Source organism: Pseudomonas lurida, assembly GCF_002563895.1.
Classification (GTDB): Bacteria; Pseudomonadota; Gammaproteobacteria; order Pseudomonadales; family Pseudomonadaceae; genus Aquipseudomonas; species Aquipseudomonas lurida.
Genome location: NZ_PDJB01000001.1, coordinates 5,709,784 through 5,825,126 on the forward strand (window position 1 = coordinate 5,709,784; position 115,343 = coordinate 5,825,126).

Genomic DNA, 115,343 nt, shown 5'->3' on the forward strand with positions numbered 1-115,343 from the left:
TTCGCTGATTCCCCAGGCGGGGTTGTGGCTGGAACGCTCGCCAAATGTGCGAATTATCCCTCTGGGCAATCAGACTTTTTACCGAGACATCATCCTGCTCAGTCGCTACAGCCAACGGCATCTCCCCGTACCGCAACTGTTTACCCGCTGCCTGCTCGCCGACGCCAGCCTGTAAGATGCCTGCACATTGCCGCCCTATCGGAGCCCTCGCCTTGCCCGCCCTCGACGAAATCGATCGCCAACTGATCGCCGCCCTGCAGATCAATGCCCGCGAAAGCGTGGCCATGCTTGCCCGACAGTTGGGTATCGCACGCACCACGGTGACATCACGCCTGGCGCGCCTGGAAAAAACCCAGGTGATTACCGGCTATGGCGTGCGCCTCGGCCAGCGCGTGGTGGAAGGTGGTTTGCAGGCGTATGTCGGCATCACCGTGCAGGCACGTTCGGGCAAGGAAGTGCTGCGCCGGCTCAGCGCCATGGCCCAGGTGCAGCAGTTGTGCGCGGTCAGCGGCGAGTTCGATTACGTCGCATGGCTACGCACGGACTCACCCGAACAGTTGGACCAATTGCTGGACCAGATCGGCAGCGTGGACGGCGTGGAGAAAACCACGACTTCGATCATCCTCAGTAACAAACTGGACCGCGGACAGCCAATTTGACCGCCATGTTCGTCACACTGACTAAAAACAGTTCAATCCGACGACATTTTGTGTCTTATTAACGAACGCTACGCTCCCTAAACTGGCTGCCATCTTTTCCTATACTCAGCGGGTCGCATCCCGCGGAGCCGTCAGCAAGGGTCAGCCATGAGCATTCCGTCCAGCACCATCAGCAAGACCAATCGCCACCCCGCCGACGGCAAGAAACCCATCACCATCTTTGGCCCGGACTTTCCGTTTGCCTTCGATGACTGGATCGAGCATCCAGCCGGGCTGGGCAGCATTCCATCCGCCCAGCATGGTGCCGAAGTGGCGATCGTCGGTGCCGGGATTGCAGGGCTTGTTGCCGCTTACGAGCTGATGAAACTGGGCCTTAAGCCAGTGGTGTACGAGGCCTCGAAAATGGGCGGGCGCCTGCGCTCCCAGGCGTTTGAGGGCGCAGAAGGCATCATCGCCGAGCTGGGTGGCATGCGCTTCCCGGTGTCGTCCACCGCGTTCTACCACTACGTGGACAAGCTTGGCCTGGAAACCAAACCGTTCCCCAACCCGCTGACCCCAGCGTCCGGCAGCACGGTGATCGACCTCGAAGGCCAGACCCACTACGCACAAAAGCTCTCCGACTTGCCGGTACTGTTCCAGGAAGTGGCTGACGCCTGGGCGGATGCCCTGGAAGCCGGTTCACAGTTCGGGGATATCCAGCAGGCCATCCGCGACCGCGACGTGCCGCGCCTCAAAGCGCTGTGGAACACGCTGGTGCCGCTGTGGGACGACCGCACCTTCTATGACTTCGTCGCCACGTCCAAGGCGTTCGCGAAGTTGTCGTTTCATCATCGCGAAGTGTTCGGCCAGGTGGGGTTCGGCACCGGCGGCTGGGACTCGGACTTCCCCAACTCGATGCTGGAAATCTTCCGCGTGGTGATGACCAACTGCGACGACCACCAACACCTGGTGGTCGGCGGCGTTGCCCAGGTGCCGATGGGCATCTGGCGCCATGTACCGGAGCGATGCGCCCACTGGCCGGCCGGCACCAGCCTCAGTTCGCTGCACCGCGGCGCGCCCCGCGCCGGGGTGAAACGCATTGCCCACGCGGCTGATGGCCGCTTTGCCGTTACCGACAACTATGGTGACACCCGCGAGTACGCGGCCGTGCTGACTACCTGTCAGAGCTGGCTGTTGACCACCCAGATCGAATGTGACGAAACCCTGTTCTCGCAAAAGATGTGGATGGCCCTGGACCGCACGCGCTACATGCAATCGTCGAAAACCTTTGTAATGGTCGACCGCCCGTTCTGGAAGGACAAAGACCCGGAAACCGGCCGCGACCTGATGAGCATGACCCTCACCGATCGCCTGACCCGTGGCACCTACCTGTTCGATAACGGTGACGATAAGCCGGGGGTGATCTGCCTGTCTTACTCGTGGATGAGCGACGCCCTGAAAATGCTGCCGCAGCCCATCGACAAGCGTGTGAAGCTGGCGCTGGATGCGCTGAAGAAGATCTACCCGAAAGTCGATATCAAAGCGCGCATTATCGGTGACCCGATCACCGTGTCCTGGGAAGCCGATCCGCACTTCCTCGGGGCGTTCAAGGGCGCGTTGCCGGGTCACTATCGCTACAACCAGCGGATGTATGCGCACTTCATGCAGAAGGACATGCCCGCCGAACAACGCGGGATCTTTATTGCCGGTGACGATGTGTCCTGGACCCCCGCCTGGGTGGAAGGCGCGGTACAAACCTCGCTGAACGCGGTGTGGGGCATCATGACTCACTTCGGTGGCAGCACTCACCCGGAGAACCCAGGGCCGGGCGATGTATTCGATGAAATCGGGCCGATCGCCCTGGCCGATTAAGGAGTTGAGCATGCGCGTTGCCCTGTACCAATGCCCACCGCTGCCGCTGGACGTGGCCGGCAACCTCAAGCGCCTGCACCCATTGGCGCATGAGGCGTCTGGCGCCGATGTGCTGGTGTTGCCGGAGATGTTCCTGAGCGGCTACAACATCGGCGCCGAGGCTGTTGGCGCGCTGGCCGAGGCACAGGACGGACCGTCGGCGCAGGCGATTGGCGAACTGGCCAAAAGTGCCGGGCTGGCGATTCTCTACGGCTACCCGGAACGGGCCGAGGATGGCCAGATCTACAACGCCGTGCAGTTGATCGACGCTCACGGCCGGCGCTTGTGCAACTACCGCAAGACTCACCTGTTTGGCGACCTGGACCACTCGATGTTCAGTGCCGGCGAGGATGATTTCCCGCTGGTGGAACTCAACGGCTGGAAGCTCGGTTTCCTGATCTGCTACGACCTGGAGTTCCCGGAAAACACCCGGCGCCTGGCCCTGGCCGGCGCCGAAGTGATCCTGGTGCCCACCGCCAACATGGTGCCGTTCGACTTTGTCGCCGATGTCACCGTGCGTGCACGGGCCTTCGAAAACCAGTGTTATGTGGCCTACGCCAATTACTGTGGGCACGAAGGCGAGATCCAGTACTGCGGGCAAAGCAGCATCGCCGCGCCGAATGGCCAGCGCATTGCACAGGCCGGCCTGGATGAAGCCCTGATCGTCGGGGAGCTGGATCGCCAGTCGATACTCGACGCCCGTGCTGCCAATCACTACCTGCAAGACCGTCGCCCCGAGTTGTACGGCGCGCTGCACAAGCCCTGATCCTGCCGGTGGGCGAGCGGTTTGATAACATGGTCACATCCTACGTTTCGGAAGTGCCCATGCCTGCGCCGGCCCACCCCCATCACCTTCATCTGACCCTGGCCAACGGCCTGCGGGTTTCCTTGCAGCACGCGCCGCGTTTGAAGCGGTGCGCAGCAGTGCTAAGGGTAGCGGCCGGCAGCCATGACGTGCCGCTGGCATGGCCGGGGCTGGCGCATTTCCTCGAGCATCTGCTGTTCCTCGGAACCGAGCGCTTTCCCACGAATGACGGGTTGATGACCTACGTGCAGCGTCATGGCGGCCAGGTCAATGCCAGCACCGGTGAGCGCACCACGGACTTCTTCTTTGAACTGCCAGTTGTGACGTTTGCCGGTGGGCTGGAGCGGTTGGTGGATATGCTCGCCCACCCACGCCTGACGCTTGAGGATCAATTGCGCGAGCGCGAAGTGCTGCACGCCGAGTTTGTCGCCTGGTCCCAGGATGCGAAGGCGCAGCAGCAGGTCGCGTTGTTGGAAGGGCTGGCGGCTGATCACCCGTTGCGGGGGTTTCATGCAGGCAATCGCGACAGCCTGCCAGTGGAGCGTGAGGCATTTCAGCAGGCGCTGCGGGACTTCCACACGCAGTTTTATCAGAGTGGGCAGATGACCTTGAGCCTGGCGGGCCCTCAACCGCTGCAAGCGCTGGAAGGCCTGGCGCAGCAGTTCAGCGAGCAACTGACCTCAGGGCCCCTGCGTCCACAGTCTGCACCACCGGCATTGATGCAGGGCCAAGCACCAAGCTATCAGCACATCGCCAATAATCACTTGCACCACGTCATCACGTGTAACGCGCCCCGTGAATCACTGGAATTCCTCTGCACCTGGCTCAGTGCCTCGGCACCCGGCGGGCTGCTGGCCGAACTCAAGACGCGACAACTGGGCAGCGCACTGCAGGCGTCTGTGCTGTATCACTTTGCCGGCCAGGCGGTGCTGGACATCGACTTTACACTCAGCAACCCCGTTGAGTCGGCGACGCAGATCGAGGCGTTGCTGCACGACTGGTTGAGCTTCTTCGCACACAGCGATTGGACCGCCTTGCGCGAAGAGTTTGCCTTGCTGGCGGCTCGCCAACAGCAGACCCTAGGCGCCCTGGCGCTGGCCCGGCACAACAGCGAGGCGCTGTCGGAACAGGCCGTCATCGACCTCAAGGCCATGCTCGACGCGCTGCGCCTGCCGCCCTCCGGGCACACGTGGCAACTGCCGCCGAGCAATCCGTTCCTGCGCCCGCCGGTCAACGCAGAACGCGCCGGCCTGATTCGCGGCCAGACCAGCGCCCACCGAGGGTTGCGCACCTTTGCCCAGGATCGCTCCCGAGGGCGTCGTGAGGTATCGGCGCTGGCTTTCAGCCAGGCATTGGCGGGTGACAGTGAAGAAGGTGCGCTGTACCTGCACTGGCAGTCCGCCCCGCCCGGCCTGGAAAGCGCAGTGCAGTCGTTGCGCGAAAATGCCCGTCAGGCGGGCGTCGACTTGTCGCTCGAACGCCTGGGCAATGACGGGCTGGTGAGGATGGTCGGGCTACAGGAGCCTATTCCAGCCGTGCTGGAGGTATTGGCGCAACGCCTGGCCCAACCGCAGGAAGCCCAGGCCGTCGCGCCCCCCATGATCGCCATCCGAACATTGCTCAAGGCACTGCCCGCTTGCTGCAGCGCTCGCACGCCCGAACCGGCATCCTGGGCCACCGCGCGCTGGCAAGGCCTGGGAATGGGTTTCTCTGCAGCGCAGGAAGCCGCGATCAAGACGGCGGCGGCCCGCCTGCCAGGGCAAACCACGAACCTCAATCAGGTGCAGCCATCCCTCAGCGGCCAACGCATCTGGCATGAGGTGGAAACCGACGCAAACGAAGCCGCCCTGCTGCTGTTTTGCCCGGCACCGAGCCAAGCCCTGGCGGACGAGGCCGCATGGCGACTGCTCGGCCATCTGCTTCAAGGCCCCTTCTACCAGCGCCTGCGGGTAGAGCTGCAAATCGGCTACGCCGTATTCAGCGGCATCCGACAGATAAACGGCCAGACCGGCCTGCTATTCGGCGTGCAATCCCCCAACGTGTCCCTTTCAGGCATCGTCGATCACCTGCAGACCTTCCTGAAGCAACTGCCGACGCTGATCGACAACAGTGAAGAACTGGGCAACCAGGCTCTGGCGCAGCAGTTCTCAACGCAGACGCTGCCCAACGCCCAGGCCGCCGAACTGCTGTGGCACGCCCATTTGGCGGGCCATTCGTCGGGTTACCTGGCTCACCTTCAAGCTCACATCCAAACCTGTACACGGGAAGCGTTGCAGCTTGCCGCCCAGCAAGTGGAAGCCGCCGCAGGCGGATGGCGCTGCGTGGCCAACGGCCCGCGCACGTCGGCGACCTGGCAAGCAGCCGGCTGATCATTGCCGGCCCTGCAAAAGGCTTTTTCCACCAAGACAGCGCTAACTTGAAAAGAATTGAGTAACATTCCTACGCACACATCTGAACATCTCCGACTGGAGGTGGACTATATGTATTACGTAGTAGTAAACGTCCCATCCCTTCGTAGGAGTAAGAATATGACCTGGTCCAAACCTGCTTACACTGATCTGCGTATTGGTTTCGAAGTCACCATGTACTTCGCCAGCCGTTAATCGGCTGGGTAATACAACGCCTCGGTTCGCCCGGGGCGTTTTTGTTTTGAGCTTGATGGAGCGACCATGTTTGTCCAGATTCTAGGTTCCGCCGCCGGCGGTGGTTTCCCGCAGTGGAACTGCAACTGCGTGAACTGCGCAGGTTTTCGTGATGGCAGCCTGCGGGCCCAGGCGCGTACCCAGTCGTCCATCGCGATCTCCGACGATGGCGTGAACTGGGTGCTGTGCAATGCCTCGCCGGATATCCGCGCGCAACTCCAGGGCTTCGCACCGATGCAACCCGGACGTGCCCTGCGCGATACCGGCATCAGCGCGATCATCCTGATGGACAGCCAGATCGACCACACCACCGGCCTGTTGAGCCTGCGCGAGGGTTGCCCGCACCAGGTGTGGTGCACCGACATGGTCCATGAAGACCTCAGCACCGGCTTCCCGCTGTTCACCATGCTCACCCACTGGAACGGCGGCCTGGCCTGGAACCGTATCGAACTGGACGCCAGCTTCACCGTCCCGGCCTGCCCCAACCTGCGCTTTACCCCGTTGCCCTTGCGCAGCGCCGCGCCGCCCTACTCGCCGCACCGCTTCGACCCGCACCCTGGCGACAACATCGGCCTGATCGTCGAAGACCTGCGCACCGGCGGCAAGCTGTTCTACGCCCCAGGCCTGGGCAAAGTCGACGCGCCACTGCTGGACATCATGGCCGGCAGCGACTGCCTGCTGGTGGACGGCACGATGTGGGACGACGATGAAATGCAGCGCCGTGGCGTCGGCACCCGCACGGGGCGCGAGATGGGCCACCTGGCGCAAAACGGCCCCGGTGGCATGCTCGAAGTGCTCGCGCAGTTGCCCAAGCAGCGCAAGGTACTTATCCACATCAACAACACCAACCCGATCCTTGATGAAGACTCCCCCGAGCGAGCGGAACTGGTGCGGCGCAATGTCGAAGTGGCTTACGACGGCATGAGCATTGAACTGTAGGAGCGACCGAAATGACTGATACGCCGTTGACCCCCGCTGAATTCGAAGCAGCCCTTAAGGCCAAGGGCGCCTTCTACCATATTCATCACCCGTATCACGTGGCGATGTACGAAGGCCGCGCCACCCGCGAGCAAATCCAGGGCTGGGTCGCCAACCGTTTCTACTATCAGGTGAACATCCCGCTCAAAGACGCCGCGATCCTGGCCAACTGTCCGGACCGGGAGATCCGCCGTGAGTGGATCCAGCGCCTGCTCGATCACGATGGCGCCCCGGGTGAGGACGGCGGTATCGAAGCCTGGCTGCGCCTGGGCCAGGCGGTCGGCCTCGACCCCGAGCAACTGCGCTCCCAGGAACTGGTGTTGCCCGGCGTGCGTTTTGCGGTAGATGCGTACGTCAACTTCGCCCGTCGCGCCAGCTGGCAAGAAGCCGCCAGCAGCTCGCTGACCGAGCTGTTCGCACCGCAGATCCACCAATCGCGCCTCGACAGCTGGCCGCAGCATTACCCGTGGATCGACCCAACCGGTTATGAATATTTCCGCACGCGCCTGGGCCAGGCTCGCCGCGATGTGGAACACGGGTTGGCGATCACCCTGCAGCACTACACTACGCGTGAGGGCCAGGAGCGCATGCTGGAAATTCTCCAGTTCAAACTGGACATTCTCTGGAGCATGCTCGATGCCATGAGCATGGCCTACGAACTCAAACGCCCGCCGTATCACAGCGTGACCGAGCAGCGGGTGTGGCATAAAGGGATCACCCTATGAGCTTTGATCGCAGCAGAATACCGGCCTGGCGCCAGGGCTACCGTTACCAGTATGAGCCCGCGCAAAAGGGTCACGTGCTGCTCTACCCCGAGGGCATGATCAAGCTCAACGACAGCGCCGCGCTGATCGGCGGGTTGATCGACGGCGAGCGCGACGTGGCAGCGATCATCGCCGAGCTGGATAAACAATTCCCTGGCGTGCCAGAGCTCGGCGAAGACATCGAGCAATTCATGGAGGTCGCCCGTGCTGAGCACTGGATCACCCTTGCCTGACAAGCCTGCCATCGGCCTGCCGCTGTGGTTGCTGGCCGAGCTGACCTACCGCTGTCCGTTGCAATGCCCGTACTGCTCCAACCCGCTGGACTTTGCCGAGCAGGGCAAGGAGCTGACTACCGAGCAGTGGTTCAAGGTGTTTCGTGAAGCCCGCGAGATGGGGGCCGCGCAATTGGGCTTTTCCGGTGGAGAGCCGCTGGTGCGCCAAGACCTTGCCGAGCTGATCGCCGAGGCGCGCAAGCTGGGGTTCTATACCAACTTGATCACGTCGGGCATCGGCCTGACTGAACAGAAAATCAGCGACTTCAAGAAGGCCGGCCTCGACCATATCCAGATCAGCTTCCAGGCCAGCGACGAACAGGTCAACAACCTGCTGGCCGGCTCGAAAAAAGCCTTCGCGCAGAAGTTGGAAATGGCCCGCGCGGTGAAAGCCCATGGCTACCCGATGGTGCTGAACTTCGTCACCCATCGGCACAATATCGACAAGATCGACCGCATTATCGAACTGTGCATCGCGTTGGAAGCGGACTTTGTCGAACTCGCCACGTGCCAGTTCTATGGCTGGGCGCAGCTCAATCGTGTGGGGCTATTGCCGACCCAGGAACAACTGGTGCGCGCCGAACGCATCACCAATGAATACCGCGCCAAGCTCGAGGCCGAGGGCCACCCGTGCAAGCTGATCTTCGTTACACCGGATTACTACGAAGAGCGCCCGAAAGCCTGCATGAACGGCTGGGGCAGTATCTTTCTGACGGTGACACCCGACGGCACGGCCCTGCCCTGTCACGGCGCCCGACAGATGCCGGTGCAATTTCCGAACGTGCGCGACCACAGCATGCAGCACATCTGGTACGACTCGTTTGGTTTCAATCGCTTTCGCGGCTACGACTGGATGCCCGAGCCATGCCGTTCCTGCGATGAAAAAGAGAAGGACTTCGGCGGCTGCCGTTGCCAGGCCTTCATGCTCACGGGGGACGCGAGTAATGCCGACCCGGTGTGCAGCAAGTCCGAGCAGCACGGCATCATCCTGCAAGCGCGGGAAGACGCCGAACATGCCACCCAGACCATTGAGCAACTGGCCTTTCGCAATGAGCGCAACTCACGGCTCATCGCAAAAGGCTGACTGCCTCAGCGCTTGGCGATGATGTACACCGCGTGAATGATGCCGGGGAAGTAACCGCACAGGGTCAGCAGAATATTCAGCCAGAACGCGCCGCCGAAGCCCACTTGCAGGAACACACCCAGTGGCGGCAGCAGAATGGCGATGATGATACGAATGATGTCCATGGGTAAGCTCCAAAAAATCGGCTCGTGTGAGCCGTGTAGCTAATCGACATTGGCCGTTCGTAAGGGTTCACTGGGATCTGGCGTTGGGCCATCTATCGTTGTTGAACAGGCAAAAAAACGCCCCCAGCCGAAAGAATCAGGCCGGAGGCGCCGCGTATACCGCGAGACGGTTCAGGAATAGGGTTTAAACGGCGATGCCCTTGCGGCATTGCAACTGTGCGGTGCGCACGCGCGCGAAGGCGCGGGCCAGGCGCAGGAGCATTTCATCGATGTTGCTCTTGCTGATCGTCAGCGCCGGGGTGAAGCGCAGGCAGTTAGGTTGCGGGGCGTTGATGATCAGTCCTTCGTGCAAGGCCGCTTTCACGACAGCGTCCGCGGAATCATCCGAAAACGTCAGGCCCCACATCAAGCCGTGCCCGCGCAATGGCCCGTGGTCGTAGCGATAGGCCAGGCGAGCGAGGCCTTCGCCAAGGTAAAGGCCAGACTCACGCACCTGCTCCAGGAAGCCGTGTTCCAACACGGCATCCAGCACGGCAACGCCGGCCGACGCCATCAGTGCATTGCCATGATGGGTGCCTTCCAGTTCGCCTACCTCAAAGCAACAGGCAGTGCCGCGCGCCAGCAGCGCTGCCAGGGGCACGCCGCCGCCCAAGCCTTTGCCGAGGGTGATGATGTCGGCACGTACGCCATAATGCTGTTCGGCGAGCAAGGTGCCGCAGCGGCCAATACCGGTTTGCACCTCGTCGAGAATCAGCAGGATCCCCAGTTCGCGGCACAGGCGCTCGACACCTTTGAGATAGTGCTCCGTCGCGGGGATCACGCCGGCTTCGCCCTGGATCGGCTCCAGCATGATCGCGACGGTCTGCGCATCAACTGCGGCGTGCAAGGCCGGCAGATCGTTGAACGGCACATGGCTGAAGCCGGGTAGTTGCGGTTCGAAGCGATTGGCGCGGTCGCTCGCCGAGGCCGACATCGCCGCGAAGCTGCGGCCGTGGCAACCATTGCTCGCGCTGATGATGCGGTAGGCGCCGCCGCGATGCAGTTGGCCCCACTTGCGTGCCAGCTTGATCGCGGCTTCGCAGGCTTCGGCACCGCTGTTGAGCAGGTAGGCCTGGTCACTGCCGGTGCAATGGCACAGCCGATCGACGAGGTTGAGTTGGGTGCGGTTATGCAGGGTGTTGCCCGGATTGATCAGCGCCTGGGTCTGGTCGGCCAACGCTTTGATCAACACCTGCGGGCTGTGGCCGAGGCTATTGGCGGCGGCGCCCTGGTTGAAGTCCAGGTAGGCACGGTCGTCGCTGTCCCATAGCCATGAGCCCTGGCCGCGCACAAATACCTGAGCCGGCCGCGCCACAGTCGGCATCAGCGACTCACTGGAATGACTGCCGCGCGGGGTATCCAGGATCAAGTCATCCAGGCTGGGCGCGGGGCGACGCATATTGAACAGGTTCACATCTTCACCCCGCTGGCAACCGGACCTTGGTCGGTACAGGCCATCTGTCGTGAGTAAAGATTGTTTGCCTTGCCTATGTAAACGCTATCAACATAAACACTGTTCATTGCCCGATCCGGCCCTGTAAGCCCTGCGAATAGCCGCTAGACTAGGCGTCTCGGGGGCCAACAGCCATTTCGTTTTTCCAGCTTTTTCGATAAGTAAGTCTTATGGATTTCAAGCAACTGCGTTATTTCGTCGCGGTGTACGAGGAAGGCCACGTAGGCCGTGCGGCAGAGCGTCTGTCGATCTCGCAACCAGCACTGTCGCAACAGATTCGCCAGTTGGAACAGAACCTCGACGTGAGCCTGTTCGAACGCAGCAGCAAGCGTCTGCTGCCGACATTGGCGGCGCATACGCTGTACAACCATGCCCTGCCACTGATCGATGGCATGCAACAGGCGATCGAAGCGCTGCGCAACTTCAAGGGCCAGGCGATGCGCACCCTCGCCATCGGCGTGCTGCAAACCGTGCACACCAGCCTGGTCCCGCAGATGCTCGAGCGCGTGCGCAAGGCCCAGCCGCACTTGGTGGTACAGATCTACGAATTGACCGGGCTTGAAATTGAACGGCGGCTGCTCAACGGTTCGCTGGATATTGGCATCAGCTACTTGCCACCGCGCCAGCCGGGATTGCACGGCGTGTTGTTGTATGAAGACGAGCTGAAAGTGGTCATCCCCGAGGACCATCCCTTGCGGGAGTTCAAGAAAGTCTCGCTGAAACAGGCGGCTGAATTGCCGATGTTACTGCTGGGGGAAGAGTTTCAGGTCAGGCAGATCTGGCAGGGCCAACTGTCCAACCTCGGACGGCGCCCGCAGGTGCAGGCAGAACTCAATACCATGGTGGGGATTCTCGACAGCCTGCCTCACACAAAACTGGCGACTGTGCTGCCGGGGCGCTCCCAGGACGAACACAACAGCCAGTTGCTGCTGTGGAAACCCTTGAGCGAACCCAGGGTACCGCTGAAAGTGGGCCTGGTGTGCCGAGATGTGCAGCGCCAGCAGGCGACGGTAGCGTTGCTGCGCACCTTGCTGGAAGACGTGATGAATGCCCCGCAGGCGCCCGCCTGACTTTTTCGCAGGCAAAAGAAAACCCCGCCGAAGCGGGGTTTTGCAGACTGTTTCCCTGACATCCATTTCACTCCGCCATCCTGGCAGAATCCTACGTGTCCGTGTTGTTGCTTTGCGCTTCCTGCGCGACGTCCATGTGAAGTAGATTATCCGTGGATCCAATGTGGCGATAGAGGACGAATAGCAGCACGTCATGTAAGAGAATGCTTACACGCCCTCCAAGTCCTTAAAACAGGGCTTCATCCAGCAAAAACAGTGATTCGCTACCGGCTTTTACCGACGCACTCAGCGAATGAATACGGGGCAACAGGCGGGCGAAGTAGAAGCGCGCCGTGCCCAGCTTGCTGGCATAGAAGTTGTCTTCAGCCTCCTTGCCCAACGCAGCCTTGGCCATGCGTGCCCACATGTAGGCATAGGCCATGTAGCCAAAGGCGTGCAGGTATTCCACCGATGCTGCGCCGATTTCATTCGGGTTGGTCTTGGCGCGGTCCAGCACCCAGGCGGTCAACTCATCCAAGTCATCCACCGCCGAACTCAGTGGTTTGGTGAATTCAGCCAGCTCGGCACCCGCCGAGGCAATGAACGCGCGGATCTCATCGGCGAACAAGCGGTAGAACGCTCCGTCGCTGCCGACGATCTTGCGCCCCATCAGGTCCAGCGCCTGGATACCGTTAGTGCCTTCGTAGATTTGGGTGATGCGCACGTCCCGCACCAGTTGCTCCTGGCCCCACTCGCGAATGTAACCGTGGCCGCCAAACACCTGCTGGCCCAGTACCGTGGTTTCCAGGCCCAGGTCGCTCAGGAAAGCCTTGGCCACCGGTGTCAGCAACGCCACCAGGTTATCCGCACGCTCGCGGGCAGCAGCGTCGTCGCTGAACTTGGCGATGTCCAGTTGCGTCGCCACGTAGGTGGAGAACGCCCGACCGCCTTCATTCGCGGCCTTCATGGTCAGCAGCATGCGACGCACATCCGGGTGCACGATGATCGGGTCGGCCACTTTGTCTTTGGCTTGGGCGCCAGTGGGTGCACGGCTTTGGACGCGGTCGCGCGCGTATTCAATCGCGTTCTGGTAGGAGCGCTCGCCGGATGCCAGGCCCTGGATGCCCACACCGAGACGCTCGTAATTCATCATCGTGAACATCGCCGCCAACCCACGGTTCGGCTCGCCCACCAGGTAACCCACCGCTGCGTCGAAGTTCATCACGCAGGTGGCCGACGCCTGGATACCCATCTTGTGCTCGATGGAACCACAGCTCACCGCGTTACGTGCACCCAGGCTGCCGTCGGCATTGACCATGAACTTCGGCACCAGGAACAGGGAAATACCCTTGGGACCCGCCGGCGCGTCCGGCAACTTGGCCAGCACCAAGTGGATGATGTTTTCGGTGAGGTCGTGTTCACCACCGGTGATAAAGATCTTGGTGCCGCTGATGGTGTAGGACCCGTCCGCCTGTGGTTCAGCCTTGGTGCGGATAATCCCCAGGTCGGTACCGGCGTGAGCCTCGGTCAGGCACATGGAGCCGGCCCATTCACCGGAATACATCTTCGGCAGGTAGGCGGCCTTGAGGTCTTCGCTGGCGTGGGTATTGATCGACACGCAGGCGCCGGAGGTCAGCATCGGGTACAAGCCGAACGCCAGGCTCGAAGAGTTAATCATCTCTTCGACCTGGGCCGACACGGCCTTGGGCATGCCCATGCCACCGAAGACCGGATCGCCACCGACCCCTACCCAGCCACCTTCAGCGTAGGTTTTGTAGGCCTGTGGGTAACCGTCCGGTGTAAACACCGCAGTGTTATCCCAGCGGCAACCCTGTTCATCGCCGCCGCGGCTGAGCGGGGCGATGGACTTGGCGGTGACCTTGCCGGCTTCTTCGAGGATGGCCTCTACGGTTTCGGCGTCAACGGTGTCTGCCAATGCCGGCAATTGGGCCCAAGTCTTGGCGACCTCAAATACTTCGTTGAGGACGAAGCGCATATCACGCAACGGCGCTTTGTAATCAGCCATGGCAAACCTCGTGAGAACGTGAAAAGTGATTCGGTAGGATCGGTTTTACAGGCCCCGAGTGTACCCGAACAACTTTTAAGACACATAGGGTCTACTTGTGACTGATAGGTATTTTTAAGTCATCACAGCGAAAATGCCTCCGCGGGCAGACTCATCAGGCATTCGCTGCCCGCCTCCACCGCCGCGCGGTGGGTAGCGGTACGCGGGAGCAGGCGCTTGAAGTAGAAGTCACACGTGGCGAGCTTGGCCTTGGCGAAGTCGGCGTCCTGTTGCTCAAGGGCGGCGATCGCCATGCGCACCCACAGGTAGGCGAGAATGACGTAGCCGCTGTACATCAGGTAATCCACAGCCGCCGCGCCGACTTCATCGGGGTTTTTCATCGCCGCCATGCCGACTTGAGTGGTCAGTTCGCCCCACTCCCCGTTGAGTTGGTTGAGCTGCGCCACATATCCCTTGAGCTGTGGGTGCTCGGCATTGGCCCCACAGAACTTATGCACGAGCTTGGTAAACCCGCGCAGCAACTTGCCCTGGCTGCCCAATACCTTGCGCCCAAGAAGGTCGAGGGCCTGGATGCCATTGGTGCCTTCATAGATCGGTGCAATCCGCGCGTCCCGTGCCAGTTGCTCCATGCCCCATTCGCGGATGTAACCGTGGCCGCCGAAGACCTGCATGCCGTGGTTGGTCACCTCCAGCCCGGTATCGGTCATAAAGGCTTTGCAGATGGGCGTGAGAAACGCCAGCAGGTCTTCGGCGTCCTGGCGCTGGGTGGCGTCGCTGCTCAGGTGCGCGGTGTCGAGCAATTGCGCGGTGAAGTAGGCCAGTGCGCGGTTGCCTTCGTTGAAGGCTTTCATGGTCAGCAGCATGCGGCGCACATCGGGGTGCACGATGATCGGGTCGGCAGCTTTTTCCGGGGCCTTGGCGCCGGTCAGCGAGCGCATTTGCAGGCGATCGTTGGCGTACTTGATCGCCCCCTGGAAGCTTGTCTCGCCGTTGCACAGGCCCTGCATGCCGGTACCCAGGCGCGCATGGTTCATCATGGTGAACATGCAGTTGAGGCCTTTGTTTGCCTCGCCGATCAGGAAGCCCTTGGCGCCATCGAAGTTCAGCACGCAGGTTGCCGAGCCCTTGATGCCCATCTTGTGTTCGATGGAACCGCAGTGCACCGCATTGCGCTCGCCGGAGTCGGCATGGAACTTGGGCACGATAAACAGCGAGATGCCCTTGGTGCCCGCCGGCGCATCCGGGAGCTTGGCCAGCACCAGGTGGATGATATTGGCGCTCATGCCGTGCTCGCCGGCCGAGATGAAGATTTTGCTGCCGGTGACCGCATAGCTGCCATCAGCCTGGGGCACGGCGCGGGTCTTGATCAGGCCCAGGTCGGTGCCGCAGTGCGCCTCGGTGAGGCACATGGTGCCGGTCCATTCGCCGGCCGTCAGCTTGCTCAAAAAAATGTCTTTCTGCTCAGCGGTGCCATGGGCGTGGATCGCCGACATCGCACCGTGGGTCAGCCCCGGGTACATGCCCCACGACGTGTTGCTGGAGCCGATCATCTCACTGAGCACCAGGCCCAGTGACTGCGGCAAGCCTTGGCCACCGTAAGCCGGATCCGCCGCCACACCGTGCCAGCCGCCTTCCACGTACTGGGCGAAGGCTTCCTTGAAGCCCTTGGGCGTGGTGACCACGCCATTGTCGAAATGGCAGCCCTCTTCGTCGCCACTGTGGTTGAGCGGTGCGAGCACGTTCTCGCAGAACTTCGCGCCTTCCTCGAGGATCGCGCCGACCATGTCCGGGCTGGCATCGGTCGCGCCCAATGCGGCGTAGTGACCGTGGAAATCAAACACGTTGTCGATCAGGAAGCGCATGTCGCGAAGGGGAGCTTTGTACTCAGGCATGGCAATGTCTCCGTCAGCAGATGGTTTCAACCTACTGCCAGCCACTGCCTCGGACAATCACTGTAGAACCGCTGAATACACCGCTATCACTCAACCGGCAGCGCTCTCCATGCGCACCGCGCCACGGCGGGTTTGCCCGGCTGCCACCACGCAGTTACGCCCGGCACCCTTGGCGGCGTACAGCGCCTGGTCGGCGGATTTGAGCACCTCTTCCGGCGTGCGCTGCTCGGCCTGGCGTTCGGCCACGCCAATGCTGATGGTCACCGACACGCTGGAGGCGCCGCTGCCCGAGCGACGCTGGCGCCCCTGCTGGTCATCCTGGGGACGGTCCGAGTTGCGCAGCTTGATGTCGTAGTCGGCGATGATTTCGCGGATCTCCTCCAGGTGCGGCAGGCATTCCTCCACCGTCTTGCCGGCAAACACCACGGCGAACTCTTCACCGCCATAGCGGTAGGCCCGCCCGCCGCCGTTGACCTTGGACAACTTGCTCGCCACCAGGCGCAGCACCTGGTCGCCGACGTCATGGCCATGGGTATCGTTGAAGCGCTTGAAGTGGTCGACGTCGCTCATCGCCAGCACATAGTTGCGCCCCAGGCGCTGCATGCGCTCATTCAACGCGCGACGCCCCGGCAAGCCGGTCAGCTCATCGCGAAAGGCCATTTGATAAGCCTCATGGGCCACGCCGGCGGCGATCATCAACATCACCTGGCTGCACATGATGTTCAGGGTGAACGGGAGTATGAACGTCTGCGGCAACATCCAGAACATCCCCAGCAACCCCACCAATTGCGCCGCATGCAGCGGGCGCGGCTGGTACCAGTATTGGGCCGCCAGGGTCAGGAAACCAATCAGGAACATCGGGTACGACAGCTGGATCAGGCTCATCCAGCTGCCATGCAGCGCCGGCCAGCGAATCTCCGCCAGCCAGTTCAGCACCGCCTGGGGATAACTCTGCTCCAGTGCCAAGGCCACGCTGCCGACCGCCAGCAACACTGCGCCACGGGCGACGAAGTCACGGAACAGGTGAGTCTTCTCCTGCCACAGCGCGTAGATGCTGAACAATAACGGCAGCAGCAGGCAGCACAAGTGAAACACCACCGCCGCGTCGTCGCGCACGCGGCCGTGGTCGCGGTAGAAGTCGGTCTGGGTGTCGAGCAGGAAGTAGGCGATGTACACCGTGATCATCAGGAACAGTTCACGCTGACGGCGATACACCGCGCAGTACGAACCGCCGAGTAACAGCACCAGGGTCGGCAACACATTGAACAGTGAGGTGAAGAAGACGTTGAGGTCCCTGACGTACGCAGCCGAGAGCCCCGCCAGCAAAAGCAGCAAAGAAGGTAGAAAGTGACTGAACCGTACAGCGGACACGCGCGACAAGGGTAGAACTCCGACCCACAAAAAAATGATGGCACTGTGCCTTGATGCGGACAGTTAAGCACACCCTGCCGCACATGTATCACATTGCCATCACTGTAACGGCAGCCGGAAGCAATCCCTGAGCGCTGTACTGTGGTTTTTTATCGCTCACAAAAAAGCCGCCGCTCCCGTGAAGGAGCGGCGGCTCTGGCAGTGAACCCGGTTTGGCTTAGTAAGCCAGGCCGAAGTCTTCTTCTTTCATGTCCATCAGGTTGTTGGCGCCCGACAGCATGGTGGCCACGTGAGTGCGAGTACGCGGCAGGATGCGCTGGAAGTAGAAGCGCGCAGTCTGCAGCTTGGCGTTGTAGAACGCTTCTTCGGTGGTGCCGGCGGCCAGTTTCTCGGCCGCCAGGCGCGCCATGTCGGCCCAGAAATAGGCCAGGCAGGCGTAACCGGAGTACATCACGTAGTCCACCGAGGCAGCACCCACCTCTTCGCGGTCCTTCATCGCGGCCATGCCGACCTTCATGGTCAACTCGCCCCACTCTTTGTTCAGTGCAGCCAGCGGTGCAACGAACTCTTTGACGGCGTCGTTACCTTCGTTGGCCTGGCAGAACTTGTGCACGATCTTGGTGAAGCCCTTGAGCGCTTCGCCCTGGGTCATCAGCACTTTACGGCCGAGCAGGTCCAGGGCCTGGATGCCCGTGGTGCCTTCGTACAGCATCGAAATGCGGCTGTCGCGAACGTTCTGCTCCATGCCCCACTCGGCGATAAAACCGTGGCCGCCGTAGATCTGCACGCCGTGGTTGGCCGATTCAAAGCCGACTTCGGTCATGAACGCCTTGGCGATCGGGGTCATGAATGCCAGCAGGCCATCCGCCTGTTTCTTGGCTTCGTCGTCGGTACCGTATTTGACGATGTCCACTTGCTTGGCGGTGAAGTACACCATCGCACGGTTGCCTTCGGCGAAGGCTTTCATGGTCAGCAGCATGCGGCGCACGTCAGGGTGCACGATGATCGGGTCAGCGGCTTTTTCCGGTGCTTTCGGGCCGGTCAGCGAACGCATTTGCAGGCGGTCACGCGCATATTTCAGGCCACCCTGGAAGCCAGCCTCGGCGTGGGCCAGGCCTTGCAGCGCAGTGCCCAGGCGAGCAGTGTTCATAAAGGTGAACATGCAGTTCAGGCCTTTGTTCGCCGGGCCGATCAGGAAACCGGTGGCCGCGTCGAAGTTCATCACGCAGGTGGCGTTGCCGTGGATGCCCATCTTGTGTTCCAGGGAACCACAGGTCACCGCGTTGCGCTCACCGATCGAGCCATCGGCGTTTGGCAGGAACTTCGGCACGATGAACAGCGAGATGCCTTTGGTGCCCGCCGGTGCGTCCGGCAGGCGGGCCAGTACGATGTGGACGATGTTGTCGGCCATGTCGTGCTCGCCGGCCGAGATGAAGATCTTGGTGCCGGAGATTTTGTAGGAGCCATCGGCCTGAGGTTCGGCCTTGGTGCGCAGCATGCCCAGGTCGGTGCCACAGTGTGGCTCGGTCAGGCACATGGTGCCGGTCCATTCACCCGACACCAGTTTGGTCAGGTAAGCCTCTTGCTGCTCAGGGGTGCCGTGCTCGGAAATGGTGTTCATCGCACCATGGGACAGGCCGGGGTACATGCCCCACGACCAGTTGGCGGTACCAACCATTTCGCTGACCGCCAGGCCCAGGGATTCCGGCAGGCCTTGGCCGCCGTGCGCTACGTCGTGGGCCAGGCTTGGCCAGCCGCCTTCGACGAATTGTTTGTAGGCTTCCTTGAACCCTGTCGGGGTCTTAACGCCTGACTCACTCCAGGTGCACCCTTCGATGTCGCCCACGCGGTTCAGCGGTGCCAGCACTTGCTCACAGAACTTGGCGCCTTCTTCGAGAATGGCGTCAACCATGTCCGGAGTAGCGTCCTGGCAAGCCGGCAGACTCTGATAGTGCGCTTCATAGCCAAGCAGTTCGTCACGAACGAAGCGAATATCACGCAAGGGGGCCTTGTAGTCAGGCATAGCGATAAACCTCTGCTGATGTATCTGGAATGAACAACCGCGTGGATTTGTGTTGTAGCGGTCAAACAGGTGTTTGAAACATACGTTTACGACCTGGGGATGTCAAGCGTCGTCCAGCCGCCGTTTGTCATGACGTGGGTCAATGGCGCGCACGGCAAAGCCCGCGGCGAGATGCCACCAGTAAGATTAGGAGAGAAACAGGGCTGTAGCCGCTGGCTTGCCCGCGATACAGGCGTCGCGGTCGAGGAGTAGAACCGAATTGATGCTATCGCAAGCGAACCAGCTCCCACATGAAGCGAGAGCCGGTCGGCGTGTAGAGGGTTTAAGCGTAGGTGTCGATCAGGGTGCCAAGCATTTCATCCGAAGCCTTGGCCACTTTTACGCCCAGTTCCACCTGGAACTTGCCTTGGGCCATTTCGACCATGTTGCTGGCCGAGTTCGATGGCTGGGCGCGATCGTTGGCTTGCAAACGGTCGCTTTGCGCATCCGACGGCTGGGTCGTCGCGGCGCTGGCAATCTTGCCCGCAGCCTGGTCGACACGGTTCTGCCCGGTCTGAATGCTGCTCAGGCCCGAGTAAAACGCGCTGCTTCCAGAGATTTCCATGGCGTAAGCCTGCCTTTAGAGAATCGTGAAGTTGAATTGAAGCAGATATCCCGGCAAAGGGCTCGTCAAAAACACTAATGGCATAATGCCTTGTTGATAGCCAAAATCAGTCAAGCAAGTCCAACTGCAAGTATTCAGCAACGGCTTGGGCCCCGGCGTGCTTGAGTTTGGGCACGCGCCCCAGGCACGGTGCAGGCAACCGCTCCGCCAGCGTGGCGAGGTTTTCTTCCAGACGAGAGGTCTTGGGGTCGATGATATTCGCCACCCAACCCGCCAGCGGCAAACCGTCTCGGGCGATGGCCTCGGCGGTCAGCAACGCATGACTGATACAGCCCAAACGCACGCCAACCACCAGGATCACCGGCAGCTTGAGCGCCATGGCCAAATCCGACAGGTTGTCCTGGTCGGCCAACGGCACGCGCCAGCCGCCCGCACCTTCGATCAACGTGAAATCCGCTTGCTGCGCCAGGATGTGCTGCATGGGTTTCAACAGCGATTGCACCGTCAACGCAACGCCCGCCTCCCGTGCTGCCAAATGCGGGGCGATAGCGGGCTCGAAGGCTACGGGGTTGACCTCGGCATACGTCAGCGGCAACGAACACTCGGCCAGCAACGCCAGGGCATCGGCGTTGCGCAAGCCTTTGGCCGTGACCTGGCAGCCGGACGCCACGGGCTTACCGGCCGCAGTGCTCCTGCCGGCCTGGCGCGCCGCGTGCAGCAGGCCGGCGGCGATGGTGGTCTTGCCGACATCGGTGTCGGTCCCGGTGATGAAGTAAGCGGCGCTCATAGAGGTTTCTCCAGTACGGCATACACCACTTGGTAAGTCGCCGGCAGGCCTTGGGCCTGGCGGAACTGCTCATACGCTTGTGCCAGTGCAACAATCCGCGCGCGCCCCGTCAACCCTCCCGGCCGTCCCGGGTTGAGATTGTGCGCACCCAGCGCCTTCAACTCATGGGTCAGGCTGCGTACATCGGGGTAATGCAGCACATGGGGCCGGCGCTCCAGGCTCACCACGCGCAAACCACTGGCCGCGCATAGCTGTTGATACGCCTCGAAGGTGCGAAAGCGATTGACGTGCACCATGCCATCCGCCGCGCGCCAGCTTTCGCGCAACTCATCCAGTGTTCCCACGCATAAACTCGCAAACGCCAGCACACCACCCGGTTGCAACACGCGATGCGCCTCGCTGAGCACCGCCGTGAAATCCGCACACCATTGCACCGCCAGGCTGGAGAAGATCAGCCCGAAGCTGGCGTCCCGCAACGGCAGGCGTTCGGCATCGCCGGCGATGAAATGCCCGGCGCCGCCCAATGGCCGCGCGTGGTTGAGCATGCCTTCGGCAATATCCAGTGCCACACCCTGGCTGGCTGGCAACGCCGGAGCCAACACCCGGCTGAAATACCCGGTGCCGCACCCCATATCGAGCCAGCGTTGCGGCGCACACGTCGACGGCAGGCGCCCCAGCAGTTCATGCCCCACCGCGCGCTGCAACTCGGCAACACTGTCGTAACTGGCCGCCGCGCGGGAAAACGACGCAGCGACCTGGCGCTTGTCCGGCAAGGCACCGGGCAGCGGGGCGTGGGATAAATCAGTCATCGAGGCACTCATGCAAAAAAGCCTGGATAGCCCCCGCGACGCCGTGGGGGTCTTCCAGAAGAAAAGCGTGGCCGGCCTGTTCGATCAGGCCGATTTCAACATCCGGAAGCAGAGCCAGCAGGTCGCTGGCGGCTTGCGCAGGCACCAACCCGTCCAGGCCGGCGAACAGGTGCAACTGCGGGCCGCGATACGCCAGCAAGGCTTCGCGGGTGTCGAGTTGGGCGAGCAGTTCAAGGCCGGGCATCAATACACTTGACGGCGAATTCGGCGCCCCGCTGACCAGCAGCCGCGACAGCCCGCGTGGGTCTTCAGCGCCCTTGGCGCACAGCAGGCCGAAGCGCTTGAGGGTGACCTGAGAGTCGGCATGGCAGCCGGCGAGAAACGCGTCGAACGTCTCGGCAGGCATCGCGTTCGGCCAACCGTCGTGGGCGACAAAACACGGGTTGCTGGCCAGTGTCAGCAGGCCGCAACAGCGTTCGCCGCGCCGCGCGGCCAGTTCCGATGCGAGCATGCCACCCAGGGACCAACCGCCCAGCCAGGCATTGTCCGGCAGCGTGGCGTCGAGTTCCTCGAGCCATTCACCCAAGTCGCTGGAACCCAACACCGGCAACGGCTCGATCTGCACCCGCAGGTGTTCGTCCAGCCCTTGCAACGCGGCGGCCAATGGCTCCAGCGGCGATACGCCGAGGCCCCAGCCGGGGAGCAATATCAGTCGATCACGCATGGTCGGGCTCCGTGGCGCCTAACGAGCGGAAACACACTTCCAATCCGTCTAACAATAGCTGCACCTGCGCCGCGCTGTGGGCCGCCGTCAGTGTCACGCGCAAACGTGCGCTGCCGGCCGGCACGGTGGGTGGGCGAATCGCTGTCACCATCAGGCCGCGCTGGCGCAGCATCTGCGACAGACGCACGGCCTTGGCGCTGTCACCGATCAGGATCGGCTGGATCGGCGTGAAGCTCTCCATCAGGTCCAGGCCAAGCTGCTCGGCGCCCTGGCGGAACTGTCGGACCAGGCTGTTGAGGTGCTCGCGCCGCCAGTGCTCGGTGCGCAGCAACTCCAGGCTCTTCAAGGTGGCGCAGGCCAGGGCGGGCGGTTGGCTGGTGGTGTAGATGTACGGGCGGGCGAACTGGATCAGGCTTTCGATCAGGTCTTCACTGCCGGCCACAAAGGCGCCGGCCGTGCCGAATGCTTTGCCAAGGGTGCCGACCAGTACCGGTACGTCGTCCTGGCTCAGGCCGAAATGCTCGACAATCCCACCGCCGTTGGCACCCAATGGGCCGAAGCCATGGGCGTCGTCCACCATCAACCAGGCGCCCCTGGCCTTGGTTTCCCGGGCCAGCGCCGGCAGGTCTGCCAAGTCGCCATCCATGCTGAACACGCCGTCGGTGACCACCAGCGTATTGCCGGTAGCCTTCTCCAGGCGCTTGGCCAGGCTTGCCGCGTCGTTGTGCAGATAGCGGTTGAAGCGCGCCCCGGACAACAAGCCCGCATCCAGTAGCGATGCATGGTTGAGGCGGTCCTGCAGCACCGTATCGCCCTGCCCCACCAACGCCGTGACGGCGCCGAGGTTGGCCATGTAGCCGGTGGTAAACAGCAGCGCGCGCGGGCGGCCGGTGAGGTGCGCCAGGGCTTCTTCAAGCTCATGGTGCGGCGTGGCATGCCCGATCACCAGGTGCGAAGCGCCACCGCCCACGCCCCAACGCGACGCGCCGGCACGCCAGGCTTCGATCACTTGCGGGTGATTGGCCAGGCCCAGGTAATCGTTGTTGCAGAACGCCAGCAGCGGCTGGCCGTCCACCACCACTTCCGGGCCTTGGGGGCTGCCCAGTAGCGGGCGTTGACGATAAAGGTGCTGGGCACGGCGGGCAGCGAGGCGCGCGGCGAGATCGAAAGACATGCTGGCCTCGATACATCAGGTGAACTCGATCCAATGTGAGAGCAGGCAAGCCTGCGATAGCGGTGATTCAGACACATTGATGTTGAATGTGCCGCCGTCATCGCAGGCAAGCCGGCTCCCACATTTGAATCGCATGCTAATAGGGAGATCAGTGGGGTTTTAAACCACAGCGTTATAGAACTGCTCGCTGCTCTTCTGCTCCACCAGCGCCTGTTCGATCGCCGCCTGATGCACCTCATCCGCGTGTTCTTCACGCGCTTCCGGCAGGATGCCCAGGCGCGAGAACAGTTGCATGTCCTTGTCGGCCTGCGGGTTGGCGGTGGTCAGCAGTTTGTCACCGTAGAAGATCGAGTTGGCGCCGGCGAAGAACGCCAGGGCCTGCATCTGCTCGTTCATCGCTTCCCGGCCGGCCGACAGGCGCACATGGGACTGCGGCATCAGGATGCGCGCCACGGCGAGCATGCGGATGAAGTCGAACGGGTCGATGTCTTCGGCGTTTTCCAGCGGCGTACCGGCGACCTTCACCAACATGTTGATCGGCACCGATTCCGGGTGCTCAGGCAGGTTGGCCAGTTGGATCAGCAGGTTGGCACGGTCGTCGAGGGACTCACCCATGCCGAGGATGCCACCGGAGCAGATCTTCATTCCCGAATCACGTACGTAGGCCAGGGTTTGCAGGCGCTCGCTGTAGGTGCGGGTGGTGATGATGCTGCCGTAGAACTCCGGCGAGGTATCGAGGTTGTGGTTGTAGTAGTCGAGCCCAGCCTGGGCCAGGGCTTCGGTCTGGTCCTGGTCGAGACGACCGAGGGTCATGCAGGTTTCCAGGCCCATGGCCTTCACGCCCTTGACCATCTGCAGCACGTAGGGCATGTCTTTGGCCGACGGGTGCTTCCAGGCGGCGCCCATGCAGAAGCGGGTCGAGCCAATGGCTTTGGCGCGAGCAGCCTCTTCCAGGACCTTCTGCACTTCCATCAGCTTTTCTTTTTCCAGGCCGGTGTTGTAGTGGCCCGACTGCGGACAATATTTGCAATCTTCCGGGCAGGCACCGGTTTTGATCGAGAGCAGCGTCGACACTTGCACACGGTTGGCGTCGAAATGCGCGCGGTGCACGGTCTGCGCTTGGAACAGCAGGTCGTTGAATGGCTGCACGAACAGCGCTTTGACTTCGGCGAGGGACCAATCGTGACGCAAGGTGGCGGTGGTGCTGGCGCTCATGGGCGATTCCTTGATTATGCTTTGGCAAGCGCTGCGGGAAGGGCAATACCCACAGGCACGACACGGATGCTCGGCATATTTAAGGAAGATTCATGCACTGTCAACCCAGCCACAAACGCCAGGTTTACATCTGGCTAAAAAACACACAAACCTGTTTAATCTGCGATGAAGCGACGGAATCGGCCGATTGTGTGTGCAACGTCTGCGAAACCGATCTGCCCTGGCTGATGGAGCACTGCGATGTCTGCGCATTGCCCCTGCCGATGGAGGGTCTGATTTGCGGCCAATGCCTGAAACAACCACCGGCGTTTAAACAGGTGATCGCACCCTGGACCTACGGCTTCCCCATCGACAGCCTGGTCAGCCGCTTCAAGCACCAGGCACGCTGGCCACTTGGGCAGATGCTTGCAAGGCTCCTGGCGCAGTACCTGCAGGACCGCCTCGATAACAACGAACTCACGCGCCCCGATTGCCTGCTGCCGGTGCCAATGGCCCGCAAGCGCCTGCGCGAACGCGGCTATAACCAGGCCTTGATGCTGGCGCGCTGGCTCAGCAGCGACCTGAACATCGCCTACGATGAACACCTGTTGTTACGCCCCCATGAAACCGTCGCCCAGCAAGCCCTCGATGCAAAGACACGCAAGCGCAACCTGCTCGGTGCCTTCGCCTTGGCGCCCGACGCCCAGGTGCAAGGCCGCCACCTGGCCTTGGTAGACGACGTGCTGACCACCGGCGCCACTGCCCACAGCCTGGCACGGCTGCTGATGAACGCCGGGGCGCGCCAGGTCGATGTGTACTGCCTGGCGCGCACGCCCAAACCCGGCAGCTGACTTGACTCCCGTCAACCTTGGCCGCAACGTTCCACTCACCTTATCGAAGCGTATCCACATGTCACTGCCAGCGTCCCTCAGCCAACACATCATCCGTCGCCCCCAGCGCATTGCCTTGCTGGCGCATATCGCCGAGCAGGGCTCCATCACCCGCGCGGCAAAAAGCGCAGGCTTGAGCTACAAGGCGGCGTGGGATGCCATCGACGAGCTGAACAACCTCGCGCAGAACCCCCTGGTGGAGCGCAGCGTCGGCGGCAAGGGCGGTGGCGGCGCCAAGCTGACGGCCGAGGGCGAGCGCGTGTTGCGTCTCTACCAGCGCCTGCAAGCGTTGCAGGCCGAAGTGCTGGGCTCCGATGAAGCGGCCAGCGACTTCAACCTGCTCGGCCGCTTGATGCTACGCACCAGCGCGCGCAACCAACTGCACGGCCAGGTCATCGCCATTGAACAGCACGGCCGTAACGATCGGGTCCGGCTGCAGCTTGCCGGCGGTCTGAGCCTGCAAGCGCAGATCACCCACGACAGCACGCAGCGGCTGGAACTGGAAACCGGCGTGGAAGTGGTCGCGCTGATCAAGGCCGGCTGGCTGGAATTGCTGGCGCCCGAGCATCCTGCAACAACTGGACACAATTGCATGAGCGGTATTGTCGACGCCATTCTCGACGCCGATGACGGCCCCAGCGAAGTCCGCATCGCCCTGCCCAACGGCCAGGTTTTATGCGCCCTGGCGCAGCCCGACGCACTCAATGCCTTGGGTGCCGCCGAGGGCAAGCCGATCCAGGTGCAATTTGCGCCGAGCAATGTGCTGCTCGGTACGCCGGTGTAGCCGCGGCCCAACACTGCACACGCCTTCAAACTGCAACAATTTCGTCACGCACGCTCCTTATGGTGTCTGCAAAAACCGCAGGGAGCCTGAGATGAGCCTATTAGAAGAAAACCAAGCCACCGACCTGGAACAGATGGTTGGCCTCACCCGCCGCCGCTTCATCGGCGCCGGTGCCTTGTGCGGTGCCGCGATGTTCCTCGGTGGCAACCTGCTGACCCGCAGTGCGCTGGCCGTCAACGCCACCAGCGCCAGCCCGCTGCTGGGCTTTACCAGCATCGCCGCCGCCACCAGCGACGCTATCACCTTGCCGCCGGGGTACAGCGCCTCCGTGCTGATCAGTTGGGGCCAGCCGCTGAGCAAGAGCGCCCCGGCCTTCGACCCATCCGGCAACGGCACGGCCAAGGCCCAGGAACAGCAGTTCGGCGACAATAACGACGGCATGAGCCTGTTCGCTTTCCCTGGCGACGACAACCGCGCACTGATGGCGATCAACAACGAGTACACCAACTACCGCTACCTCTTCGCCCATGGCGGCGCGCCGCAATCGGCCGAAGACGTGCACAAGGCCCAGGCCAGCGAAGGGGTGTCAGTGATCGAAGTGCAGCGCAAGGGCGACACGTGGCAGTTCGTCCAGGACTCACGCTACAACCGCCGCATCCACGGCAACTCGCCGATCCGCCTCAGCGGTCCCGCCGCCGGCCACGCCTGGCTGAAAACCAGCGCCGACAAAACCGGCAAGAAAGTGCTCGGCACCTTCCAGAACTGCGCCAACGGCAAGACGCCATGGGGCACCTACCTGACGTGTGAAGAGAACTTCACTGACTGCTTCGGCAGCAGCAACCCACAGCAAACCTTCGACGCCGGGCAGAAACGCTACGGCGTGGTCGCGGCCAGCAAAGACATCAACTGGCACCCACACGACCCGCGCTTTGACCTGGCCAAAAACCCCAACGAACTCAACCGCCATGGCTGGGTAGTGGAAATCGACCCGTTCGACCCGCACTCCACGCCGGTCAAGCGCACCGCCCTGGGCCGCTTCAAGCACGAAAACGCCGCCCTGGCCGAAACCCGTGACGGCCGCGCCGTGGTGTACATGGGCGACGACGAGCGCGGCGAATTCATCTACAAATTCATCAGCCGCGACAAGATCAATCACAAGAACCCCAAGGCCAACAAGGACCTGCTCGACCACGGCACCTTGTACGTGGCGATCTTCGACGCAGGTGACGGCAACGCCGACCAACCCAAGGGCAAGGGCCAGTGGGTCGAACTGACGCACGGCAAGAATGGCATCGACGCCAGCACCGGCTTCGCCAGCCAGGCCGAAGTGCTGATCCATGCGCGCCTCGCCGCCAGCGTGGTGAAAGCCACTCGTATGGACCGCCCGGAATGGATCGTGGTCAGCCCGACCGATGGCCAGGTCTATTGCACCCTCACCAACAACGCCAAGCGCGGTGAAGACGGCCAGCCGGTGGGCGGCCCCAACCCGCGCGAGAAAAACGTCTACGGCCAGATCCTGCGCTGGAAGGCCGACGCCGATAATCACGGAGCCAGTGATTTCAGCTGGGACCTGTTCGTGGTGGCCGGCAATCCTGGTGTACACGCAGGTTTGCCAAAGGGCGGCTCGTCGAACATCAACCCGCAGAACATGTTCAACAGCCCCGATGGCCTGGGTTTCGACAAGGCCGGGCGCTTGTGGATTCTCACCGACGGCGACTACAGCAACGCCGGTGACTTCGCGGGGATGGGCAATAACCAGATGCTCTGTGCCGACCCTGCCACTGGGGAAATCCGTCGTTTCATGGTCGGACCGGTGGCCTGTGAAGTGACGGGCATCAGCTTCTCGCCCGATCAGAAGACACTGTTCGTGGGGATTCAGCACCCTGGCGAAACCGGCGGGTCCACCTGGCCGGAGCATCTGCCGAACGGCAAGCCGCGTTCGTCGGTGATGGCGATTCGGCGCGATGATGGCGGCATCGTCGGCGCCTGATAGCCCCTGTTCGCGAGCAAGCCCGCTCCCACCATTGACCGAGTTCCAACATAAAAAAGCGGTCGACTGTGGGAGCGCGCCTGCTCGCGAAGGCGTCCGAACAGCCACCACCTATCGATGCTGTTACCATAGCCGGCCGGACGCGGCGCCCTGCTGCGCGCAGGAGTTCGCATGGCCCATCCGTTTGAAACACTCACCCCCGACCTGGTGCTCGACGCTGTCGAAAGCATCGGTTTCCTCAGCGATGCTCGCGTCCTGGCGCTCAACAGCTACGAAAACCGCGTGTATCAAGTGGGCATCGAGGATTCGGAGCCACTGATCGCCAAGTTCTACCGCCCGCAACGCTGGACCAACGAGGCGATCCTCGAAGAACACCGATTCACCTTCGAACTGGCGGAATGCGAAGTGCCGGTGGTCGCGCCCCTCATCCACGACGGCGAAAGCCTGTTCGAGCATGCCGGGTTCCGTTTCACCTTGTTCCCACGCCGTGGTGGCCGTGCGCCGGAGCCGGGCAATCTCGACCAGCTTTACCGTCTTGGGCAACTGCTCGGTCGTTTGCATGCAGTGGGTTCCACGCGTCCGTTCGAACACCGTGAAGCCCTGGGCGTGAAGAACTTCGGTCACGACTCCCTCACCACCTTGCTGGAAGGCAACTTCATTCCCAAGAGCCTGTTGCCCGCCTACGAGTCCGTGGCCCGCGACCTGCTCAAGCGTGTGGAAGAGGTGTACAAGGCCACGCCGCACAAGAACATCCGCATGCATGGCGATTGCCACCCCGGCAACATGATGTGCCGCGACGAGATGTTCCATATCGTCGACCTGGATGACTGCCGCATGGGCCCGGCGGTGCAAGACCTGTGGATGATGCTCGCCGGCGATCGCCAGGAATGCCTGGGCCAGTTGTCGGAGCTGATGGACGGTTACCAGGAATTCCACGACTTCGATCCGCGTGAATTGGCGCTGATCGAACCCCTGCGCGCCCTGCGCCTGATGCATTACAGCGCCTGGCTGGCACGGCGCTGGGATGACCCGGCGTTCCCCCACAGCTTTCCGTGGTTTGGCAGCGAGCGCTATTGGGGTGACCAGGTGCTGGCGTTGCGCGAACAGCTCTCGGCCCTGAACGAAGAGCCCCTCAAGCTCTTCTGACCCTACCCTCTCCTTGTGGGCGCTGGCTTGCCTGCGATGCAGGCAACTCGGTGTCCCTGTGGCACCCGGGTGTCGCCATCGCAGGCAAGCCAGCGCCCACAGAAAAGCGCCGCCCATTGCCTGACAAAAATCCTTACAATCGCGCTTTGTTAGCTGCCTAAGCAAGGATTCTCAATGCAAGCCGCCAACCCCCGCAAGGGGTACATACTGGGCCTGAGCGCCTACGTCATCTGGGGTCTGTTCCCGCTCTACTTCAAAGCCATCGCCAGCGTCCCGGCCGCCGAGATTATCGTGCACCGCGTGCTGTGGTCGGCGCTGTTCGGCGCGTTGTTGCTGATGGTATGGAAGCACCCTGGCTGGTTCCGCGAACTGCGCGACAACCCCAAGCGCCTGGCGATCCTGGCACTCAGTGGTTCGTTGATCGCGGGTAACTGGCTGACCTACGTGTGGTCGGTGAACAGCGGGCGCATGCTGGAAGCGAGCCTGGGTTACTACATCAACCCGCTGGTGAATGTGGTGTTGGGCATGCTGATCCTGGGCGAGCGCCTGCGCCGCTTGCAGTGGGTCGCGGTCGGGTTGGCTGCGGTGGGTGTGGCACAACAGGTGTGGCAGGTGGGCAGCTTGCCGTGGGTGTCGCTGGTGCTGGCGTTGACCTTTGGCTTCTACGGGCTGATCCGCAAACAGGCGCCGGTCAAGGCGCTACCGGGGCTGGTGGTGGAGACCTGGATGCTGGTGCCGATTGCCGTGGCGTGGTTGCTCTTCAACCCATCGGCCCACAGCGCACAGATGGCGTTCTGGAGTACGTCCGAAGCCTGGTGGCTGGTGGCCGCGGGCCCGGTGACGCTGATCCCGCTGGTCTGTTTCAACGCCGCCGCACGGCACTTGCCCTACACCGCCCTGGGCTTCTTGCAATACGTGGCGCCGACGCTGGTACTGCTGGAAGCCGTGCTGCTGTTCGGCGAACACCTGGCGCCGAGCACGTTGACCGCCTTCGCCTTCATCTGGGCGGGCCTGGTGGTATACAGCGTGGATATCTGGCTGAGCGTGCGAAAAAGCTGATCAAATAACGTACAAACCTCTGCAAGCCAATACACACGTGGCTTGCAGACATCCACCCCAAGGTTATCCACAACCTGATCCCCGCCATTTGTGCACAAGCCCTTGAAACTGCTCGTTTTTTGCTCAGACAGCGGAGAAGCCCGGCCGACGTGGGCTGGCGCCGGGTCTCTACAGGTTATCCACAGGCCCATGCAAGATTTCGATGCATAACCCTGTGGGCAGATCATTCCTCGTTATGCAGTTCCACCATCAGGTCGTCCGCCAGGGTTTCCAGGGATTGCTGCAAGTCATCCAGGGATAACGTCGCCGGCACCTGCAACAGCGCCTCGGCGGTAAACAACGGGTCACCGCTCATGGGCGCTGGGCGCACATCCGTGCTGAGACTCCCCAAGTTCACACCCTGCTTGCTCAACAAGGCCGTGATCTCGCGCACGATGCCCGAGCGGTCATTGCCCACAAGCGTCATCACAATCGACTTGGATGCCACTGCCTGGCCGGTGCTGCCCTCACCCACCAGCACACGAATGCCATGTGTGGACAAATCCTCCAGCGCGCCCACCAGGGCTTGACGGTTTTCCGCCGGCACGCTGACCCGCAGAATCCCGGCGAACTGCCCGGCCATGTGAGCCATGCGGCTTTCCAGCCAGTTGCCACCGTGGGCAGCGATGTTCTGCGCAATGCGTTCAACCACGCCGGGTTTGTCGGCGGCGATAATTGTGAGTACAAGATGGTCCATGGTGAAGCCCTCTGGAATTCAATCTACAAGGTGGACCCGGAAGGCCCCGATCACAAATCGTGTACCATTTTTATATTTATCTGGAACAATCCAATAGTTTTTTGAGAACATCCGGTTCTCCGCTGTGACCGTACGACCAAAGTGGGTCGCTAAACGACGTATTTAGTCTAATTTTCACAACCGCAAGTCATCATGTAGTATGCCCAACCGTGCACTACATAATGAAAATCTGAAAAAGCGCATAAGCTCCGCAGAGTGAGGCAAGCAATGACTGAACACGTTCAAGTCGGTGGCCTGCAGGTCGCCAAAGTCCTGTTCGACTTCGTGAACAACGAAGCCATTCCTGGTACCGGCATCACTGCCGACCAGTTCTGGGCCGGTGCCGACAAGGTCATCCATGACCTGGCACCGAAGAACAAAGCCCTACTCGCCAAACGCGACGATTTCCAAGCGCGGATCGATACCTGGCACCAAACCCAAGCTGGCCAGGCCCACGACCCGGTGGCCTACAAGGCCTTCCTGCAAGACATCGGATACCTGCTGCCAGAAGCCGCAGACTTCCAGGCCACGACCCAAAATGTCGATGACGAAATCGCACGCATGGCCGGCCCCCAGCTGGTAGTGCCGGTGATGAACGCCCGCTTCGCCCTCAACGCCTCGAACGCGCGCTGGGGTTCGCTGTACGACGCACTGTATGGCACCGATGCCATTAGCGAAGCCGACGGCGCCGAGAAAGGCCAGGGCTACAACAAGGTGCGGGGCGACAAGGTTATTGCCTTCGCACGCGCCTTCCTCGACGAAGCCGCACCGCTCAGCGCCGGCAGCCATGTGGATTCCACCGGCTACAAGATCGTCGATGGCACGCTGATCGTCAGCCTCAAGGGCGGCAGCAACAGCGGCCTGCGTGACGACGCGCAACTGATCGGCTTCCAGGGCGACACTGCCCAACCCATCGCGATCCTGTTGAAACACAACGGCCTGCACTTCGAGATCCAGATCGACGCCAGCACCCCGGTCGGCCAGACCGACGCCGCCGGCGTCAAAGATGTGCTGGTGGAAGCCGCGCTGACCACCATCATGGACTGCGAAGACTCGGTCGCTGCCGTGGATGCCGACGACAAAGTGGTGATCTACCGTAACTGGCTCGGCCTGATGAAGGGCGACCTGGCCGAAGAAGTGGCCAAGGGCGGCAAGACGTTCACCCGCACCATGAACGCCGACCGCGTCTACACCGGCGTGGATGGCAAGGACGTGACGCTGCACGGTCGTTCGCTGCTGTTCGTGCGTAACGTTGGCCATCTGATGACCATCGACGCGATCCTCGACAAAGACGGCAACGAGGTCCCTGAAGGCATCCTCGACGGCCTGCTCACCAGCCTGGCGGCCATCCATAGCCTCAACGGCAACAGCAGCCGCAAGAACAGCCGCACCGGTTCCGTGTACATCGTTAAACCGAAGATGCACGGCCCGGAAGAAGTGGCGTTCACCAACGAGTTGTTCGGTCGCATCGAAGACGTGCTGAACCTGCCGCGCAACACGCTGAAGGTCGGCATCATGGACGAGGAGCGCCGCACCACGGTCAACCTCAAGGCCTGCATCAAGGCCGCCAGCGAGCGCGTGGTGTTTATCAACACCGGCTTCCTCGACCGCACCGGCGACGAGATCCATACGTCCATGGAAGCCGGCGCGATGGTGCGCAAGGCGGCCATGAAGGCGGAAAAATGGATCGGCGCCTACGAGAACTGGAACGTCGATATCGGCTTGAGCACCGGCCTGCAAGGTCGCGCGCAGATCGGCAAAGGCATGTGGGCCATGCCCGACCTGATGGCGGCGATGCTCGAACAGAAAATCGCTCACCCACTGGCCGGCGCCAACACCGCCTGGGTGCCGTCGCCAACCGCAGCGGCGCTGCACGCGTTGCACTACCACAAGGTCGATGTGTTCGCCCGCCAGGCCGAACTGGCCAAACGCGAGCGCGCCTCGGTGGACGACATCCTGACTATTCCCCTGGCGCAGAACACCGATTGGTCCGAGGAAGAAATCCGCAACGAGCTGGACAACAACGCCCAGGGCATCCTCGGCTATGTCGTGCGCTGGATCGACCAGGGCGTCGGCTGTTCGAAAGTGCCGGACATCAACGATGTAGGCCTGATGGAGGACCGCGCCACCCTGCGTATCTCCAGCCAGCACATCGCCAACTGGCTGCGCCACGGCATCGTCACCGAAGCCCAGGTGCTGGAAAGCCTCAAGCGTATGGCGCCGGTGGTGGACCGCCAGAATGCCGGGGACAAACTGTATCGCCCACTGGCGCCGGATTTCGACAGCAACATCGCGTTCCAGGCAGCGGTGGAGTTGGTGATTGAAGGCACCAAGCAGCCTAACGGCTACACCGAGCCGGTGCTGCACCGTCGGCGTCGGGAGTTCAAGGCCAAGAACGGCCTGTAAATAAAAAGCCCTGATCGCGAGATCAGGGCTTTTTTATGGGGTCAGGGAGAGCGAGCCGGCCGCATCGCTGGCAAGCCCGTAAGAAAGTCAGGAGGCCATCCCCAACTCTCGCTTGACCATCTTCGCCAACTTCACGCTATCAATCGGCTTGAGCAGGAAGTCCACCACGCTCAAATGCATCGCATCAATCACGTCCGGCGCTTCCGCGTCCCCCGACATAATGATGATCGGCAATGCCGCACGCGTGGACTCGCGCACCTGGCGGATCAGTTCCAGGCCATTGCTGGGCGCCATGCGCAGGTCAGTGATCAACAAACCGATAGAGCTGCTGGACTTCAACAAATCCCACGCCGCCTCACCACTTTCGGCGGTCATGCAACGAATACCGTCCAGCCCCAGGATCTCCGCCAGCAATTCACGTGCGTCCTTGTCGTCGTCAACAATCAACACACGTTGTGGCGGTAAATCAGGCTCCAGCATCACGGCGCTCAGCGCCTCGCGCTCGGCATCACTCAAAATATCGTGGTCGGACATACGGTTCTCAGCAGTTCTAATCAATCTCCCAGCACACTCGTCAGACATCTGCGGAAGGGCGAACAATGTGCACTTCGTCGGAAAGTTTGCCTAGTGGGCGTTCTACGGGTTTTGGACGATAGTCATGTAAGGTTTTTCCCTAGGTGTGTGCCGTTTGTATCGACCTAGACTTACGTCCAATGGGCACCCGCTGCGCAGGAGTCGACCATGAGGGACGATAACGACAAAAAAAACGCGGTCACTGTTATGAGTAAAGCTGATGCCTTCGCCCAGGCGGGGAAAACTGCTGTGTTGCAAAACATTCACGGCACCCTGCAGTTCCTGCAACGCTTCCCGCCGTTCAACCAAATGGAAAATGCCCACCTGGCGTTTCTGGTGGAACAGTGCCAGTTACGCTTTTATGGCCCCGGCGACAGCATCCTCAAACCGTCGGGCGGGCCGGTTGAGCACTTTTACATCGTCAAGCAGGGCCGCGTGGTGGGAGAGCGGCCGGACAGCGCCGAAACCACCTTTGAAATCACCACCGGCGAATGCTTCCCCCTGGCAGCGCTATTGGGCGAACGGGCGACCCGCACCGAGCACAAGGCCGCCGAAGACACTTTCTGCCTGCAACTGAACAAGCCAGCCTTTATCAAGCTGTTCGCGCTTTCCAGCCCGTTTCGAGACTTTGCCTTGCGCGGCGTCAGCAGCCTGTTGGACCAGGTCAACCAGCAAGTGCAGCAGAAGGCGGTGGAAACCCTTGGCACTCAATACTCGCTGAACACTCGCCTCGGCGAATTGGCCATGCGCCACCCGGTTACGTGCAGCCCAACCACACCCCTGCGTGAAGCCGTCACGCTGATGCATGAGCAACAGGTGGGCAGCATTGTGATTGTCGACGAGCTCAAGGCGCCCTTGGGGATTTTCACCCTGCGCGACTTGCGCCAGGTCGTGGCGGACGGCACCAGTGACTTCAGCCAGGGCATCGAAGGCCATATGACCCAGGCGCCCTTCTTCCTCACCCCGGACCACAGCGCTTTCGATGCGGCGATTGCCATGACCGAACGGCACATTGCCCATGTGTGCCTGGTCAAGGACCAGCGCCTGTGCGGCGTGGTGTCCGAGCGCGACCTGTTTTCCCTGCAACGGGTGGACCTGGTGCACCTGGCGCGCACTATCCGCAACGCACCGCGGGTGGACAACCTGGTGGCGATTCGCGGCGAGATCGGCCAGTTGGTCGAGCGCATGCTGGCCCATGGCGCGTCGTCCACCCAGATCACCCACATTATTACGCTGCTCAACGATCACACCGTGTGCCGGGTGATCGAGCTGACCCTCGCCGAAAAAGGCGACCCTGGCGTGCCATTCAGTTGGTTGTGCTTTGGCAGCGAAGGTCGCCGCGAGCAGACGCTGTACACCGATCAGGACAACGGCATCCTGTTCGACGCCCGGGACGCCGCTGAAGCGGCCGAGATTCGTGGCCGCCTGTTACCGCTCGCGCAGCAGATCAACCAGAGCCTGGCGCTGTGCGGGTTCAGCCTGTGCAAGGGCAACATCATGGCCGGCAACCCGGAGTTGTGCTTGTCGCGTGCCGAATGGGCGCGGCGGTTTGCGGCGTTTATCCGCGAGGCAACACCGGAGAACCTGCTGGGCTCCAGCATCTATTTCGACCTGCGTGTGGTGTGGGGCGATGAGCGTGGTTGCGAACAATTGCGCCAGGGCATCCTCGATCAGGTCGCTGACAACCGCTTGTTCCAACGCATGCTCGCCGAAAACGCGTTGCGCCAGCGACCGCCCGTCGGCCGTTTTCGCGAGTTTGTGCTGACGCGTAAAGGCAGCGAGAAGGCCACTCTCGACCTCAAGGTGCAGGGCCTTACGCCCTTTGTCGACGGCGCCCGCCTGCTGGCCCTGGCCAATGGCATCCACACCAACAACACCCTGGAGCGCCTGCGCCAACTGGTGGTCAAGGAAGTGATCGAGCCCCTGGACGGCGCGGCGTATGAAGAGGCCTACCACTTTATCCAGCAAACCCGCATGCAACAGCACCAGTTGCAGACCCGCGAGAACCAGCCGTATTCCAACCGCGTCGACCCTGAAAGCCTCAACCACCTGGACCGGCGCATCCTGCGTGAATCCCTGCGCCAGGCCCAGCGCCTGCAAAGCAGCCTGACGTTGCGGTATCAGCTGTGAGTCTGTTCAGTTGGCTGCGCACGAAAAAACCGGGGCTCGACAGCGCACAACAACAGCGTGTGGAGCAACTGCGCAAGCCGACGCCGCTGGGCAGCGAACCCTTGCGCAGCCAACGCTGGGTCGTGCTGGACCTGGAAACCAGCGGCCTGAACCTCAACCGTGACCTGGTGCTGTCCATCGGCGCGGTGGTGATCGAGGACGGCGCGGTGGATTTCTCGCAGATGTTCGAGCGCACATTGCAACGCGCCGAAACAAAACTCAGCCCCAGCGTCTTGATCCACGGCCTGGGCCCGAGTGCGATCGCCGCCGGCAGCGATCCAGTGGACGCCCTGCTGGACTTCATGGAGTTCGTCGGCGACAGCCCATTGCTGGCCTTCCATGCGCCATTCGATCAACACATGCTGTGCCGGGCGCTCAAGGACAGCCTGGGTTATCGCCTGGCCCACCCGTTCCTGGATGTGGCCGACATCGCCCCCCTGCTCTGCCCCGACGCGCCTATCCGCGAAGCGGGGCTGGACGACTGGATCAACCACTTCAACCTGCACGTGGGCGAACGCCATCACGCCAGCGCCGATGCCCTGGCCACGGCGGAGCTGATGCTCATCCTGTTCAGCCGCGCGCGCCAGCAGCACATCGACACACCACAGGCATTGCAAGAGCGTTTAAGCCAATGGAAACGGCGTAAACACGCGCCATCGTTTTAATGCCATCTCCCGACAGACGCTAATTGCGCCCACCCCACGGCTCTGACACAATCGCGAATAATTCTCGTTAGCTTAAACATCTCGTTTACTAGGTGATGCCTTGTCGTCGATCCAGAACCCACACAGTGAGCTTGTTGGCGCGTTGTATCGCGACCATCGTGGCTGGCTGTTGGCCTGGCTTCGACGCAATGTGGCCTGCCCGAGCCGCGCCGAAGACCTGAGCCAGGACACCTTCATCCGCCTGCTCGGCCGTGAGGAGTTGCGCGAACCCCGCGAACCCCGTGCGTTTCTGATCGCGATCGCCAAGGGCCTGCTGTTCGACTACTTCCGTCGCGCTGCCCTGGAACAGGCTTATCTGACCGAACTGATGCTGATCCCGGAAAGCGAACACCCTTCGCCGGAAGAACAGCAACTGATCCTCGAAGACCTCAAGGCCATCGACCGCCTGCTCGGCAAATTGTCGAGCAAGGCCCGTGCGGCTTTCCTCTACAACCGCCTCGACGGCATGGGCCACGCAGAAATCGCCCAGCGCCTGGGCGTGTCGGTGCCCCGGGTGCGCCAGTACCTGGCCCAGGGCATTCGCCAGTGCTACATCGCTCTGTATGGCGAGCCACAGTGACGGTGATCAGCTCCAAACCGGTTTCGGCCCGTGTACTGGATGCAGCCATCGCGTGGCAACTGTCCCTCGATTCGGGCGATGGCAGCGCGGTTGAGCGCGAAGAATTCGATAAGTGGCTGGCCAGCGATGAAGAACATGCCCGCGCCTGGCGCCAGCTGGGCATGCTTGACCAGCGTTTCAGCGTGGCCTCGGGCCCGGCGCGGGCCGCGTTATTGCAATCACGTGAAGGTATTCGCCAGCGCGTGCGCAAGCTGGGCAGTGGCCTGGCGAGCATTGCACTGGTCATTGGCCTGGCGCTGTTTGCCGGTGAGCGTTATGTGCCGATCCACTATTGGCTGGCTGATCAACGCACCGCCACGGGTGAGCAGCGCACGCTGAAGCTGGCGGACGGCACGCTGATCAATCTCAATACCCACAGTGCTATCGACGTGCGCTTTGATGAAAAACGCCGGCTGATTGTGTTGCAGGAAGGCGAGATCCTGGTGGAGACCGGCCACAACGACGCACGCCCCTTCTATGTAACAACCCGCGATGGCAGCCTGCGGGCGCTGGGCACACGGTTTATCGTCAAGCGCGAAGACGACGCCACGCGCTTGAGCGTGCTGCAATCGGCCGTGGCCGCCCAGCCCGAGGCGCTGCGCCAGGAGCAGATCTTCAAGGAAGGCCAGCAAGTGCTGATGCGCAGCGACGGCCTCGGCCCTGCGCTTGCCGTCACCCCCGCCACCGACGCCTGGACCCGCGGCATGCTGGTGGTGGACAACGCCCGCCTGGGCGAGGTGGTCGCGGAGCTCAGCCGTTACCGCACCGGTTACCTGGGCGTGGATAAAAACGTGGCTGACCTGCGCATTACCGGCAGCTTCCCACTGCATGACACCACCCTGGCACTGAACGCGCTGCTGCCCACCCTGCCGGTGCAGATCGAGCAGCACACGCCGTGGTGGGTGATGGTCAAGGGCAAGCCTTAGGTGTTGCGGTGCCTGGCCGACTGCCTTCGCGGGCAAGCCGCTCCCACACTTGAAATGCATTCCAGGGTGGGAGCGGGCTTGCCCGCGATCGCGCCCTGAAACACGCCTCAAATAAATATTTTCGTCTCGCCCTATCACTTTTCGATTCTCGTTCGGCACCTAGGCAATTGCGAAATATTTCCATTCAGGAGCCGCCCCATGTCCCGCACGCTAGACACTCTGTTGCGCCCCAGCCTGTTAGCCGTGGCCATTGCCCTCAGCGCCCCGCTGGCCAGCACCTCGCTGATCGCCGCCGAACAAGCGTCCAGCGTGCGCGCCTACAACCTGCCGGCGGCGCCACTGGCCAGCACCCTGAACCAGATTGCCAGCCAGGGCGGCCTGGCACTGACCCTCAGCCCGGCACTCGCCGCAGGCAAGACCTCGGCGCCCGTCCAGGGCCAGTTCGATGCACCGGGTGCGCTGCGTGAGGCATTGCGTGGGACGGGTTTGCAGTTGGAGCAGAGCAGTGCGGGGACTTATACCTTGGTGGCGGTTCCTGAGGGTGTCGTGGCGTTGCCTACCACCAGCATCACGGGCCAGGACAGCTATGAAAGCGCCTGGGGTCCGGTAGACGGCTACCTGGCCAAACGCACCGCCGCGGGCACCAAGACCGACACCTCACTGGTCGAAGCTCCCCGCTCGATCTCCGTCGCCACCCGCGAGCAGATGCAGGACCGCAACGTCCAGAACCTGGATGACGCAGTCAAATACATGCCCGGCATCGTGTCTTCCAGCTACGGCAGCGACACCCGCTACGACTGGATGCGTGTGCGCGGCTTCGAGCCGACCCAGTTCCTCGACGGCCTGCCACTGCCGCGTGGTGTGTATGCCAACCCGAAAGCCGAGACCTGGAACCTCGACCGCCTCGCGCTGCTGCGCGGCCCGGCCTCGTCGGTGTACGGCCAGACTCCGCCGGGTGGCTTGCTGGACATGGTCAGCCGCCGTCCCAGCGCTGAGTCAAGCAATGCCGTCCAGGTGCAATACGGCAGCGACAACTACCGCCAGATCAACTTTGCCAGCACCGGCAAGATCGATGATGAAGGCCAGTTCCTCTATGGCCTCAGCGGCGTGGTGCGCGATGCCGGTACCCAGGTCGACCATATCGACAACAAGCGCTACAACATCGCGCCAAGCCTGACCTGGAACATCGACCCTGATACCAAGCTGACCTTCCTGTCGCAGTTCACCCGCGACGATACCGGCACCACCAGCCAGTTCATGCCGATCCAGGGCACCAAGATCAAATCACCGCTGGGCGACGTGTCCCACCACAAGAATCTGGGCGACCCGGACTACGAGTTCTACGACCGTACTTACTACGCGCTGGGCTATGCGTTCGAACATCGCTTCAACGATACCTGGCAGTTCAAGCAGAACCTGCGCTATACCAAGTCCGAGCTCGACTTCCAGCAATTGACCGTAGGCTCCTATGCATTCTCCCCGGCTAATGCGGCGGGCGATATCACCCGGTCGACCACTAATGTGAATGAAAGCATCGGCCAATTCGCGGTGGACAACAACTTCCAGGCTGACTTCGCCACTGGCGACATCACCCACACGTTGCTGCTCGGCCTGGATCACCAACGCACCGATACCACCTATCGCGCGATCTACGGTACGGCGTCGAATATCAACATCTTCAACCCGATCAACACCCAACCGACGTTGCGCCCAACCGGCGTCCGCCCTTTTTACGACTACAACCAGAAAACCGTGCAAACCGGCCTCTACGCGCAGGACCAGATGGCCCTGGACAACTGGCGCCTGACCTTGGGCGGGCGCGAAGACTGGGTGCATCAGGGCACTACCTACTTCAACGACAACGATGCGACCAACACTGACCGCGTCAAACATTTCAGTGGCAACGCAGCGCTGAGCTACGTATTCGATTCGGGCTTCGTACCGTACTTGTCCTATGCCGAATCATTCCAGCCAGCGAGCAACGCCGATACTAATGCCACCAAGACGTTCAAGCCGACGGAGGGCAAGCAGTGGGAAATGGGCGTCAAGTATCAGCCGCCCGGCTCCAACACACTGTTGAGTGCGGCAGTCTATGACCTCACCCAGAAGAATGTGCAGGTGACCACCCTAGGTGCCGGGGGCCAGCAGATCAACAGCCAGACCGGTGAAGTGAAGGTCAAGGGCCTGGAACTGGAAGCCGTGTCTGACGTGACCGAGAACCTCAAGGTCATCGCCGCCTACACCCTGGCGAAATCCGAGGTGCAAAAAGGCATCTACAAAGGCAACCGCCTGACCTTGATGCCCAACCAGCAAGCCTCGCTGTGGACTGACTACACCTGGCACACCGGCATACTTGATGGCTTCGGCATCGGCTTTGGCGCCCGCTACACCGGTAACACCTATGGCGACCAGGCCAACACCTGGCTGGGCAAGGCCAATGCCTACACGATATTCGACGGTGCGGTTCACTACGACCTGGGTCGCCTGGACAACAGCCTGAAGGGTGCTTCGGTGAAGTTGAACGCCACCAACCTGTTCAACAAGGACTACCTTTCTACCTGTGATGGCAACTACTGCTACTTCGGCGACCAACGCAGCGTTGTCGCCAGCGCCACCTACCAGTGGTAATCGGCTGAGTTAACCACCAGGCCGCCCCAGTGGGCGGCCTTGGTGTGTCTGAAGGTTGAGAAAATGAAAAGCAAAACCATCCGCCGCTGGTCCTTTATCCACACGTGGACCAGCCTGATCTGCACGGTATTCCTGCTGCTGCTCGCCCTCACCGGCCTGCCGCTGGTGTTCCATCACGAGATCGATCATCTGCTGGGCAACGAGCCGCAATTGGCGCAGATGCCCGCCGACACCCCACAGCTCAACCTGGAACAGCTGGTGGCGAAGGCTCAGGCCCATCGCCCCGGCGAGGCCATGCAGTACCTGGCCTGGGACGAAGACGACAAAAACGGCGTGATCGCGATCATGGCCGCCACCGCCGGCACCGAACCCAACGCGTCCCACACCTTCATGCTGGATGCGCGCACCGGCGAAGCGGTCGAGATGCCGTCTGCCAATGGCGGATTCACCCTGTTCCTGCTGCGGCTGCATGTGGATATGTTCGCCGGCCTGCCGGGCAAGTTGTTGCTGGCCTTCATGGGGGTTCTGTTTGTATTGGCGATTATCTCGGGCACGGTGCTGTACCTGCCGTTCATGCGCCGATTGAAATTCGCCACCGTGCGCCAGGACAAATCCACCCGCCTGCGCTGGCTCGACCTGCATAACCTGATCGGCGTGGTCACCCTGACCTGGGCATTGGTAGTGGGCGTGACCGGCGTGATCAGCGCCTGCGCCGACCTGATCATCGCGGCTTGGCGCCAGGACAGCCTCAGTGCAATGATCGAGCCGTATAAAAACGCTCCGCCCCTGACCCAGCGCGCGCCAGCCACCGAGCTGCTGGCAATTGCCGCCAAGGCCGCACCGGGCATGGCGCCAGACTTTATTGCCTTCCCCGGCACGCGCTTTTCCAGCGAACACCATTACGCCGTGTTCATGAAGGGCAGTACCCACTTGACCTCGCACCTGCTCACGCCGGTATTGATCGACGCCAGTAACCTGGCTGTCACCGCCATCGCCGAACGGCCGTGGTACATGGACGCCATGGGCATGTCCCAACCGCTGCACTTCGGTGACTACGGCGGCATGCCGATGAAGATCCTCTGGGCGGTGTTGGATGTGTTGACCATCATCGTGCTGGTGAGCGGGATCTACCTGTGGATCATGCGACGCAAGGCAGGCAAGGCATGAAGCCAAGGCAATCGAATTTCTGGAAGGTGTTTGGCATTCCGCTGGGGATTGGCCTGCTCAGTGCCGCCGGGTTGTTTGCAGCCTTGCTCGGCGATGGGCTGTGGGATTCACTCAGTTGGGTCGGGTTAGGCATTCCCGCTGCAATTGGCACTTGGGCCTTGCTCAAACGGTGAGATAGATTAGCGCAGCCCTTTCTTGAGGAATGCCCATGTCCGCTCCCAGCATGACCTTGTTCCACAACCCCGCTTCACCGTTCGTTCGCAAGGTGCGCGTGTTGCTGGCTGAAACCGGCCAGCAGGACCGCGTCGCCCTGCACGGCTGCATGCCGACCCCGGTCAATCCGGATGCACACGTGGTGCAAGGCAACCCCGTGGGCAAGATCCCGGCCTTGCGCCTGGCCGACGGCAGCGTGCTGCACGACAGCCGGGTGATCCTCGATTACTTCGACCACCAGCACGTCGGTAACCCGCTGATCCCTCGCGACGGCTCGGCCCGCTGGCGCCGCCTGACCCTGGCCTCGATGGCCGACGGCATCATGGACGCCGCCGTACTGGTGCGTTACGAGACAGCCCTGCGCCCAGCGCAAAAGCACTGGGACCAATGGCTGGACGAGCAGCGCAACAAGATCCGTCGAAGCCTCGCTGAATTGGAAGCCGACGCCATTGCCGAACTGGCCAGCCACTTCGACATCGCCGCCATCAGCGTGGCCTGCGCCCTGGGCTACCTCGACTTCCGCCATCCGGATATGCAATGGCGCTCGGATAACCCGCAGCTTGCCGCCTGGTACGCCGAGGTCAGCCAGCGACCTTCGATGCTGGAAACCCAGCCGCCCGTGTGACGCTCACACCGACCCAATGTGGGAGCGGGCTTGCCCGCGATCGCGGTATGTCATTCAGCACATCTGTTTCTGAACCACCGCTATCGCGGGCAAGCCCACTCCCACATTGGTCGGTGGTGGTATTGAGGAACGTAACGATCCTTGAGGCTAAATGCGCCCCCACTTGCTGATCCTCACGCAACCCGATCATTGCACCGCCTCCAGGTCAAACACCAACGGTTCGGTGGCCTTGCGCTTGCCCACGCCATACCAGTCCAGTTTGCGCGTCAGCACCATCACCGTGCCCAGCAGGCCGAACAACAGCAGCGAGCCCATCAACAACGCGTAATCCTCGGCACTCAGCAGCCCGTACAACAAGCCATACAACGCCGCCAACCCCGCCGAGAAACCCAGGCCGTGGGCCACACTGCGCAGCACGTGACACACATAGAAGCCAATCAACGACACGCAGGCACTGGCAGAGAGGAGATAGGCCATGGCGAAGCCGATGTGCTCGGACAACGACAACAACAGCAGGTAGAAAAACGCCAGCGCAAAGCCCACCAAGGCGTACTGGACCGGGTGCACCGCCAGGCTCTTGAGCACTTCGAACAGAAAGAAGCCGGCAAAGGTCAGGGCGATGAACAGCAGCGCATATTTGATCGCGCGGTCGCTCTTGAGGTACTGGTCCACCGGGTCGATGAAGTTCACGCCAAAGCTGCGGTTGTTGAAGTCGTCACAGCCCTGCTTGTCCAGGCAGGTTTGCAGGGCCTGCTCAAGGTTGGTGGAAAAGAAGGAGGTCTGCCAGCGGGCGGTAAAGCCCTTGTCGGTCACCTCCCGTTGGGCCGGCAGGTAGTTGCCGACAAAGCTTGGGTGCGGCCAGTTGGAGGCCAGTGACACCTGGCTGGTCTTGCCCACCGGCACCACCTGCAGTTGCTCGGTGCCTTGCAGGCGCAGGTCAAAGGCAAAGTCCACGACGTAGGGCTTTTTGCTGTCCTGTTCCGGCAGCGCCACATGCACGCCCTCCCCCAACCAGTCCACCTGGGAGCCCGGTTCGAACTCCAGGCGCTGGCTGCCAAGCTCCAGCGTCAACGCGTTTTCGATGCCGCGAATATCGCTGATACCCACCGCCAGAAACGCCGGCTCAAAGCGGTAGTCGGAAAAGTCTTCGGTGATGCCCAACTGCGCCGGCAATTCGAAACGCCCGCTGATGCGGTTGTCGGCATGGAACAGCCGCGCCTGGTAGATGCCCCGCGCGCGCAGTTCGGTCTGTACCTGGCCGTCGAGCTCAAATCGGTCCGGCAGGAAATACAGGCGACCGCGCTCTTCACGGGTGACTTCGTAGCGCTTGTTGAGCTTTTCATTGAGCTTCCACTCGCGGACGGTCTTGCGATACGGCACCACCATCACCGGGCCGGTGAGGCGCTGGCTATAACTGGAACTGCGGGCAATGTCTTCCAATACAGTGTCGCGAGTGAGCTGGCGGTCGGCGATGATGCCGTTGATCATCAGCAACGGAATCAGCAACAGCAGGATCAGCAGCGCAATGGCGCCAAGTTTGAAAAGCAGGCTGCGGTTCATGGGGCTCTCCCTGTTTTGATGGGAAGAGTCTGGGCAGCCCGTGTGGGGGATTTATGTGGGTAATGTGGAGACTGTGTGGAGATGCAGCACCACTTGCACGCCGCCTTCGACATTGCCGATCTGCAACGCGCCGCCATGCAGCTTCATCACTTCCTCGACAAAATTGAGGCCCAGGCCAGTACTTTTGCGCCCACTGGCCGGGCGTGGCAGCGAATAGAAACGCTCGCTCAGGCGTGGCAGGGCGTAGTCGGGGATCGGCGCGGCCTGGTTGAACAGGCTCACCTGCACGTCGTTGTGCCGTGTCTGTGCGCTGAACCTCAGCAGGCCACCGGGCGCCGTGAAGTCCAACGCATTGTCCAGCAGGTTGCCCAGTGCCTGGCGTAGCAGGAAGGGTTCGCCATACACCTTCACCCCCGGCGCAATCGTCTGTTCGACGTGCAACCCGGCGCCTTCGATGCGCGCACATTGGGCCTTGAGCACGTCATCGACCATGGCTGCCAAGCCAATACTGGCCTGCTCTTCAAGGCCCTGGCGTTGCTCGACTTGTGCCAGGTTCAGCAGGCGCTCGATCAACTGTTGCAAGCGCGCGCTTTCGCTGTCGATATTACCGACGAAGCGCTGCTGCTGTTCGCGGGTCATATCGCCCTGCAACAGTTCTGCCGCGCCGCGGATCGCGGCCAGCGGGCTCTTCAATTCGTGGGTCAGGGTGTGCACGTAGTGTTCGACGTAGGCCTTGCCTTCCAGCTGCGTGCGCATGTGCTCCACGGCGGTGGAGAGCTGCTTGAGTTCACCGCCGCGGTAATGGGGCAACTCGGCGCGCCGGCCCTCGCTGACCGCTTCGGCATAGGCCGTCAGCCGTCTCAAGGCAACACTCAACCACCACGACAGCAGCGCGCCCAGCAGCAAGCCCAGAATCACCAGCCCGGCGCCGTACCAGAGCAGGCGGCGCTCCGTGCGGTCGACGTAGGGCTGCAACGAGCTGTTCGGCTTGGCCACGGTGACCACGCCGATGATCTGGCCGTTGTCACGGATCGGCGCACCGACGTGCATCACCGACGAAGTGGGGTCATCCAGCTCGCTGCGGGTGGAGCGCGCGCCGTACTCTCCGCGCAGGGTCAGGTACACATCGTTCCACTGGGAGTAATCCTGCCCCACCGCTTCGCCCATGGAGTCGAGCAGCACCGTGCCCTTGGCGTCGGTCACGTAGATACGGTGGTTGACCTGGTTCTTCGGCAGCCCCCAGATGGTCGCACCCGGCTGGCGATTGCCGTAGGCCTTGAGCAGTTCCGGCCAGTGGCTTTGGCCGAGGGTGCCGTTCTTCACGTCATCGCGCAGGATCTCGGCCAGCAGGTTCGCCGTGTCCACCAGGGTTTCTTCGGTGGACTGGCGCACTCCGGGACGGATTTCCTTCATCACGGTGCTGAGCACAAAGTAGCCAGTCAGGCCGATAAACAGCGCATACACCAGGAAAATCCGCAGCCCGAGGCGCATCAGCTGTTGCTCGGGCTGTAGCTGTAGCCGAGGCCACGATGAGTCTGGATCGGCTCGGCATCAGCGGCCACGCTGCGCAATTTGCTGCGCAGGCTTTTGATATGGCTGTCGATATTGCGCTCGTAGCCGGCATCCGCCGCCACGCCTACCGCGTCCAGGAGTTGCTCGCGGCTGAACACGCGCTCGGGTTGTTCCAGCAGGCTTTGCAGCAAACGGAACTCATGGCGCGTGAGGCTCAAAGGCTGGCCGCGATACGTAATCTGCATGCGCTCCAGATCAACCTGGAACACCGCGGGCGCAGCACCGGGGCCAATCCGCTTGAGGATCGCCCGGACCCGCGCCGTCACTTCCCGTGGGCTGAAGGGCTTGACCACATAATCGTCGGCGCCGATCTCCAGCCCCACCACGCGGTCGATCTCGCCATCCCGGGCACTGAGGAACATCACGGGCACTTCGCTGAACCGGCGCAGTTGCTTGCAGGTTTCAAAGCCTGTGATGTCCGGCAGGCCGATGTCGAGGATGATCAGGTCGGCCGGGGTTTGGCGCTGATGGGCCAGCGCCTCCTGGCCGAGGCTCAGCCAGGTGGTGGTAAAGCCCTCGCCTTGCAGGGCGAATATCAGCGTGTCGGCTATCGCCGCTTCATCTTCGACAATCAGGATATGCGGCATGAGGGTCCGTCAGCAGTCCGGTTTGTCAGCAGTGTAGCGACGGGCCGGGTTTACCGCAGCGCCGAATTCACGCAGGGCCTTGGCGCCAATCAGCAAGGGGTAGTTGAAGCTGCTGCGGTCGGTCAGGTTGACCTCGACGGTGCGCTTGACGTTGCCCAGACACATTTCCAGGTCGACTACCGGACGCTTGGCCACGGAAGGTTCGTCCTTGTCGTCGTCTTCGTCGGCGCGGCTTTTGATTTTGCTGATGCGCGACACTTTGTGCTCATAGACTTTGTTGGACGCCTCCTTGCCGCCTAGGCGAAAACGCACCCAATCGTCGCCGTCACGGGTGAAGGTCTCGATGTCACGGGCCGACAGCGAGGCGGTCAGCGCGCCAGTGTCCATCTTGGCCTTGAAGGTTTCGCCGATCTCCGGCAACTGGATGTATTCGTAGCGACCGTAGAGGGTCGGTTCGGCGGCCATGACAGGCAGGGCGGCCAGGGCGAGCGAGGCAAATAGCAGTTTCACGAAGTGATGTCCTCGGAAAGAAGTAGGCGGATTCTAGACCGCAAAAGCGGTGGTTAGTTAGCTCACTCAACCATACCCGGCACATTGTGAAACATTCGTACCGTGATTTGCGATTTGGCCTCTGGACTCGCCTTGCTTATCATGACCCGCCCACACGATTCCAAGAGTTACTTATGCGCCGACTGCTCACCGGCTGTTTTGTCACCCTGCTGCTATTGCTCAACACCTTGGTGCTGTTCGGCCCATTGATGGTGTTTGCCCTGCTCAAGCTGGTGGCCCCCGGTCGCTTGCGTGACTACATGTCATGGGCGGTGATGTGGATCGCCGAAACCTGGGCCGAGATCGACAAGCTGATTTTCTCGCTGTGCATCCCCACCCAATGGGATATTCGCGGCGGCGCCGATTTGCGCAGTGACACGTCTTACCTCGTCATCAGCAACCACCAATCCTGGGTAGACATCCCGGCGCTGATCCAGGCCCTCAACCGGCGCACGCCGTTCTTCAAGTTCTTCCTGAAGAAAGAGCTGATCTGGGTGCCCTTCCTGGGCCTTGCCTGGTGGGCGCTGGATTACCCGTTCATGAAGCGCTACACCAAGGCTTTCCTGGCCAAGCACCCGGAACTCGCGGGGCAGGACTTGAAGATCACCAAAGAGGCCTGCGAGCTGTTCAAGCGCCAGCCGGTGACGGTGGTCAACTACCTGGAAGGTACGCGCTTCAGCGAGGCCAAGCGGGCGCAGCAGGGTTCACCGTTCAGCCGCTTGCTCAAGCCCAAGGCGGGCGGCGTGGCGTTTGTGCTGGCGGCGCTGGGTGAACAACTGGACGCCGTGCTCGACGTGACCGTGGTCTATCCACAGCAGAAAATACCGGGGTTCTGGGATTTGATCAGCGGCGCGGTGCCAGAGGTGATCATTGATATCCGTACCCGCGAGCTGGATCCGGCGTTGTGGCAAGGGGATTACGAGAATGACCCGGTGTTTCGCCAAACCGTCCAGAACTGGGTCAACCAGCTCTGGACGGAGAAGGACGCGCGCATCGAGCAACTGCGCGCGGAGCGTCTTTAACTGCCGGTGCCCCATGCCTGGGCCAGCTTGCCCAGCACCGAGCTGCTGGCACCCTGGCCACCCAGGTATTGCAGGATCACCGGGGCAAACTGGCCGACCATGCCACTGTCCATGCCCAAGGCACTGAACGCGGTGTTCAGGTCGTTGGTGTTCTTCACGTTACCCAACAGGCCGTCGAGGCCGCTGGTCTTGCTGCCGCCGGCCTGGCCGAGCATCCCGCTCAAGGCCCCGAGGCTACCCAACGCATTGTTGCCCGACAGTTGGTCAAGGCCCGGCACGCTATTACCCAGCTGCGAATAGTCGTTGCCGCTCAGTTTGTTCTTGGCCAGGCCCAGCATGGCGCCCGTACCGCCCACCGCTTGTTCGGGGGTGATGTTCAGTTGCGAGGTCAGGGCGCTCAGCAACCCGGCCGTCTCGGACGACGGTGCGGCAGCCGCGGCCTTGTTGTTACCACCCTGCATGCCGGCAATCGCATTGGCCGCGTCCCCAAGGCTGAACCCTGCGGCGAACACCGGGCCGGCTGCCAGGGTCATCAGGCAGGAAAGGGCGAAACCGCGTGAAATCTTCATCAAAACAACCTCTGGGCGTAGGGGTGAAAGCAGGCGTTTGACTGGGCAGCCCGGGGGATTGTTCCCAGTGCATCCAAACCCGTCGCTGCTGCGTATATGCACCACAACCCCTCGAGGAAGACGGCCGTGAATGGAACGCGCGCGCAACCTGAACTAACCTCTGCCTGCCACCGCTTGCGCGCGCAGTCCCATCGCCCTGTATCCAGAGCCTGGAGAAGCCCTATTTCCACGTCCGACGCTGATCCGCTGCAGCCCTTGCTGGCCCAATGTGCGCTGGGCAATCGCCAGGCGTTCGAAACCCTCTACCGCAGCGTCTCACCGCGCTTGCACGGTGTAGCGCTGCGTTTCATGGGCCGCCAGGACCTGGCCGAAGAGGTCTTGCAGGAAGCCTTCGTGCGCATCTGGTACAACGCTTCGCGCTACCAGGCGCACCTGTCTGCGCCGATGACCTGGATGGTCAACATCACCCGCAACCTGGCCATCGACCAACTGCGCAAGCACCGTGAACAGCCGCTGGCGGACGGTCAGCAGGACACGCTGGTCGATGACACACCCAGCGCCCACGACCAACTCGACAACGAACGCGAGGCCCGCGCCTTGAACCGCTGCCTGGACACCCTGGAGGGCATGCAGCGCCAATCGATTACCGTGGCTTACTTCCAGGGCCTGTCGTGCGCGGAGTTGGCCCAACAGCTGGCAGCCCCCCTGGGCTCGGTCAAATCCTGGATTCGTCGCGGCATGGAACGCCTGCGCAGGTGCCTTGAATCATGAACTACCAGACCACCGCCCTGCGCCGTGCCCTCGCCGCCGACTACGCCATCGGACTGATGCCTGCCACTGCGCGTCGGCGTTTCGAGGCCTTGTTGCTGGAGGATGCGGCGCTGCGCGTGGAACTCGGCCATTGGCAGGACGCCCTGGCCAGCCTGACCGGCGCCTTGCCCGAACGACCGGTGCCCGAGCATGTATGGGACAGCATCAAGGCGCGGATCGAGCCGCAGGTGCTGCATTTGCCGGCAAAAAAACCCTTGTGGATGAACCTGCGCTTGCTGGCAGCGGCGTGCGTGGTAGTCGTGGCCGTGCTGGCGGGCGTGCTGTATCAACGAGACATCGGTGCGCAGTACAACGCCACGCTCGTCGCGGCCAACCAGCAACCGGCGCTGCAGATCAAGGCGTATGGCGACCACCTGCAAGTGGAACCCGTGGCACTGGCTGCGGTGGAACCGACGCACAGCCTCGAGTTGTGGGCGATTGCACCGGGCGGTAAACCAATCTCCCTGGGTCTGCTCCCCGCTGCGGGCAACGGCCGAATAACGCTGAGCAAGGCGCAACGAGCCTTGCTCTCCGCGCCGCTGACGTTGGCCGTGAGCCTGGAGCCACGCGGCGGTTCAGTGACCGGGCAACCCACCGGACCGGTGCTGTATCAGGGCCAATTGGCATCACTTTGAGCTGAACGGCAGTCAGGAACCCATCGCGCGAACCAGGGTCCATGACAGGACTTAAAGCCTTGCCAGGAAAAGCCCGATGAGCGCGACCCGTCCCCAAGTGATTGAGCAAAAGCCGCCTTTCTGGAGCCGCCCGCGCGTGTTCATGGGCGTCTGCGTGGCCATTGTCGCCGGCCTCGGCAGCGCGCTCTACACCCAAGACAACGTCAAGTCTGCTGCCACACTGGTGACCACTGCCCAGCAACCCGCGGCGCAGATCATGGCGCACAAGGATTACCTCGAAGTCGAGCCGATCGCCACGACGGCACCCGAGCCGGATCGCAGCCTGGAACTGTGGGCGTTGCCCGAAGGCGGCGCACCGGTGTCGCTTGGACTGTTGCCGGAAGATGGCAAAGGCATTATCGGACTCAACCCACGCCAACAGAAAAGCATCCGCAAGCCGGTGGAGTTGATGGTGAGTTCGGAAACCAAAGGTGGGTCGTTGAGCAAGCAGCCCACGGGGCCGACCGTCTACCAAGGCGCCCTCGCCAACCGCTGACACTCCAAAAAAACCAAGTGGGAGCGGGCGTGCTCGCGAATGCGGCAGGTCAGTCAAACGTGCTTCGACTTAACCAGCGCTTTCGCGAGCAAGCCCGCTCCCACCGTTGGATCGTGTGCCTGAGAGTTATGCCGCGCTGAAGAGTTTGTGCGGATCGATCACAAATTTCTTCGGCACACCCGCGTCAAACTCGCCATACCCACGCGGCGCGTCATCCAGGCTGATCACCTGCACGCCAACAATCTCGGCAATGTTGATACGGTCCCACATGATCGCCTGCATCAGCTGGCGGTTGTACTTCATCACCGGTGTCTGGCCGGTATGGAAGCTGTGGGATTTGGCCCAGCCCAGGCCGAAGCGGATGCTCAGGCTGCCCATTTTTGCAGCGGCATCCACCGCACCCGGATCTTCGGTGACGTACAGGCCCGGAATACCGATCTTGCCCGCCACGCGCACCACGCCCATCAGCGAGTTGAGCACAGTGGCCGGGGCCTCCGCCTTGACGCCTTCATGGCCATGGCCACGGGCTTCGAAGCCCACGGCGTCGACGGCGCAGTCCACTTCCGGTTCGCCCAGCAGTGCGGCGATCTGCTCGTGCAGCGGCGTGTCCTGGGACAGGTCGGCAATCTCGAAACCCTGCGCCTTGGCGTGAGCCAGGCGGATCGGGTTGACGTCGCCGATGATCACCACCGCAGCGCCCAGCAGGCGCGCCGAAGCGGCAGCCGCCAGGCCCACAGGGCCGGCACCCGCAATGTAGACAGTGCTGCCAGGGCCAACACCGGCAGTGACGGCGCCGTGATAACCGGTCGGGAGAATGTCGGACAGGCAGGTCAGGTCGCGGATTTTCTCCATGGCCTTGTCGCGGTCAGGCAGTTTCAGCAGGTTGAAGTCAGCGTACGGCACCAGCACGTACTCGGCCTGGCCGCCGGTCCAGTCGCCCATGTCGACATAGCCGTAGGCGCCACCGGCACGCGCCGGGTTGACGGTCAGGCACACGCCGGTGTGTTGCTCCTTGCAGGAGCGGCAGCGGCCGCACGCGACGTTGAAGGGCACCGACACCAGGTCGCCGATCTTCAGGTTTTCGACGTCACTGCCCTTCTCGATCACTTCACCGGTAATTTCATGACCGAGCACCAGGCCGGTCTGGGCCGTGGTGCGGCCGCGCACCATGTGTTGGTCGGAGCCGCAGATGTTGGTGGAGACCACACGCAGGATGACGCCGTGCTCAATCTTCCTGCCACGGGGGTCCTGCATTTTGGGATAGTCGATTTTCTGTACTTCGACCTTGCCGTTGCCGAGATACACGACACCACGATTACCAGACATGCTTTCACCTCGCTGTTGTTTTTATGAAACCGCGCTGCCCAGGCAGGCAGCGCGTTAAGTGCTCGGGTACAGATGCTGTTTTTGCGTTGTTGCTGACGCCCCCATCGCGGGCAAGACCGGCGCCCACATTTGATCGGGTTTACACCTTCAGATGTGGGAGCGGGCTTGCCCGCGAAGGCGTCAGTCAGAGCACCACCGTTCTATTGGCGTTCAGGAATACCCGCCGCTCGATGTGATACCCGACCGCCCGGGCCAGGGTCAGCCCCTCGATATCCCGCCCCTTGGCAATCAGGTCCTCGGGGTAGTGACTGTGGTCCACCACTTCTACCCCCTGGGCAATGATCGGGCCTTCATCCAGGTCGTTGTTGATGTAATGCGCCGTGGCCCCTACCAACTTCACCCCCTTGTTGTACGCCTGGTGATACGGCTTGGCGCCCTTGAACCCCGGCAGCAACGAGTGGTGGATGTTGATGGCCTTGCCATCCAGCTTGCGGCACAGCTCCGGCGACAGCACTTGCATGTAGCGTGCAAGGATCACCAATTCGGCGCCGGTGTCTTCCACCACTTGCCACACTTGACGCTCCTGGGACGGTTTGTCGTTGGGGTCGAGGGGGAAATGGTAGTAGGGAATCTGGTGCCAGTCGGCCAACGGTTGCAAATCGGGGTGGTTGGACACCACCGCGACCACGTCCATTGACAGCTGGCCGATACGCTGGCGGTACAGCAGGTCGTTCAAGCAGTGATCGGCCTTGGAGACCATGATCACCACTTTTGGCCGGTAGTTCGGCGCCGTCAGCTCGAAGATCATGCCGAAAGCCTGGCCGCGGGTGGCGAGGCCATCGCGAAATGCCTGCTCGTCGAAGCCGTCGGGCTGACGGAACTCCACGCGGATAAAAAACCGACCCGAGAGGCGGTCATCGAACGAGTGGTGCTCGGTGACGTAGCAGCCCTGCTCGAACAGATAGCGGGTGACCGCGTCCACCGTGCCGAGCACGCTGGGGCAGTCGGCGGTCAAAATCCATGTATCGGGTGCGCGGCTCATGGGTATTCCTCAGGCTTGAACGCTCAGGCCGAATTCGGCAGATGCATCCTGCAGCCACAACCACCAGTAATCCGAGAAGCTGCGACGAATCACCAGCTCCCAGGTGTCTGGCGCCGTGTGGCGGATCACCAGTTGCGATTTGGCGAACACGGTGCCCACCGCCTTGCCCACCGGGAAGTTGTTGGGATGCACGTCATAGCTGGTGGACTTCATCAGCACGTCGCGCACATTCGGGCCGCTGAGTTCGAGGATCTGCTGGCCGCCGCTGACGTTGACGATCTGGATATGCAAGTCACCCAGGGCGGCACGCAGGTTTTGTTCGGCGGCGAATTCATCACCGCTGGGCACGATCAGCAGCCACTCGTCCGGGCCGAGCCATTGCAGGCTGGTTTCGCCCTGCACGATCACGGTCAGGGCACCGGGCAGTTCGATGCCGAGGGCTTTGTGCACCCCAGCGGCGAAGGCGGCGTCGTGGCCGTCGCCACGAATGGTCAGGTGGCCCAGGAGTTTCTTTTCACGCACGGTCACGCCGGCGTTCTTGCGGCCCTTGCCAACCAGGCTGGCGAGGTCGGCATGGTGCAGCGAGGACTCGGCCTTGGCGCCGGTGGTGGGGCGTTGTTGGTAAACATTGGCTGCTGTCATAAAGCACCTGTTTGAATTCTGTAGGTCTTGCAGTGACTGTTCTGGCCTTCTCGCGGGCAAGCCCGGCTCCCACAGGGAAACGCATTCCAACGGTGGGAGCTGGCTTGCCTGCGATGCAGGCACCTCGGTCTGTCAGATGTTCTGGCGATCACCCTTAGGATCGAAGAACACCGAAGACACAATCTCCGCCTCGATCACGCTGCCGTCCGCCTGGGGTGAGAACACCCGCTCGCCCATGCGCTTCAAGCCGCCTTTCACCACCGCCATCGCGAACGAATAGCCCAGGGAGTTGTGCGCATAGCTTGAGGTGACGTGGCCGACCATCTTCATCGGGATCGACTGCTTCGGATCAAGCACCAACTGCGCGCCTTCCGGCAGCCACACTGTCGGATCGATCGGCTTGAGGCCCACCAGTTGCTTACGCTCTTCCCGTACGCAGTCTTCACGGTTCATGCCACGCCAGCCGATCCATGAGAACGGCTTGGTACGGCCGACGCACCAGCCCATGTTCAGGTCGTCCGGGGTCATCGAGCCGTCGGTGTCCTGGCCGACGATGATGAAGCCCTTCTCGGCCCGCAGTACGTGCATGGTTTCGGTGCCGTACGGGGTCAGGTTGTACTGCTTGCCGGCCTCGACGATCTTTTCCAGCACGCCCATGGCGTAGTCGGCCTGCACGTTGACTTCATACGACAGCTCACCGGTGAACGAGATGCGGAACACCCGCGCCGGCACACCGCCGACCAGGCCTTCTTTCCAGGTCATGAACGGGAAGCCGTCCTTGTCCAGGTCGATATCGGTCACTTCCGCCAGCAGCTTGCGGCTGTTGGGGCCGGACAAGGTCATGGTCGCCCAGTGGTCGGTGACCGAGGTGAAGTACACCTTGAGGTCTGGCCACTCGGTCTGTTGATAGATTTCCAGCCACTGCAGCACGCGGGCGGCGCCGCCGGTGGTGGTGGTCATCAGGAAATGGTTGTCGGCGAGGCAGGCAGTCACGCCATCGTCGAAGACCATGCCATCTTCCTTGCACATCAGGCCGTAGCGCGCCTTGCCCACATCGAGCTTGGTCCAGGCGTTGCTGTAGATGCGGTTGAGGAATTCGCGGGCATCCGGGCCCTGGATGTCGATCTTGCCGAGGGTGGACGCGTCCAACAAACCGACACTGTCGCGCACGGCCAGGCATTCGCGTTTCACTGCGGCGTGCAGGTCTTCACCATTGCGTGGGAAATACCAAGGGCGTTTCCACTGGCCGACGTCTTCAAACTCGGCGCCGTTCTTCACGTGCCAGGCCTGCAGTGCGGTGTAGCGCACCGGCTCGAAGATATGCCCACAGTGACGCCCCGCTACCGCGCCAAAGGTGACTGGCGTGTAGTTGGGGCGGAACATGGTGGTGCCCATCTGCGGGATGGTCACGTTCAGGGAGCGCGCGGCAATGGCCAGGCCGTTGACGTTGCCCAGTTTGCCCTGGTCGGTGCCGAAGCCCAGCGCGGTATAGCGTTTGACATGCTCGACCGACTCGAACCCTTCGCGGGTCGCCAGTTCGATGGCGGCGGCGGTCACGTCGTTTTGCAGGTCGACGAATTGCTTCGGTGCCCGTGCAGTCGGTTTGTCATGCGGTACTTGATAGATGCCAAGTGTCGGCTCTTCCAGGCGGCTCAAGGCTTTTGGCAACGTGCCTTCCACCGGGGTAAAACCGGCTTCGCTGGCCGCGCGCACGCCGCCTTCAAAACCATCGGCCAGGGAATCAGCGAGGCCGTATACACCGTTGATACCACCGACGCACACGCGCTTCTGCGGGGCCTCACCCGGTACGAATCCGAGGATGTCTTCACGCCAGGTCGGCTTGCCGCCCAGGTGCGAGGCCAGGTGAACCACCGGGCTGTAGCCACCGGAACTGGCCACCAGGTCGCACTCCAACCACTCGCCAGGGCTGGTGACTTTGTGCGCTTTCACATCGATCGCGGCCACCCGGGCGGCGGTGACATGCTTGCTGCCACGGGCCTCGATCACGGCGCTGCCGGTGAGGATGCGAATGCCTTTGGCGCGCGCTTCTTCAACCAGGGCCCCGCGTGGGTTGTGGCGCACATCGGCCACCGCCACCACTGAAAGGCCGGCGTCGAGCCAGTCCAGCGCAACGCGGTAGGCGTGGTCGTTGTTGGTCGACAGCACCAGCTTCTTGCCCGGCGCCACGCCGTAGCGACGTACGTAAGTCGAGACAGCGCCGGCGAGCATGTTGCCCGGCACATCGTTGTTGCCGTACACCAGCGGCCGCTCGCACGCACCGGTCGCCAGCACCACGCGCTTGGCGCGTACACGGTGGATACGCTGGCGCACTACACCCACCGGCGCACGGTCACCGAGGTGGTCGGTGAGGCGTTCGTGAATGGTCAGGAAGTTATGGTCATGGTAGCCGTTGACGGTGGCGCGAGGCAGCAGCACCACATCCGGCAGGGCTTTGAGTTCTGCGATGACGCTGGCGACCCAATCAGCAGCCGGCTTGCCGTCAAGGCTTTCGCGCGAGTCCAGCAGCGAACCACCGAACTCTTCCTGTTCATCGGCGAGGATCACGCGGGCACCGCTGCGCGCGGCAGCCAGTGCGGCGGCCAGGCCAGCAGGGCCGGCGCCCACCACCAACACGTCGCAGTGACGGTTGAAGTTGTCGTAGGTGTCCGGGTCGTTCTCGGTCGGCGAGCGGCCAAGGCCGGCAGCTTTACGGATGTACTTCTCGTAGGTCATCCAGAACGATTGCGGGTACATGAAGGTTTTGTAGTAGAAACCCGGCGGCATCAGCTTGCCGCCGACCTTGCCGAGGATGCCCATCATGTCGTTGTTGACGCTCGGCCAGCCGTTGGTGCTGGTGGCGACCAACCCTTGGTACAGCGCCTGTTGCGTGGCGCGCACGTTAGGGATTTGCGTGGCTTCGGTAGCGCCGATCTGCAGCACTGCGTTCGGCTCTTCGGCGCCGGCAGCGAAGATGCCGCGTGGGCGCGAATACTTGAAGCTGCGGCCGATGATGTCGACGCCGTTGGCCAGCAGCGCGGCGGCCAGGGTGTCGCCTTCAAAGCCTTTGTAGGTCTGGCCGTTGAAGCTGAAGGTCAGCACCTTGTTGCGGTCGATGCGGCCACCGTTGGACAGGCGATTGATCTGGCTCATACCTTCTCTCCAGCGGCCTTGGCGGTGAATTGCGGCTTCTCGCCGATCTTGTAGGTTTCAAGAATTTCGTAGGTCAGGGTGTCGCGGGTCGCGTTGAAGTACTGGCGGCAACCGGCGGCGTGAATCCACAGCTCGTGGTGCAGGCCACGGGGGTTGTCGCGGAAGAACATGTAGTCGCCCCACTCTTCATCGGTGCAGGCGTTTGGGTCCAGCGGGCGCGGGATGTGCGCTTGGCCGGACGCGTGGAATTCCTCTTCGGAGCGCAGTTCGCCACAGTGAGGACAGAAGATATGCAACATAGGGAATTTCTCCTGTTAGTGGGCGACGGCCGCAGCGCCGTGTTCGTCGATCAACGCACCGTTGTGGAAACGGTCGATGGAAAAAGGCGCGGCCAGCGGGTGCATTTCACCCTTGGCGAGGCTGGCGGCAAACACGTTGCCTGAGCCCGGCGTGGCCTTGAAGCCACCGGTGCCCCAACCGCAGTTGAAGAACATGTTTGGCACGGGCGTCTTGGAGATGATCGGGCAGGCGTCGGGTGTGGTGTCGACGATGCCGCCCCATTGGCGGTTCATGCGCACGCGCGACAGCACCGGGAACATCTCGACGATGGCCTGGATGGTGTGTTCGATCACCGGGTATGAGCCGCGCTGGCCGTAGCCGTTGTAGCCGTCGATACCAGCACCGATCACCAGGTCACCCTTGTCGGACTGGCTGATGTAACCGTGCACGGCGTTGGACATGATCACGCTGTCGATGATCGGCTTGATCGGCTCCGACACCAGCGCTTGCAGCGGGTGGGATTCGATCGGCAGGCGGAACCCGGCGAGCGAAGCCATGTGCCCGGAGTTACCGGCGGTCACCACGCCGACGCGCTTGGCGCCGATAAAGCCCTTGTTGGTTTCCACGCCGATGCACACGCCGTTTTCCTTGCGAAAGCCGATCACTTCGGTCTGCTGGATCAAGTCCACGCCGAGTGCGTCGGCGGCACGCGCGAAGCCCCAGGCCACGGCATCGTGACGGGCCACGCCGCCGCGGCGTTGCACGGTGGCGCCGAGTACCGGGTAACGGGTGTTTTTCGAGCAGTCGAGGTACGGGATCTCGTCGGCCACTTGTTTGGCATTGAGCAGTTCGCCGTCCACACCGTTGAGGCGGTTGGCACTCACGCGGCGCTCGGAATCACGGATGTCCTGCAGGGTGTGGCACAGGTTGTAGACGCCGCGCTGGGAGAACATCACGTTGTAGTTCAGGTCCTGGGACAGGCCTTCCCACAGTTTCATCGCGTGTTCGTACAGGTGCGCCGACTCGTCCCACAGGTAGTTGGAACGCACGATGGTGGTGTTGCGCGCGGTGTTACCGCCGCCCAGCCAGCCTTTCTCGACCACGGCCACGTTGGTGATGCCGTGTTCCTTGGCCAGGTAGTAAGCGGTCGCCAGACCATGCCCGCCGCCGCCGACGATGACCACGTCGTAGACCTTTTTAGGGGTCGGCGTGCGCCACATCTTCTGCCAGTTTTCGTGGTGGCTGAGTGAGTGCTTGAAGAGGCCGAAGCCCGAGTAGCGTTGCATAGTCATTACTCCAAAACCGCGCTCAGCGATAAACCGGGAAATCAGCGCACAGGGCAGACACGTGCTTGGCCACGTTGGCCTCGACATCGGCGTCGCCGAGGTTGTCGAGGATGTCGCAGATCCAGCCGGCCAGTTCGATGCACTGCGGCACTTTGAAACCCCGCGTGGTCACCGCCGGGGTGCCGATGCGCAGGCCCGAGGTCACGAACGGCGACTGCGGGTCATTCGGCACGGCGTTCTTGTTGACCGTGATGTGGGCGCGGCCGAGAGCTGCGTCCGCTTCCTTGCCGGTGAGGCCCTGACGGATCAGGCTGACCAGGAACAGGTGGTTATCAGTACCGCCGGACACGACATCGTAGCCCCGCTGGATAAACACGCTGGCCATGGCCTGTGCGTTGTCGATCACTTGCTGCTGGTAGACCTTGAAGCCAGGCTCCTGGGCTTCCTTGAAGCACACGGCCTTGCCGGCGATCACGTGCATCAGCGGGCCGCCCTGGGCACCCGGGAACACGGCAGCGTTGAGTTTCTTCTCGATTTCTTCGTTGGCCTTGGCCAGGATCAGGCCGCCACGTGGGCCGCGCAGGGTCTTGTGGGTGGTGGTGGTGACCACATCGGCGTACGGCAGAGGGTTCGGGTACAGGCCGGCGGCAACCAGGCCTGCGACGTGGGCCATGTCGACGAACAGCAGCGCACCGACCTTGTCGGCGATGGCGCGAAAGCGTGGGAAATCCAGGGTCTTGGAGTAGGCGGAGAATCCAGCCACGACCATCTTAGGCTTGTGCTCGACGGCCAGGCGCTCGACTTCGTCGTAGTCGATCAGGCCGGTATCGGTGTTGATGCCGTACTGCACGGCGTTGTACAGCTTGCCCGAGGACGACACCTTGGCGCCGTGGGTCAAGTGGCCGCCGTGGGCCAGGCTCATGCCGAGGATGGTGTCGCCGGCTTGCAGCAGGGCCAGGTACACGGCGCTGTTGGCGGAGGAACCGGAGTGCGGCTGAACGTTGGCGTAATCGGCGCCGAACAGTTGCTTGGCGCGTTCGATGGCCAGGGCTTCGACCTTGTCCACGTGCTCGCAGCCACCGTAGTAACGCTTGCCTGGGTAGCCTTCGGCGTATTTGTTGGTGAGGCCACTGCCCTGGGCTTCCATCACGCGCTTGCTGGTGTAGTTCTCTGACGCGATCAGCTCGATATGATCTTCCTGACGCTGCTCCTCGGCATTCATGGCCGCCAGCAAGGCGTCGTCATATCCCTGGATCTGGTCTTTTTTGCTGAACATCGCGTCTCTCCCAGCCTTTCGTATTGTTGAGGCCCGTGCAGGGCCCTTTGATGCGATGGTAGGGCTGGCGCAGACAGGTCAAATGCCTACGGACGCCACGCAAAGGTGCGTTTACGACATTAGGTGAGCGACACAAAACAAATGTGGGAGCTGGCTCGTGTGGGAGCTGGCTAGCTGATGATCTTGCGAAGAAGCAGAAGCAGCAGAAAATGCAGCGGATAGAGGGCATACGCCCAGCGGCGCATGGCCGGCGGCGAGACATTTTGCCCATGTCGCAACAAGACCAACCCAGCCAATGGCGCAATCAGGCACGCCGCCAACCCCACTGTCGCCACGAGCGTGCCGCTGTTGAGCAGAATCTGCCATTGGTTGGCGGCAACACACACCACTCCAGGCAACACGCTGAAATACCATGGACGACTGAACACCAACAGCATGGCCAACGGCAGCAACACGCCAAAGAAACCGAACATCAGGTGCGTGGCAAACACCGCCGCCGTCACAACGGCGATCAGCGCCAATCCTCGATCAAAAAGCGCCTTCTGCTGCCATCCTCGGGCAACGAGCAGGCCCAGCGCGAGGGTCGGCAATACGTTCAACGTATCGGCATCGTCGATGAACATTCGGTAAGGCACTTCGCTGATCACGCTGAACAGCAACAGCCAACCCAAGTAGCGCCATTGGCCCGTCACCGGCGCACTTCGAACCCGATGCAGATTCGCCGCAATCGCCAGGCAAAACCACGGAAACGCCAGGCGCCCCGGCACATACAGGCCGTCCAGGCTCAAACCGACATACCGCAGGTGGTCCAGCACCATGCTCACCAGCGCCAACCACTTGAGCAGATCCAGGGCGCCATCACGGACGCGTCCGACAGGCATCGTTTCAGTACCGTGCATAATTCCCCAGTGACTTTGCATTTACAGTGCGTGCGCACCCGCGACAATCTTGGTTACAGTGCGCACCAACATCGACCACAGGAATGGGCCATGACCGACAAGAGCCAACAATTCGCCAGTGACAACTATTCCGGCATCTGCCCGGAAGCCTGGGCCGCCATGGAACAAGCCAACCAGGGCCATCAGCGCGCCTATGGCGATGATGAATGGACCCACCGCGCCGCCGACGGTTTCCGCAACCTGTTCGAAACCGACTGCGAAGTGTTCTTCGCCTTCAACGGCACTGCCGCCAACTCCCTGGCGCTGTCCTCGCTGTGCCAGAGCTACCATAGCGTGATTTGCTCGGAAACCGCCCACGTCGAAACCGACGAATGTGGTGCGCCGGAGTTTTTCTCCAACGGCTCCAAGCTGCTCACCGCCCGCACCGAAAACGGCAAGCTGACCCCGGAGTCGATCCGCGAGATCGCACTCAAGCGCCAGGACATCCACTACCCCAAGCCGCGCGTGGTCACCCTGACCCAAGCCACTGAAGTCGGCAGCGTGTACACCCCGGAAGAAATCCGCGCCATCAGCGTGACCTGCAAGGAGCTGGGGCTGAACCTGCACATGGACGGCGCGCGCTTCTCCAACGCGTGCGCGTTCCTGGGTTGCTCGCCCGCGGACCTGACCTGGAAAGCCGGCGTGGACGTGCTGTGCTTTGGCGGCACCAAGAACGGCATGGCCGTGGGCGAAGCGATCCTGTTCTTCAACCACAAGTTGGCCGAAGACTTCGACTACCGCTGCAAACAGGCGGGCCAGCTGGCGTCGAAAATGCGCTTCCTGTCTGCGCCATGGGTGGGCCTGCTGGAAAACGATGCCTGGCTCAAGCACGCACGCCACGCCAACCACTGCGCGCAGCTGCTGAGCAGCCTGGTGGCGGATATTCCCGGCGTGGAGTTGATGTTCCCGGTGCAAGCCAACGGCGTGTTCCTGCAACTCTCGGAACCGGCTATCGCAGCGCTGACCGACAAGGGGTGGCGTTTCTACACCTTCATCGGCAAAGGCGGCGCGCGCTTCATGTGTGCGTGGGATACCGAGGAAGAGCGTGTAAGAGAACTGGCAGCGGATATTCGGAAAGTGATGGAGGCCTGAAACGACGGGCCTTTCAGCGACTCTGCAGAGACTGTTTGTACGTATTTCTGACAGTATCTATCTACCCCTTGCGTTGGATAGGATCTCGTCACCCCGAACAAACGGACGCGTTCTTTCGGGGCTGAATGCCTGCCGAACATTCGGTCGGAAATGGAAATCCTGCAGAGGGCTACATCATGGAATATCAAAGCAACGGCGACACCCTTCAGAGCGACGGGACCGTCAACACCACCGTCATTGATTGGGATGAATTCAGGAAATACGCAAAAGTCGGCGACACTATCAAAGAGCCATCGAGGACGTTGAGGATCTACGACAAACTCTACGAACTGACAGCATCAGGTCAACATTTCGTCGTCCATATCTACGCCCAGTAACTGTTAAGGCCCGCGCCGGCGACTCATGGCCTCCGGCGCGGATCATGACAGTCAGAACTCGATGCGCACGTCGCCCTTTGGCACACTGCAGCACGACAGGATGTAGCCTTCGGCTTCGTCCTCTTCCGTAATCCCGCCGTTGTGGTCCATCTCGACCTCGCCCCCCAGCTTCATCACCTTGCACGTACCGCAGATGCCCATGCCGCAGGCTTTCGGGATCAACAAGCCGAGCTTGGCAGCTGCAGCATGCACGGTTTCGCCTGGGGCCACGCGAATGCTCTTGCCCGAGGCAATGAATTCCACCTGATGCAGGTCGGCAAGGTCGATTTCTGGCGCGTCGGCGGCTTGTTCAGCCTGTTCCACGGCATCCGCACGGGCTTCCGGCGGCGTGGCGCCGAAGGATTCCTCGTGATACCGGGTCATGTCGAAACCCGCCACTTCGAGCAGACGCTTCACTGCATTCATGTAAGGCGTAGGGCCGCAGCAGAACACTTCGCGCTCGAGGAAGTCCGGCACCATCAGTTCGAGCATCTTGTGGTTCAGGTAACCGCGATACCCCGCCCATGGCTCACCCAAGCCGTGTTTCTCGCAGATCAGGTGCAGGCTGAAGTTGTCGATCCGCGACGCCATGTGCTCCAGCTCGCGGTGGTAGATGATGTCCTTGGGCGAGCGCGCGCTGTGGATAAACGTCATGTCGACGTTGGCGTTGGTGTCGTAGAACCAGCGCGCCATGGACATGACGGGCGTGATGCCGACGCCGCCGCTGAGGTACAACACTTTCGGGCTGGGGAAATCGATGGCATTGAACAAACCTACCGGACCGTGCACCGCCAGCTCCTGGCCTTCGTGCAAGGTGTCGTGCAGCCAGTTGGAGACCTTGCCGCCGGGTACGCGCTTGATGGTCACCGAAAAGCTGTAAGGCACCGACGGCGAACTGGAAATGGTGTAGGAGCGCATGATCGGCTGGCCGTCGATTTCCAGCTCCAGGGTAACGAACTGCCCCGGCTTGAAAAAGAACAGGATCGGCTGGTCGGCCATGAAACAGAACGTGCGCACGTCCCAGGTTTCCTGGATGACTTTGACACAACGGACGATGTGCCGACCATTGGCCCAGGTCTGGGTAGTTACCGGATTCAGGAAATTGCTGGACATGTTGTTCTCCACCGCCGACGTCGGCCTTATGGTGGCGATTCTGCGTAACGCAAGAACCACCCATTTACCTATCTGCGACATTCACATACTTATCGCGACCAGCCCCCAACGACCTAGGGTTGCGCGTCGGGATCAGATTGGGCCATGTCGCCCATGGATAAGGTTCGCCGCATCGGCGGCCCCACACTCGCTCCCAACACAGACGCTTTCTTTACGCCTTGCTGCAAACCTGATCAGCCACTATTCGCCGGCCACACCGAATGGCCCTGAGGACACACACGATGGACGTCACCGCAACCTTAAGCTTGGGCGATCCGCTGGAACCCGCACGCAAGGCCACCGCGCAAATGCTGCAAGAGCGCGAGCGTACTTTCTCGCTGCCACAGCCGTTTTACTCTGATGAGCGGCTGTTCGATATCGACATGCAGGAGATCTTCCAAAAAGAGTGGCTGATCGCCGGCATGACCTGCGAGATCCCCACCAAGGGCAACTACCTGACCCTGCAAGTGGGCAAGAACCCCATCATCGTGATCCGTGGCGCCGAAGGCGTGGTACATGCCTTCCATAACGTGTGCCGTCACCGTGGCTCGCGCTTGTGCACCAGTGACAAGGGCAAGGTCGCCAAACTCGTTTGCCACTACCACCAGTGGACTTACGAACTGGACGGCCGACTGCTGTTCGCCGGCACCGAGATGGGCGCCGACTTCGACATGAAGCAGTACGGTCTCAAGCCAGTGAACGTGAAGACTGCCGGCGGCTACATTTTCATCAGCCTGTCGGAGAACCCACCGGCCATCGATGACTTCCTGTCGACGCTTAACCACTACATGGAACCCTACGACATGGAAAACACCAAGGTGGCGGTGCAAACCACCTTGATGGAAAAGGCCAACTGGAAGCTGGTGCTGGAAAACAACCGCGAGTGCTACCACTGCAACGCGTCACACCCGGAGCTGTTGAAAACCCTGCTGGAATGGGATGACGTCACCGACCCGCGCGCCGACCAGGCGTTCAAGGACCACGTTGCCGCCTCGGCCGCCGCCTGGGATGCCGAGAAAATCCCTTACGCCCATGCCAGCTTTGGCCTGCGTAATCGCATCGTGCGCATGCCGCTGCTCAAGGGCACCGTGTCGATGACCCTGGACGGCAAGCAGGGCTGCGCCAAGCTCATGGGCCGCATCAAGAACCCGGACCTGGGCTCGATGCGCATCCTGCACCTGCCTCACTCCTGGAACCACTGCATGGGCGACCACATCATCGTGTTCACCGTATGGCCGATCAGCGCCCAGGAGACCATGGTCACCACCAAGTGGTTGGTGCACAAGGACGCCGTGGAAGGTGTGGACTACGACCCGGCGCGCATGCGCGAGGTGTGGGACGCCACCAACGACCAGGACCGTCGCCTGGCCGAAGAAAACCAGCGCGGCATCAACTCCACCGCCTACCAGCCCGGCCCGTACTCCAAGACCTATGAGTTTGGCGTGGTGAACTTCGTCGACTGGTACAGCGAGCGCATGTTGAGCAACCTGGGGGCCGCACCGGCGCCTTACCTCAAGGGCGTTGCGGTTCACGAGTAACCCTCCCCTCCATGGGAGCCGGCAAGCCGGCTCCCACGCACTGTTCAAATTTTAATCAAAACCGTTGAACCCCTCTCCTGTCGTGCCCTCCAGCCTTTACCCAACAACTTATCCACAAAGCCACCCACAGCAATTGTGGGCAAGTGCGCCTTACGCCCTAAATTAAATCAAGAAAATCCGTGACTTATTTGCGTACCGGGTTTTTAGCCATGGTTGATCACTTATTGATCAAACCATTGGAAGCCTTGTATTACGTGACGTGCAGAGGTACGCAAACACCTTATCCACAGAAGCACCAACAGACTTTGGGGGCAACTTGAACGACGCTGTGGAAAACCCCTTCAAAGCTTCATAAATCGCGGTTCCCAGAGATCCAGGTGAATAAATCACCCAAATTGATCATATTTTGATCAGCCAACTGAAAGCCTTGATTTATATGGGCTGCAGCCGATAGCGAACACCTTATCCACAGAAGCGCCAACAGAGTATGGGGGCAACTCTGTGCGTAAAAATGCTCGGACAGCGCGAAAAAACCGAGTAAAAACCGTCAGTTACCCTGGTTGTTTTTCGTACAGAGGGCTGGAGGGCTTGATTCTAAGGGGCTGTGGACAGCCGCGAACAGGTTATCCACAGACGGGTCAACAGGGATTGTGGGTAATCTTACGGACAGTGCCAAAACCAATGTGGGAGCGGGCTTGCTCGCGAAGGCGCAGAGTCAGCCAACATAGGCACTGACGGGTCCACTGCATTCGCGAGCAAGCCCGCTGTCACATTCGATCAGCGTACGACGCCTTCCTCAACCAACAGTTTGAGAATGGCCTCGGCGCCCGCTTCCGGGCTGAGCCCCTTGAGCACCTGCCCGCCGCCGCCACTGGCCTTGGCCGTGGCGGCTTTCATGCGGTCAGCACCGCTCTTGGCCTTGATCACCTTGAGGCGCTTGGGGCGGGGCTTGGCCGGTTGCAGCACGGCGCCTGTGAATAACGCGTCCTGCTCGACCTCGACGTCATGGGCGGCCAGCTCACCGCGCTGCGCCGGGCCATAGGCGCTCTGCCGGGGCTTGGGCGCCGCGTTATCCACCGTCGCCAGGAACGGCAGGCGCACCTTCAAGCGCCGCCGCTGGCCACGTGGCAAGGCTTGCAGCACATGGGCCACGCCGCCATCGATGGACTCCACCTGCGCCAGCCCGACAATCAACGGCCAGCCCAATTGCTCGGCGAGCAAAAACGGCAACATGCCCGAGCCTTCACCGGTTTCGGCCTGGCTGCCAGCAAGCACCACCTGGGCACCGGCATCGCGCAGATACTCACTGAGGACCGGCAAGGCGTCGCTGCCGGCCGGTTGTTCCAGCACGTGCAACTGCGGCAAGCCCATGCCCAGGTAGCTGCGCAGCGTCGGTTCGGCGATGTCGCCGGCATGCAGCACCTGCAACTTATCCCCAGCCATTTGCAGGCCCAGTTCAACCGCTCGCGCGTCCTGCTCTGCACGGCGCGGGCGCCCGGAGGTCGGGTGGGCACCGATGGAAACCAGGCTGATTACATTCGTCGTCATGGCCATATCCTTAAGCTGCATCGCGCTTGGCGCCGTTGCGGTAGGCCTCGACCGCAGCGATCAAGGCTTGCAGTATTGCGGCGCTCTCGCCGATGACCGAGAGGTCGGCACGCTTGATCATGTCGCAACCGGGGTCGAGGTTGATCGCCACCACCTTGTCACAGGCACCGATGCCCTGCAGGTGCTGGATCGCCCCGGAAATGCCCACGGCCACATACACCCGCGCCGTGACCCAGGTGCCGCTGGCGCCGACCTGACGATCACGCGCCATGAAGCCATCGTCCACCGCTACCCGCGAAGCGCCCTCGGTGGCGCCCAACGCAGCGGCGGCCTGGTGGAACAGCGCCCAGTCCTTCACGCCATTGCCACCGGAGAAAATAAACTCCGCCTCGGCCATGGGAATCGCACCCGGGTCCACCGCTACCGCACCCAGGTCCTCGATGCGCGGCAGGCTGCGCGCCAGGGCTGTGGATAACTCCACCGGCAATACTTCGTGCCGGGTCTCGCTGACCGGTTCGGCGCATTCCGCGGCAGCCAGGATCAGGCGCGGCAGGGGCCGGGCCAAGTCTTCCTGGCCTGCGCCGGCGCGGCCGATGCATTCGTCGCCCTTGATCTGCCAGACCCGTGTGGCCGGGCGCTCCTTGAGGCTGGCGGCAAAGCGCCGCCCCAGTTCGCCGCCACCGCTGCGGCTGTCCGGCAGCAACCAGTGACGCGGGTTGAACTGGTTATCCACAGCACGCAAACCTTGCACGCGCTGCTCCGGTGAATAACCGTCGAATTCGTGGCCTTCCAGCACCAGCAGGCGGTCGACGCCAGCAGTAGCAAATGCGTTCTCCTTGTGTTCGCCAAACACCACCGCCAACACCGCACCGTCGCTGCCCGCGAGCTGCCGCGCCAGGCCCAGCACATCGCGGTCATGGCTGCTCAGGCGGCCACCGACCATGTCCGGCACCACGTTGATGTAGAACGCAGGCGCAGGCACCTGATGCAGCGGCAACTGCACGTCCACCGCCGCCGTGCGCTTGGCCGCACCGCCCTGCTGGGCGCCACTGCGGTCGATGCGCTTGATGCCATTGGGGCCGATAAAACCGACGCCGTGCACGTTCTTGCGGATGACGCCATTAGGCCCCATCCAACTGTGTTGGACCGGCTGCATCGCCGCGTGCAGCGGGTGCAGGCGGTTGCGGGCGATCCATTCGGCCCGTGGGTCGCGGCGGATAATGTCGCTCATCAGTGCACCTGCGCAGACGTTTGTTGGATAGGACGCTTGATAGGGGCTTTGGCCGGTGCAGCGTCTTCAAGCAACGCGTCGGCCACCAATTCGGCAATGTCCTTGATCAGCGGGCGCGGCTCGACCACACCTTCCAGCATCGCGGTGCATTGCGGGCAACCCACGGCCACCAGCTCGGCGCCGGTTTCGCGGATGTCGTCCATGCGCATGTCCGGGATCCGTTGCTTGCCGGGAATGTCGGTAATCGGCGCCCCGCCACCACCGCCGCAGCAGCGTGAACGGAAGCCTGAGCGTTGCATTTCCCTGACCTCGATGCCCAGCGCCCGCAGCACTTGGCGCGGCGCCTCGTATTCACCGTTGTAGCGACCCAGGTAGCACGGGTCGTGATAGGTCACGCTATTACCCTTGTGCTGGCCCAGGTTCAGCGCGCCCTCGCCGATCAGCTCGGCCATGAACGTACTGTGGTGCTGCACGAGGTAATTTCCGTTGAAGGCACCGTACTCATTCTTGAGCACATGGAAACTGTGCGGATCGCAGGTCACGATGCGCTTGAAGCTGTATCTGGCCAGGGTCTGGATATTGCGCGAAGCCAATAACTGGAAGGTCGCTTCATCGCCCAGACGACGGGCGACGTCGCCGCTGTCGCGTTCCTCCAGGCCGAGCACGGCGAAGTCGACCTTGGCCGCCTTGAGTACTTTGACGAACGCACGCAAGGTACGTTGGTTGCGCATGTCGAAGGCGCCGTCGCCGACCCAGAACAGCACCTCGCAGCTGCCCTTGTCGCTGAGCAGCGGCAGGTTCAGATCCGCAGCCCAGTTAAGGCGACCGCCGGGTGCGAAACCACCGGGGTTGTCAGTGGCGATCAGGTTCTCGAGGACTTCGGCGCCCTTGTTCGGGGTGGCACCTTTTTCCAGGGTGAGGTGGCGGCGCATGTCGACGATGGCGTCCACGTGCTCGATCATCATCGGGCACTCTTCCACGCAGGCACGGCAGGTGGTGCACGACCACAGGGTCTCGGCGTCCACCAGGCCATTGACGATCGGTTGGTGCGGGTTGCCACCGTGTTCGCCCACCGGTTTGCCCGGGTACGGGCTGCCGGCGAATTTCGCATCGGTGCCGCCGGCGAGGCCGACGACCATGTCCTGGATCAGCTTTTTCGGGTTCAGCGGCTGGCCAGCGGCGAACGCCGGGCACGCGGCTTCGCACTTGCCGCACTGCACGCAGGCGTCGAAGCCGAGCAGTTGGTTCCAGGTGAAATCCTTGGGCTTTTCCACGCCCAGTGGTGCGCTTTTATCGCTGAGGTCCAAGGGCTTCAAACCGGTGGAACGGCCACCGCCAAAGCGTTCGGCGCGGCGGTGCCAGGCCAGGTGCAGGGCACCGGCGAAGGCGTGCTTCATGGGGCCGCCCCAGGTCATGCCGAAGAACATCTCGGACACGCCCCACAGCACACCGACACCCAGCAACGCGGCCAGCAGCCAGCCGCCAAAATCAGCCGGCAGGATGCCCGCCACCGGCAGCGTCACCAGGAAGAAACTCACCGAGAATGCCATCAGGCTTTTCGGCAGGCGCATCCACGGGCCTTTGGACAAGCGCGACGGCGGGTTGCGCCGACGCAGGTAGACGAAAGTGGCGCCGACAAACATCAGCACCGACGCCAGCAGCAAGGCGTAGCCGAGGATGCGGTTCTGCAGGCCGAAGCCGTGCACGAGGATCGCCAGCAGTGCCGACAATACAAAGCCGAGCGCCGTGGCGACGTGGGTGTTGGCGATGTATTTGTCGCGGGCAACCACGTGGTGCAGGTCAACCATGTAGCGCTTGGGCATGGCCAGCAGGCCGCCCAGCAGATCGACCTTGGAAGCACGGCCACGGCGCCACATGTTCACCCGGCGCAAGGCGCCGAGGACGGCAAGGCCCAGGGCCGCGAACAAGAGGATAGGAAGCAAGGTGTTCAACATGGTGAAGCTCCCAAAGACCACGCGGGTCTTGCATGGGAGCCGGATCACTGTGGGAGTTGGCGTGCCTGCGATGGCATCGCCTCGGTTTCACTCAAGACCGAGTCGCCTGCATCGCGGGCAAGCCCGGCTCCCACATTGTTCAGCTCCCACATGTAGATCGAGTACACAGTGGCTCGGTGGTTTGCTAGAAGTCCTTGCACAAGCGCAGGGCGTCATAGATCGCAGCGTGGGTATTACGCTGCGCCACACAGTCGCCAATGCGGAACAGCAAGTACCCGTCACCCGCCTCGCTCAAGCACGGCTGCGGCTTGATCGCGAACAGGGCTTCGACGTCGATCTGGCCCTTGTTGCGCGAGCCTTCCTTGAGCGCGTAGTAGATGGCTTCATCCGGACGCACGCCGTTCTCCACCACCACCTGGTCGACCACTCGTTCCTCCTTGGCACCGGTGTATTCGTTCTCCAGCACCGCCACCAGCTTGTCGCCCTCGCGGTAGACCTTTTCCAGCATCATGTCGCCGGTCATGATCACTTCCTTGGGGTACATGCTGCGGTAGTAGGTCGGGAACGACGTACCGCCGATGGCCACGCCGGGCTTGATGTCATCGGTGACGATCTCGACCTGGCTGCCTTTGTCGGCCAGGAAGTCGGCGACCGACATGCCGGTGAATTCACAGATGGTGTCGTACACCAGCACGTTCTTGCCCGGCGCCACCTTGCCGTCGAGCACATCCCAACTGCTGACGACCAAGCCTTCGGCCGCGCCCCAGTGCTCGTTCTGCTCGACGTTCGGGTGCCCGCCCACCGCCAGCACCACCACATCCGGACGCAGGTCCAGGATGGTGTCGGCATCGGCGGCCACGCCCAGGCGCAGGTCGACTTTCAAGCGCGCCAGCTCCAACTGGAACCAGCGGGTGATGCCGGCAATCTGGTCACGCTGCGGCGCTTTGGAGGCCGTGGTGATCTGCCCGCCGATAAACTCTTTCTTCTCGAGCAGGGTCACGTCGTGGCCACGCTCGGCGGCCACGCGTGCTGCTTCCATCCCGGCCGGGCCGGCACCGACCACCACGACTTTGCGCTTGGGCCCGGTGGATTTCTCGATGATGTGCGGCACGCCCATGTATTCACGCGACGTCGCGGCGTTCTGGATGCACAGCACATCCAGCCCTTGGTACTGGCGGTCGATGCAGTAGTTGGCGCCCACGCACTGCTTGATCTGGTCGATCTGGCCCATCTTGATCTTCGCGATCAGGTGCGGGTCGGCGATGTGCGCACGGGTCATGCCGACCATGTCCACGTAGCCGCCTTCCAGAATTCGGGTGGCCTGGTTCGGGTCCTTGATGTTCTGCGCGTGCAGCACCGGGACCTTGACCACTTCCTTGATACCGGCGGCCAGGTGCAGGAACGGCTCCGGTGGATAACTCATGTTGGGGATCACGTTGGCCAGGGTGTTGTGCGTATCGCAACCCGAGCCCACCACGCCGATGAAATCGAGCATGCCGGTGTCGTCGTAATACTTGGCGATCTGCTTCATGTCCTCGTGGGACAGGCCGTCCGGGTGGAATTCGTCACCGCACAGGCGCATGCCCACGCAGAAGTCGTCACCGACCTCGGCACGCACGGCTTTAAGCACTTCCAGGCCAAACTTCATGCGGCCTTCAAAGGTGCCGCCCCATTCGTCGGTACGCTTGTTGACCCGTGGGCTCCAGAACTGGTCGATCATGTGCTGGTGCACTGCCGACAGTTCCACACCGTCCAGGCCACCGGCCTTGGCGCGCCGCGCGGCCTGGGCGTAGTTGCCGATCACGCGCCAGATTTCTTCCGGCTCGATGGTCTTGCAGGTGGCACGGTGCACTGGCTCACGCACGCCGGACGGCGACATCAGGGTGGGCCAGTTGAAGCCGTCCCAGCGCGAGCGACGGCCCATGTGGGTAATCTGGATCATGATCTTGGCGCCATGCTTGTGCATGGCGTCGGCCAGGTTCTGGAAGTGCGGGATGATGCGGTCGGTGGACAAGTTCACCGAACTCCACCACTCCTGCGGGCTGTCGATAGCCACTACCGAGGAACCGCCGCAGATCGCCAGGCCGATGCCGCCCTTGGCTTTCTCTTCGTAGTACTTCACATAGCGGTCAGTGGTCATCCCGCCGTCGGTGGCATACACCTCGGCGTGAGCGGTACTGAGCACGCGGTTGCGGATGGTCAGTTTGCCGATCTGGATCGGCGCAAACATTGCTTCGAAAGCCATGGCACGGTCCTCGGCTTACAACGGCTTGACGGTGAACAGGCCGTCATCGTGGCCCTCTTCGGAGCCTCCGTAGACTTGTTCGGCGACGGTGCGGATCTTGCTGCCACGCGCTTGAAGAATCTGGTCCATGGCACCGGCAAACCAGCCGGTGAACATGTAGTCCACTTTGCGCCCGACCTTGCCGTACACGTAGACGAAGGCCGAGTGTTCAAGCTTGACGCTGGCAGTGCCTTTGTCGAGGTCGATGTCCTGGATCTTGAACAGGCCCCAGCCGCGTTGCGACAGGCGCTTCATGTAATGCTCGAACACCGCGACGCCTTCCAGACCGTGGCACTCGGCTTCTTTTTCACACCAGTGCCAGGCGGATTTGTAGCCGGCCTTGTAGAGGATCTCGGCATAGGCATCGGCGCCCAGCACTTCCTCGATACCCATGTGGTTGTTGACGAAGAAATGGCGTGGCACGTACAGCATCGGCAGGGCATCGGAGGTCCAGACACCGGTTTCGCTGTCGACTTCGATAGGCAATTGCGGGGCGATCTTGGCCATGGAAACTTAACTCCAGAAAATTCGTTTTGATGCCCCCGGCGCGGATGGCCGGGGGAAAAGAAGTGTCAGCGGTGGCTTATTCGCCCCAGACGTCCTTGAGCACGTTGACCCAGTTTTCGCCCATGATCTTGCGCACCACGCGCTCAGGATGGCCGCGCTTGAGCAGGGTCTCGGTGAGGTTGGGGAACTCGCCCACGGTGCGGATGCCCAGCGGGTTGATGATCTTGCCGAAGCTGGTCAGGCGGCGGGCATAGCCCTTGTCATGGGTCAGCATCTCGAAGAAATCCTGGCCATGGCCCTGGGTGAAGTCGGTACCGATACCGATCGCGTCTTCGCCGACGATGTTCATGGTGTATTCGATGGCTTCGGCGTAATCGTCGATGGTCGAATCGATGCCCTTGGCCAGGAACGGCGCGAACATGGTCACGCCGACGAAGCCGCCGTGATCGGCAATGAACTTCAGCTCTTCATCGGACTTGTTGCGCGGATGCTCTTTAAGCCCGGAAGGCAGGCAGTGGGAATAGCACACCGGTTTCTTCGATTCGAGGATGACCTCTTCGGACGTCTTGGAGCCCACGTGGGACAGGTCACACATGATGCCGACGCGGTTCATTTCGCCGACGACCTCGCGACCGAAGCCCGACAAGCCGCCATCGCGCTCGTAGCAACCGGTGCCGACCAGGTTCTGGGTGTTGTAGCACATCTGCACCACACCCACGCCGAGCTGCTTGAAGATCTCGACATAGCCGAGCTGGTCTTCGAAGGCATGCGCGTTCTGGAAGCCGAAGATGATGCCGGTCTTGCCCTGCTCCTTGGCTTTGCGGATATCCGCGGTGGTTTTCACCGGGATCACCAGGTCGCTGTTTTCACGGATCAGGGTCTGGCTGGCCACAATATTGTTGATGGTGGCCTGGAACCCTTCCCACACCGACACCGTGCAGTTGGCAGCGGTGAGGCCACCTTTGCGCATGTCCTCGAACAGGTCGCGGTTCCACTTGGCAATAATCAGCCCGTCGATAACGATGCTGTCGGCGTGCAATTCGGCTGGGCTCATCAGGCGTCCCCTTATTGGCGATTCATGCGCCGAATCGTCTGCCGGCGCTTTGGGGCCAGCATATGCCCAGGGGACGACAGAGCCGGGTGCAAAAACGACAGGGGAATTGCCGAAAGCGTCAATCCGCGACAAAGGCTGTTAAGAGAGGTCTGACTGGCGGCTGTTCTTTGTCTTACGCTTGAGCCAGAATTCCCGCATCACCTGATATGAGACGGCGCAATGAAATCGATTTTCCTGGCTTTGGCACTCATCGCAACCGGCGTCCACGCGGCCGAAGACACCGACAGCACGCCGTGCGATGGCATCGAAAACGACAAGCAAACCCTGGAATGCGCCACCTACAACAAAACCACCGCCGAGCAATTGCTCAAGGATAACTATCAGGGCCTGCTGGAACGCATGGGTTCGACCTATGGCAGTGACAAGACCAAGCTGGCAGACATTACCGCTCGTCTGAAGGATGCCCAGCAGAAGTGGGAAAAACTGCGCGACGCCGATTGCGCCGTGGACACCTTCCCGGCGGTGAACGGCACCAAGGCCTATGCGATTGCGCAGAACGACTGCCTGGCGCGGATGAGTGATGAGCGGTCGGAGTTTCTGGAGTCGATCGGGCAGGAATAAGCGACAATCCCCGCCACTTTCTCTCTGGACCAAGGCTATTCATGAAGACTTGCGGCATCGAAATCAAAGGCAGCGAAGCCATCATCGCCGTCGCCTCCCTGGACAACCAGGCGCTGAGCCATGTCGCCCTGGCGACCAAGAAAATCGCTTTGGAAGACGACGATGAGGCCGCTAACGTCAAAGCCTTCGCGGCCCACGTGAAGGCTTTCGTGCAGGAAAACGCCATCGAGCGTATCGCGATCAAGAAGCGCAGCAAGAAAGGCGAATTCGCCGGTGGCCCGACCACGTTCAAGATTGAAGGGGTGTTTCAGTTGCTGGACGGGGTTGAGGTGACACTGCTGTCGCCACAGACCCTTAATGCACAGAACAAGAAGCACACCTTTGAGCTGCCGGCGACGCTGAACAAGTACCAGCATGAGGCCTACAAGGCGGCGTGTTCGGCCTTGGTAAAAAAATAAGCAACGCCACTTGTCCCCTGCGGGAGCTGGCTTGCCTGCGATGGCGGTACATCAGTCGACACCCATCGTGCTGACCCACCGCTATCGCAGGCAAGCCAGCTCCCACATTTGATTGAGCTGTTCCCTAGTCAGGTGCACGGCTCTTGTGTTGCAGCCAGTCCCCGAAGGTTTTGTCCTCCAGCGCATAACCGCCCCGGCTCGACTTCCACACCAGTTCCTTGTCGCGCAAGGCATCTATACAGGCCTGAATTGTCTGGGTGCCCGGCACCACGTCGCTGCCCATGTCCTTCAGTGCTTTGCTGACTGCAGTAAGGGTGCTGTCGGTGAACGGCGCGAAGGGTTCGTTGTTTTTCGAGCGCTCCACCATCACTTCCAGTACGGCACGCTGGGGAATGGTGAGGTTGTTCCAGGCGCTTTCGAATTCGGTCCACACGCCTGCGCGCAGCAGTTCGGCGCGACTGTGCAGCAGTTGGCCCAGGTTGCTGGCCTCACCCAACTCCAGTGCCACTTCACCAATGATCGTGCGCAGCATCTCGGGACGCCGACCTACCAACTCGAACGCCTCATCAATGTCTGCAGCGTTGAATTGATTGGTCTGGGCCAGGTGCGCGTTGAGGTGCGCGGTGTACGCCTGGGTGAACTCTTTGCCCAGCAAGGGGAACGGGGTGATGCTGGAGCCGAAGAACGGCTGGCTTTTGCCCAATACCAAATGCGCCAGTTTGTCGCGGTTGGAGCCGGTAAACACCAGGCGCAAACCACTGCCCTCCTCGTCACGCCCTTGGTTGAGCTGATCGCGGGCGGCCTTCAACGCGAACATCGCGTTGATACCCGACTCGGTGGTCAAGGCGTGCTGCGCTTCGTCAATCACCAGCACGACGGGCTTTTCCGCCACGCTGTGGAGCAGTTCCAAGGCTTGGGTCAGCGTTGCGCCGACAGGCAATTGTGGTTTGGTAAAGTCCCAGGAGAGCGTGCGCAGAAAGCTTAGTTTCTCGATACCGATGTTCTTGGCCAGCTTGCGAATGCCCTTTTCATAGGGCACCAGCGCAGAGGCAATCGCGCTGGAGATCAGCTCCGCCGGATCTTTCTCTTTATCGGCCCAGAGATCCACATACACCGCCAGCCAACCCCGCAGCTGACACTCCGGGATCAGGTCTTCACGCAAAAAAGTACTTTTGCCCGTGCGACGCGGCGCCGCGAGAAACAGCCCAGAGGTGAAATCCTGGATACCAGCCCCCACCAGGCCGTCGGCAATGCTGCTCGCCAGGGCGGGACGCCGGAATACAAAGCCGCTGTGCTTGGACATGGTTTTATACTCAATTATTTGGAGAACTATAAATTATAGTCGTGAGTATAATTGACTATAATTGATCGTCACACCACCTCCCGTCGCCGGTCCTCCCTCGGGCACTTGGCAAACCTCGCCCGATAACTTCGGGTGAAATAAGACGGCGATTCAAACCCGCACGCAATACTCACCTCCAGCACGCTCATGTCGCTCTGGCGCAGCAGTTGCCGGGCTTTCTCCAGGCGCAGGCCGAGGTAGAAGTTGCTCGGGGTATCGTTCAGGTGCAGGCGAAACAGGCGCTCCAACTGGCGCCGGGTGACTTTGATCGCTTCGGCCAGGGCCAATGTGCTCAGCGGCGGCTCGGTGTGCTGCTCCATTTCGCCGATCACCTGCACCAGTTTCTTGTTGTTGATGCCATAGCGCGTGGCGATCTGCATGCGCTGGTGGTCTTTGCGTGGGCGGATGCGGCCGAGTACGAATTGTTCGGAGACCTGGATCGCCAGGTCGGGGCCATGAGCCTGGGCGATCAGGTCGAGCATCAGGTCGATGGACGCAGTGCCGCCGGCGCAGGTGATGCGACGGCGATCGATCTCGAACAGTTCCTGGGTCACGGCCAAGTGTGGATACGACTCCTTGAACGCGTCGATGGCCTCCCAGTGCAGGGTCAGGCGGTGGCCGTCGAGCAGGCCGGCTTCAGCCAGCACACAGGCACCGGTGTCGATGGCGCCGAGGGTCACCCCATCGTGATCAAGGCGGCGTAGCCAGTGCTCCAGCGCAGGGGTGGCGAACTGCAGGGGTTCGAAGCCCGCCACCACCAACAACGTCGCGCCCTTTTTCAAGGGTTCCAGCGCGGCGTCGGCGTTCACCGACATGCCATTGCTCGCCAATACCGCGCCGCCATCGGCGCTCAACACGTGCCAGCGGTACAGCTCGCCACGGAAGCGGTTGGCCACCCGCAGCGGCTCCAGCGCAGAGATAAAGCCGATCGCCGAGAAGCCCGGCATCAGCAGAAAGTAGAAATCCTGGGACATGGTGGCGCTCTCGTCGGACGGGCAGCGTGGCACTGTGATACTCCCGTTCTCGGGTGGATTCAAGGGGGCAGGTCGCTGCAGTGCAAGAGCTGGTCGCCGCCGTGCGTTTTGTCGCCTCCAAAGCTACGTAACTTAAACCCGCAACATCAGCCTCACGGCGCATAAAGACGCCGGCCCCCACAATAATGACCTGCCGAGGGATCCACCATGAACCGACTGATCAGCCGCTGTGTACTCGCACTCAGCGCCAGCGCCATCTTGAGCACGAACGTACTGGCTGCCGACGCGGCATCTTGCCAGAACGTGCGCATGGGCGTGGTGAACTGGACCGACGTAATCGCCACCAGCGCCATGACCCAAGTGTTGCTCGACGGCCTCGGCTACAAGACCAAGCAAACCAGTGCCTCCCAGCAAATCATCTTTGCCGGTATCCGCGACCAGCGCCTGGACTTGTTCCTCGGCTACTGGAACCCGCTGATGACCCAGACCATCACGCCGTTCGTCGACGCCAAGCAAGTCAAGGTCCTCGACAAACCCAGCCTGGAAGACGCGCGCGCCACCCTCGCCGTGCCCACCTATCTGGCGGACAAAGGCCTGAAAACCTTCGCCGACATCGCCAAGTTCGAGAAAGAACTGGGCGGCAAGATCTACGGCATCGAGCCAGGCTCGGGTGCCAATACCCAGATCAAGGCGATGATCGCCAAGAACCAGTTCGGCCTGGGCAAGTTCCAACTGGTGGAATCCAGTGAAGCCGGCATGCTCGCCGCCGTCGACCGTGCGGTTCGTCGCAAGGAAGCCGTGGTGTTCTTCGGCTGGGCGCCGCACCCGATGAACGTCAACGTCGCCATGACGTACCTCACCGGCAGCGACGATGCCCTGGGCCCGAATGAAGGCATGGCCACCGTGTGGAGCGTCACCGCGCCGAACTACGCCGAGCAGTGCCCCAACGTGCACAAGCTGCTGACCAACCTGACCTTCACCGCCGCCGACGAGAGCCGGATGATGCAGCCGTTGCTGGATCACAAGGACGCCCTCGAGTCCGCCAAGCAGTGGCTCAAGGACCACCCTCAGGACCAGGCCCGCTGGTTGGAAGGTGTGACCACCTTCGACGGCAAGCCGGCAGCGGCCAACCTGCAATTAACCAGCAAATAACCTTTTTGCGAATCACCGCTTCGCGGTCACTACCGACCGCGAACGGCGCCCTACGCCTTGAAATCACACGCCTGTAAGGAACCGCCTCATGAACCACGACGTCATCATCACCTGCGCACTCACCGGTGCTGGCGACACGACCAGCAGAAGCCCACACGTGCCGGTCACCCCCAAGCAAATCGCCGCGGCGGCCGTGGAGGCCGCCAAGGCCGGCGCGACTGTCGTGCATTGCCACGTGCGTGACCCCGAAACCGGCAAGTTCAGCCGCGACGTCGCCCTGTACCGCGAAGTAATGGAGCGCATCCGTGAGGCCGACATCGACATCATCGTCAACCTCACCGCCGGCATGGGCGGCGACCTGGAGATCGGCGGTGGCGAGAACCCGATGGCGTTCGGCCCCAACACCGACCTGGTGGGCCCACTGACCCGCCTGGCCCACGTCGAAGAGCTGCTACCGGAGATCTGCACCCTCGACTGCGGCACCCTGAACTTCGGCGATGGCGACACCATTTACGTGTCTACCCCGGCGCAACTGCGGGCGGGCGCCAAACGCATCCAGGAACTGGGTGTAAAAGCCGAGCTGGAGATCTTCGACACCGGCCACCTGTGGTTCGCCAAACAGATGATCAAGGAAGGCCTGCTGGACGACCCGCTGTTCCAACTGTGCCTGGGCATCCCATGGGGCGCGCCGGCCGACACTGCCACCATGAAAGCCATGGTCGACAACCTGCCCGCCGACGCCGTGTGGGCAGGCTTCGGCATCGGCCGCATGCAAATGCCGATGGCCGCGCAGGCCGTACTGCTGGGTGGCAACGTGCGGGTCGGCCTGGAAGACAACCTGTGGCTGGACAAAGGCGTACTCGCCACCAACGGCCAACTGGTGGAACGCGCCAGTGAAATCCTCAGCCGCCTCGGTGCACGGGTCATGACCCCGGCCGAAGGCCGCGTGAAGATGGGCCTGACCAAGCGCGGGTAATACAGACACCACAACACGTTGTGGGAGCCGGGCTTGCCCGCGAGCGCGGTAAGCCAGCCACCGACTGCGTCAGTTGGCACACCGCTATCGCAGCCAAGCCAGCTCCCACATTGAATCAGCGAACCGCCTTAGGAATGTCGCCCATGAGCTTTATCACAGAAATCAAAACCTTCGCCGCCCTCGGCAGCGGCGTCATCGGTAGCGGCTGGGTCTCCCGTGCCCTGGCCCATGGCCTGGATGTGGTGGCCTGGGACCCGGCGCCCGGTGCCGAGGCTGCGCTGCGCAAACGTGTCGCCAACGCCTGGGGCGCCCTGGAAAAACAAGGCCTGGCGCCGGGTGCATCCCAGGACCGCCTACGCTTCGTGGCAACCATCGAAGCGTGCGTGAAAGACGCCGATTTCATCCAGGAAAGCGCCCCCGAACGGTTGGAACTCAAACTGGACCTGCACAGCAAGATCAGCGCGGCGGCCAAGCCGAATGCGCTGATTGGCTCGAGCACCTCGGGCCTGTTGCCGAGTGAGTTCTATGAGGGTTCGACCCACCCCGAACGTTGTGTGGTCGGCCACCCGTTCAACCCGGTTTACCTGCTGCCGCTGGTGGAAGTGGTCGGCGGCAAGAACACTGCGCCAGAGGCGATCCAGGCCGCGATCAAGGTGTATGAATCACTCGGCATGCGCCCACTGCATGTACGCAAGGAAGTGCCCGGCTTTATCGCCGACCGCCTGCTTGAAGCGCTATGGCGTGAAGCGCTGCACCTGGTCAACGATGGCGTGGCCACCACCGGCGAAATCGATGACGCCATCCGGTTTGGCGCCGGCCTGCGCTGGTCGTTCATGGGCACCTTTCTGACCTACACCTTGGCGGGCGGCGACGCTGGCATGCGGCATTTCATGGCGCAGTTCGGCCCGGCACTGCAGTTGCCGTGGACCTACCTGCCGGCACCGGAACTGACCGACAAACTGATTGACGATGTCGTCGACGGCACCAGCGATCAACTGGGCAAACACAGCATTTCGGCGCTGGAACGCTATCGTGATGATTGCCTGCTGGCGGTGCTGGAGGCAGTGAAAACCACCAAGGCCAAGCACGGCATGACCTTCGCTGAATAACCGCCTTTGATTGCTGTGGGAGCGGGATTGCCTGCGAGGGCGATGCAAGATTCACCAGCGCTACCGAAGGCAAGCCCGCTCCCACGGTTCACGGAGTCATCATCCGGAGTTTGTTCTATGCCCGCACTCACCACCTACTCCACCCAGGTCCTCCCCGATTGGGTGGACTACAACGGCCACCTGCGCGACGCGTTCTACCTGCTGATCTTCAGCTACGCCACCGACGCACTGATGGACAAGCTGGGCCTGGACAGCGAAAACCGCGAAGCCAGCGGCCATTCACTGTTCACCCTGGAACTGCACCTGAACTACCTGCACGAAGTGAAACTCGGCGCCGAAGTGCAGGTGCGCACGCAACTGATCGCCTTTGATGCCAAACGCCTGCACCTCTATCACAGCCTGCACTTAGCGGGCGACGAAAAGGAACTGGCGGGCAACGAACAGATGCTCTTGCACGTCGACCTCGCCGGCCCGCACTCGGCGCCGTTCACCGAGGCGACGTCGGCAACACTCGCGGCCATCAGCGCAGAGCAGGCTGACTTGGCGCGCCCCGCCCTCCTTGGCCGAGTGATTGGACTGCCGCCAAAAAAATAGCCTTCTAAAAAACACTGAGGAGCCACCATGCAAACCGCCGCTGCTGTTGCCGATTTCCGTACCTACCCGAAGATCTGCGACCTCGCCGGGGCGCAGGTGCTGGATGACCAGATCCGTGTGCAGTGGGCCGATGGGCGGGTCAGCCCGTTTCATCATCAGTGGCTGCGGGACAACTGCCCGTGCGCGGAATGCGTGTACAGCGTGACCCGCGAGCAAGTGCTGGAGATTGCCGATGTGGCTGACGATCTCACGGCCATTGGTGCGTATATCGACCAGGGTTGCCTCAGCGTGGAATGGCACGGCGGCCATCGCAGCCAGTACGATCCCGGATGGCTGCGGGCACACGCCTACGACGATCAATCACGCGCCGAACGCCGGGCGGCGAAACCAGAACCCCGGCTGTGGGACGCCACCTTCGAGCTGCCCGTATTCGACTATGGAGCGGTCATGGAAGACCCCAAGGCGCTGCTGCAATGGCTGCTGGCCCTGCGTGACTGCGGACTGACGCAAGTACGCGACGTACCCACCGAACCGGGCTCCCTGGCGCTGATTGCCACGCGCATTTCGTTTATCCGCGAGAGCAACTTCGGCGTGCTATTCAACGTGCAATCCAAGGCCGATGCCGACAGCAATGCCTACACCGCATTCAACCTGCCGCTGCACAGTGACCTGCCGACCCGTGAGCTGCAACCGGGCCTGCAATTCCTGCATTGCCTGGTGAACGATGCCGACGGCGGCGAGAGCATTTTTGTCGATGGGTTTGCCATCGCCAACGCGTTGCGCAGGGAAGACCCCGACGCGTTTCGCGCGCTGTGTGAAATCCCCGTGGAGTTTCGCAACAAGGACCGGCACAGCGACTATCGCCGCCTGGCGCCGATCATTGCGCTGGATGCCGTGGGAGAGGTGGTGGAGATTCGCATGGCCAATTTTCTGCGCGGGCCATTCGAGGCCAGTGTGGAGCAGATGCCGTTGCTGTATCGGGCGTATCGACGGTTTATCGCGATGACACGCGAGGATCGCTTTCGGCTGGTCAAGCGCCTGAACCCGGGCGAGTTGTGGTGCTTCGATAACCGTCGCACCTTGCATGCGCGCAATGCGTTCGACCCCACCTCCGGCGCCCGGCACTTCCAGGGATGCTATATCGACAGGGATGAATTGCTGTCGCGCATCCGGGTGTTGCAGCGCTAGATCCCAGGCAAAAAAAGCCCCGATCAAGCCGTGACAGGATCGGGGCAGAGTGCTTTGTGTGACGTGACATCCCGAGGGTGACCAAACCTTCAAGTTGCTTGCCTGGCGTTCAGTGTGCCTATTACTTCTGTCGGTAAATGGCCCGAAAACGACCTGTTCATAGCCATCTGAGGCATCCGCGCAATCTGCCCTTGCCGACCGGTTGAGCGGCTACCAGAATCCAAGTCAAACCCCGCTCCCTTCACCAGGATAAACGTCATGATGCATGCGGATTTGATTGACCAGGATGACCTGCTGGGCCAACTGCGCTCGCTGGGCTTCGAGGTGTCCAGCGGTGCCACCGCCGAACAGGCCTGCGAGTGCGCGGTACGCGGTTTGAGCGAAGCCAGGGCCAAGGCGCTCAAGGGCATGGTCGAGCAGATGTACACCGGCAAGGCGACGATCTTGCCGGCGGTGCGGCAGGCGATCGACAAGCAGTTGTTGCCGGCGTTGGTGCAGTTCAAACAGAACTCGGGCGCCTGATTAATCGCTATCGCAGGCAAGCCAGATTCCCCATTTGACTGTATTCACAGATCAAACTGTGGGGGCTGGCTTGCCTGCGATGAAGCCCCTTCGGTTTAGAGCCTTACACTGGCGAAAGTCGACTCATTGCGCGCCTGGCTCAACGCCGACATCGGCCCCGACAACGGTGACAACACCAGCGCCTGCGGAATCGGCATCATCGCCACTTGCTGGGTGGTGTTCGACCCTACACGTTCATCGCGCGGTGGAATGCCGAAGTACTCGCGATAGCACTTGGAGAAGTGCGGTGTGGACACAAAGCCGCACACCGAGGCGACTTCGATAATCGACATCGGCGTTTGCTTGAGCAATTGCCGTGCACGAATCAGGCGCAGCTTGAGGTAGTAGCGCGACGGCGAGCAGTGCAGGTATTTCTGGAACAACCGCTCCAGTTGGCGACGTGAAACGGCGACGTACACCGCCAGTTCATCCAGGTCGATCGGCTCTTCCAGGTTGGCTTCCATCAGCGCGACGATTTCCTGCAGCTTGGGCTGGTTGGTGCCGAGCATGTGCTTGAGCGGCACACGCTGGTGATCCTGCTCGTTGCGAATACGCTCGTACACGAACATCTCGGAGATCGCCGCGGACAATTCACGGCCGTGGTCGCGGCTGATCAGGTGCAGCATCATGTCCAGTGGCGCAGTGCCGCCGGAGCTGGTGAAACGGTTGCGGTCGAGGGTGAACAGGCGTGTGCTCATGGCCACGCGCGGGAAAGCTTCCTGCATCGACGCCAGGCATTCCCAGTGCACGCTGCAGTCAAAACCATCGAGCAAACCGGCACAAGCCAGGGCCCAACTGCCGGTGCATACCGCACCCAGGCGGCGCGACTGGCGCGCCTGGCTTTGCAGCCACGACACATGCTCACGGGTCACAGTGCGCTGGATACCCACGCCACCGCACACGATCACGGTGTCCAGGGCTGGAGCTTTGTGCATGGACGCATCCGGGGTGATCTGCAGACCGTCGCTGGCCCACACCTGGTTTCCATCGACGCTCAAGGTCGTCCAGCGATACAGCTCGCGGCCGGAGAGCTGGTTGGCCATGCGCAGGGGTTCGACTGCGGAGGCCAGGGAAATCAGCGTGAAATTGTCCAGCAGCAAAAAGCCGATGGATTGAGGCGCACGGTTCTGGGGTTGAGCCCCGGAGTTGAACGACGTCATCGCGGTATCTCCTCACACAAAGCGGGTGATGGCCTCAGGCGAGGCTCTTGTTATTGCGCACGTCTGCGATACAGAACGAGGCTTTGAATTGATAGAGCAAATGCCATGCCTAAATTTGAATGGCCATTCAATAACTCCTGAAAACGACCTGATGACGCGTCTATATAAGCCCGCGCAGGAAGTACGGGATATGCCCCGAAAAGGACGTCAGAGTGAGGCTACTCAAGGTGTGTGAGCAGATCGGTAGCACTTGTGGGAAGGCGCTTTGAGGCCGTGGGAAAAGTCTGTCACCCCACGCACGGGTGACGGGTGGTCAGGAGGTAAATCGTTCGGGAGCTACTTATCTGTTTGCGACGCGCTAAAAGGTGGCGCGCTTGGGTCCGGGTGTTCACTTTATGAGCAATGTCGCCAGGGCTACCCCTGACGCGGGCAAGCCCGCTCCCACCTTTTGATTTGTGCATACATTCAAAAGTGGGCACGGGCTTGCCTGCGATGGCGGTGTCACTGACTCAACATTCCACCGCACTCACCGCCAACCCACCCCGCGATGTCTCTTTGTACTTGTCATGCATGTCCGCGCCGGTATCGCGCATGGTGCGGATCACCCGATCCAGGGAGATAAAGTGCTGGCCATCGCCACGCAGCGCCATTTGCGCCGCGTTGATCGCCTTCACCGCAGCAATCGCATTGCGCTCGATACACGGCACTTGCACCAGCCCGCCCACCGGGTCGCAGGTCAGGCCGAGGTTGTGTTCCAGGCCGATTTCGGCGGCGTTGCACAGTTGCTCCGGCGTGGCACCAAGAATCTCGGCCAACCCTGCGGCGGCCATGGCACAGGCCGAGCCCACCTCCCCTTGGCAGCCGACTTCGGCACCGGAGATCGAGGCGTTCTTCTTGCACAGAATGCCCACCGCCGCTGCGCCGAGCAGGTAGTCGACCACGTTCGCTTCCGTGACTTCTTCACTGAATTTCATGAAGTAGTGCAGCACCGCTGGAATGATGCCTGCCGCGCCATTGGTAGGTGCCGTGACCATGCGCCCACCGGCGGCGTTTTCCTCGTTCACCGCCAGGGCGAACAGGTTGACCCACTCCATCGCGCTCAAGGTCGAGCCGATCACGTTGGGTTTGTTCAACTCCTGCAGGCTGCGGTGCAACTTGGCGGCGCGGCGACGCACGTTCAGGCCGCCGGGCAGGATGCCTTCATGCTTGAGGCCTTGTTCCACGCAGTCCTGCATGGCACGCCAGAGATTCATCAAGCCACTGCGAATCTCGTCTTCGGAGCGCCAGGTCTTTTCGTTGGCCATCATCAGTTCGGCGACGCGCAGGTTGTGGGTCTTGCACAGCTGCAACAGCTCCACCGCGCTGGAAAAGTCATAAGGCAGCTCGGTGCGGTCCATATCGGCCACGCCGCTCTGTGCCTGGGCCTCATCCACGACAAAACCGCCGCCCACCGAATAGTAGGTGTCGCGGTGCAACTCGCCGTCATCGCCTGTCACCACCAGGGTCATGGCGTTGGGGTGGAAGGGCAGGTTTTCGTCGAGCAGACGCATGTCCCGCGCCCATACGAACGGTACCGGCAAACGTCCATCCAGCAGCAGCGTGTCGGTCTCGCGCAGGGTGTGAATACGCAGGCCGATTTGCGACGGATCGATTGCGTCAGGCCACTCGCCCATCAAGCCCATGATGGTCGCGGTGTCGCTGCCGTGACCGATGCCGGTGGCCGACAAGGAGCCATAGAGCTGAACTTCGACGCGCCTGACCTGTTCCAACAGTTCACGTTCACGCAAAGCCTGGACGAACAACGCCGCGGCGCGCATGGGGCCGACGGTGTGAGAACTAGAAGGCCCGATGCCGATCTTGAACAGGTCGAAAACGCTGATAGCCATTGCCGTGAAACTCCTCGTGGGTACAGGCCAGGCACCAAGGAGCTGCTACGCTCAGATCGCCCAGATGGCGGCATCATCAAGCTTTTATCCGTCCTCCCGGCGTCTCACACCGACGTAACCATGCTCACCAGCGTCGCCCGTGCGCAATCGCCTGTTTTGGCCGTTTTTAGCGGTGCAGATGGGTAAAACGTGCAGTTTTGCCTTTGAAAAAACCTGTAAGCGACGTCACCGACACTGGATACGACCATCCCTGTACTGGATACGACGCCCCCTGTAGGCGTCAGATTTTCACTGGTACATGATCAGTCTCGACTCGTTTGCAAGGCACCGTGCCAGAGCTGTCGTCGCACGCCCCAACCGCAACACTTATAAAGCGCGGCGAATGCCGCCAGAAAAAAGACACAGGAGTCTACCCAGATGAAAGGTTCACCCTCGTTGTTGTTGGCCGCCATGTTGAGTCTGCCAGTCCTGGCACACGCTGCAGAACCGGAACAGTGCAAGACCGTCAACTTCTCCGATGTCGGCTGGACCGACATCACCGTCACTACCGCGACCACCAGCGAAATCCTCAAGGGCCTGGGCTACAAGCCGCGCACCACGATGATTTCGGTACCGGTGACCTACAAGTCACTGGCCGACGGCAAGAACATGGACATCTTCCTCGGCAACTGGATGCCGACCATGGAAAACGACATCAAGCAGTACCGTGATGCCGGCACCGTGGAGACCGTGCGCGCCAACCTGGAGAACGCCAAGTACACCCTGGCAGTCCCGGAAGCGCTGTACAACAAAGGCCTGAAAGACTTCTCCGATATCGCCAAATTCAAGGATGAGCTAGGCGGCAAGATCTACGGCATCGAGCCGGGTAACGACGGCAACCGCACCATCCAGACGCTGATCGACAAAGACGCCTTCGGCCTGAAAACCGCCGGTTTCAAAGTCGTCGAATCCAGCGAAGCCGGCATGCTCTCCCAGGTCGAACGCGCCACCAAACGTGACCAGGCCATCGTGTTCCTCGGCTGGGAACCGCACCCGATGAACACTCGCTTCAAGATGAAGTACCTGACCGGGGGTGACGACTCGTTCGGCCCCAACTATGGCCAGGCCACCATCTACACCAACACCCGCAAGGGCTACACACAGGAATGCAGCAACGTGGGCCAGTTGCTGAAGAACCTGGTGTTCACCCTGGACATGGAAAGCACCCTGATGGGTAAAGTCCTGGACGAAAAACAGAAACCCGATGCAGCAGCCAAGGCCTGGCTGAAAGCCAACCCGCAAGTACTCGACACCTGGCTCGCCGGCGTGACCACGGTCGATGGCAAACCCGGTCTGGAGGCCGTCAAAGCTTATCTCGCCAAATAACACCCGCTGACCCCAGGCCGGTGCGCTGGCCTGGGATGTTTTCCCCCCTCGCATGTGGACATTCACTACCATGCTGACTGAACAGAAAATCCCACTAGGCCAGTACATCGCTGCCTTCGTCGAATGGTTGACCCAACACGGCGCCAACTACTTCGACGCAATCGCATCGACACTGGAAACGATGATCCACGGCGTGACGTTCGCGCTGACCTGGTTCAATCCGCTGGCATTGATCGGTCTGATTGCGCTGCTGGCCCACTTTATCCAACGTAAATGGGGACTGACTGTTTTTGTCATCGCCTCTTTCCTGCTGATTCTCAACCTGGGGTATTGGCAGGAAACCATGGAAACCCTCGCGCAGGTGTTGTTCGCCACCCTGGTCTGCGTGGTCATTGGTGTGCCGCTGGGCATTGTTGCCGCGCACAAGCCGATGTTCTACACCCTGATGCGGCCGGTACTCGATCTGATGCAGACCGTACCGACCTTCGTCTACCTCATCCCTACCCTGACCCTCTTCGGGCTGGGTGTGGTGCCTGGACTGATTTCCACGGTGGTGTTCGCGATTGCCGCGCCGATCCGCCTGACCTACCTGGGTATCCGCGATGTACCGCAAGAGTTGATGGACGCCGGCAAGGCCTTTGGCTGCTCGCGCCGTCAGTTGCTCTCGCGCATTGAACTGCCCCACGCCATGCCGAGCATTGCCGCCGGCATTACCCAATGCATCATGCTGTCGTTGTCGATGGTGGTGATCGCGGCCCTGGTGGGCGCCGATGGCCTCGGTAAACCCGTGGTCAACGCGCTCAACACCGCCGACATCGCCCTGGGCTTTGAAGCCGGCCTGGCGATCGTGCTGCTGGCCATCATGCTCGACCGCATCTGCAAACAACCCGACGCTAAAGTAGGGGGTGATGCATGAGCATTATCCGATTCGACAATGTCGATGTGATCTTCTCCAAAGACCCACGCGAAGCGCTCAAGCTGCTGGACCAGGGCATGAGCCGTAACGAGATCCTGAAAAAGACCGGGCAGATCGTTGGCGTTGAAAAAGCCAGCCTGGATGTCGAGAAAGGCGAAATCTGCGTGCTGATGGGCCTGTCGGGCTCCGGTAAATCCAGCTTGCTGCGCTGCATCAACGGCCTCAATACCGTGAGTCGCGGGCAGTTGTTCGTGGAGCATGAAGGTCGCCAGATCGACATCGCCTCGTGCACGCCGGCCGAGCTGAAAATGATGCGTACCAAGCGTATCGCCATGGTGTTCCAGAAGTTTGCCCTGATGCCTTGGCTGACCGTGCGCGAGAACATCAGCTTTGGCCTGGAGATGCAGGGTCGTGCGGAGAAAGACCGGCGCAAACTGGTAGATGAGAAACTCGAGCTGGTGGGCCTGACCCAATGGCGCAACAAGAAGCCTGATGAACTCTCCGGCGGCATGCAACAGCGCGTCGGCCTCGCCCGTGCGTTGGCGATGGACGCCGATATCCTGCTGATGGACGAACCCTTCTCCGCCCTCGACCCGCTGATCCGCCAGGGCCTGCAGGATGAATTGCTGGAGCTGCAACGCAAGCTGAGCAAGACCATCGTCTTCGTGAGCCACGACCTCGATGAGGCGCTCAAACTGGGCAGCCGTATCGCGATCATGAAAGACGGCAAGATCATCCAGTACAGCGTGCCGGAAGAGATCGTGCTGAACCCGGCGGACGACTATGTGCGCACCTTCGTCGCCCACACCAACCCGTTGAACGTGCTGTGCGGTCGCAGCCTGATGCGCACCCTGGACAACTGCAAGCGCGTGAACGGTTCGGTGTGCCTGGACCCGGGTGGCGACTCATGGCTGGACCTGGCCGAAGGCAACACGATCCAGGGCGCCCGCCAGAATGGCGCAGTGATGAACCTGCAAAACTGGGCACCGGGGCAACCGGTAGAAGGTTTGGGTCGGGTTCCGACGCTGGTGGACTCGAATATCGGCATGCGCGATGCATTGCAGATTCGCTATCACACCGGGAACAAGCTGGTGTTGCACGACAACAACCAGGTGGTGGGGATTCTGGGGGACAGTGAGCTCTACCATGCCCTGCTGGGTAAAAACCTGGGGTAAGCCACACCGCAACAAAGCGGCGCCAGGGAAGGCGCCGCTCGTTTCACCTATCAGCTATAGACACGGCCTAGGAGCTGCCGATGGCTTTCAAACTGATCGAGCACATCCCGGGTGATCTGTTCCTGGGTGAAGCCCATCAGGTCGTATTCCTGAGGCCCGTTGTGCAGGTACACCTCGGCCCGGTAGTAGCGGGTGCGCTCTTCCTCGGGCAGGTCGCTCGGCGCCGACGAGTAAGCGTCCAGGCTGACTTCATAGACAAACGGGTTGCCCTCTTCCATCTCGATGCGCACACCGATGCAGCGCTTGGATTTACCCAGCAGGGTCTGCACTTGCAGCCCCTGTTCACGCAGCGCAGTCGCCGCTTCTTCCAGTGCCGGTGTAACGTGTTTGTCCATAAAGCGCTGCACGGTGCCTTGGCTGGGTTGCAGGTCCAGCGCGGTCAGGCGCTCGCTGAAACCACGACGGCCACGCTCGGCCAACTGCGCCTGTTCCAGCTCGATTGCCACGTCCTGGCGCATGGCCTTGTGCAAACCGAACATGAAGAAGATCAGCACCACCGAGAACGGCAGCCCCGCCAGCACCACCATGGTTTGCATGGCTTCGAAGTTACCGGCGAACAGCAAGCCGATGGTCACCAGGGTGATCACCGCCGACCAGAAGATCCGCAGCCAGTGCGGCGCATCTTCATCCACATTGCCGCCTTTGCAGGAAAGGTTGGCCATCATCACCGCGCCGGAATCCGCCGGGGTCAGGAACAGCACAAAGCCCACGAAGATCGACACGCCGATGACGATTTTCGACGCCGGGTAATGCTCAAGCAACTGGTAGATGGCCATCGACGGCTGTTCCAGCGCGGTCTTGCCCAGCTCCACCGCGCCGTGGTTCAGCACCAGGTCCAGGGCCGAGTTACCGAAGATCGACAGCCACGCCAGGGTGAAGCCCAGCGGGATCAGCAGCACACCGGCCACCAGTTCACGTACGGTACGACCACGGGAAATACGCGCGATGAACATGCCCACGAATGGCGCCCAGGAAATCCACCAGGCCCAGTAGAACAGAGTCCACAGGCCCATCCAGCGCTCGGTCTTGTCAGCATCGCCTTCGTAGACGTAGAGGTCGAAGGTTTTAAGGATGATGCCGTTGAGGTAGTCACCGGTGTTTTGCACCAGGCCGTTGAGCAGGTGCAGGGTGGGGCCGAACAGCAGCACGAAGATCAGCAAGCCGCTGAACAGCACGATGTTGAGGTTGGACAGGCGGCGAATGCCGTTCTCCACGCCCGACACGGCAGCGATGGTCGCCACGGTGCTCATCACGATGATCACGATCAGCAAATTGGTATTGCTGTGCTGCATGCCGAACAGGTTTTCCAACCCGGACGACACCTGCATCGAGCCAATCCCCAGGTTGGTCACCAGCCCGAGCAGGGTCACGAACATGCCGAAACCGTCCACCGCATGGCCCGCCGCGCCTTTCACCCAGCGCTCGCCCACCAGCGGGTACAGCGCCGAACGCAAGGCCAGCGGCTGGTTATGGCGATACGCGAAGTACGCCACCGCCAGGCCGACCAGCGCATAGATTGCCCAGCCGTGCAGGCCCCAGTGCAGGAAGGTCAGTTGCAACGCCTGGCGTGCGGCGCTATTGCTGGCGGCCGCGCCTTCGGGCGGGTTGAAGTAGTGGTCCAGCGGCTCCGAGGCGCCGAAGTACAACAGCGAGATGCCGATACCCGACGAGAACAACATGCCGGCCCAGGCGCCGTAGCTGAAGTCCGGGGTATCGTCCTTGCTGCCCAGTTTCAACTTGCCGTAGGACGAAAACGCCAGGCCCACCACGAACACGAGGTAGGCGGCGATGACCACCATGTAGTACCAGCCGAAGCTTTTGGAAAGCCACGCCTGCGCTACGCCGAGCATGCGCCCGGCCTCCTGCGGGGCGATGATCAGGATGGCAGTCAACAACAGAATCAGCGCGGTGGAGGTGTAGAACACCCAACCGTTGACCCGTACCTTTTCTGGCGGGGTCTTTATAAGAGAGGCAGAACTCATGGCGCAGATGCTCCAGGCAGTGCGAGAGAGAAACACAAGGCAACGGTTATCCCGGGACATCGATTTTTCGGCAGTCGACGGACGGGTGTTATAAAGACACCCCGAAAATTCTTGAGCCTCGCCTAAGCGACGCCCAGGCCCTGATACGGCCTGTTTCAAGGGTTTTTGCAGGTGTCAGATGCCGCGGCTTGCACGTAGGAAATACCTGTAGGCAGCGACCATTTGTCGCAGATCTTATTCTTTGTTGATTGAACGTTCAATCAAAACAAAATAGACTGGCCATCAAGCCGACAGACGTTCATCACCTGTCGGCAGGCCTAAGGAGAGGTGCTACATGCCCAAGGTCGGTATGCAACCCATACGCCGCCAGCAGTTGATCGAGGCCACGCTAACGGCCATCGATCAGGTCGGAATGGGAGATGCCAGCATTGCGCTGATCGCCCGTTTGGCCGGTGTCTCGAACGGCATCATCAGTCACTACTTTCAGGACAAGAACGGCCTGATCGCCGCGACGATGCGGTACCTGATGAATGTGCTGATCGAGAACGTCCACGAACGCAGGCTTGCGCTGAAGGACGACAGCCCACGGGCGCACCTTCGGGTGATCATCGAAGGCAACTTCGACGCCAGCCAGGTCAACGGACCGGCAATGAAAACCTGGCTGGCCTTCTGGGCCACCAGCATGCACCACCCGTCATTGCACAGGTTGCAGCGGATCAACGATCAACGTCTGTATTCCAACCTGTGCTGCCAGTTTCGCCGAGTGCTGCCGCTGCCGCACGCACGCAAAGCAGCCAGAGGCCTGGCGGCCCTGATCGACGGTTTGTGGTTGCGCGGCGCCCTGTCGGGAGACGCTTTCGACACGGAGCAGGCGCAACGGATCGCTTACGAATACATGGATTTCCAATTGGCCAAGCAGGTGAGTTAGAGCACACATAACCGCTCAACCCCTGAACTGCTGCCGCTCAGTGTTGCCACACCCTTATGGCTCACTTTTCGGCGGTTAACGCCAACCACTTATGCACTTGCGAGGACTTTATGGCCCGTTTCGAACTGCAAAAACTCTACATTGACGGCGGCTACAGCGACGCTGGCAGCGATGCCACCTTCGAAGCCATCAACCCGGCTAACGGTGAAGTTCTCGCCCAAGTGCAACGTGCTACGAAAGAAGACGTTGAACGTGCCGTGGTCAGCGCCGAAAAAGGCCAGAAGGTCTGGGCCGCAATGACTGCCATGGAGCGTTCGCGCATCCTGCGCCGCGCCGTTGACATCCTGCGCGAGCGCAACGACGAGCTGGCCGCCCTGGAAACCCTGGACACCGGTAAAGCCTTCTCCGAAACCAAATACGTCGACATCGTCACCGGCGCCGACGTGCTGGAATACTACGCAGGCCTGGTGCCGGCCATCGAAGGCGAGCAGATCCCGCTGCGCGACACGTCGTTCGTCTACACCCGCCGCGAGCCGCTGGGCGTGGTTGCCGGTATCGGCGCGTGGAACTACCCGATCCAGATCGCCCTGTGGAAATCCGCACCGGCCCTGGCCGCCGGTAACGCGATGATCTTCAAGCCAAGCGAAGTCACCTCGCTGACCACCCTGAAACTGGCCGAGATCTACACCGAGGCCGGCGTCCCGGCAGGCGTGTTCAACGTCCTGACCGGCAGCGGCCGTGAAGTCGGCACCTGGCTGACCGAGCACCCGCGCATCGAGAAAGTCTCGTTCACCGGCGGCACCGACACCGGCAAGAAAGTCATGGCCAGCGCTTCGAGCTCCTCGCTCAAGGAAGTGACCATGGAACTGGGCGGCAAGTCGCCGCTGATCGTGTTCGAAGATGCCGACCTCGATCGCGCCGCCGACATCGCGATGATGGCCAACTTCTACAGCTCCGGCCAGGTCTGCACCAACGGCACGCGTGTGTTCGTACCCAAGCACCTGCAAGCGGCCTTCGAAGCCAAGATCGTTGAGCGTGTTGCGCGCATCCGCGTGGGCAGCCCGCAAGACGACAACACCAACTTCGGCCCGCTGGTCAGCTTCGCCCACATGGAAAGCGTGTTGGGCTACATCGCCAAGGGCAAGGAAGAAGGCGCACGCGTGCTGTGCGGCGGCGACCGCCTGACCGACGGCGAATTCGCCAAAGGCGCATTCGTGGCCCCGACCGTGTTCACTGACTGCACTGACGAAATGACCATCGTCCGTGAAGAAATTTTCGGCCCGGTGATGAGCATCCTCACCTACGAAACCGAAGAAGAAGTGATCCGCCGCGCCAACGACACCGACTTCGGCCTGGCTGCCGGCCTGGTAACCAAGGACCTGAACCGCGCGCACCGCGTGATTCATCAGTTGGAAGCGGGCATTTGCTGGATCAACGCCTGGGGCGAGTCCGACGCGAAGATGCCGGTCGGTGGCTACAAGCAGTCGGGTGTTGGCCGTGAGAACGGCATCAGCTCGCTGAACAACTTCACCCGCATCAAATCGGTACAGGTTGAGCTGGGCGACTACGCCTCGGTGTTCTAAACCCGAGTGTTGTATTGCCTGCGAGGCCGCCATCGCGGGCAAACCCGCTCCCACATTTTGATCGTTGTAAACCCAATCAACTGTGGGCGCTGGCTTGCCTGCGATGAGTGCGAAGCACTCGCCTGACCTGACCATCTCCAAAGAGGGTGCATTTATGTCCCAAGAATACGATTACATCATTGTGGGTGCCGGCTCCGCCGGTAACACCCTGGCGACCCGTCTGACCGAAGACGAAGGCGTCACCGTCCTGCTGCTGGAAGCCGGCGGCCCGGACTACCGTCTGGATTTCCGTACCCAGATGCCCGCCGCCCTGGCCTTCCCACTGCAGGGTCGCCGCTACAACTGGGCCTACGAGACCGACCCGGAGCCGCACATGGACGGCCGCCGGATGGAATGCGGTCGCGGCAAGGGCCTGGGTGGCTCCTCGCTGATCAACGGCATGTGCTACATCCGTGGCAACGCCATGGACTACGACAACTGGGCAAAGCTGCCAGGCCTGGAGAACTGGACCTACCTGGACTGCCTGCCGTATTTCCGCAAGGCCGAAACCCGCGACATCGGCCCGAACGATTGGCACGGCGGCGATGGCCCGGTCAGCGTCACCACGCCTAAAGCCGGCAACAACCCACTGTTCCACGCCATGGTCGAAGCCGGCGTGCAAGCCGGCTACCCACGCACCGAAGACTTGAACGGCTACCAGCAGGAAGGCTTCGGCCCGATGGACCGTACCGTCACGCCGAATGGCCGTCGCGCCAGTACCGCGCGCGGTTACCTGGACATCGCCAAGAAGCGCTCCACGCTGACCATCGTCACCCACGCCCTCACCGACAAAGTCTTGTTTGAAGGCAAGCGTGCCGTTGGTGTGCGTTACCTGATCGGCGCTGCCGAAGAACGCGTTGAAGCCCGCGCCCGTAAAGAAGTGCTGGTGTGCAGCGGCGCAATCGCTTCGCCGCAACTGCTGCAACGCTCCGGTGTTGGCCCGGCCAAGCTGCTGGAAAGCCTCGACATCCCGGTGGTCCACGACCTGCCAGGCGTCGGCGAAAACCTGCAGGACCACCTTGAGCTCTACCTGCAATATGCGTGCACGCAGCCCGTGTCGCTGTACCCGTCGCTGCTCTGGTACAACCAGCCGGCGATCGGTGCCGAATGGCTGTTCAACGGCACCGGCATCGGCGCCAGCAACCAGTTCGAAGCGGGCGGTTTTATCCGTACCCGTGAAGAATTCGAATGGCCGAACATCCAGTACCACTTCCTGCCGGTAGCGATTAACTACAACGGCAGCAACGGTGTGAAAGAGCATGGCTTCCAGGCGCACATGGGCTCCATGCGTTCGCCAAGCCGTGGCCGCGTGCAACTGAAGTCGAAGAACCCACGGGACTACCCGAGCATCCTCTTCAACTACATGGCCACCGAGCAGGACTGGCAGGAATTTCGCGATGGCATCCGCCTGACCCGTGAAATCATGCAGCAGCCAGCACTGGACCCATACCGTGGCCGCGAAATCAGCCCAGGTATCGACGTACAAACCGATGAACAGTTGGACAAGTTCATCCGCGAGCACGCCGAAACGGCATTCCACCCGTCCTGCTCGTGCAAGATGGGCACCGACGAGATGGCCGTCGTCGATGGTGAAGGCCGCGTGCATGGCATGCAGGGTCTGCGCGTGGTCGATGCGTCGATCATGCCGATCATCACCACCGGCAACCTGAACGCGCCGACGATCATGATCGCCGAGAAAATCGCCGACAAGATCCGTGGCCGCCAGCCACTGCCGCGCAGCACCGCCGACTACTACGTGGCAGGCGATGCGCCAGTGCGTGGCAAGCCGTTGCGTGAAGTGGGCCCCACCGCGCAGTAACTGAAAGACCGAGGTGCCTGCATCGCAGGCAAGCCAGCTCCCACAGTTGATCGGGTTCACAACGATCAACCTGTGGGCGCCAGGCTTGCCTGCGATGAGGCCCGACCTGACACCGAAGACCCTCTACACTTTCCTTGATCAGCTCACCAGCCCAGGCCTACCCTGTTTGCCTGACCGCGCCGAGCCGCCCACAAGGAAGGCCCCATGTTCGACCACCACGCCACACTTAAACAGCATTTCAGTGCCCTGCGCACCACCGCCGACTTCTTCTCGCTGCGTTACGTACGCGAGTCCGGCCAATACCTGGCCGTACGCAAAAACGTTGCCGAGCCCCCGCACCTGAACCACGACGAAGGCGTCATGCTCACCGTGCGTTTCAATGGGGTGGAAGCCTACGCCGCGACCAACGACATTTCCCTGCCAGGCTTGCAGGCCGCCCTTGAGCGTGCCGAGCAGCAAGCCCGCCTGATCAAGCCCCATGCCCTGCTCGACCTGCGTGACCAGCACGTGTCCAGTGACATCGCCGACTACCTCTCGCCCAACCTCGCGCAAGCGTTCCCCTCCTTGAGCGATTGCTACCAGTTGCTCGGCGACGAATCCGCTGCGGTGCCCCAGGACGAGCGCTTGGTAAACTGGGAAGTCAGCCTCGGCCTGACCCACGTCGAGCAGATCTACCTCAACTCTGCCGGTGCCCAATTGCGCCAGGCCCAGCGTTTTGTATTCCCCGGCGTCAACGTCACCGCCTACGACGGCAATGACAGCCAGTCGCGCACCTTCGGCGGCACCAACTTCGGGCAGCAAGGTGGCTTCGATGTGATCGACCGCTTCGGCCTGGTCGGCGCCGCGCCGCGCATTGCCGACGAAGCCCTGCAACTGCTGCTGGCACCAAACACGCCCCAGGGCCCACGCGACCTGTTGCTGATGCCCGACCAGATGATCCTGCAGATCCACGAGTCCATCGGCCATCCGCTGGAGCTCGACCGCATCCTCGGCGACGAGCGCAATTATGCCGGCACCAGCTTCGTCAAGGCCGAGGACTTCGGCCACCTGCAATACGGCTCGCCCTTGCTCAACGTGACCTTCAACCCCGACATTCCCGAACAACTGGCCAGCTACAGCCATGACGACGACGGTACTGCCGCCAGCAAGCAATTCCTGATCCGCGAAGGGTTGCTGCTCAAGCCACTGGGCGGCGCGCTGTCGCAATTCCGTACCGGCATGGGCGGCGTGGCCAACAGCCGTGCCTGCAGCTGGAACCGTCCGCCCATCGACCGCATGGCCAACTTGAATATCGAAGCCGGCGACAAGAGCCTGGCGCAGCTGATTGGCGGCATCGAAAACGGCATCCTGATGTCGACCAACCGCTCCTGGTCTATCGACGACGCGCGTAACAAATTCCAGTTCGGCTGCGAGTGGGGCCAGTTGATTGAAAACGGCGAACTCAAGGGCGTGGTGAAAAACCCCAACTACCGGGCCATTTCCGCGCACTTCTGGCGCGACCTCAGCGCCGTGGGCGACGCCAGCACCTTCAAGGTCCTGGGCACGCCGAACTGCGGCAAGGGCGAGCCTAACCAGGTCATCCGCGTCGGCCATGCATCGCCGGCCTGTGTGTTCAGTAATGTTGACGTATTCGGGGGAGATGCCTGATGAATAACTTCAAGGCATTGGTGGAGTGGCTCAAGCAGGCCATCACCGACAAGGAACAGTTTCACCTGGGCTATGCCGCCGAAGCGTCCGAATTCGTGCGTTTCAACCACGCCAAGGTGCGCCAGGCCGGGCAAGTGCAACAAGCCAGCCTCAACCTCAAGCTGATCAACGACGGCCGCCATGCCGACCTTGGCATCACCCTGGCCGGTGAGCCGGAACTGGATCGCCAGCGCCTCGCCGATGGGCTGCAACAACTGCGTGAAACCCTGCCGTTGCTGCCCCAGGATCCGTACCTGCTGCTCAACCACAACGCCTGGCAAAGCCGCAACGAACAGGCCCGCCCGCTGCCGGCCCTGGCCCAGGTGCTGGAAGACATCAACCAGGCGGCCGAAGGTGTCGACCTGGTCGGCTTCTACGCCGCCGGCCCCATCAGCCGTGGCTTTGCCAGTTCGGATGGGGCATTCGGCTGGCACCAGGCAAACAGTTTCAACTTCGACTTCAGCCTGTTCCACGCCAATGGCGAAGCGGTGAAAGCCAGCTACGCCGGCGATGCGTGGGACAGCGCCGAGTTTGCCCGCCGCTTCAAGCAGGCCCGTGAACAGCTTGAATTCCTGGGTCGCCCGCTGCACCCGCTCGCGCCCGGCGAGTACCGGGCCTACCTGGCCCCGGCGGCGCTGGAAGAGATCATCAGCATCATCACCTGGGGAGGTTTTTCCGCCCAGGCCATCGCCAGCAAAGGCAGCTCGCTACAGCGCTTGTATGCCGGCGAGCAGTCGTTGAGCCCGCTGGTGACGGTGACCGAACAGATCAGCGGCTCCCTGAGCCAGGCTTTCTCCACTGAAGGCTATCCACGCAACGATGTGACACTGATCGATGCAGGCCAAGCTCACGGCCAACTGGTGAATTCGCGCAGCGCCGCCGAATACGGCTTGAGCACCAACGGCGCCAGCAGCGACGAGTCCCCGAGCGCCCTGCAGGTCGCGTCGGGCAGCCTGGCCCAGGCCGATATCCTCAAGCAGTTGGGCACTGGGCTGTACATCAGCAACCTGTGGTACCTGAACTATTCCGACCTGCCGGCGGCGCGCCTGACCGGCATGACGCGCTTCGCCACGTTCTGGGTGGAAGACGGTGAGATCAAGGCGCCGGTCAGCACCATGCGTTTTGATGACAGTGTCTACAACCTGCTCGGTTCGCAGCTGGAAGCACTGACCGCTGAACGGGAACTGCTGCTCTCGGCCAGTACCTACAGCCAGCGCAACACCGCCTCCAACCTGCTGCCGGGAGCGCTGGTCAAACGCCTGACCTTAACCCTCTGATCCCGCCCATTGCCTGTGGGAGCAAGCCTGCTCCCACATTGTCCTGCGCTTATTCCGACACCTAGCGTCAACCCTTCCTACCGTCAAATCCCATCTCACGCCTGTTCCACCCTGCTCTGTTGTCGCCTGTAAAAAACCTCGTTATAAGGGTTAGTGGCATCCCGCCACCCTACCAACGAGAGCACGACCTTGCCCGGGAAGGGCAAGCTGGAGCGTTGACATGAACCATGGAAGTTTTGTCATTGAAAAGCTGTTCAAGCACTACAACGTTCATGTTGAGCAACTGGGAAACAATCCGCAAAGAAAGACGGTGCTGATGGTCAACGGCGCGCTGTCCACCACCCGCTCCTTTGCCCGTACCAGCAAATGCCTGGCGGAGCATTTCAATGTGTTGCTGTTCGACTTGCCGTTCTCCGGCTATTCCCGCGAACACAACACCGACCTGGACCTGGTCACCAAGGACGACGAGGTGCAGATACTGCGCGCCCTGGTCGAGCGCTTCCAGGTCAACCATCTGGTGTCGGCCTCCTGGGGCGGTATCTCGACGCTGCTGACCCTGGCGCACAACCCGCCGTCGATCGAAAGCTCGGTGGTGATGGCCCTGGCGCCCAACCTCAACCAAGCCATGCTCGACTATGTGGAGCGCGTGCGCGTGTTGATCGAGGCGGATGACAAGTCCGCCGTTGGCCACTTGCTCAATGAGACCGTGGGCAAGTACCTGTCACCCCGGCTCAAGCGCAACAACCACCGGCACTTGTCGACCATGGCCACCACCGAATACCGCCAAGCGCGCTTTCATATCCACCAGGTGCTGGCCTTGGGCGATGGCAACTACCTGCCGGCACTCAGGCAGATTGAAACGCCGGTGCACTTTCTCAACGGCGCGCTGGACGAATACACCCCCGCCGCCGAGGCAAAGGCGTTCGGGCAGTACGTGGGACGCAGCAGCTTTGCCGTGGCCGAACATACTGGCCACTTGCTCGACCTGGAGTCCCGAGAAGCCGCGCTGGCAGTACACCGCGCGCTGTTGGATTTCCTGGTGGGCGAGCACGCTGCGTTGTCGGACTTAGACGAACCGCCAGTGGGAAAAGGCGCAATGGATAGCGCATAATCATCAACACATAGCCTGCTAACAAAAAGGTTTTCCATGCCGAACCGCGTCCCGCTCGATGCCAAGACCGCCCGCTGGCTCCCCTGGGTGGTCGCGATTGCCTTCTTCATGCAGTCGCTGGACGGGACGATTCTGAACACGGCATTGCCGGCCATGGCGCGGGACCTCGCGGAAAACCCGCTGCGCATGCAAGGGGTGGTGATCGCCTACATGCTCACCGTCGCCTTGCTGATCCCGGCCTCGGGCTGGATCGCCGACCGCTTCGGCACCAAGAAAATCTTCTTTGGCGCAATCATGCTGTTCAGCATTGGTTCGCTGCTGTGCGCCTTGTCCAGCAGCCTGACCATGCTGGTGGGCGCGCGGGTCATCCAGGGCCTGGGCGGCGCACTGATGCTGCCGGTAGGACGGCTGGTGGTGTTACGCGCCTATCCGCGGTCAGACTTGGTGCGCATCATGGGCTTCATCACCATCCCCGGCCTGCTCGGCCCGTTACTGGGCCCGACCATGGGCGGCTGGATGGTGCAATACCTGACCTGGCACTGGATCTTCCTGATCAACCTGCCGGTGGGCATGGTCGGCTGTTATGCCGTGTGGAAACTGATCCCCGACCTGCGCGGCAGCGAACGCACGCGCTTTGATGGCATCGGCTTTCTATTGTTTGGTGCGGCGATGGTGCTGATCACCATCGCCATGGAAGGCCTGGGCGAATTGCACCTGCCGCACCTGCGGGTGATGTTGCTGTTGTTCGGCGGGCTGGCGTGCCTGGCGGCATATTGGCTGCGCGCCGGGCATATCGACAACCCGCTGTTTTCGCCGGTGCTGTTCAAGACGCGCACCTTTGCCGTGGGCATCCTCGGCAACCTGTTCGCTCGGCTGGGCAGCGGCGCCCTACCCTTCCTGGTGCCGCTGCTGTTGCAGGTGGCGCTGGGTTACTCGCCGTCCGAAGCCGGCATGAGCATGTTGCCGCTGGCGGCGGCGGCGATGTTTGCCAAATCCATCGCCCGCACGCTGATCGAACGCCTTGGCTACCGCATCGTGCTGACCGGCAATACGCTGGCGCTGGGCATCATGCTGGCCAGCATGGGCCTGGTCAGCGAGCACACGCCCTATCCACTGCTGTTGTGCATGCTGGCGGTGCTGGGGGCGATCAACTCCCTGCAATTCACGGCGATGAACACCGTGACCCTGATCGACCTGGACGACGCCCAGGCCAGCAGCGGCAACAGTTTGCTGTCGGTGGTGGCGCAGTTGTCCCTCAGCCTGGGCGTGGCCTGCGCCGGTGCACTGCTCGGCGGCTTTACGGCCGAAACCGGCAATGACGGCGTGGAAAGTGTGCTCGGCGCGTTCCAGCTGACCTTTCTCACCGTGGGCATCATGGCGATGCTGGCGGCGGCGATCTTCCTGCAACTGTCGCCCACTGACGGCAAACGGGTGGTCAGCCGCGAGCACGACATCGAGCATTGAAGCCGCTGCAAGCTTCGAGCTGCAGGCTTCAAGCCTGGCGCTTACAGCTCGTGACTTGCCGCTGCTCCCCATCCCCTTGTCTGGAACATGCGAAAAAACCTACGGGGGGCTGCTACACTGCGCGACATTTTGTTTTGCAGAGCCAGTCCCGTGACTACCATCGCCACCGCTTTTAATACTTTGCCCCTGTCCGCCGCCATGCTGGCTAACCTCGACTCGCTGGGTTATGTCGAGATGACGCAGATCCAGGCGCAGAGCTTGCCGGTGATCCTCAAAGGGCTGGACCTGATTGCCCAGGCCAAGACCGGCAGCGGCAAGACCGCTGCATTCGGTATCGGCCTGTTGAACCCGATCAACCCGCGCTACTTCGGCTGCCAGGCCCTGGTAATGTGTCCGACCCGTGAGCTGGCCGACCAGGTCGCCAAGGAAATCCGCCGCCTGGCCCGTGCCGAAGACAACATCAAGGTGCTGACCCTGTGCGGTGGCGTGTCCCTCGGCCCGCAGATCGCCTCCCTGGAACACGGCGCCCACGTCATCGTCGGTACGCCAGGCCGCATCCAGCAGCACCTGCGCAAAGGTTCGCTGGTGCTGGACGGCCTGAACACGCTGATCCTCGACGAAGCCGACCGCATGCTCGACATGGGCTTCTACGATGCCATTGAAGACATCATCAGCAAGACCCCGCCACGCCGCCAGACCCTGCTGTTCTCGGCCACCTACCCGGTGAGCATCAAGCAGCTGGCCTCGAAATTCATGCGCGCGCCGCAACAAGTGAAGGCCGAGGCGTTCCACTCCGATGACCAGATCGAGCAGCGTTTCTACGAGATCTCCCCAGAAGAGCGCATGGAGGCCGTGACCAAAGTCCTGGCGCATTTCCGCCCGGCCTCGTGCGTAGCGTTCTGCTTCACCAAGCAGCAAGTGCAGGAAACCGTGGATCACCTGACGTCCAAGGGTATCTCCGCCGTCGGCCTGCATGGCGACCTGGAGCAGCGCGACCGTGACCAGGTGCTGGCAATGTTCGCCAACCGCAGTACGTCGGTGCTGGTAGCGACCGACGTGGCCGCCCGTGGCTTGGACATTGACTCGCTGGACATGGTCATCAACGTCGAACTGGCCCGCGATTCGGAAATCCACATCCACCGCGTCGGCCGCACCGGTCGCGCGGGTGAGACCGGGATTGCGATCAGCCTGGTCGCCCCGTCCGAAGCGCACCGCGCCCAGGCCATCGAGCAATTGCAGAAGTCGCCGCTGAACTGGGACCAACTGGACAACCTCAAGCCGCAAAGCGGCGGTCCGCTGCTGCCGCAGATGAGCACCCTGTGCATCGCTGCCGGTCGTAAAGACAAGGTTCGCCCGGGCGATATCCTCGGCGCACTGACCGGTGAAGCCGGCATCCCCGGTGCCCAGGTCGGCAAGATCGCGATCTTTGACTTCCAGGCCTTCGTGGCGGTGGAACGCGGGATCGCCAAACAGGCGCTGCAGCGCTTGAATGACGGCAAGATCAAGGGCCGTTCGTTGCGCGTTCGAATCCTTTAAGAACGCCGCCTATCGACTGTAGGAACAGAATCAATGTGAGAGCTGGCTTGCCTGCTCCCACATCTGATTGCATTCCATGGCTTTTTTTGTGAGGACACCGTTTTGCGCTCGACCGAAGTTGTGATCATTGGCGCCGGCGCCGCAGGCTTGATGTGCGCGCTGACCGCCGCCGGGCGCGGGCGCAAGGTGATGTTGATCGACCATGCCAACAAGGCCGGCAAGAAGATCCTGATGTCCGGCGGTGGCCGTTGCAACTTCACCAATATGTACACCGAGCCGGCCAACTTCCTCTCGCACAATGCACACTTCTGCAAATCCGCCCTGGCGCGCTACACCCAGTGGGACTTTATCGGGTTGGTGGCCAAGCACGGCGTGCCGTACCACGAGAAGAAACTCGGCCAGTTGTTCTGCGATAACAAATCCAGTGACATCCTCGGCATGTTGCTCGACGAGTGCATCCAGACGGGCGTCAGCCTGCACCTGGACACCTCGATTGAGACGATTGCCAAACTCGACAGTGGCTACCAGTTGCAGACCACGTTGGGTGAGCTGCGCTGTGAGTCGCTGGTGATCGCCACCGGCGGTTTGTCGATCCCGACCCTGGGCGCCACCGGTTTTGGTTACCAGGTGGCCAAGCAATTCGGCCACGAACTGCTGCCGACCCGCGCCGGGCTGGTGCCATTCACCATCACTGACCAACTCAAGGAGTTGTGCGGCGAGCTGTCCGGCACGTCGGTGGATTGTCTGGTCAGCTGCAATGGCCAGAGCTTTCGCGAGAATATCCTGTTTACCCATCGTGGCCTGAGCGGGCCGGCAATCTTGCAGATCTCTTCGTACTGGGAAACCGGTGACACCGTGGAGATCAACCTGCTGCCCGACCACGACGCCCCTACCTGGCTGCAACAGCAACAGGCCGAACGCCCCAACAGCGAGCTGAAAACCCTGCTGGGCGAGATCTTCACCAAGAAGATGGCCAACCTGTTGGCAGAGACCTGGTTCGTGTCCAAACCGATGAAGCAGTACACCCACGCCGAAATTGCCGACATCGCGCAAAAACTCGGCAGCTGGCAACTGGTGCCGGCGGGCACCGAGGGCTATCGCACGGCCGAGGTGACCCTGGGTGGAGTGGACACGCGGGAAGTGTCGTCCAAGACCATGGAATCGCTGAAAAGTCCGGGCCTGTACTTCATCGGTGAAGTGCTGGATGTGACCGGTCACCTGGGTGGGTTCAACTTCCAGTGGGCGTGGGCGTCCGGCTATGCGGCCGCGCAGTACGCCTGACACCACTTCAAGCTTGAAACGCCATCCCCTGTGGGAGCGGGCTTGCCTGCGACAGCGGTGTCGAATTCACCGCCGTCATCGCAAGCAAGCCCGCGCCCTCATTTGGTTGTGTGGTGTTCTTGGGAGAGAGGCTGGAATAAATTTTGCGGTTTGATGTGATCGCCACGCTTGCCGTGGCGTCCTTGATAGCTCAATTTAACGGCATCGTCCCGGAAGACTCCAGACTTCATGTCATCGACCTCGTTCAAGCAGTCCATGCGGCGCCTGTGGGCGCTGGATAAATTCAGCTACAGCATCCGGGTGTTCATCGCCCTCACCGGCAGCATGGCGCTGTGCTGGTATCAGGATGAAATGACGTTGTTGATCCCGTTGTTCCTGGGGATTATCGCCAGCGCCCTGGCCGAGACCGATGACAGCTGGCAGGGTCGCCTCAACGCCCTGGCGGTCACGCTGGTGTGTTTCAGCATCGCCGCGCTGTCGGTGGAGTTGCTCTTCCCCTATCCCTGGATCTTCGCGATCTCCCTGGCCCTGGCCACCTTCTGCCTGACCATGCTCGGCGCCTTGGGCGAACGCTATGGCGCGATTGCGTCAGCGACGCTGATCCTGTCGGTGTACACCATGATCGGCGTGGACCAGCGCGGTGGTGCCGTCTCCAATTTCTGGCATGAACCCCTGCTCCTGGTGGCCGGTGCCGCCTGGTACGGCGCCCTGTCGGTGCTCTGGCAGGTGCTGTTTTCCAACCAGCCGGTGCAGCAGAGCCTGGCGCGGCTGTTTCGCGAACTGGGGCGTTACCTCAAGCTCAAGTCGTCGTTGTTCGAACCGATCCGCCAACTGGATGTGGAAGCGCGACGCCTGGAACTGGCCCAGCAAAACGGTCGCGTGGTAGCAGCGCTCAACGCGGCGAAGGAAATCATCCTGCACCGCGTGGGCAATGGTCGCCCCGGCTCGAAAGTCAGCCGCTACCTGAAGCTGTACTTCCTGGCCCAGGACATCCACGAACGCGCCAGTTCGTCGCACTACCCCTACAACGCCCTGGCCGAAGCTTTCTTCCACAGCGACGTGCTGTTCCGCTGCCAGCGCTTGCTGCGCCAACAGGGCAAGGCCTGCCAGACCCTGGCCGAATCGATCCAGATGCGCCAGCCATTCATCTACGACGACAGTTTCGCCGAAGCCCTGGGTGACCTGAACGCGTCCCTGGAACACCTGCGCATCCAGAGCAACCCGGCCTGGCGCGGCCTGCTGCGCTCGTTGCGCGCCCTGGCGGCCAACCTGTCCACCCTGGACCGCCTGCTGGGCGACGCCAGCAACCCTGACAGCCTGGCAGATGCCACCGACAGCAACCTGCTGGACCGCGCCCCGCGCAACCTCAAGGAAATGTGGACGCGCCTGCGCACCCAGATGACGCCGACGTCGCTGCTGTTCCGTCACGCACTGCGCCTGTCCCTGGCGCTGACCGTCGGCTACGGCATGCTGCATGCGATCCACGCGTCCCAGGGCTACTGGATCATCCTCACCACGCTGTTTGTTTGCCAACCGAACTATGGGGCGACCCGGCGCAAGCTCGGCCAGCGGATCATCGGCACCGCCATCGGCCTCACCGTGGCGTGGGCGCTGTTCGACCTGTTCCCGAGCCCCCTGGTGCAGTCCATGTTCGCCATTGCTGCCGGCCTGGTGTTCTTTATCAACCGTACCACCCGCTACACCCTGGCCACCGCTGCCATTACCCTGATGGTGCTGTTCTGCTTCAACCAGGTTGGCGATGGCTACGGGCTATTCCTGCCACGCCTGTTCGACACCTTGCTCGGCAGCCTGATCGCCGGCCTGGCGGTTTTCCTGTTCCTGCCGGACTGGCAAGGTCGCCGCTTGAACAAAGTGCTGGCCAACACCCTGAGCTGCAACAGCATCTACCTGCGCCAGATCATGCAGCAATACGCCGCGGGCAAGAGCGACGACCTGGCCTATCGCCTGGCCCGACGCAATGCGCACAACGCCGATGCGGCGCTGTCCACCACCCTGGCGAACATGCTGATGGAACCGGGCCACTTCCGTAAGGAGGCGGACGTGGGCTTCCGCTTCCTGGTGCTGTCGCACACCTTGCTCAGTTATTTGTCCGGGCTGGGCGCGCACCGCGAGACCCCATTACCAGCCGAAGTGCGTGAGCATCTGATCGATGGCGCCGGAAATACCTTGGCGGCGAGCATCGATGAAATCGCCACGGGGCTGGCCAACAAGCAGCCGATTGCGATCCAGAGCGATGCCGAGGAGGCGCTGGCGGCGGACCTGGAGCAGATGCCGGATGAGATTGATGAAGGGCAGCGCTTGGTGCAGACGCAGTTGGCGTTGATCTGCCGGCAGTTGGGACCGCTGCGTACGCTGGCGGCGCATTTGATCAAGGACACGAGCGCGGTGTAGACCGACAGGGCCCGCAAGCCGCCTACATCCCATGCTGCTTCATCAACCGCGCATAACTTCCATCTGCCTTCATCTTGGCAATCTCACGGTCAAAGCTGGCAACAATCTGTGCGTGCTCGGGATTCTTCAGGCTGACCAGGATGTGCAGGCTGTTTTCACTCAGCGGCTTGGGCAAAAACTCCACTGCATTACGCACCCGCCCCGACTCGCGCGACAGGTAATAGCGCGCCACATATTCATCCTCCACCGTCAGCCGCACGCGCTGCGCCGCGAGCATGCGCACGGCCATGGCGAAGTTATGCACAGGGACTTTCTGTAGCTGCGCATCCCCGTCGAAGGCCGCCGAATAGGCATAGCCACGTACCACGGCGACAGGGTAGTCGTGCAGTTGTTCGAGGTTCTGGAACTCAATGGGATCGTCGCGGCGCTTGATGAAACGCACGCGGTTGAGCAGGTATTCGCCGGAAAACTGTCCCAACTGCGTACGGGCATCGTCGTACCAGGCGTTGACCAGCACGTCATAGCGCCCGTCGCCCACGCCCATCAACGCCCGGGCCCAGGGCACCTGTTCAAAATCGCTGGCGTAACCCGCACGGGCCAGGGCAGTACTGACGATATCGGTTGCCAGCCCACCGTTGATCAGCGTGGCATCGGTAAAAGGTGGCCAGGCATCCGCTACCAGCCGCAGACGCTGCGCGAAGGCCGGCTGGGCCAGCAACAACACTCCAATCAAAGCAACGGCACGAGAGAATCGCGGCATGCTCAAAGTCCTTGGCAGGCAGGCGGTGGCCTTAACTCAGGCGAAGCCCGAGGTTCTAACAGTAGCTCAGATTACACAAACAAACCGATACCGAACGGACTCGATGATGGCAATTTGACGCCACTCACAAAAATAGCTGATTTAGACAGCGTTGCCCGCTGCGCCTACTATCTGCAACAGACATTGATAAGAGAACACGCCATGACAGTTGAATGGGTCTGCAAGCATCACGATGACCTGGGTAAAGAGCAGCTTTACGCCATCCTGCGACTGCGCAACGAGGTCTTCGTTGTCGAGCAGAAATGTGTTTACCAGGACCTCGACGGGCAGGACCTGGAGGGCGACACTCACCATCTGATGGCCTGGGAGGATGACCAACTGGTTGCATACCTGCGCCTGCTGGACCCGGAGGCCCAGGGCGGTGACGTGGTGATCGGCCGGGTGATCGTGGCGCCAGTGGCGCGCGGCACCGGGCTGGGGCATCGGATGATGGAGGAGACACTCAAGCAAATTGCCGATATCTGGCCGCAAACCCCGATATTCCTGTCAGCCCAGGCGCATCTGCAGGGGTATTACGGGCGGTATGGGTTTGTGGTGGCGGGCGAGGAATACCTTGAGGATGATATTCCCCACATCGGCATGCGCCGCGACTGAGGGCCTCTTCGTAGGCAAGCCAGCTCCCACATTCGAGAGTATTCACAGATCAAATGTGGGAGCGGGTTTGCCCGCGAAGGCGTCAGACGATTCACCACCTACCTTCAGGGATACCCCAGCACCTGCTTCACCGAAGCCAGATTCGCCTCGATCCAACGCCGATCAATCGCTCCCCAACTGCGAACCCGATAGCGCCCGGCATGGTTGCGGGCGCCGTCTTCCTGTTCGAACTCACACACGATGTCCAGGTCGGCCAATGCCGCAATCGTGTCCTGGGCCGTGCGCCGGGGCATGCCCGTCACCTCGGTCAATGCCGGCACACTGCTAGCCTGGCCGCTGTCGATCAGGTAGGCCACGTAAAGGCGGCGGTAAAAGCTGCTCTTGGTCTTGCTCACATCCATGGTCGTTCGCCTTGTGCGGTCAGGGTTTGCCCTGCAGGTCGCGGTAAGTGAGGTATACCCGCAGGTCGAATTCCACCTGATGGTAGCCCGGCATCATGTACTCACAGAGTTTATAGAACGCCTTGTTGTGGTCCGATTCCTTGAAGTGCGCCAGTTCATGTACCACGATCATGCGCAGAAACTCGGGCGCGGCTTCCTTGAACAGCGCGGCAATACGGATCTCTTTCTTCGATTTCAGGTTGCCACCTTGCACCCGCGAGATCGTGGTGTGCAGGCCGAGGGCGCGGTGGGTCAGGTCCAGGCGGTTATCGAACAGCACCTTGTCGATCGCCGGCGCGTTGCGCAGGTGTTCCTGCTTCAAGGCCAGGGCATAGGCATACAACGCCTTGTCGCTCTGCACGGCGTGCCGTTCGGGGTAACGTTGCTCCAGGTAGGCACCCAACTGGTCCTTGGCGATCAACTGGCGCACTTGCTCTTGGAGGGCGGCGGGATAGGCCTGGAGGTATTTCAGCGCGGTCATGGGTTCTGCAACAGGGTTCGGATGAGCGCCAGTGTAGCGAATTCAGCGCACACGGGCGCGGCACCAGCGCGCCACTTCCTCAGCCACCAACGGCTGCGCGGCCAACGGGCCCTGAATGAACGGGCAACCGTTGGCCTTGAGCCACTGGGCTTGCTCCTGGGTTTCCACACCCTCGGCAACCACGACCACATCAAAATGGCCGCAGAGCTCGATAATGCTGCGCGCCATCACTGCATCCCGCGCGGAGCCCGGCAAGCGCGCGACCAGTTGCGGGTCGAGCTTGAGGGTGTCGAACGCCAGGTCGCGCAGATGCGCCAGGGAACAATTGCCCAGGCCAAAGTCATCCAGGGCGGTGCGCACGCCCATCTGACGCAATAACGTGAGTTGCTTGGTCGACTCTTCCAGGTTGTTCATCAGGCTGTCTTCGCTGATTTCAACCTCCAACTGGTGCCCCTGCAACCCATGTCGGTCGAGCACCTGCTGCAGTTGGATCGCAAGGTTAGGCATATTGAACTGGTTGCTGCTCAGGCTCACGCTCAGCACCAGGTCATCATCGAAGGTGGCCTGCCACGCCTGGCGTTGCGCGGCGACCTGTTGATAAATCCACGTGCTCAGTTGGCTGATCAACCGCGCCTCTTCCAGCAACGGCAAGAACAGCCCCGGCGGCACATCGCCGACACTCGGGTGCTGCCAGCGCAACAATGCTTCGACGCCGCGCAGACGCCCGTCCGCCAGGGAAACCTGAGGCTGGTAGACGAGGGTGAAATCCTTGTTGTGAATCGCCGTGCGCACGCTGTCTTCGAGCATCAGTCGCGAACGGGCACGGCCGTTCATTTCCTGGTCGTAGTAGCGATATTGCTGACGGCCCGCGCGCTTGGCTTCGTACATGGCGATGTCAGCCGCACGCAGCAGGCCATTCAAGTCCGAGCCGCAATCCGGGAACGTGGCGATGCCGATGCTGACGCCAAGCATCACATCCAGGCCATCCACCTGCTGGCAGACCGACACGCGTTCGATCAGTTTTTCCGCAATCTTCGCCGCCTGCTCCGGGAACTCCAACTCCAGCAGCGCGGTGAATTCATCGCCGCCCATGCGCCCCAGAGTGTCGTAGGAACGCAGGCAGCCCTGTAACTGCTCCGAGACCCAGCGCAGTACCCGGTCGCCGGCGTCATGGCCCAGGGAATCGTTGACCCGCTTGAAACCGTCGAGGTCCAGGTAGAGCAATACCAACGATTGCTCCACGCGCTCGCTGCGCAACAGGATGTTCTCTACCGCCTGATAAAAACCGCGGCGGTTCAGCAACCCGGTCAATGGGTCGGTGACCGCCTGAAACTCCAGTTGCTGATGCAGATGGCGCACTTCGGACATATCCAGCACCGTCACCACCATCGCCTTCTGTTCGGCAGGTAACGGCGCACAGGACAAGGCCACCGGCACCTGTTGGCCGCGGCCGGTGCGCAAGATCGCATCGTGCAGGCGCCAGGTGTTGCTCTGGCGGTAAGCGCTGTACATCTGCGAATCGAACCATGCGGGCACATGGGGTTTCTGCAGGAAACTCAAGAATTCCTGCCCCTGCAGCTCATCTATCTTGGCATTGAGCAGGCGGGATATCGCCGGGTTGGCGTACTCGATCATGCCCTCCTCGCTCACCACCAGGATGCCTTCGGCCGCGTTGTCCAACACCGACGCATTGAAGGCGCGTGCGGACTCCAGGTCATGGCTCAGGCGCTGCAAGGCCCGGCGATTGCGCTGGTGCTCCAGCAACGCCTGGACCTTGGGCTTGAGAATATGTGGATCGAAAGGTTTGAACAGGTAATCGATGGCGCCGCTGGCGTAGCCTTCCAGCACGGCGGCAGGTGATTGGGCGTTGGCGCTGAGAAAGATGATCGGGGTCATCCGCGTGCGCTGGTTGCCGCGCATCAGGCGGGCCACTTCAAAGCCGTCCATGCCGGGCATCTTTACGTCCAGCAGCACCAGGTCGACTTCGTGCGCCAGCAGCAATTCGAGCGCTTCCAGGCCAGAACCGGCGGTGATGACCTGCCAGTCTTCGCGCTGCAAAAGCGCGCGCATGCTGAGCAGGTTTTCCGCGTAGTCATCGACCACCAAAAGAACCGAACGACCATCGCCGTGGTGTGGAGCGCATTCCATGCTACGTCTCTTCCTTAGGAGCCACTCCGGTCACTTCTGGGAGAAAACCCGGACAAACACTGAGGCCTCACTCTATCTCCGGTTCCATAAAATCAGAAGTAATCGCAGTGCCATCATTGCGCCAATTCTCAGGAAGCCGACTAACGGTCAAGGCCTGAAGCCCACGGAGCATGGGCGACATGGCTTTTTGACACTCTGTTGACGCCAATAAATTGCCAGCTACCGTTTAACAAGAGGCTTAACACCACCTATAAAGAACCTGTCTGGCCCAAGGGCCATAGCCTACACCCCTCTGTAAAAAGGCCTACGCCATGATCGACCTATCTACCTGGAACCTCAGTATCCCGGTCGGCTCCCCGCCCGCCACCATCGACACCCCGAAGCTGATGAACGGCTTCAAAGACCAGTATTTCCAGGCCGAAGGCAGCAACGTCCAATTCTGGACCCCCGTGACCGGCACCCGTACCGAAAATGCCGTTTATCCCCGCAGCGAATTGCGCGAAACCTACGCCGATGGTCGCCTGCGCAACTGGACCTATCCGGATGCGGACAACTTCCTACGCGCCACCCTGGCCGTTAATCAAGTGCCCTCCACCGGCAAGATCGTGATCGGCCAGATCCATGCCTATGACAGCCAGAAGCCGCTGATCAAGCTCGAGTACCAGTTCAAGGAAAAGACCCAGACCGGCAATATCGTCGCCAAGGTGCGCATGCGTCCGGACGAAGATGAAGGACGGGTGATCATCGTCGCGTCGAATGTGCCGCTGGAGAAAACGTTTACCTACGTCATCAACCTCAACAAAGCCGGGCTGCTCAGCGTCTATGCCGCAGACGGTGAGTGGAACGAGCGCATTGGCGCGGCGTGGGGCGCCAAACCGCTGTATTTCAAGGCCGGGGCGTATGTGCAGGACAACAGTGGGGACAGCAAGGAAGGCGCGCGCGTGACGTTTGCGAAGTTGGATATCGACCACGATTGATCCAATCGCAGCCAAAAAAAAGCCCGCATCGCTGCGGGCTTCTGTTTAAACGCCGCAGGCTCAGTTCACCTTGGCGTTCAACTCACCTTTCAGGTAACGCTGATACATCGCTTCCAGGGAGATCGGCTTGATCTTCGAAGCATTACCGGCAGTACCGAACGCTTCATAACGTGCGATACACACATCGCGCATCGCGGTCACGGTCGCGCCGAAGAACTTACGCGGGTCGAATTCGCTCGGGTTGGTGGCCATCAGGCGACGCATCGCACCGGTGGACGCCAGGCGCAGGTCGGTATCGATGTTGACCTTGCGCACGCCGTACTTGATGCCTTCGACGATTTCTTCAACCGGTACGCCGTAGGTTTCCTTGATGTCGCCGCCGTACTGGTTAATGATCGCCAGCCACTCTTGCGGGACCGAGGAAGAACCGTGCATCACCAGGTGGGTATTGGGGATGCGCTTGTGGATTTCCTTGATGCGGTCGATAGCCAGCACGTCGCCGGTAGGCGGCTTGGTGAACTTGTAGGCGCCGTGGCTGGTGCCGATGGCGATGGCCAGGGCATCCACTTGGGTCTTCTTCACGAAGTCAGCGGCTTCTTCCGGGTCGGTCAGCATCTGGCTGTGATCCAGCACGCCTTCGGCACCGATGCCGTCTTCTTCGCCGGCCATGCCGGTTTCCAGGGAACCCAGGCAGCCCAGCTCGCCTTCAACCGAAACGCCGCAGGCGTGAGCCATGGCCACGGTCTGTTGGGTCACACGGACGTTGTATTCGTAGTCGGTCGGGGTCTTGCCGTCTTCGCCGAGGGAACCGTCCATCATCACCGAGCTGAAGCCCAGTTGGATGGAGCGCTGGCACACGTCAGGGCTGGTGCCGTGATCCTGGTGCATGCACACCGGGATGTGCGGGAATTCTTCGATCGCGGCGAGGATCAGGTGACGCAGGAACGGGGCACCGGCGTATTTGCGTGCACCGGCCGAGGCCTGGACGATCACGGGGGAGTCGGTCTTGTCAGCGGCTTCCATGATGGCGCGCATCTGCTCAAGGTTGTTGACGTTAAAGGCTGGGACGCCGTAGCCGAACTCGGCTGCGTGGTCCAGCATTTGACGCATGCTGATAAGTGCCATTGTGTTGTCTCTCCCGGTCGAGGGTCGTTAATCGTGCAAGCCTGCCGTAGCGGCGGCTGCTATTCAAGTTATTGCCGGTCAGGGTGTGTACATCTGACCTGCTGAATCGTTATTGCTGATGAGCTCGACTCACATTCCACTGTGGAACCGAACTCATGTGGGAGCTGGCTTGCCTGCGATGGCGGTGTAGCCGTCACCGAATTCGCCTACTGCCCCACCGCTTTCGCGGACAAGCTCGCTCCCACCGTTGATCTTCAGTGAGCTCACTATTGGGCTTTGCAGCCGCGCCCGATCAAATCATCGGTGGCTACCCAGTAAACCAGGCCTTCCTCACCTTTTGTGTGAAACGCCAACTGGTCGTTGCTGTACAGCACGCCTGAGGCGGCAACGTCCTGTTTGAGGCGGTAGACCTGGTCGGAACCGCCGAGGCGAACATCGACCTCGGTGCGGGCCGGGTTGGCAAAGCGCCAGTTGACCTCGGCCTTGCTGTCGCAGGTCCAGGTGGTCCACTTATCGGCAGGCTCTGCCTTGTTGAACATGTTCATGCTGCTGCAGCCGGCCAACAGGGCCAGGGCTGCCAGGGCGAAAACGCCTTTCATTGCCAATCCTCACAGGGCGACCAGGGGGCCGCCGCTGCTGTCGGTTAGTTGATCAGACCCGTCAAGGGCAACCCTGTTCCTGACCGTTGGGCGCGGAGTCGTATTTCTCCAGCCGTTCGTTGCCGATGCGCTTGTTGATCACCGGCATGGTCTCGGCTTGCCAGTCAGCCTGGTAGCAGCTTTTTTTCTGCTCGGCGCCAGGCTTGCCCGCCTCCGGCGCCGCGCTTGGCGTGCTGCCGCAGCCAGCCAAAAGGCCTGCTGCGATCACCAATGCCAACGACTTGATCATGGGAATACTCCTTTTCCGGATCACGAGCCTCAGCCTTTGGCTCGGGTTTCCAGCACTTCAACGGCCGGCAGCACTTTGCCCTCGACGAACTCGAGGAACGCGCCACCACCGGTAGAAATGTAGGAGATCTGGTCAGCCACGCCATATTTATCGATGGCCGCCAGGGTGTCGCCGCCGCCAGCGATGGAGAATGCCGAGCTTTCGGCGATGGCCTTGGCCAGCACCTTGGTGCCGTTGCCGAACTGGTCGAACTCGAACACGCCAACCGGGCCGTTCCACAGGATCGTCTGGGACGCTTTCAACAGTTCGGCGAAGTTGGCTGCGGTTTGCGGGCCAATATCCAGGATCATGTCGTCGGCGGCCACGTCAGCGATCAGCTTGACGGTGGCTTCGGCGCTTTCGGCGAATTCCTTGGCCACCACCACGTCCACCGGCAACGGCACGCTGACCTTGGCTGCGATAGCGCGGGCGGTGTCCAGCAGGTCCGGCTCGTACAGGGACTTGCCCACCGGATGGCCGGCTGCGGCCAGGAAAGTGTTGGCAATGCCGCCGCCGACGATCAGTTGGTTGCAGATCTGGCTCAGGCTGTTAAGCACGTCCAGCTTGGTGGACACCTTGGAACCGGCGACGATGGCAGCCATCGGTTGCGCCGGCGCGCCCAGGGCCTTGCCCAGTGCGTCCAGTTCAGCAGCCAGCAGTGGGCCAGCCGCAGCAACCTTGGCGAACTTGGCCACGCCGTGGGTGGAGCCTTCAGCGCGGTGGGCGGTGCCAAAGGCATCCATCACGAACACGTCGCACAGCGCAGCGTATTGCTGGGCCAGTTCGTCGCTGTTCTTTTTCTCGCCTTTGTTGAAGCGCACGTTTTCGAACAGCACGATGTCGCCGGCCTTCACGTCAACGCCGCCCAGGTAGTCGGCCACCAGCGGCACGTCGCGACCCAGGGCCTTGCTCAGGTACTCGGCGACAGGCTTGAGGCTGTTTTCGGCGGAGAACTCACCTTCGGTCGGGCGACCCAGGTGGGAGCAGACCATCACGGCCGCGCCTTTTTCCAGGGCCAGCTTGATGGTCGGCAGCGAAGCCAGGATTCGCGCATCGCTGGTGACAACACCGTCCTTGACTGGGACGTTGAGGTCTTCGCGGATCAGTACGCGCTTACCTTGCAGATCGAGGTCGGTCATCTTCAACACGGTCATGGGTCGCAGTTCCTGAATTACTGTTGAGGTTGTTTGGATGCGATGTGCAGATAATGTTCCGCAACATCCAGCATTCGGTTGGCAAAGCCCCATTCGTTGTCGAACCACGCCAGGATGTTCACCAGCCTCGGGCCGGAAACGCGGGTCTGGCTGGCATCGACAATCGCCGAATGCGGGTCATGGTTGAAATCGCAACTGGCGTGCGGCAACTCGGTGTACGCCAGCAAGCCTTTGAGCGGGCCGCTGGTGGCGGCGTCGCGCAGGATCCGGTTGACCTCCGTCGCGTCAGTGTCGCTGACGGTTTGCATGGTGATGTCCAGGCAGGACACGTTCACCGTCGGCACCCGTACGGCTTTGGCCTGGATTCGCCCGGCAAGTTCCGGCAACAGT

General features: G+C 61.6%; 103 protein-coding genes (2 of these 103 only partly in view). 55 read left to right on the forward strand and 48 right to left on the reverse strand.

All coding sequences use genetic code 11. The features are described from left to right. The 10 genes from ATH90_RS26095 to pqqE form a co-directional block, all read left to right on the forward strand. Positions 1–175 carry the end of a LysR family transcriptional regulator gene (locus tag ATH90_RS26095; protein ID WP_098467467.1) on the forward strand. It extends 695 nt beyond the left edge of the window, so only the last 175 of its 870 coding nucleotides appear in the window; the start codon falls outside the window, past its left edge; it ends in the stop codon at positions 173–175. 37 nt (positions 176–212) lie between these two features. Next, positions 213–659 carry an Lrp/AsnC family transcriptional regulator gene (locus ATH90_RS26100; protein WP_034109677.1) on the forward strand — a complete coding sequence of 149 codons (447 nt, stop codon included), beginning with the start codon at positions 213–215 and terminating at the stop codon, positions 657–659. Between the two features lie 168 nt (positions 660–827). Then, entirely contained in the window at positions 828–2,510 is a 1,683-nt protein-coding gene (locus ATH90_RS26105; RefSeq protein ID WP_098467721.1) for a flavin monoamine oxidase family protein, read from the forward strand. Between the two features lie 10 nt (positions 2,511–2,520). Next, on the forward strand, positions 2,521–3,315 hold the full coding sequence (locus tag ATH90_RS26110; RefSeq protein ID WP_034109679.1) for a carbon-nitrogen hydrolase family protein: 795 nt from the start codon (positions 2,521–2,523) through the stop codon (positions 3,313–3,315). 59 nt (positions 3,316–3,374) lie between these two features. Next, on the forward strand, positions 3,375–5,723 hold the full coding sequence (gene pqqF, locus ATH90_RS26115; RefSeq protein WP_098467468.1) for a pyrroloquinoline quinone biosynthesis protein PqqF: 2,349 nt from the start codon (positions 3,375–3,377) through the stop codon (positions 5,721–5,723). A gap of 159 nt (positions 5,724–5,882) precedes the next feature. After that, entirely contained in the window at positions 5,883–5,957 is a 75-nt protein-coding gene (gene pqqA, locus ATH90_RS26120; protein ID WP_003194766.1) for a pyrroloquinoline quinone precursor peptide PqqA, read from the forward strand. Between the two features lie 66 nt (positions 5,958–6,023). Then, positions 6,024–6,935, forward strand: a complete 912-nt coding sequence (gene pqqB, locus ATH90_RS26125) for a pyrroloquinoline quinone biosynthesis protein PqqB (RefSeq protein ID WP_034109682.1) — start codon at positions 6,024–6,026, stop codon at positions 6,933–6,935. 11 nt (positions 6,936–6,946) lie between these two features. After that, positions 6,947–7,699: a pyrroloquinoline-quinone synthase PqqC gene (gene pqqC, locus ATH90_RS26130; RefSeq protein WP_034109684.1), complete on the forward strand. Its 753-nt coding sequence runs from the start codon at positions 6,947–6,949 to the stop codon at positions 7,697–7,699. After that, a complete protein-coding gene (gene pqqD, locus ATH90_RS26135; protein WP_034109686.1) occupies positions 7,696–7,971 on the forward strand; it encodes a pyrroloquinoline quinone biosynthesis peptide chaperone PqqD in 276 nt (91 codons plus the stop codon). Before pqqC ends, pqqD begins: the two co-directional genes overlap by 4 nt. Next, positions 7,964–9,094 (forward strand): pyrroloquinoline quinone biosynthesis protein PqqE, encoded by a 1,131-nt coding sequence (pqqE, locus tag ATH90_RS26140; RefSeq protein ID WP_052211157.1) that lies wholly within the window; start codon positions 7,964–7,966, stop codon positions 9,092–9,094. The genes pqqD and pqqE overlap by 8 nt, the downstream gene beginning before the upstream one ends. Positions 9,095–9,099: 5 nt before the next feature. On the opposite strand, the gene ATH90_RS26145 is transcribed toward pqqE, so the two are convergent. After that, complete coding sequence (locus ATH90_RS26145) at positions 9,100–9,258, reverse strand: YqaE/Pmp3 family membrane protein (RefSeq protein ID WP_003194776.1); 159 nt, start codon at positions 9,256–9,258, stop codon at positions 9,100–9,102. A 184-nt stretch (positions 9,259–9,442) separates the two neighbouring features. Next, entirely contained in the window at positions 9,443–10,711 is a 1,269-nt protein-coding gene (locus tag ATH90_RS26150; protein WP_098467469.1) for an aspartate aminotransferase family protein, read from the reverse strand. A gap of 209 nt (positions 10,712–10,920) precedes the next feature. Between ATH90_RS26150 and ATH90_RS26155 the strand changes: the two genes are divergently transcribed. Continuing rightward, the gene (locus ATH90_RS26155) at positions 10,921–11,820 is read left to right on the forward strand and encodes a LysR family transcriptional regulator (RefSeq protein WP_034109691.1); all 900 of its coding nucleotides are present in this window, start codon (positions 10,921–10,923) and stop codon (positions 11,818–11,820) included. 226 nt (positions 11,821–12,046) lie between these two features. On the opposite strand, the gene ATH90_RS26160 is transcribed toward ATH90_RS26155, so the two are convergent. The 10 genes from ATH90_RS26160 to bioB all read right to left on the reverse strand — a co-directional run bounded on the left by ATH90_RS26160 (position 12,047) and on the right by bioB (position 24,424). After that, a complete protein-coding gene (locus ATH90_RS26160; RefSeq protein WP_069078421.1) occupies positions 12,047–13,825 on the reverse strand; it encodes an acyl-CoA dehydrogenase C-terminal domain-containing protein in 1,779 nt (592 codons plus the stop codon). A gap of 122 nt (positions 13,826–13,947) precedes the next feature. Then, positions 13,948–15,717 carry an acyl-CoA dehydrogenase C-terminal domain-containing protein gene (locus ATH90_RS26165; protein WP_098467470.1) on the reverse strand — a complete coding sequence of 590 codons (1,770 nt, stop codon included), beginning with the start codon at positions 15,715–15,717 and terminating at the stop codon, positions 13,948–13,950. A 90-nt stretch (positions 15,718–15,807) separates the two neighbouring features. Next, the gene (locus ATH90_RS26170; RefSeq protein WP_098467471.1) at positions 15,808–17,097 is read right to left on the reverse strand and encodes a GGDEF domain-containing protein; all 1,290 of its coding nucleotides are present in this window, start codon (positions 17,095–17,097) and stop codon (positions 15,808–15,810) included. A 208-nt stretch (positions 17,098–17,305) separates the two neighbouring features. After that, complete coding sequence (locus ATH90_RS26175; protein ID WP_034109700.1) at positions 17,306–19,111, reverse strand: phenylacyl-CoA dehydrogenase; 1,806 nt, start codon at positions 19,109–19,111, stop codon at positions 17,306–17,308. 322 nt (positions 19,112–19,433) lie between these two features. Further along, a complete protein-coding gene (locus ATH90_RS26180; protein ID WP_034109702.1) occupies positions 19,434–19,715 on the reverse strand; it encodes a hypothetical protein in 282 nt (93 codons plus the stop codon). Positions 19,716–19,821: 106 nt separating this feature from the next. Beyond that, positions 19,822–20,502: a dethiobiotin synthase gene (gene bioD, locus ATH90_RS26185; protein WP_098467472.1), complete on the reverse strand. Its 681-nt coding sequence runs from the start codon at positions 20,500–20,502 to the stop codon at positions 19,822–19,824. Beyond that, entirely contained in the window at positions 20,499–21,311 is an 813-nt protein-coding gene (gene bioC, locus ATH90_RS26190) for a malonyl-ACP O-methyltransferase BioC (protein WP_098467473.1), read from the reverse strand. Before bioC ends, bioD begins: the two co-directional genes overlap by 4 nt. Further along, positions 21,304–22,035 carry an alpha/beta fold hydrolase gene (locus ATH90_RS26195; RefSeq protein ID WP_034109707.1) on the reverse strand — a complete coding sequence of 244 codons (732 nt, stop codon included), beginning with the start codon at positions 22,033–22,035 and terminating at the stop codon, positions 21,304–21,306. The genes bioC and ATH90_RS26195 overlap by 8 nt, the downstream gene beginning before the upstream one ends. Beyond that, positions 22,028–23,209, reverse strand: coding sequence for an 8-amino-7-oxononanoate synthase (gene bioF, locus ATH90_RS26200; protein WP_098467474.1), 1,182 nt, complete (start codon positions 23,207–23,209; stop codon positions 22,028–22,030). Before bioF ends, ATH90_RS26195 begins: the two co-directional genes overlap by 8 nt. Before the next feature lie 159 nt (positions 23,210–23,368). Then, positions 23,369–24,424 carry a biotin synthase BioB gene (bioB, locus tag ATH90_RS26205; protein ID WP_016977842.1) on the reverse strand — a complete coding sequence of 352 codons (1,056 nt, stop codon included), beginning with the start codon at positions 24,422–24,424 and terminating at the stop codon, positions 23,369–23,371. 92 nt (positions 24,425–24,516) lie between these two features. Here bioB and ATH90_RS26210 point away from each other — a divergent pair, with 92 nt between their 5' ends. The 5 genes from ATH90_RS26210 (at position 24,517) to rarD (ending at position 30,272) form a co-directional block, all read left to right on the forward strand. Next, entirely contained in the window at positions 24,517–25,254 is a 738-nt protein-coding gene (locus ATH90_RS26210) for a ComF family protein (RefSeq protein WP_098467475.1), read from the forward strand. 58 nt (positions 25,255–25,312) lie between these two features. Next, on the forward strand, positions 25,313–26,077 hold the full coding sequence (locus ATH90_RS26215) for a TOBE domain-containing protein (protein ID WP_098467476.1): 765 nt from the start codon (positions 25,313–25,315) through the stop codon (positions 26,075–26,077). Between the two features lie 91 nt (positions 26,078–26,168). Continuing rightward, entirely contained in the window at positions 26,169–28,067 is a 1,899-nt protein-coding gene (locus ATH90_RS26220; protein ID WP_034109714.1) for a PhoX family protein, read from the forward strand. A 171-nt stretch (positions 28,068–28,238) separates the two neighbouring features. Then, positions 28,239–29,213 carry a serine/threonine protein kinase gene (locus ATH90_RS26225; protein ID WP_034109715.1) on the forward strand — a complete coding sequence of 325 codons (975 nt, stop codon included), beginning with the start codon at positions 28,239–28,241 and terminating at the stop codon, positions 29,211–29,213. Between the two features lie 174 nt (positions 29,214–29,387). Beyond that, a complete protein-coding gene (rarD, locus tag ATH90_RS26230; protein WP_034109717.1) occupies positions 29,388–30,272 on the forward strand; it encodes an EamA family transporter RarD in 885 nt (294 codons plus the stop codon). A 223-nt stretch (positions 30,273–30,495) separates the two neighbouring features. On the opposite strand, the gene ATH90_RS26235 is transcribed toward rarD, so the two are convergent. Further along, positions 30,496–31,008, reverse strand: coding sequence for a glycine cleavage system transcriptional repressor (locus tag ATH90_RS26235; protein WP_034109719.1), 513 nt, complete (start codon positions 31,006–31,008; stop codon positions 30,496–30,498). Positions 31,009–31,275: 267 nt separating this feature from the next. Between ATH90_RS26235 and ATH90_RS26240 the strand changes: the two genes are divergently transcribed. Then, positions 31,276–33,453, forward strand: coding sequence for a malate synthase G (locus ATH90_RS26240; RefSeq protein ID WP_098467477.1), 2,178 nt, complete (start codon positions 31,276–31,278; stop codon positions 33,451–33,453). An 87-nt stretch (positions 33,454–33,540) separates the two neighbouring features. Here ATH90_RS26240 and ATH90_RS26245 read toward each other — a convergent pair whose 3' ends face one another. After that, positions 33,541–33,987: a response regulator gene (locus ATH90_RS26245; protein ID WP_034109723.1), complete on the reverse strand. Its 447-nt coding sequence runs from the start codon at positions 33,985–33,987 to the stop codon at positions 33,541–33,543. Positions 33,988–34,233: 246 nt separating this feature from the next. Here ATH90_RS26245 and ATH90_RS26250 point away from each other — a divergent pair, with 246 nt between their 5' ends. From ATH90_RS26250 to ATH90_RS26285, 8 genes are all read left to right on the forward strand, one after another. Then, positions 34,234–36,156, forward strand: coding sequence for a putative nucleotidyltransferase substrate binding domain-containing protein (locus ATH90_RS26250; protein ID WP_034110670.1), 1,923 nt, complete (start codon positions 34,234–34,236; stop codon positions 36,154–36,156). Further along, on the forward strand, positions 36,153–36,860 hold the full coding sequence (locus ATH90_RS26255; RefSeq protein WP_098467479.1) for a 3'-5' exonuclease: 708 nt from the start codon (positions 36,153–36,155) through the stop codon (positions 36,858–36,860). The genes ATH90_RS26250 and ATH90_RS26255 overlap by 4 nt, the downstream gene beginning before the upstream one ends. A gap of 100 nt (positions 36,861–36,960) precedes the next feature. Next, positions 36,961–37,479 carry an RNA polymerase sigma factor gene (locus tag ATH90_RS26260; RefSeq protein WP_098467480.1) on the forward strand — a complete coding sequence of 173 codons (519 nt, stop codon included), beginning with the start codon at positions 36,961–36,963 and terminating at the stop codon, positions 37,477–37,479. Next, complete coding sequence (locus ATH90_RS26265; protein ID WP_098467481.1) at positions 37,476–38,444, forward strand: FecR domain-containing protein; 969 nt, start codon at positions 37,476–37,478, stop codon at positions 38,442–38,444. The genes ATH90_RS26260 and ATH90_RS26265 overlap by 4 nt, the downstream gene beginning before the upstream one ends. Positions 38,445–38,642: 198 nt before the next feature. Further along, positions 38,643–41,072 (forward strand): TonB-dependent siderophore receptor, encoded by a 2,430-nt coding sequence (locus ATH90_RS26270; RefSeq protein ID WP_098467482.1) that lies wholly within the window; start codon positions 38,643–38,645, stop codon positions 41,070–41,072. 63 nt (positions 41,073–41,135) lie between these two features. Further along, positions 41,136–42,239, forward strand: coding sequence for a PepSY-associated TM helix domain-containing protein (locus ATH90_RS26275; RefSeq protein ID WP_098467483.1), 1,104 nt, complete (start codon positions 41,136–41,138; stop codon positions 42,237–42,239). Next, positions 42,236–42,412 carry a hypothetical protein gene (locus ATH90_RS26280; protein ID WP_098467484.1) on the forward strand — a complete coding sequence of 59 codons (177 nt, stop codon included), beginning with the start codon at positions 42,236–42,238 and terminating at the stop codon, positions 42,410–42,412. Before ATH90_RS26275 ends, ATH90_RS26280 begins: the two co-directional genes overlap by 4 nt. A 35-nt stretch (positions 42,413–42,447) precedes the next feature. After that, a complete protein-coding gene (locus ATH90_RS26285) occupies positions 42,448–43,077 on the forward strand; it encodes a glutathione S-transferase family protein (protein ID WP_034109736.1) in 630 nt (209 codons plus the stop codon). A gap of 186 nt (positions 43,078–43,263) precedes the next feature. Here the strand turns inward: ATH90_RS26285 and creD are convergent, their stop codons facing one another. From creD to rloA2, 4 genes are read right to left on the reverse strand one after another with little or no spacing between them, the layout of a single operon-like run. After that, positions 43,264–44,637 carry a cell envelope integrity protein CreD gene (gene creD / locus ATH90_RS26290; RefSeq protein ID WP_098467485.1) on the reverse strand — a complete coding sequence of 458 codons (1,374 nt, stop codon included), beginning with the start codon at positions 44,635–44,637 and terminating at the stop codon, positions 43,264–43,266. 51 nt (positions 44,638–44,688) lie between these two features. Next, positions 44,689–46,128 (reverse strand): two-component system sensor histidine kinase CreC, encoded by a 1,440-nt coding sequence (gene creC, locus ATH90_RS26295; protein ID WP_034109741.1) that lies wholly within the window; start codon positions 46,126–46,128, stop codon positions 44,689–44,691. Then, the gene (gene creB, locus ATH90_RS26300; RefSeq protein ID WP_034109743.1) at positions 46,128–46,796 is read right to left on the reverse strand and encodes a two-component system response regulator CreB; all 669 of its coding nucleotides are present in this window, start codon (positions 46,794–46,796) and stop codon (positions 46,128–46,130) included. Before creB ends, creC begins: the two co-directional genes overlap by 1 nt. Positions 46,797–46,805: 9 nt before the next feature. Continuing rightward, positions 46,806–47,306, reverse strand: a complete 501-nt coding sequence (rloA2, locus tag ATH90_RS26305) for a retropepsin-like aspartic peptidase RloA2 (protein WP_034109745.1) — start codon at positions 47,304–47,306, stop codon at positions 46,806–46,808. Between the two features lie 173 nt (positions 47,307–47,479). Here rloA2 and ATH90_RS26310 point away from each other — a divergent pair, with 173 nt between their 5' ends. After that, entirely contained in the window at positions 47,480–48,367 is an 888-nt protein-coding gene (locus ATH90_RS26310; RefSeq protein ID WP_034109747.1) for an acyltransferase, read from the forward strand. On the opposite strand, the gene ATH90_RS26315 is transcribed toward ATH90_RS26310, so the two are convergent. After that, positions 48,364–48,936 (reverse strand): DUF2780 domain-containing protein, encoded by a 573-nt coding sequence (locus tag ATH90_RS26315; protein ID WP_069078437.1) that lies wholly within the window; start codon positions 48,934–48,936, stop codon positions 48,364–48,366. The genes ATH90_RS26310 and ATH90_RS26315 overlap by 4 nt on opposite strands. Positions 48,937–49,062: 126 nt before the next feature. Between ATH90_RS26315 and ATH90_RS26320 the strand changes: the two genes are divergently transcribed. The 3 genes from ATH90_RS26320 (at position 49,063) to ATH90_RS26330 (ending at position 50,916) form a co-directional block, all read left to right on the forward strand. Beyond that, positions 49,063–49,707 (forward strand): sigma-70 family RNA polymerase sigma factor, encoded by a 645-nt coding sequence (locus ATH90_RS26320; RefSeq protein ID WP_069078438.1) that lies wholly within the window; start codon positions 49,063–49,065, stop codon positions 49,705–49,707. Beyond that, positions 49,704–50,381 (forward strand): anti-sigma factor, encoded by a 678-nt coding sequence (locus ATH90_RS26325; RefSeq protein ID WP_098467486.1) that lies wholly within the window; start codon positions 49,704–49,706, stop codon positions 50,379–50,381. Before ATH90_RS26320 ends, ATH90_RS26325 begins: the two co-directional genes overlap by 4 nt. A gap of 76 nt (positions 50,382–50,457) precedes the next feature. Continuing rightward, a complete protein-coding gene (locus tag ATH90_RS26330) occupies positions 50,458–50,916 on the forward strand; it encodes an anti-sigma factor domain-containing protein (RefSeq protein ID WP_034109770.1) in 459 nt (152 codons plus the stop codon). Between the two features lie 126 nt (positions 50,917–51,042). Here ATH90_RS26330 and fdhA read toward each other — a convergent pair whose 3' ends face one another. From fdhA to ATH90_RS26370, 8 genes are all read right to left on the reverse strand, one after another. Then, on the reverse strand, positions 51,043–52,242 hold the full coding sequence (gene fdhA / locus ATH90_RS26335) for a formaldehyde dehydrogenase, glutathione-independent (protein WP_025858777.1): 1,200 nt from the start codon (positions 52,240–52,242) through the stop codon (positions 51,043–51,045). A gap of 184 nt (positions 52,243–52,426) precedes the next feature. After that, complete coding sequence (purU, locus tag ATH90_RS26340) at positions 52,427–53,284, reverse strand: formyltetrahydrofolate deformylase (RefSeq protein ID WP_069078441.1); 858 nt, start codon at positions 53,282–53,284, stop codon at positions 52,427–52,429. A gap of 9 nt (positions 53,285–53,293) precedes the next feature. Continuing rightward, positions 53,294–53,926: a sarcosine oxidase subunit gamma gene (locus tag ATH90_RS26345; RefSeq protein ID WP_034109775.1), complete on the reverse strand. Its 633-nt coding sequence runs from the start codon at positions 53,924–53,926 to the stop codon at positions 53,294–53,296. A 132-nt stretch (positions 53,927–54,058) separates the two neighbouring features. Further along, a complete protein-coding gene (locus ATH90_RS26350) occupies positions 54,059–57,076 on the reverse strand; it encodes a sarcosine oxidase subunit alpha (protein WP_069078443.1) in 3,018 nt (1,005 codons plus the stop codon). Then, positions 57,073–57,375, reverse strand: a complete 303-nt coding sequence (locus ATH90_RS26355; protein ID WP_034109779.1) for a sarcosine oxidase subunit delta — start codon at positions 57,373–57,375, stop codon at positions 57,073–57,075. The genes ATH90_RS26350 and ATH90_RS26355 overlap by 4 nt, the downstream gene beginning before the upstream one ends. 15 nt (positions 57,376–57,390) lie before the next feature. Beyond that, the gene (locus tag ATH90_RS26360) at positions 57,391–58,641 is read right to left on the reverse strand and encodes a sarcosine oxidase subunit beta (protein ID WP_010207084.1); all 1,251 of its coding nucleotides are present in this window, start codon (positions 58,639–58,641) and stop codon (positions 57,391–57,393) included. A gap of 22 nt (positions 58,642–58,663) precedes the next feature. Then, positions 58,664–59,917, reverse strand: a complete 1,254-nt coding sequence (gene glyA / locus ATH90_RS26365) for a serine hydroxymethyltransferase (protein ID WP_034109781.1) — start codon at positions 59,915–59,917, stop codon at positions 58,664–58,666. Positions 59,918–60,087: 170 nt separating this feature from the next. Further along, positions 60,088–60,816, reverse strand: coding sequence for a TraX family protein (locus ATH90_RS26370; protein WP_098467487.1), 729 nt, complete (start codon positions 60,814–60,816; stop codon positions 60,088–60,090). Between the two features lie 90 nt (positions 60,817–60,906). Between ATH90_RS26370 and ATH90_RS26375 the strand changes: the two genes are divergently transcribed. Beyond that, complete coding sequence (locus tag ATH90_RS26375; RefSeq protein WP_025858783.1) at positions 60,907–61,947, forward strand: threonine aldolase family protein; 1,041 nt, start codon at positions 60,907–60,909, stop codon at positions 61,945–61,947. A 176-nt stretch (positions 61,948–62,123) separates the two neighbouring features. After that, positions 62,124–62,324, forward strand: a complete 201-nt coding sequence (locus ATH90_RS26380) for a hypothetical protein (protein WP_098467488.1) — start codon at positions 62,124–62,126, stop codon at positions 62,322–62,324. Between the two features lie 51 nt (positions 62,325–62,375). Here ATH90_RS26380 and gbcB read toward each other — a convergent pair whose 3' ends face one another. After that, positions 62,376–63,476 (reverse strand): glycine-betaine demethylase subunit GbcB, encoded by a 1,101-nt coding sequence (gbcB, locus tag ATH90_RS26385; RefSeq protein ID WP_034109786.1) that lies wholly within the window; start codon positions 63,474–63,476, stop codon positions 62,376–62,378. A 281-nt stretch (positions 63,477–63,757) separates the two neighbouring features. Between gbcB and gbcA the strand changes: the two genes are divergently transcribed. Beyond that, positions 63,758–65,053, forward strand: coding sequence for a glycine-betaine demethylase subunit GbcA (gbcA, locus tag ATH90_RS26395; protein ID WP_034109788.1), 1,296 nt, complete (start codon positions 63,758–63,760; stop codon positions 65,051–65,053). Between the two features lie 777 nt (positions 65,054–65,830). Here gbcA and etfB read toward each other — a convergent pair. The 6 genes from etfB to ATH90_RS26425 all read right to left on the reverse strand — a co-directional run bounded on the left by etfB (position 65,831) and on the right by ATH90_RS26425 (position 73,632). Further along, entirely contained in the window at positions 65,831–66,601 is a 771-nt protein-coding gene (gene etfB / locus ATH90_RS26400) for an electron transfer flavoprotein subunit beta (RefSeq protein WP_034109790.1), read from the reverse strand. 10 nt (positions 66,602–66,611) lie between these two features. Then, the gene (gene etfA / locus ATH90_RS26405; protein ID WP_069078446.1) at positions 66,612–67,832 is read right to left on the reverse strand and encodes an electron transfer flavoprotein subunit alpha; all 1,221 of its coding nucleotides are present in this window, start codon (positions 67,830–67,832) and stop codon (positions 66,612–66,614) included. Then, positions 67,832–69,787 carry a dimethylglycine demethylation protein DgcB gene (gene dgcB / locus ATH90_RS26410; RefSeq protein WP_098467489.1) on the reverse strand — a complete coding sequence of 652 codons (1,956 nt, stop codon included), beginning with the start codon at positions 69,785–69,787 and terminating at the stop codon, positions 67,832–67,834. Before dgcB ends, etfA begins: the two co-directional genes overlap by 1 nt. Positions 69,788–69,971: 184 nt before the next feature. After that, entirely contained in the window at positions 69,972–72,032 is a 2,061-nt protein-coding gene (gene dgcA, locus ATH90_RS26415) for a dimethylglycine demethylation protein DgcA (RefSeq protein WP_034109797.1), read from the reverse strand. A gap of 15 nt (positions 72,033–72,047) precedes the next feature. Then, a complete protein-coding gene (locus tag ATH90_RS26420) occupies positions 72,048–72,578 on the reverse strand; it encodes a DUF5943 domain-containing protein (protein WP_008033249.1) in 531 nt (176 codons plus the stop codon). Between the two features lie 76 nt (positions 72,579–72,654). Beyond that, the gene (locus tag ATH90_RS26425) at positions 72,655–73,632 is read right to left on the reverse strand and encodes a dipeptidase (RefSeq protein ID WP_015886257.1); all 978 of its coding nucleotides are present in this window, start codon (positions 73,630–73,632) and stop codon (positions 72,655–72,657) included. A gap of 219 nt (positions 73,633–73,851) precedes the next feature. Between ATH90_RS26425 and ATH90_RS26430 the strand changes: the two genes are divergently transcribed. Both ATH90_RS26430 and ATH90_RS26435 read left to right on the forward strand, forming a co-directional pair. Beyond that, positions 73,852–74,253, forward strand: coding sequence for a lysozyme inhibitor LprI family protein (locus ATH90_RS26430; RefSeq protein ID WP_034109800.1), 402 nt, complete (start codon positions 73,852–73,854; stop codon positions 74,251–74,253). 41 nt (positions 74,254–74,294) lie between these two features. Then, positions 74,295–74,711, forward strand: coding sequence for a DUF3010 family protein (locus tag ATH90_RS26435; RefSeq protein ID WP_098467490.1), 417 nt, complete (start codon positions 74,295–74,297; stop codon positions 74,709–74,711). 124 nt (positions 74,712–74,835) lie between these two features. On the opposite strand, the gene ATH90_RS26440 is transcribed toward ATH90_RS26435, so the two are convergent. Both ATH90_RS26440 and ATH90_RS26445 read right to left on the reverse strand, forming a co-directional pair. Beyond that, the gene (locus tag ATH90_RS26440; protein WP_034109804.1) at positions 74,836–76,014 is read right to left on the reverse strand and encodes an AAA family ATPase; all 1,179 of its coding nucleotides are present in this window, start codon (positions 76,012–76,014) and stop codon (positions 74,836–74,838) included. A gap of 68 nt (positions 76,015–76,082) precedes the next feature. Further along, positions 76,083–77,027, reverse strand: coding sequence for a GlxA family transcriptional regulator (locus ATH90_RS26445; protein ID WP_034109806.1), 945 nt, complete (start codon positions 77,025–77,027; stop codon positions 76,083–76,085). A gap of 207 nt (positions 77,028–77,234) precedes the next feature. On the opposite strand from ATH90_RS26445, the gene ATH90_RS26450 reads away from it, so the two are divergent. From ATH90_RS26450 to ATH90_RS26475, 6 genes are all read left to right on the forward strand, one after another. Then, on the forward strand, positions 77,235–78,179 hold the full coding sequence (locus ATH90_RS26450; protein WP_034109808.1) for a choline ABC transporter substrate-binding protein: 945 nt from the start codon (positions 77,235–77,237) through the stop codon (positions 78,177–78,179). 88 nt (positions 78,180–78,267) lie between these two features. Then, a complete protein-coding gene (cdhC, locus tag ATH90_RS26455) occupies positions 78,268–79,155 on the forward strand; it encodes a 3-dehydrocarnitine:acetyl-CoA trimethylamine transferase CdhC (protein ID WP_098467492.1) in 888 nt (295 codons plus the stop codon). A gap of 143 nt (positions 79,156–79,298) precedes the next feature. Continuing rightward, positions 79,299–80,264 carry an L-carnitine dehydrogenase gene (locus tag ATH90_RS26460; RefSeq protein ID WP_034109811.1) on the forward strand — a complete coding sequence of 322 codons (966 nt, stop codon included), beginning with the start codon at positions 79,299–79,301 and terminating at the stop codon, positions 80,262–80,264. A gap of 117 nt (positions 80,265–80,381) precedes the next feature. Then, positions 80,382–80,858 carry a thioesterase family protein gene (locus tag ATH90_RS26465; protein WP_034109813.1) on the forward strand — a complete coding sequence of 159 codons (477 nt, stop codon included), beginning with the start codon at positions 80,382–80,384 and terminating at the stop codon, positions 80,856–80,858. A gap of 27 nt (positions 80,859–80,885) precedes the next feature. Next, positions 80,886–82,046, forward strand: coding sequence for a gamma-butyrobetaine dioxygenase (locus ATH90_RS26470; protein WP_098467493.1), 1,161 nt, complete (start codon positions 80,886–80,888; stop codon positions 82,044–82,046). Positions 82,047–82,304: 258 nt separating this feature from the next. Next, positions 82,305–82,568 carry a hypothetical protein gene (locus ATH90_RS26475; protein ID WP_034109817.1) on the forward strand — a complete coding sequence of 88 codons (264 nt, stop codon included), beginning with the start codon at positions 82,305–82,307 and terminating at the stop codon, positions 82,566–82,568. A gap of 95 nt (positions 82,569–82,663) precedes the next feature. Here ATH90_RS26475 and gbdR read toward each other — a convergent pair whose 3' ends face one another. After that, positions 82,664–83,767, reverse strand: a complete 1,104-nt coding sequence (gbdR, locus tag ATH90_RS26480; RefSeq protein WP_005792167.1) for a choline metabolism transcriptional regulator GbdR — start codon at positions 83,765–83,767, stop codon at positions 82,664–82,666. A 509-nt stretch (positions 83,768–84,276) separates the two neighbouring features. Next, on the reverse strand, positions 84,277–85,653 hold the full coding sequence (locus tag ATH90_RS26485) for an L-serine ammonia-lyase (protein ID WP_098467494.1): 1,377 nt from the start codon (positions 85,651–85,653) through the stop codon (positions 84,277–84,279). A 417-nt stretch (positions 85,654–86,070) separates the two neighbouring features. Between ATH90_RS26485 and ATH90_RS26490 the strand changes: the two genes are divergently transcribed. The 3 genes from ATH90_RS26490 (at position 86,071) to choV (ending at position 89,109) form a co-directional block, all read left to right on the forward strand. Beyond that, positions 86,071–87,018, forward strand: a complete 948-nt coding sequence (locus tag ATH90_RS26490; RefSeq protein ID WP_034109821.1) for a choline ABC transporter substrate-binding protein — start codon at positions 86,071–86,073, stop codon at positions 87,016–87,018. 70 nt (positions 87,019–87,088) lie between these two features. Continuing rightward, positions 87,089–87,934: a choline ABC transporter permease subunit gene (choW, locus tag ATH90_RS26495; protein ID WP_015886271.1), complete on the forward strand. Its 846-nt coding sequence runs from the start codon at positions 87,089–87,091 to the stop codon at positions 87,932–87,934. Then, the gene (choV, locus tag ATH90_RS26500) at positions 87,931–89,109 is read left to right on the forward strand and encodes a choline ABC transporter ATP-binding protein (RefSeq protein WP_034109823.1); all 1,179 of its coding nucleotides are present in this window, start codon (positions 87,931–87,933) and stop codon (positions 89,107–89,109) included. The genes choW and choV overlap by 4 nt, the downstream gene beginning before the upstream one ends. A gap of 50 nt (positions 89,110–89,159) precedes the next feature. Here choV and ATH90_RS26505 read toward each other — a convergent pair whose 3' ends face one another. Next, a complete protein-coding gene (locus ATH90_RS26505; protein WP_234010493.1) occupies positions 89,160–91,094 on the reverse strand; it encodes a BCCT family transporter in 1,935 nt (644 codons plus the stop codon). 391 nt (positions 91,095–91,485) lie between these two features. Here ATH90_RS26505 and betI point away from each other — a divergent pair, with 391 nt between their 5' ends. From betI to yccS, 10 genes are all read left to right on the forward strand, one after another. Then, the gene (betI, locus tag ATH90_RS26510) at positions 91,486–92,079 is read left to right on the forward strand and encodes a transcriptional regulator BetI (RefSeq protein WP_010207128.1); all 594 of its coding nucleotides are present in this window, start codon (positions 91,486–91,488) and stop codon (positions 92,077–92,079) included. A 110-nt stretch (positions 92,080–92,189) separates the two neighbouring features. Then, a complete protein-coding gene (gene betB, locus ATH90_RS26515; RefSeq protein ID WP_034109827.1) occupies positions 92,190–93,662 on the forward strand; it encodes a betaine-aldehyde dehydrogenase in 1,473 nt (490 codons plus the stop codon). A 154-nt stretch (positions 93,663–93,816) separates the two neighbouring features. Beyond that, positions 93,817–95,520 (forward strand): choline dehydrogenase, encoded by a 1,704-nt coding sequence (gene betA, locus ATH90_RS26520; protein WP_034110672.1) that lies wholly within the window; start codon positions 93,817–93,819, stop codon positions 95,518–95,520. Between the two features lie 204 nt (positions 95,521–95,724). Continuing rightward, positions 95,725–97,167: a TldD/PmbA family protein gene (locus ATH90_RS26525; RefSeq protein ID WP_098467495.1), complete on the forward strand. Its 1,443-nt coding sequence runs from the start codon at positions 95,725–95,727 to the stop codon at positions 97,165–97,167. Next, positions 97,167–98,483 carry a TldD/PmbA family protein gene (locus tag ATH90_RS26530; RefSeq protein ID WP_098467496.1) on the forward strand — a complete coding sequence of 439 codons (1,317 nt, stop codon included), beginning with the start codon at positions 97,167–97,169 and terminating at the stop codon, positions 98,481–98,483. Before ATH90_RS26525 ends, ATH90_RS26530 begins: the two co-directional genes overlap by 1 nt. A 220-nt stretch (positions 98,484–98,703) precedes the next feature. Continuing rightward, positions 98,704–99,594: an alpha/beta fold hydrolase gene (locus ATH90_RS26535; RefSeq protein WP_098467497.1), complete on the forward strand. Its 891-nt coding sequence runs from the start codon at positions 98,704–98,706 to the stop codon at positions 99,592–99,594. A gap of 36 nt (positions 99,595–99,630) precedes the next feature. Further along, positions 99,631–101,058 carry a multidrug transporter subunit MdtD gene (gene mdtD / locus ATH90_RS26540; protein WP_034109835.1) on the forward strand — a complete coding sequence of 476 codons (1,428 nt, stop codon included), beginning with the start codon at positions 99,631–99,633 and terminating at the stop codon, positions 101,056–101,058. A 198-nt stretch (positions 101,059–101,256) separates the two neighbouring features. Then, on the forward strand, positions 101,257–102,594 hold the full coding sequence (gene dbpA, locus ATH90_RS26545) for an ATP-dependent RNA helicase DbpA (RefSeq protein WP_234010495.1): 1,338 nt from the start codon (positions 101,257–101,259) through the stop codon (positions 102,592–102,594). A gap of 102 nt (positions 102,595–102,696) precedes the next feature. After that, positions 102,697–103,875, forward strand: coding sequence for a BaiN/RdsA family NAD(P)/FAD-dependent oxidoreductase (locus tag ATH90_RS26550; RefSeq protein ID WP_034109839.1), 1,179 nt, complete (start codon positions 102,697–102,699; stop codon positions 103,873–103,875). A 228-nt stretch (positions 103,876–104,103) separates the two neighbouring features. Continuing rightward, positions 104,104–106,287 carry a YccS family putative transporter gene (gene yccS, locus ATH90_RS26555; protein ID WP_034109841.1) on the forward strand — a complete coding sequence of 728 codons (2,184 nt, stop codon included), beginning with the start codon at positions 104,104–104,106 and terminating at the stop codon, positions 106,285–106,287. A gap of 22 nt (positions 106,288–106,309) precedes the next feature. On the opposite strand, the gene ATH90_RS26560 is transcribed toward yccS, so the two are convergent. Further along, positions 106,310–107,047, reverse strand: a complete 738-nt coding sequence (locus ATH90_RS26560) for a substrate-binding periplasmic protein (protein ID WP_034109843.1) — start codon at positions 107,045–107,047, stop codon at positions 106,310–106,312. A 201-nt stretch (positions 107,048–107,248) separates the two neighbouring features. Here ATH90_RS26560 and ATH90_RS26565 point away from each other — a divergent pair, with 201 nt between their 5' ends. Further along, positions 107,249–107,701 (forward strand): GNAT family N-acetyltransferase, encoded by a 453-nt coding sequence (locus ATH90_RS26565; RefSeq protein WP_034109845.1) that lies wholly within the window; start codon positions 107,249–107,251, stop codon positions 107,699–107,701. Between the two features lie 104 nt (positions 107,702–107,805). Here the strand turns inward: ATH90_RS26565 and ATH90_RS26570 are convergent, their stop codons facing one another. Genes ATH90_RS26570 through ATH90_RS26580 form a run of 3 tightly spaced genes read right to left on the reverse strand, consistent with a single transcriptional unit; the run spans position 107,806 to position 110,770 of the window. Continuing rightward, positions 107,806–108,102, reverse strand: coding sequence for a winged helix-turn-helix domain-containing protein (locus tag ATH90_RS26570; protein ID WP_034109847.1), 297 nt, complete (start codon positions 108,100–108,102; stop codon positions 107,806–107,808). 19 nt (positions 108,103–108,121) lie between these two features. Continuing rightward, positions 108,122–108,622, reverse strand: a complete 501-nt coding sequence (locus tag ATH90_RS26575) for a M48 metallopeptidase family protein (RefSeq protein ID WP_010207148.1) — start codon at positions 108,620–108,622, stop codon at positions 108,122–108,124. Positions 108,623–108,664: 42 nt separating this feature from the next. Next, the gene (locus ATH90_RS26580; RefSeq protein ID WP_034109849.1) at positions 108,665–110,770 is read right to left on the reverse strand and encodes a putative bifunctional diguanylate cyclase/phosphodiesterase; all 2,106 of its coding nucleotides are present in this window, start codon (positions 110,768–110,770) and stop codon (positions 108,665–108,667) included. Positions 110,771–111,081: 311 nt separating this feature from the next. Here ATH90_RS26580 and ATH90_RS26585 point away from each other — a divergent pair, with 311 nt between their 5' ends. After that, the gene (locus tag ATH90_RS26585; RefSeq protein WP_034109850.1) at positions 111,082–111,747 is read left to right on the forward strand and encodes a polysaccharide lyase family 7 protein; all 666 of its coding nucleotides are present in this window, start codon (positions 111,082–111,084) and stop codon (positions 111,745–111,747) included. 60 nt (positions 111,748–111,807) lie between these two features. Here ATH90_RS26585 and fba read toward each other — a convergent pair whose 3' ends face one another. The 5 genes from fba to epd all read right to left on the reverse strand — a co-directional run. Then, entirely contained in the window at positions 111,808–112,872 is a 1,065-nt protein-coding gene (gene fba, locus ATH90_RS26590) for a class II fructose-bisphosphate aldolase (RefSeq protein ID WP_003177554.1), read from the reverse strand. Positions 112,873–113,138: 266 nt separating this feature from the next. Beyond that, entirely contained in the window at positions 113,139–113,471 is a 333-nt protein-coding gene (locus tag ATH90_RS26595) for an MliC family protein (RefSeq protein ID WP_034109852.1), read from the reverse strand. A 61-nt stretch (positions 113,472–113,532) separates the two neighbouring features. Next, on the reverse strand, positions 113,533–113,760 hold the full coding sequence (locus ATH90_RS26600) for a hypothetical protein (protein WP_034109854.1): 228 nt from the start codon (positions 113,758–113,760) through the stop codon (positions 113,533–113,535). A 29-nt stretch (positions 113,761–113,789) separates the two neighbouring features. After that, positions 113,790–114,953 (reverse strand): phosphoglycerate kinase, encoded by a 1,164-nt coding sequence (locus ATH90_RS26605; protein WP_032879003.1) that lies wholly within the window; start codon positions 114,951–114,953, stop codon positions 113,790–113,792. A gap of 17 nt (positions 114,954–114,970) precedes the next feature. After that, a protein-coding gene (gene epd, locus ATH90_RS26610) for an erythrose-4-phosphate dehydrogenase (protein ID WP_069078459.1) crosses the window boundary here: on the reverse strand, positions 114,971–115,343 show its final stretch. The gene runs 683 nt beyond the window's last position; 373 of the gene's 1,056 nt are visible here — the last part of the coding sequence; the start codon falls outside the window, past its right edge — the gene reads right to left on this strand; its stop codon occupies positions 114,971–114,973.

Excerpts from the sequence above, each read along its gene's own strand:
- ATH90_RS26360 (WP_010207084.1), bottom strand. The coding sequence starts at position 58,641 with ATGCAACGCTACTCGGGCTTCGGCCTCTTCAAGCACTCACTCAGCCAC.
- ATH90_RS26490 (WP_034109821.1), top strand. The coding sequence starts at position 86,071 with ATGAAAGGTTCACCCTCGTTGTTGTTGGCCGCCATGTTGAGTCTGCCA.
- gbcA (WP_034109788.1), top strand. The coding sequence starts at position 63,758 with ATGGACGTCACCGCAACCTTAAGCTTGGGCGATCCGCTGGAACCCGCA.
- etfA (WP_069078446.1), bottom strand. The coding sequence starts at position 67,832 with ATGAGCGACATTATCCGCCGCGACCCACGGGCCGAATGGATCGCCCGC.
- ATH90_RS26430 (WP_034109800.1), top strand. The coding sequence starts at position 73,852 with ATGAAATCGATTTTCCTGGCTTTGGCACTCATCGCAACCGGCGTCCAC.
- choV (WP_034109823.1), top strand. The coding sequence starts at position 87,931 with ATGAGCATTATCCGATTCGACAATGTCGATGTGATCTTCTCCAAAGAC.
- rarD (WP_034109717.1), top strand. The coding sequence starts at position 29,388 with ATGCAAGCCGCCAACCCCCGCAAGGGGTACATACTGGGCCTGAGCGCC.
- ATH90_RS26435 (WP_098467490.1), top strand. The coding sequence starts at position 74,295 with ATGAAGACTTGCGGCATCGAAATCAAAGGCAGCGAAGCCATCATCGCC.
- gbdR (WP_005792167.1), bottom strand. The coding sequence starts at position 83,767 with ATGACGTCGTTCAACTCCGGGGCTCAACCCCAGAACCGTGCGCCTCAA.
- ATH90_RS26450 (WP_034109808.1), top strand. The coding sequence starts at position 77,235 with ATGAACCGACTGATCAGCCGCTGTGTACTCGCACTCAGCGCCAGCGCC.
- betI (WP_010207128.1), top strand. The coding sequence starts at position 91,486 with ATGCCCAAGGTCGGTATGCAACCCATACGCCGCCAGCAGTTGATCGAG.
- ATH90_RS26560 (WP_034109843.1), bottom strand. The coding sequence starts at position 107,047 with ATGCCGCGATTCTCTCGTGCCGTTGCTTTGATTGGAGTGTTGTTGCTG.
- ATH90_RS26250 (WP_034110670.1), top strand. The coding sequence starts at position 34,234 with ATGAGTAAAGCTGATGCCTTCGCCCAGGCGGGGAAAACTGCTGTGTTG.
- bioF (WP_098467474.1), bottom strand. The coding sequence starts at position 23,209 with ATGTCTTTCGATCTCGCCGCGCGCCTCGCTGCCCGCCGTGCCCAGCAC.
- ATH90_RS26280 (WP_098467484.1), top strand. The coding sequence starts at position 42,236 with ATGAAGCCAAGGCAATCGAATTTCTGGAAGGTGTTTGGCATTCCGCTG.
- ATH90_RS26330 (WP_034109770.1), top strand. The coding sequence starts at position 50,458 with ATGAGCGCGACCCGTCCCCAAGTGATTGAGCAAAAGCCGCCTTTCTGG.
- ATH90_RS26145 (WP_003194776.1), bottom strand. The coding sequence starts at position 9,258 with ATGGACATCATTCGTATCATCATCGCCATTCTGCTGCCGCCACTGGGT.
- betB (WP_034109827.1), top strand. The coding sequence starts at position 92,190 with ATGGCCCGTTTCGAACTGCAAAAACTCTACATTGACGGCGGCTACAGC.
- pqqF (WP_098467468.1), top strand. The coding sequence starts at position 3,375 with ATGCCTGCGCCGGCCCACCCCCATCACCTTCATCTGACCCTGGCCAAC.
- purU (WP_069078441.1), bottom strand. The coding sequence starts at position 53,284 with ATGAGCCGCGCACCCGATACATGGATTTTGACCGCCGACTGCCCCAGC.
- ATH90_RS26270 (WP_098467482.1), top strand. The coding sequence starts at position 38,643 with ATGTCCCGCACGCTAGACACTCTGTTGCGCCCCAGCCTGTTAGCCGTG.
- ATH90_RS26215 (WP_098467476.1), top strand. The coding sequence starts at position 25,313 with ATGTCACTGCCAGCGTCCCTCAGCCAACACATCATCCGTCGCCCCCAG.
- dgcA (WP_034109797.1), bottom strand. The coding sequence starts at position 72,032 with ATGGCTTTCGAAGCAATGTTTGCGCCGATCCAGATCGGCAAACTGACC.
- ATH90_RS26355 (WP_034109779.1), bottom strand. The coding sequence starts at position 57,375 with ATGTTGCATATCTTCTGTCCTCACTGTGGCGAACTGCGCTCCGAAGAG.
- ATH90_RS26585 (WP_034109850.1), top strand. The coding sequence starts at position 111,082 with ATGATCGACCTATCTACCTGGAACCTCAGTATCCCGGTCGGCTCCCCG.
- ATH90_RS26565 (WP_034109845.1), top strand. The coding sequence starts at position 107,249 with ATGACAGTTGAATGGGTCTGCAAGCATCACGATGACCTGGGTAAAGAG.
- yccS (WP_034109841.1), top strand. The coding sequence starts at position 104,104 with ATGTCATCGACCTCGTTCAAGCAGTCCATGCGGCGCCTGTGGGCGCTG.
- ATH90_RS26570 (WP_034109847.1), bottom strand. The coding sequence starts at position 108,102 with ATGGATGTGAGCAAGACCAAGAGCAGCTTTTACCGCCGCCTTTACGTG.
- ATH90_RS26445 (WP_034109806.1), bottom strand. The coding sequence starts at position 77,027 with ATGTCCCAGGATTTCTACTTTCTGCTGATGCCGGGCTTCTCGGCGATC.
- fba (WP_003177554.1), bottom strand. The coding sequence starts at position 112,872 with ATGGCACTTATCAGCATGCGTCAAATGCTGGACCACGCAGCCGAGTTC.
- ATH90_RS26325 (WP_098467486.1), top strand. The coding sequence starts at position 49,704 with ATGAACTACCAGACCACCGCCCTGCGCCGTGCCCTCGCCGCCGACTAC.
- ATH90_RS26245 (WP_034109723.1), bottom strand. The coding sequence starts at position 33,987 with ATGTCCGACCACGATATTTTGAGTGATGCCGAGCGCGAGGCGCTGAGC.
- ATH90_RS26165 (WP_098467470.1), bottom strand. The coding sequence starts at position 15,717 with ATGCCTGAGTACAAAGCTCCCCTTCGCGACATGCGCTTCCTGATCGAC.
- ATH90_RS26370 (WP_098467487.1), bottom strand. The coding sequence starts at position 60,816 with ATGCACGGTACTGAAACGATGCCTGTCGGACGCGTCCGTGATGGCGCC.
- cdhC (WP_098467492.1), top strand. The coding sequence starts at position 78,268 with ATGAACCACGACGTCATCATCACCTGCGCACTCACCGGTGCTGGCGAC.
- ATH90_RS26530 (WP_098467496.1), top strand. The coding sequence starts at position 97,167 with ATGAATAACTTCAAGGCATTGGTGGAGTGGCTCAAGCAGGCCATCACC.
- bioC (WP_098467473.1), bottom strand. The coding sequence starts at position 21,311 with ATGACTGATTTATCCCACGCCCCGCTGCCCGGTGCCTTGCCGGACAAG.
- pqqB (WP_034109682.1), top strand. The coding sequence starts at position 6,024 with ATGTTTGTCCAGATTCTAGGTTCCGCCGCCGGCGGTGGTTTCCCGCAG.
- ATH90_RS26195 (WP_034109707.1), bottom strand. The coding sequence starts at position 22,035 with ATGCGTGATCGACTGATATTGCTCCCCGGCTGGGGCCTCGGCGTATCG.
- ATH90_RS26310 (WP_034109747.1), top strand. The coding sequence starts at position 47,480 with ATGCGCCGACTGCTCACCGGCTGTTTTGTCACCCTGCTGCTATTGCTC.
- fdhA (WP_025858777.1), bottom strand. The coding sequence starts at position 52,242 with ATGTCTGGTAATCGTGGTGTCGTGTATCTCGGCAACGGCAAGGTCGAA.
- ATH90_RS26580 (WP_034109849.1), bottom strand. The coding sequence starts at position 110,770 with ATGGAATGCGCTCCACACCACGGCGATGGTCGTTCGGTTCTTTTGGTG.
- ATH90_RS26180 (WP_034109702.1), bottom strand. The coding sequence starts at position 19,715 with ATGGAAATCTCTGGAAGCAGCGCGTTTTACTCGGGCCTGAGCAGCATT.
- creC (WP_034109741.1), bottom strand. The coding sequence starts at position 46,128 with ATGCGCCTCGGGCTGCGGATTTTCCTGGTGTATGCGCTGTTTATCGGC.
- ATH90_RS26175 (WP_034109700.1), bottom strand. The coding sequence starts at position 19,111 with ATGCCTGACTACAAGGCCCCCTTGCGTGATATTCGCTTCGTTCGTGAC.
- ATH90_RS26110 (WP_034109679.1), top strand. The coding sequence starts at position 2,521 with ATGCGCGTTGCCCTGTACCAATGCCCACCGCTGCCGCTGGACGTGGCC.
- ATH90_RS26465 (WP_034109813.1), top strand. The coding sequence starts at position 80,382 with ATGCCCGCACTCACCACCTACTCCACCCAGGTCCTCCCCGATTGGGTG.
- ATH90_RS26375 (WP_025858783.1), top strand. The coding sequence starts at position 60,907 with ATGACCGACAAGAGCCAACAATTCGCCAGTGACAACTATTCCGGCATC.
- betA (WP_034110672.1), top strand. The coding sequence starts at position 93,817 with ATGTCCCAAGAATACGATTACATCATTGTGGGTGCCGGCTCCGCCGGT.
- ATH90_RS26225 (WP_034109715.1), top strand. The coding sequence starts at position 28,239 with ATGGCCCATCCGTTTGAAACACTCACCCCCGACCTGGTGCTCGACGCT.
- ATH90_RS26525 (WP_098467495.1), top strand. The coding sequence starts at position 95,725 with ATGTTCGACCACCACGCCACACTTAAACAGCATTTCAGTGCCCTGCGC.
- ATH90_RS26345 (WP_034109775.1), bottom strand. The coding sequence starts at position 53,926 with ATGACAGCAGCCAATGTTTACCAACAACGCCCCACCACCGGCGCCAAG.
- glyA (WP_034109781.1), bottom strand. The coding sequence starts at position 59,917 with ATGTTCAGCAAAAAAGACCAGATCCAGGGATATGACGACGCCTTGCTG.
- etfB (WP_034109790.1), bottom strand. The coding sequence starts at position 66,601 with ATGACGACGAATGTAATCAGCCTGGTTTCCATCGGTGCCCACCCGACC.
- ATH90_RS26605 (WP_032879003.1), bottom strand. The coding sequence starts at position 114,953 with ATGACCGTGTTGAAGATGACCGACCTCGATCTGCAAGGTAAGCGCGTA.
- dbpA (WP_234010495.1), top strand. The coding sequence starts at position 101,257 with ATGCTGGCTAACCTCGACTCGCTGGGTTATGTCGAGATGACGCAGATC.
- ATH90_RS26425 (WP_015886257.1), bottom strand. The coding sequence starts at position 73,632 with ATGAGCCCAGCCGAATTGCACGCCGACAGCATCGTTATCGACGGGCTG.
- ATH90_RS26470 (WP_098467493.1), top strand. The coding sequence starts at position 80,886 with ATGCAAACCGCCGCTGCTGTTGCCGATTTCCGTACCTACCCGAAGATC.
- ATH90_RS26235 (WP_034109719.1), bottom strand. The coding sequence starts at position 31,008 with ATGGACCATCTTGTACTCACAATTATCGCCGCCGACAAACCCGGCGTG.
- ATH90_RS26575 (WP_010207148.1), bottom strand. The coding sequence starts at position 108,622 with ATGACCGCGCTGAAATACCTCCAGGCCTATCCCGCCGCCCTCCAAGAG.
- ATH90_RS26595 (WP_034109852.1), bottom strand. The coding sequence starts at position 113,471 with ATGAAAGGCGTTTTCGCCCTGGCAGCCCTGGCCCTGTTGGCCGGCTGC.
- creD (WP_098467485.1), bottom strand. The coding sequence starts at position 44,637 with ATGAACCGCAGCCTGCTTTTCAAACTTGGCGCCATTGCGCTGCTGATC.
- gbcB (WP_034109786.1), bottom strand. The coding sequence starts at position 63,476 with ATGTCCAGCAATTTCCTGAATCCGGTAACTACCCAGACCTGGGCCAAT.
- ATH90_RS26440 (WP_034109804.1), bottom strand. The coding sequence starts at position 76,014 with ATGTCCAAGCACAGCGGCTTTGTATTCCGGCGTCCCGCCCTGGCGAGC.
- ATH90_RS26380 (WP_098467488.1), top strand. The coding sequence starts at position 62,124 with ATGGAATATCAAAGCAACGGCGACACCCTTCAGAGCGACGGGACCGTC.
- ATH90_RS26285 (WP_034109736.1), top strand. The coding sequence starts at position 42,448 with ATGTCCGCTCCCAGCATGACCTTGTTCCACAACCCCGCTTCACCGTTC.
- ATH90_RS26240 (WP_098467477.1), top strand. The coding sequence starts at position 31,276 with ATGACTGAACACGTTCAAGTCGGTGGCCTGCAGGTCGCCAAAGTCCTG.
- mdtD (WP_034109835.1), top strand. The coding sequence starts at position 99,631 with ATGCCGAACCGCGTCCCGCTCGATGCCAAGACCGCCCGCTGGCTCCCC.
- ATH90_RS26315 (WP_069078437.1), bottom strand. The coding sequence starts at position 48,936 with ATGAAGATTTCACGCGGTTTCGCCCTTTCCTGCCTGATGACCCTGGCA.
- ATH90_RS26275 (WP_098467483.1), top strand. The coding sequence starts at position 41,136 with ATGAAAAGCAAAACCATCCGCCGCTGGTCCTTTATCCACACGTGGACC.
- ATH90_RS26350 (WP_069078443.1), bottom strand. The coding sequence starts at position 57,076 with ATGAGCCAGATCAATCGCCTGTCCAACGGTGGCCGCATCGACCGCAAC.
- ATH90_RS26160 (WP_069078421.1), bottom strand. The coding sequence starts at position 13,825 with ATGGCTGATTACAAAGCGCCGTTGCGTGATATGCGCTTCGTCCTCAAC.
- ATH90_RS26220 (WP_034109714.1), top strand. The coding sequence starts at position 26,169 with ATGAGCCTATTAGAAGAAAACCAAGCCACCGACCTGGAACAGATGGTT.
- ATH90_RS26420 (WP_008033249.1), bottom strand. The coding sequence starts at position 72,578 with ATGGCCAAGATCGCCCCGCAATTGCCTATCGAAGTCGACAGCGAAACC.
- ATH90_RS26475 (WP_034109817.1), top strand. The coding sequence starts at position 82,305 with ATGATGCATGCGGATTTGATTGACCAGGATGACCTGCTGGGCCAACTG.
- creB (WP_034109743.1), bottom strand. The coding sequence starts at position 46,796 with ATGCCGCATATCCTGATTGTCGAAGATGAAGCGGCGATAGCCGACACG.
- ATH90_RS26535 (WP_098467497.1), top strand. The coding sequence starts at position 98,704 with ATGAACCATGGAAGTTTTGTCATTGAAAAGCTGTTCAAGCACTACAAC.
- pqqC (WP_034109684.1), top strand. The coding sequence starts at position 6,947 with ATGACTGATACGCCGTTGACCCCCGCTGAATTCGAAGCAGCCCTTAAG.
- ATH90_RS26460 (WP_034109811.1), top strand. The coding sequence starts at position 79,299 with ATGAGCTTTATCACAGAAATCAAAACCTTCGCCGCCCTCGGCAGCGGC.
- dgcB (WP_098467489.1), bottom strand. The coding sequence starts at position 69,787 with ATGTTGAACACCTTGCTTCCTATCCTCTTGTTCGCGGCCCTGGGCCTT.
- bioD (WP_098467472.1), bottom strand. The coding sequence starts at position 20,502 with ATGAGCGCCGCTTACTTCATCACCGGGACCGACACCGATGTCGGCAAG.
- ATH90_RS26600 (WP_034109854.1), bottom strand. The coding sequence starts at position 113,760 with ATGATCAAGTCGTTGGCATTGGTGATCGCAGCAGGCCTTTTGGCTGGC.
- ATH90_RS26155 (WP_034109691.1), top strand. The coding sequence starts at position 10,921 with ATGGATTTCAAGCAACTGCGTTATTTCGTCGCGGTGTACGAGGAAGGC.
- choW (WP_015886271.1), top strand. The coding sequence starts at position 87,089 with ATGCTGACTGAACAGAAAATCCCACTAGGCCAGTACATCGCTGCCTTC.
- bioB (WP_016977842.1), bottom strand. The coding sequence starts at position 24,424 with ATGAGCGCCAGCACCACCGCCACCTTGCGTCACGATTGGTCCCTCGCC.
- pqqD (WP_034109686.1), top strand. The coding sequence starts at position 7,696 with ATGAGCTTTGATCGCAGCAGAATACCGGCCTGGCGCCAGGGCTACCGT.
- ATH90_RS26210 (WP_098467475.1), top strand. The coding sequence starts at position 24,517 with ATGCACTGTCAACCCAGCCACAAACGCCAGGTTTACATCTGGCTAAAA.
- ATH90_RS26485 (WP_098467494.1), bottom strand. The coding sequence starts at position 85,653 with ATGGCTATCAGCGTTTTCGACCTGTTCAAGATCGGCATCGGGCCTTCT.